Origin of the sequence: Paenibacillus eucommiae, assembly GCF_017874215.1 — a bacterium.
Taxonomy (GTDB): domain Bacteria; phylum Bacillota; class Bacilli; order Paenibacillales; family NBRC-103111; genus Paenibacillus_AI; species Paenibacillus_AI eucommiae.
Genome location: NZ_JAGGLB010000007.1, coordinates 57,672 through 173,014, shown reverse-complemented (window position 1 = coordinate 173,014; position 115,343 = coordinate 57,672). Strand labels below are relative to the sequence as shown.

The window sequence follows — 115,343 nt, the reverse complement described above, 5'->3', positions numbered from 1 at the left end:
AGTTCTACGGCATGCAAATCACATCTTATGGCGCCTATGCCCTTGGCATGATTAATACGTATAATACGTTCGACTACACTGTGTTTCCGCAATATCATAAAATGGCCGGGACGATGGATATTGAGTTGGCGTACAGTCGAGATGGTTTCTGTTGGCATCGTTCGATGCAAGGACAGAAGTTGGTTGCCCTTGGAGAGAAAGGCAGTTGGGATTCCGGCTGTATCTGCCCGTCGAGCACACTAATCTATCGTCCTGAGGAAATTGTTATTTTTTATGCGGCGAATTCCTTCGATCATTCCGGTCCCATCACCATCCCCTATGAAGAGATCGATGAAGAGAGGATTGGCTTTGCAACGCTGCGACCAGATGGCTTTGTCTATATGGATTCAGGAGAAGAGACATGTGAGCTGATGACGCGTCCTTTCGCAGTGGAGCACGGCGGGTTGTTCGTCAATGCGGATGCAAGTGCGGAAGGTGGTTCCATTGTTGCTGAGCTAACCGATACGGAAGGCAAGGCCTTGCAAGGCTTTAGCTTCGAAGAGTGTGTTCCATTCACTGGCAGTAGTTTGAAGGCTGAGATGACTTGGAGGGGAAGTCCGGATTGGACGCTGGCAGAGCGGGCAGTGATTCGTGTGAAGCTTAGGTCCGTGAATACGAAGCTGTATTCCTTCTTCTTCCCGAACGGAACCGTGGATGAGCCGTATTGGTCCTTCCGTGAAATATCTTGTCTCAATCCGCTCAAGCATGATATTGAGCAGCGTGAAGAAACGACAAGCGTGACTTAATCGGCGATTTGACATCTATCATACCGATTGCCAGGTCATGTATGGATGCAAATGCTGCAGCAGAGCATGAACCAAATGCTTTACGGGGAGGTAAAGACGCATGTGGCGTACAGTGGAAGGAATAGGAATCGAACGTAAGCCAGAAGACTGTCCTTTTAGGCGTGTCAACGATATTGTCACTGAAATTGACGAGAAGGATGATCGGTTCATGGGGGCCGTTGCTCCGCCAATTTATGAGAACTCGATCTATCGCTTGCCTGACTTTGCTACGGCCAAGTTATTGAATAAAGGAGAAGTCGATCGCTATATGTATGGGAAAAATGCGAATCCGACCACAGATGCATTGGCTCATAAGCTTGCTCTGTTAGAGGGCGGGGAAGCAGCACAATGCTACAGCTCCGGAACCGCAGCGATCTTCACAGCTTTAATGGCTAGCCTTAAGCATGGTGGACATATAGTTGTCGTTGCAAATGTATATGGACGAACCTCTGGTTTTCTAAAGCAGCTATTCCATCCTCTTGGTGTCACGACTACGTACGTAGATGGTACGGGGCTACAAGCTGTCAAAGATGCGATTCGTTCCGATACCAAAGTTATCTATTTGGAAAGCCCTACCTCTTGGCAGTTCGAGCTGCAGCCTATTCAAGCTATAGCTGATCTCGCCCGCAAGCATAACATTACAACGATGATCGACAACACGTGGGCAACACCCGTCTTTCAGAATCCGATCGGGCTTGGTGTCGATCTTGTCATACATTCTGCATCCAAATATTTGGGAGGACATAGTGATCTTGTTGCGGGTGCTATTATTAGTTCCAGAGAGAGGATCGCACAGCTGCCGCAGCTTGGAGCGGTGCTGTCCCCTCATGAAAGTGCGAAGCTGATGAAAGGATTGCGAACACTGCCAATTCGTATGGAGCGTCATGAGAAAAGTGCAATGAAGATAGCGGACTATCTGAACCGCAATGCAACCATTCATGAAGTGCGTTATCCAGGACTCCCTGACTTCAGTCAATATGAACTTGCTCGCCAGCAAATGCATGGCTGCAGCGGATTATTATCGTTTGAGCTGGATACGGATCTGGCAGGTGTGGAACGCTTCATTAATGGCTTGCGGCATGTCTCCATTGGCGGGAGCTGGGGCGGTTTCGATAGTATTATTTATACAACTGCTATGTCTGCTAATGTAGAGGAGAAATTGTTGGAAGGCTTCATTCCTACACAATGTCGGCTTTCGGTTGGATTAGAGCACATGGATACATTACTGGAGGATCTGGATCAAGCATTGCGAAAAGTGTGATTACAATAGTTGGAGAATCTAGTTAAAGCTCTAGCTGAATTGATTACTAAGAAAGAAACTAGAAGGATGCGAATACATTAGAGCCAGCCAATAGGCAGGCTCTTTCGTTTGCCTGAGCAGCATCTTTTGGATAGAGAAGCACTATTTCAATCCGGTATAATTGGGCTGGATTATTAAGGAGGCATAAGTAATGACAAGTGTTCTCGTCACCTCCTCATCCTTTCCACTTCAGGGAACAAATCTTTAACAGCGGCTGGAGCCCACAGCCATTCCCTCCGCAACGCACCCAAGCCATGAACACGCACCTCAAAGGACGCCACAAGGCTGTTTTCTCAATAGACTGTTGATAATAAATGACTTAAAACCTATAATGGGGTTCATAAATACGGCCAAGGACAGCCAGGGACAGCTAAGAACAAAGGACAGCTAAGGCAGCTAAGCTAATTGCTGTGGGAAGGACAGGGGAAGGGTATGGACTCTATAAGAATAAGAAAAGAAATGTACACAGCTTCACCGTGTGGATCATCGTGAGCGGCCGGATATGGAGGAAGTTTAAGTTTGGAAGCGCATCCATTTTTCTTAAGCTGATTATTACTTTTATCGTGATCACTATTCCTATGTTTGGGCTCAGTCTTACCTTGAATGAATTAGGCAAGCAAGAGGTCCAGAAGCAGCTTTCCAACACGATGACTTCGCAGATCCATTATTATTTTTTATCGTTGGAGAAAGAAATTCAGCAAATTATTAAAACCCAGCAGGAGATGATTAATGATGAAGACCTGCAAAAGCTGTATGGTATGGCAGAGATTATGTCGGAATACCAGAAAGCGAAGTCGATTGATAATTTGTCCAATAAGCTGAAGAGTTTTAAAGGCTCGAGCTCGTATATTCAAAATATTAATCTCTATATTCCTACGCTGACGGACATGATAACAACATCAAATGCGAGCTTGGAGCCTACGACTGAGGAAGAGATGGTTGAGATTTCAAAAGCGATATACAGTGAAGGGTTTCCTTTGATTTATTGGAAGGACCGTCTGTATGTCCATTTAACTTTCCCGAATTATGCGGGACCAGACGAAACCAAGGATGCGCTCTTTATGATGAATGTTGAGCTTTCCATTGATGCGCTCCGGTCCGAGCTGAGCACCTTTCATCAGGCAGGGGAGACGGTGCTGTTCAGCGATACCTGGGCCATTGGCAGCAGCAAGGATTTACAGCTGTTTAATGAAATTGGAAAGCAGCTTGATGTCGAACAGGCAGCCCCGAAGGGGCCTGGCACCGTTTCGGTTGGCAGCAAAAGGTATGCAGTGACTTATGAAAAGTCGCTTTCTTTGGACGCAACCCTGTTGTTCTATCTTGCGGAGGATACGATGCTGGGAACATTGAAGTCGTATCGCACCTGGTTTTGGCTGCTGCTGGGCTGCTCTTTGATCATTGTTATCTTGTTTTCTTATGGCATTTACATGCTGATTCATAGGCCGCTAAGAACGTTGGTCAAGCTGTTCAAAAATGTGGAGGCAGGCAATTTCAACCTTTCCACCACACATAAGCATCAAGATGAATTCGGCTATTTGTTCAGGCAGTTCAATAAAATGGTGCAAAATTTGAAAGTGCTGATCGATGAGCTTTATGTTCAGAAAATCAGCCTGCAGCATGCAGAGCTGAAGCAGCTGCAGGCGCAGATTAATCCCCATTTTCTGTATAACAGTTTTTTTATTCTTCATCGTCTGATCAAAAATTATGAGAATGATACGGCGCAGTTGGTTTCCAAGCATTTTGGCGAATATTTTCATTATATTACGCGCAATGCCCAGGATGAGGTTGCTTTTGAAGCAGAGGTCAAGCATATCCGGTCCTATATTGAAATTCAGAATGTCCGGTTCTCTAACCGGATTGAGGTTGTGTTTGATGCGCTGCCGGAAGCTTTTCAGGGCGTTATGGTTCCGAGGCTTATTCTGCAGCCTGTGATCGAGAATGCCTACCAGCATGGCTTGGGGGAGAAGGTGCGGGCAGGTTGCCTGCATATCCACTTTCATACTCAGGAAGGCCAGCTGTGCATGACGGTTGAGGATAATGGCCCGGGTCTTACTGGAGATGAAGCCGAGCAGCTGCAGCGCAAATTGAACCGGGAAGAGCCTGGTGGGGAGAGCACCGGACTGATCAATGTCCATCGCCGCCTTCAGCTTAAATATGGCATGGCCGGAGGTATTACCTTGGCCCCAAGTAGTCTTGGCGGCTTGCTTGTACAAATTCATATACCGATTGGAAAAGGGGAATAGCGATGTACCGACTTTTACTTGTTGATGACGAACCGGTTATTGTGAACAGCATGTACCAATTGTTCCGTGAGGCCGTTCATTTAGAATTGGAAATGTATAAGGCCTATACGGTCGAGGAGGCTCTTGATTATCTCCACCAGCACCGCATTGATCTGGTTTTATCCGATATCCGCATGCCAGGCATGAATGGAATGGATCTGCAGAAGCAAATCGTCAGCAAATGGCCCCGCTGCAAAGTTATTTTTTTGACGGGCTATGACGATTTTGAGTATGCCAAGCAGGCGATCCGCAATGGCGGTGTAGCTGATTATTTGCTGAAGCATGAGGATGACGATATTATCCTGCAATCGGTGGAAAAGGCGCTCGCAGATATCGCCAAGCATACGCAATTCGAGGATTATGAGCTTAGAACGAAAACGAAGCTGCAGCTGACGGTTTCCGCTGCGCAAAAAAATCTGCTGTTTGAGCTGATCAACGGGATGATCCCTTCACCCGATGCATTGGCGGGAAAATTCGCACAATTGGAGATGCCGCTGCAAGCGGACAAGCCCGTTTATTTGCTCATCGGGAGAGTGGATGGATGGAGCGGCAGCATCAAGGAAGCAGACCGGACGCTGCTGGCATTTGCCATTCAGAACATTGTGGATGAGTATTTGTCCTCTGAGGCTGTGTGCGTCTCCGTTATTTATGAGGCTTGCAGATTCATATGGTTAATTCAGCCTGCCAACAACTCTGGGATGAATCTGCAAAACGAATCACAGAGCGATCCGCAGAGCTACACACACAGCGATCCACAAATCGGCCCAGAAGAGCAGTGGAATCACTTGGTTTCACGTATCCATGGAAGAGTAGAGGATGCGCAAATTAGCTGTAAAAAGCTGCTGAAGGTGCCGGTGTCATTCGCACTTAGCCGCGAGCGAGGGGACTGGTCAGGATTGGGAACGCAGTTTTATTATTTAAGGACGCTGCTGGGACGAGGGTTTGACGGGGAACAAGAGCTGCTGATTCAAGAAGGACACGTCTTTAATGGACTGGACATGGAAAAGAACCGTCGTCATTTCTCAGGATCGCAGCAGCTCAGGAAGCAGCTGGGCGTTCTGGAGGAATATCTGGAAAGCGGGCAGAGACAGGCGTTCATGGCCCTATATGAAGATATTATGGATATCGATGCTTCTTACAGCCATACGCATCTGCTGGAGCTTTTTTATTCGGTTTCCCTCTGCCTGCTGTCGTATTCCAATCGGACCGGCGTGTTTCATACCCTTTCTGCGAAAATGAATGTCGGCAAAATGACCCAATTTGATGCTTACGATACCTGGGAGGAGATCGCCACTTTCTTCCGGGAGTTTGCCGGCTTATTGTTTGACAGCAGGCAGGATAGTCCGGAGGTGCCTACGCAGAGAACGATTCATTTTATCCAGCAATACATCCAGACGCATTTGGAGCAAGAGCTGACTTTAACGAAGCTGTCCGCCTTGGTTCACCACAGTCCTACCTACCTGTCCAGGCTCTACAAGCGGGTCACGGGAGTGACGTTATTTGACTATATTACGGAATGCCGGATGGTAAAGGCCAGAGAAATGCTGACTGGAACCGTGATGAAAATACATGAGATTGCGGCGGCTGTCGGCTATGAAGCTGCGCCTCAATTTACCCGTTCCTTCAAAAAGTGGCTGAACGTCACCCCGCAGGAATACCGGGATACCTATAGCAATCTGAAGCTTGAATAAAAGGCAACAGGAGTCAAGAAAAGGCAAAAGGAGCCTGTAGTTTGCCACAGTTTCTGCCTCTATAATTAGGATTAGCAGCACAGAACTACAGGCAAGTCATCATATTTACACGTGGAGGGTGTTGAAGGTATGAAGGTAGAGCGGGTACAGTTGGGACAGAGGGCCCAGAGGTTACAAAGAGCCATCATAAAAAGAACGCTTATGGTTTTATTGGTAGGCATTCTGGCGTTTATAACGGCTTGCGGGAGCAGTACAGGCAGTAAAGACAGTAAAGACAGTGCTGGCGAAAGTAAGGAGCCGGCCCCAACTGCTGCTTCAGGCACGGACAAACAGACAACTGCGCCGCAGTCGGGTGAAGCAGCCGATCCTTTCGGCAAAATCGATCCGCCTATTGAAGTAACAGCAGTCCGCGCCGCGAACCCTTTGAAATTTGAGGACGGGGATACGATCGAAAATAACGGCTGGACGGAGCTGTATGAGAAAGAGTTCGGAATTAAGCTGAAATATTTATGGATCTCTGACCAGTTTGAGCAAAAAATGAATGTGACGATGATTTCGGGGAAATTGCCCGATATTATGCCCGTCAGCGGCACTCAATTAAAACAGCTGGCTGAAGCAGATAAGCTTGCTGATTTAACGGAAGCGCTGGAGAAATACGGCTCCAAGGAGTTAAAGGAGCTGTTCAAGAAGGATGGCGGTATCGGCTTGAATTCGGCTACCTTTGACGGCAAGCTGCTGGCGCTCCCATGGCTCGGAAGCTATACAGATACGGCTCCGCTGCTGTGGATCAGGACCGATTGGCTGGAGAAATTAAAGCTGCCTGAGCCAAAAACGATGGACGATGTAATGAAAATTGCTGAAGCGTTCGCCAATCAGGACCCGGATGGCAACAATAAAAAGGACACCTATGGCTTGAGTGCCAATAAAACTTTGTTTGGCGATTTGTTTGGACTGGATGGATTCTTCAACAGCTATCATGCTTATCCGAACATCTGGATCAAGGATGCTTCTGGACAAAGCGTTTACGGCAGCATACAGCCGGAAGTGAAAACAGCGCTCGCTAAGCTGCAGGAGATGTATAAATCCGGGCTGATTGACCGTGAATTTGGCGTGAAGGATACCGACAAGGTGGGGCAATTGGCCAATGCTGGAAAAATCGGCTTGACCTACTCGGTCCACTGGCTGCCTCTTTATTTGCAGGATGGCAAAAATCTAGATCCCAAAATGGAATGGAAGCCATACCGTCTTTTATCTGCAGACGACAAGCTGGCGCAGCCAAAAGCGAATTACACGATCTCTACCTATTATGCAGTTCGCAAAGGCATGGAGCACCCGGAAGCAGCAGTTAAGATGATGAACGCCAGTCTGCGTGTATGGGATGATAAATATCCGCAATCACGGCTCAGAATTAATGGCGATGTTGAGAAATGGAAGTATGCTTTAATCATTAATGCCAACCCGACGCAAAACCTGGAGGCATATGAACGGGTAAACGAAGCGTTGAGCAAAAATGACGAGTCTGTTTTGGATCATAATACCGGCGAGCCGAATGTATATAAGGCTGTCAAAAGCTATCTCGAAGGGGATATCAAAGGGTGGGGTTATAACGGCGTATTTGGGGCCGAGGGCGCACAATCCATCTATGCGGACTATAAGAAGAACAACAGCTATAAAATAACTGAATATATTGGGGCACCGACACCTGCTATGGTTGAAAAAGGAGCTACTTTAGCGAAAATGGAGCTTGAAACGTTTACGAAAATTATTATGGGCGAAGCCTCCATCGATTCGTTTGATGAGTTTGTTGTCAATTGGAAAAAGCTTGGCGGAGATGCCATTACCAAAGAAGTAGAACAATCAACTGTTCGTAACTAAAAGGTACGAAGCGGGAAGGTTAGTCATAATGAATACTAAAAAAAGAATGCGCGAGCTGCCTCTGCATATTCTGCTTTGGCCCGGTGTGATTATCCTGTTTATTTACTGCTATATTCCGATGGTTGGCATCGTTATTGCCTTTCAGAAATTTGTCCCGGCAAAAGGCCTATTCGGCTCTAACTGGATAGGCCTGGACAACTTCCGCTATGTGATACAAATGCCCGATATTGTCCAGGTACTATGGAACACCGTATTTATAGCATCCATGAAAATTGCGGCAGGCTTGATTGTTCCGGTTTTTATTGCCTTGCTGCTGAATGAAGTGAAGAAAGAGCTGGTCAAAAGAGGGATTCAGACGCTGATTTATTTACCGCATTTTTTATCGTGGATTATTTTGGGCGGCATATTGATCGATATTTTGTCGCCTTCCACGGGTATCGTCAGTCAGCTTCTGCAAACTTTTGGGGTCGATCCCATCTTTTTCCTGGGTACTAACAAATGGTTTCCCTTTGTGCTCGTCTTTTCAGATGTATGGAAGGAGTTCGGCTTCAGCACGATCGTTTTTCTGGCGGCGATTACCGGCATCAATCCCTCCTTGTATGAGGCGGCTATCGTCGATGGCGCTAATCACTGGCGGCAAACCTGGCATATTACGCTGCCCGGCATGAGGCCAATTATTGTATTGTTAGCTACATTAAGTTTAGGTAACGTATTGAACGCAGGCTTTGACCAAATATTTAATTTATACAGTCCCTCGGTTTATCGAAGTGGGGATGTTCTGGATACGTTGATTTATCGCATGGGATTAATTGATGCGCAGTTCGGCGTAGCAACAGCCATTGGTTTATTGAAATCGATCGTATCCACGGTGCTGATTTCACTTTCTTACTATCTGGCTTACCGGGTTGCTAATTATCGTATTTTTTAAGGAAGGGATTGGATTGCTTTGAATCGTCAACTTTCGTTAGGCCGAAAGGTTTTTATAGTGGGCAACTATACCTTCCTTATTCTGCTTTCTTTCTTATGCCTCTTTCCCCTTATTCATGTGCTGGCTATTTCCTTTAGCTCCAGTGCTGCGGCATCGGCTGGCTTGGTGAAGCTATGGCCTGTGGATTTTACGCTCTCGTCTTATCGCTACATTCTAAATAAACAGGAGTTTATTCGATCGTTCGGGATTACGATGCAGAGGGTTGTGCTCGGATTTACCATTAACATGCTCATGACGATCATTTGCGCCTACCCTTTATCCAAAGAGACGAAGGATTTCAAGTTTCGTACCTATTATGCCTGGTATTTTATCATTACTATTTTGTTCGGGGGCGGTCTGATCCCCTGGTATATGACGGTCAGCGAAACGGGCTTGATCGATTCCATCTGGGCGCTAATTATTCCCGGCGCTGTGCCTGTTTTTAGCGTTATTTTGCTGCTTAATTTTTTTCGGGGGCTGCCCAAAGAAATTGAAGAGTCTGCCTTTATGGACGGGGCCGGGCACTGGGTGGTGCTGTGGAGGATCTATGTTCCGCTATCGCTGCCCTCGCTGGCAACGGTATCGCTTTTTACTATCGTGGGGCACTGGAATGCCTGGTTCGACGGATTGATTCTGATGAATTTTCCGGAGAATTACCCTTTGTCCACTTACCTGCAATTGATGATTATTAACAGTAACCCGATGAAGCTGGATGCAAGCAATATGCAGGAACTGGCCGAAATATCGGACAGGACGACCCGGGCTTCACAAATCTTTTTAGGAGCGCTGCCGATCCTGCTCGTTTATCCGTTTTTGCAAAAATATTTTGTAAAAGGGATCGTGCTTGGCAGTGTGAAAGGCTGAGACCCGCATTAGGAGGAAGAATTAGGAGGAAAAGGCATATGACGCGCGTAGCAGCTATTGGCTATGGCCTTCAGATAAGAAGATTGCTGGGCATTATGGAGAGTCAGGATGAAAGCTGCAAGGTTGCAGCTATTGCAGATGTGAGAAGTGAAGCGATTCAAAATGAATTGATCAAGGAAGGCGTGGATATTTCCGGTATCCGGTTCTATGAGAATGCGGACGATATGCTGGCGCAGGGCGATTATGCTGGTGTGTTTGTCGGAACCAGATGCTCCTTGCATACGCCAATGGCATTAAAGGTGCTGGCGGCAAACCTGCCGTTATATGTAGAAAAGCCGATCGCTACCACGATGAGTGATTTAGTCCGGCTTCGTGATGCACACCAAAAGTCCACCAGTCCAGTGGTCGTTTCGTTTCCGCTGCGAGTGACGCCCCATGTGCAGTTGGTCAAAGAAATCATTGATTCAGGGCTTATAGGAACGGTAGAGCATGTTCAGGCTGTGAATAATGTGGCTTATGGCGGTGTTTATTTTCACTATTGGTACAGGGATGAAAGGGAAACACAAGGCTTATTTTTGCAAAAGGCGACTCATGATCTGGACTATCTCAATTATGTTTTGGGCACTAAACCTGTACGGGTAGGCGCGATGACAGCTAAACAAATTTTTACAGGAAGCAAGCCGGCTGGATTGATGTGTAAACATTGCGATGAGCAGGAAATTTGCCAGGAAAGCCCGCAAAATTTGCGGAAGGCCGGCGAGGAGCCTATCGGGGAGTACTGCTGCTTTGCCGAGGATACAGGAAACGAAGATTCGGGAAGTGCGCTGGTGCAATACGAAAGCGGGATGCATGTGAATTATTCGCAAAATTTTTTCGTGCGCAAAAAAGCAGGAGCAAGGGGCGCCCGGTTCATGGGATATAAGGGGACGGTAGAATTTGACTGGCACTCTAATGATGTAAAAGTCTATATGCATCATACGCCCCGGGTGGTGACGCATACGATTGACACGTCGGCTATGACTGGCGGGCATGGGGGCGGGGATTCCGCGTTGATTGCCAATTTCATTGACATTATGAAAGGCAGGACCGCAGAGTCGGTTGCTCCCCTTGAAGCAGGGCTTCTAAGCGCCTTGGTATGCCTGAAGGCGAAGGATTCGGCAGAAACCGGAGCATTTAAGGAGATCTGCTGGCCTGGTGATCATTGAATCAAGATGATTAAGATGATTAAATACCCTGATGACTAAGGGGATGGAAATCTGGAAGGAGGGGCTAAGGTGGCCGTTTTTCAAATAAAAAATGAACAATTTATGATGGATGATAAACCGGTGAGGCTTCTTTCGGGCGCCATGCATTATTTTCGTATTGTGCCTGAATACTGGAAGGACAGATTAATAAAGCTGAAAGCATGCGGCTTCAATACGGTGGAAACCTATGTGGCTTGGAATGTTCATGAGCCTGTGGAAGGACAGTTTCATTTTGCCGGTATGGCTGATTTGGTTCGCTTTATCGAAATAGCAGCGGAGCTTCAACTGCATGTTATCGTCCGTCCAAGCCCCTATATTTGTGCGGAATGGGATTTCGGAGGGCTGCCAGCCTGGCTGCTTGCCGATCCTGGTATGCGGCTGCGCTGCTATCATGAGCCTTTTCTTGAAAAAGTAGACCGGTATTACGATGTCTTGATACCTATGTTAAAGCCTCTACTTTGCACGCATGGTGGACCAATTATTGCGGTGCAGATCGAGAACGAATACGGCAGCTATGGCAATGATACCCGTTATCTGGAATACATCAAGCAGGCATTGATCGTCAGAGGAGTAGATGTCCCGTTATTTACGTCGGACGGTCCGGTTGATTTTTTACTGCAAGGGGGGATGGTTCCCGGTGTGCTTGAAACGGTTAATTTCGGCACAGAGCCACAGGAGGCTTTCACCAATTTGCAAAAAGTTCAGTCAGGTCAGCCGCTTATGTGTACCGAGTTTTGGAACGGAAACTTTGATCACTGGGGGGAGGAGCATCATACCCGGGATGCCGGAGAAATCGCCCAGCTGCTGGATGAGATGCTTCAGCTTGGGGCTTCTGTCAACATCTATATGTTTCACGGCGGCACCAATTTTGGTTTTTACAACGGGGCGAATTTGGCAGAGAGCTATACCCCAACGATAACGAGCTATGATTATGATGCTCCTTTGAACGAAGCGGGGGATTTGACGGAGAAATATGCTGCGATGCGGGATGTTTTAGCCAAGTATGGGCGAACGGAAGTTATAGCTTTGCCCGACCCGATTAAAAAAATGGCGTACGGTTCTGTAGCTATGGATCAGCGGGCCGCGCTGTTTTCCTCCTTGGATCAGTTAACGGCACCGGCATACAGGACGAACCCCGAGCCCATGGAAATGCTGGGTCAAAGCTACGGCTTCATCCTGTATACAACTCGTGTATCCGGGCCGCGCGAAGAGAATGAGCTGATTTTGCAGGACGTTCATGACCGTGCGCTTATCTTTGTGGATGGTGTGTATCAAGGGGTTATCGACCGCGCCGGCAAGGAGGGAGAAGGGAAGCTCAAGCTCCGTTTTCCGCAGGAGGGCGCTGAGCTAAGCATTTTAGTGGAAAATATGGGGAGGACTAATTTTGGTCCCTATTTGCTGGATCGAAAAGGAATAACCGAGGGCGTCAGGCTCGGCAACCAATATTTATTTGGCTGGACGATCCATACGCTGCCGATGCAGGACCTTACCAGGCTGGCGTTCGAGCAAGTGACTTCGAACAAAGAGGCAGATGACTCATCTCCCGCTTTCTACAAAGGGACTTTGCTGGTAGATGAGCTTGCGGATACGTTTCTGGAGCTTAAGGGATGGACGAAGGGCGTCGTGTTCGTTAACGGCTTCAACCTGGGACGCTACTGGCATATAGGTCCGCAGAGGACACTCTATGTGCCCGCTCCGCTGCTTCGGGAAGGAGAAAATGAGATCATCGTTTTTGAACTGCACGGTACTAACGAGGCCGTCGTGAATTTTCGCGACTATGCCGATTTAGGATAAAACTCTAAGTACAAGCTGACGAAGGAAGCTTTGTTAAAGCCAAAGGAGGAATTAACCATGCATGGACAAGATGGCGGCAAGGAATTAGTGGAGGGAAGTAAGAGCACGGAAAGATCAGAAAGATCAGAAAGATCGGAAAGATCGATGAGCACCAAAGATCTGGAAGGAACAGGAGGCATAGAAAGAACCAAGGGAACGGAAGAGGTGGAAGGAGTCGCATCAGAGCTAAGGAGCTATTCATCTGCAGCCGGGTCAATTAGCAGAAGAAAGCTTCTGGCTTCTCTCGGTATTGCGGGAGCGGCAATAGTTGCTGAGGGATTACTGCAATCAACTGCCTTTGCTTCTTCTAAGAAAGAGTCGGTTACAGAAGCGACTTATGACAAGCATGGAGGCGGAGGCGGCGGTGCCGGCGGGGGGCTGCCTGGATTAACCTCCAGGGTTGAGGCGCTGGAAGCATGCTGCAATGCTCAGGTGGAGCTTGTCGATTACGGAGCTAATGGCACTGTAGCTGCTGATACTGCAGCTCTTGCGTCGTTAGCTGCTTATGTAAATGCCTTCCCCAATGGAGCCGAGCCTATGTTCACGGTGGATGGACTGCCTGTCCGGGTAGGCATCAATCGTGCTTCAGCGCCAAAGAAATACACGATAAATGCTGGTGTTCAGTTTAACCGGCCAGTAGAGCTTGTGGGAAGCCTATCCAAGGTACTCGATTACACAGGCACTGGCGCGATGCTGACGATGGGGCCAGATGACGGGCGTACTAGCGGAAATCTATTCAGCGATGATCATTACATTATTGAGGGCCTTCACTTGACCGGAGGTAAGCAAATGTCAGCTGGAATTACTTTTTCTCCGCTCACGGGGCTGATGGCCAGGATCAAGGATTGCGTATTCAATATGTTCGGTAACCCTAACAGCTGGGCTATCGATTTCCAGGCTCAGAACTGGTGGCCCGAGATTACCGGTTGTCGTTGGGAGACCTATGACAATCAGGCAAAGAACTTCGTGAAAGCAATTGATGATGGACGTGGTGGCGCTTACCGGGGATCGGGCAACTCGCGTCTTAGCTTTGTTGATAACAAGGGCAAATGGCATGGTGAAATCGGGAACGGGGGCATTGGTATTTATACTAACGCTGTAAAGACCTTAATAAGCCGTTGTGATTTCGAGAATGCCGGGACTGCCATACAGCTCGGGTACCCTTCGTTGAAAACGGAGATTGAGAACTGTTATTTCGAGCAGTATACCGGCAGCCGCTCTATCAGGCTGGGCGATGATACGGCTCAGCCGAACAACAATATCCATTTAATAAGTATTAAAGACATTTATGTTAACCTGCACAGCGCAGGGAAATTTCTCGACGTGGCCAATGCAAGCGTGGTCACAGCCGGCCTGCAAATCGATGGGGTAACCGTGATGCTGGGGCAGGAGCAAAGTCCAATTCTGAATCTGAATGATCTGGCTGGACAGTGGGTAAGGGTCCGCAATGTAACGGCTACTTACCAGCCGCTGCTGCCTGTTACTTCGAATCCTATCAAGGTCATCGATGTGGAGGGATTGCTTAACCGGGCTGTTATTAACGGCTCCTTGGCAGTATCCCAGCTCGGGGAGAGCTTTACGCTTCCGGTGAATTCACTTGTTCCGCTGGCAGACATGTGGTTTGCGAAGACAGATTTTAATTCGTGTACGGCATCGAGGATCCGGCAGATTCATTCTAATTTTATGCGCACCCGGAACTCGCAATATGCACTGCGTTTCACACCTGGAGGAACAGGAACGTATAAATCTGTCTTCTTTGTGGTACCCAATTTAAGCGACATGGCAGGACATATTTGTCACCTGCAATTATTTGCCCGGGCGGCATCGTCGGCGCAAATAAGAATTATAGCCAAGGCAGCCTATAAGTCAGGCAGCGTAGCATCGGTGGAAATTAAGGCTGAGGTCGTTACACTTACATCCGAGTTTCAAGAGTTCACGATTCCCTTCTGGATACCCGACCACGCCGATTTATCCAGTGCCTCCTGGTTTATGCTGGAGATAAGTATGCCGGATCAGCCAGCCTGGTATGAGTTCACAGGAGTTAGAATCAATCATGGGGACTTTGGTCTTTGCCATAGCAATGATTATATGACGGAGGGCGAAACGCTGTCGGCTGTGCGGCACTACTTTGAGCGCCGGACTATCGTTCAAGCGGCTGACAGCTTCAGCAAGATTACGGTACCGATGTCTCCCAAGGCGAAGGCACTTGCCTCTGCCACGATGAAGTTTACAAGCCCAACCCGGAGTCCACTTGTTGGTGTAGAGGTGCAGGGAGGCGCGGCATTTGATTTCGGCACGACTGTGTCCGATTTGAGCGCCGTGGTTGATTTTGATACGAGGGCGTTTTATTTTTAAAACAAGAACTCTGATTTATCTACAATTATATAAAGAACAAAGGTGAAGTTATGAAATTTCATTATTCATTAGACTCAGCACTAGTATTGGATACAGTTCAGGGACCGGGCACGCTTGCCGCGTTAAAACAAGCTGGCGTGAGCACCATATGGCTTTGGGGCTTCTTTTTCGGCAAATTGTGGTCGCCTATAGAGGATATGGTTCAGGCTGCGGAAGTGCTGCGCCGCAATGATTTTGAGGTTGGTGTGATCCAGCTGCCTGTAGGGCATCCGGGTAATGGCTTGAATCCCGATGACGATACCCTCGATTTGCAGCTTCCTGCCCATTGGCGTTACCGCATCGACCATCTGGGCAATCCTGTATATTACTGTGCCGATCTGGACGAAAGCATGGTCCGGGATAACGTTGAGTCTGTTGAAGCTTTAAGGCAGGCGGGGTTTACCCAAATATTCATGGACGATGATTTGCGGAGCGGTGTTTGGGGAAGCCGTTTGGGCGGCTGCTTTTGCTCGCACTGCGTAGAGGAATTTAATCTTTTGCAGCAGGACTTAGGTGTTGGACCCGGGGTAGGGGGCGGGCTCGGGCTCGGGCTCGGGCTCAGTGTAAGCCGGGAGGCGATAGTTGAGGCGCTGGAAAGTGGAACCAGATCACAGCTAACGGAGGCATGGATCGATTACAACTGCTCCAAGGTGACCCGATTTATGGAGGCTACGTCTCTTCCGGGCATCGAAGCTGGAATTATGGTGATGCATCTTGGTGATGAGCATCAAGGAATCGACATAAGTGCCATTAAAAACAGACTTCCTCAGTGTATGTTCCGTGTGGGGGAGTATCATTTCAATGATACTGATTTTGGTACTCCAGAGGGAAAGGCCAGCGAACTGTTCAGCATTTTATTTCATTTGGATGCAATGGGCAGAGAGTATGCTTTCAGCGAAACGACTGTTTTTCCGGCCCGCGCTTTAAGTCATGCCAACCTTATTTACAAAGTGAAGCTGGAGCTCGCAGCAGGCATCCCGAATATTTTGTTTATGAGCGGAACGTGGCTGATTACCGAAGATTACTGGCAGGCACTAGCTGCAGAGCTCCCGGCCTTGCAGCAGCTGGAACAGGAAATAGCCGCCTATGAGCGCAGCTATCCGGTTCATCTGGTATATGGCACCTATGGTCACAATGAAGTCGTGCAGCCGTACTTCCTGCCCCTGCTGGCAGGCTTGCCTGCCAAGCCTGTAAAGGCAAGAGACAGGAATAGAGATTCTGAAGCTGAATGTCTGTTGTTTTTTGGCGGCTATGAGCTTACCCCGGAATGGGAGCAGCAATTCACCTCATATAAGAGAATTATTATGGATCAAACGGCTTTTGAACGAAATAAACATAAATTGGAAAATATGAATACGAACACGAGCATGACATCCTTGGAAATTTGGGATTATCAGCTGGGTTCGTCTCCTAAGAAAGAAGAAATCGTGCTGTTGCAAGAGCTTCTTGCGGGCGAAACAACGACGTATCCGCTGTTGAAAGCGGGAAGTGATATTACTTTGCTGTGGCTTCCAGAGAGTGAAAGCGTCATCCTGTTGAATTTGAAGGATGAGCCGAACAGGGGAACCCTTTCCTATAGAGGGGGAAGCCGGGAGGTTGTGCTGGGGCCTTTGGATGTTATTCAGGTTCGATTGAAGTAAAACGACCAATTTTGGGTTTGGGAGTCTGCCACTAGGCAGGCTCTTTTGTTTGCCGGTAGTCGTCTACGCTTGAGTATTTTATAGTTGACAAAGAATTCGGCAGAGCTTACGCTGACGATAAGGAAGAATTTGTAGGAAAAAAGAGGAAATATGCCGAAAGAATTGAAATAACAAGAGAATGCAGGACCAAACCGATAGCGTCAGGGGTTGATGAAAGTCTATATATGATAACGCTTACAGAAATGCTTACAAGAAATGCTTGGGAATATGTTTTCAAGCAGCACCTGCAATTCCATTTTTCACAACTGCATACGGATCCGATGCATTCAGGAGGCGAGAAGCATTGCGATACTTAAGAAATCCGAATATTTTTCTGCGGGTCGTTTTTCTTTTATTAATTATCATTATCCCCATCTATCTGCTGGTGTTTGTGATTATCCATACGAGCGGCATTATTCTTCATAAGGAAATTGCCGGTTCTATGGAATCGCGCATCAACTCTTATTCGGAGCTGCTCGATTCGGAAATCAATCATGTAGCCAAGCTGAAAACAGAATATTTGTATGATGAAGATCTGCAAATGCTAAGCACAGTTTCGATTACATTAACCAATTATGAGAGGCTGTCGGCCTTGAACCGGTTATCCCGTAAGCTGCAGTTGTTCAAAGATTCGAGCCGGATTGTAGAGAATGTGCAGGTATACATCCCAAATATTCAAAAAACGATTGGCATCATGAGCTACTCAGCGCCGATGAGCGAGGAAGAAATGGCCATGATCCGCGAAGTGAATACAGACCATAGCCCCAAGATTATAAGCTGGCACGATCAATTGATTATGGCCTTGTATGATCCCCCTAATTCAGGAGCGAGAACGAATTTTTATTTTAAAATTGAGCTTTCTCCCTCTCTGTTAATTGATTCCCTGATGAAAATTACAGCCAAGGAAGATGGAAGGTTCTATTTGATGGATAAGGCTGGTTCCTGGCTGCTTTCCAATGCTTCCGCTTCTGAACAAAAGTCGCAGCATACGATACAGGCTTTCTTAAGCAACTCATCGCAATCAAGAATAAGCGGGTTCGGTAATTTGAATCTGGATAATGACAACTATTTCGGAGCTTACAGCAGCTCCAATTATTCGAACACGACGCTTCTGGTGGCGGTCCCCGATCGCCAGGTTTTCGGACTGCTCCATAGGTACAGCCAGCTGTTCTGGATTTTATTTGCAATCTCTATAGCGCTTGTATTTGCCTACTCGCAGCGCATCTATCTACTTATCCATCGCCCGCTGCAGGTCATGGTACGCGCCTTAAGAAAGGTAGAAGACGGGGATTACAACATTTACCTGCGTCATAGTAAGCAAGATGAATTCCAGTATGTATACGGTCAATTCAACATGATGGTGAGCCGACTGAGGGAGCTGATTCATGAAGTGTACGAGCAGCGGATTCATACGCAGCAGGCTGAGCTCAAGCAGTTGCAGTCTCAGATCAACCCGCACTTTTTGTACAATACGATGTTCGTCCTGCATCGGATGGCTGCTTCTTATGGATTGACGGATGTGACGCGGTTTACGGATTATCTCGGAAAGTATTTTCTGTTTCTGACAAGGACGGGCTCGAGTGAAATATGCTTATTGGACGAATGGAATCATGCGATCATCTATACGGAAATTCAGAAGATCCGTTTCTCCGACCGGATTGAGGTCATCTGGCCCGAGCTGCCCGATTCGTTTCAGACCGTCCGGGTGCCAAGGATGATCATTCAGCCTTTGCTGGAAAATGCCTATAAGTATGCTTTGGAAAAAAAGCTGCGAAAAGGTATCCTGCGGGTCACTGCGGCCGCTGCAGATGATGGCTGTTTGAGGATACATATTGAAGACAACGGCGAATATTTGGAGGAGCAAACGCTGCAGCGTTTGGTAAGCTCGCTGGATGAAGGGGCAATGAACCAGGAAACGACGGGGCTTGTCAATGTGCATCGGCGGCTGCAGTTATATTTTGCTGCCGGGGCGGGCCTTAGCTTTGATCGAAGCGAATGGAATGGCTTGAAGATTACGATCCAAATTCCGCATAGGGAGGAAAAAGAGCATGAGCATAAACATGTACCGTCTGTTGATTGTGGATGATGAGCCCATTATTGTGAATGGGCTGGTTGATTTTTTCTCGCAGCAGGAGAAGTGGCCTCTGGAAGTGTACGGAGCTTATTCAGGCGAGGAGGCTATGCAGCTATTGCTGCATATGAGGTTTGATATTGTCATTACGGATATCGGAATGCCGGAGATGGACGGCCTGCAGCTGCAAAAGAAGGTGCTCAGCCAGTGGCCCCGCTGCAAAATCATTTTTTTGACCGGGTATAATGATTTTGAGTATGTACAGGAAGCGCTGCGTCACAAAGGTGTGGATTATGTGCTCAAGACGGAAGGCGACGAAGCGATAGTCAGGGCCGTAGAGCTGGCCATCGAATATACACGGGAAGAAGTCCGGAAGGATCAACTGATGCTGCAGGCGGACAGGCAGCTGCGGCTGGCCGTCCCGGCCCTGCAGAAGGAGCTGCTGCGCAATCTGGTTTTGGGAGACTATGTGTCCATAAGCCGCCTGTCCGAACAATTCAACGAACTGATGATTCCCCTTCATGCCAACCAGAAGGTGCTGATGGTCTTGGCCAGGATCGATACTTATAAACCGAACTACAGTGTTTATGATCGCGGGCTGCTGGCTTATGCGATTCAAAATGTGGCCAGCGAGTATTTGCAGGACTCCGTTCATATGCTTTCGGTAGAGATGGAGGTTTCCAGGATGCTGTGGTTCATACAGCCGAAACCTTCGGAGGAATCTGGCAGCGAAGCTGGCTTCATGGATGAAGGCAATGACGAAAGGTGGGTCCAAAGCGCAAGCTTCATTCAAGGAAATCTTGAATCGATCCAACAAACATGCAAGGAATTATTGGAAGTGCCTATATCCTTTGTTATTGAAAGCAATCCAGTTTCTTGGACAGAGGCCGGCCAACTGTACGAGAAGTACAATAAAATGCTGTCACAGGGGCTCGGTATGGGCACGGAGCTGTTACTCACAAGCCACTCTACCTTACCGGAATCGCTGCCGTGTCCTTTCCAAGCGGGAAAGCTGAAGAAGAAGCTGGAACTATTGAAGCTTCAGCTGGATGGCGGACAGAAGGAGGCCTTCGATAGTATGTATGCAGACATGATGAAGGAAGTGGCGCAGTATAAGGACGAGCCGAGAATCCGGCAGGAAATCTATTATTCGCTGGTTCCTATATTTCTGGCTTGTATGAACCGGCATATGATCTATGATTTCGGTCCGCAGCTGGATATAAGCAAGCTGACACATATGGAATCTCATTCCTCATGGGAGGCTGTTACAGCGTATTTCCATGGGCTTGCCTCAGCAATTTTTGCCAGAACACAGGTGGGCCTGCAGCTTGAAGAACATGCGGTTGTGCAGAAGGTCCATCAATACATTCATGACCACCTGGACGGGGATGTGTCTCTTGTTCGTATTGGCGAAGCTGTCGGCCACAATTCCAAATATTTGTCCAGGGTGTATAAGAAAATAACGGGGGAAGACCTGTCCCATTATATCGCGCAAACAAAGCTGAGTAAGGCCCAAGCGCTGTTGAAGGAAACGCAAATGAAAATTTATGAGGTATCTGCAGCGGTTGGTTTTTTGGCGGAGCCTTATTTCTACAGGTTTTTCCGCAAAGCTGCAGGAATTACGCCTCAGGAATATAGGGATTTGCATAAGGTGGACAAAAGATAGTAGAAGTGGAAAACGGACAGTGGTGATGCATACACCCGCTTAGTATAATTGCAAATATAGAAGCGGCGTCTATAACAAATTCAAAGTAGGGGGATTGGAAATGACAAGAAAAATGCTTTTATCGTCCATGTGTGCAGTATTGTTAATGTCGATCGTGTTGTCGGCATGTTCTACCAGTAAAAAGACTGAAGAATCGCCTTCGGCTTCACCTGTCGCGCCAGCCTCCACCGGATCGGCAGGAGAAGTATCCTATGATCCGTTAGGCAAATATGATCCGCCGATTACAATGTCCACGGTCAAACGCCTTGATGCCAATCTGAAGCTGCCGGAAGGGCAGACCAACGAGAACAATATCTGGATGGAGGCGATGGAGAATGATCTGGGCATCAAGATCAAAACGGATTGGGCGGCCGATGCCTCGCAGTATGACAATAAATTGAATGTGTCGATCGCTTCAGGCTCCTTGCCGGATTTTATGAGAGTCAATGAGGCACAGCTCAATGAATTGATTGAATCGGATAGCCTGGAGGATTTGACAGATGTGTACGAACAATATGCATCGCCAGACACCAAGAAGCAGTATGCGGTCGGAGACAGCATCGCCTTGAAGCAGGCAACTGTGGGAGGCAAGCTGTATGCTATTCCGAATACGGCATCGGCCATTGCTGGTGCAGGCTCGCCGCTGCTCTGGATCCGTACGGACTGGCTGAACAATCTGAATTTACCGGAGCCGGAGACGATGGAGGATTTATTTAAAATTGCCAGAGCGTTCACGAATGACGATCCGGATCAAAACGGGAAGAAGGACACGGTAGGTATTGCATTTGTTAACGGGCAAATTGGAGACTTGGGCATTTACAATGGCTTTCATGCTTATCCGACCATATGGACCCAGGATGCTTCGGGTAAGCTGGTCTACGGGAGTGTGCAGCCTGAAATGAAGAAAGCGCTTCTCTCCTTGCAACAGCTTTACAAGGAAGGAGTCATCGATCAGGAATTCGCTGTGAAGGATTGGGCCAAATGGAATGAGATGCTGACTTCCGGCCAGGTAGGGATCACCTTCGGCGCACATTGGTTTGGCCAACTGGTGCATAACTTGAAGGTTCGGGACCCCAAGGCGGAATGGAAGCCATTTTTTGTCCCTTCTGCAGACACTCAGCCAACCCGTATCACTTTAAGGCCTCCCGCACTTGAGTATTATGTGGTCAAGAAGGGTTACAAGAATCCGGAAGCACTGATCAAAATGTTTAATTTCTATTATAATATCGTGGTTGGTGAGCAAGCTACTCAAGAAAACTACTATCGATTTATGTACGATAAGAACGATGGTTCCATTCAGTATGTCGCCTTTGCTCCCGTTCATACGAACGATGCAACCGATGTTGCATTTAAACAAATGGTTGAAGCATTTGAAACAAATGACTCTTCAAAAGTGAAAGTAATGGAAGCAAAGAATATTTATGCAAATGCAATTAAGGCTTTAAACGGCGAAAACGGTTTGTATGGATGGAGCTTGTATCATCCTGCATGGAAGCTGTTCGGCAAGATTATGGATGAAAAGCTCTATGTCAACAATTCATTCTATGGAGCGCCCACGAGAACGATGGCCGACAAATCGGCTACGCTAAGCAAGCTGGAATTTGAAGCCTTCACTAAAATTGTGATGAACGCAGCCCCGATTGAGGAGTTTGATAAATTTGTAGAAAATTGGCATAAGCTTGGCGGGGAACAAATTACTAATGAAGTCAATGAATGGAACAATTCGAATAAATAAGAGTTTCTAATCCAAGCAGCAAGGGTCGTTATCGCCAGATGGCGGCCCTTCAACAAGATGAAGGGGGATCGATATGGCGGCAAATAAATGGATAAGAGAGCGGCCTCTTCATTTGATGATGTTTCTTCCGCTTGTTTTATTAGTAGTGTTCAGTTATATTCCAATGTTTGGTATCATTATTGCTTTTCAAAAGTATTATCCGTCCAAAGGTTTTTTTAATTCAGAATTTATTGGCTGGAGCAACTTTACCTATATGACGCAAATTCCTTTCGTCCTTCAGGCGGTCTGGAATACAATTATTATTGCTACTATGAAAATGGTCGTGGGAGCCACTTTACCTATATTCGTTGCTGTTTTATTGAATGAAGTCCGCCAGAGATTGATTCGCGCCGGAATCCAGACGCTAATCTACCTGCCCCACTTTTTATCATGGGTCATATTGTCGGGTATCCTTATTGATATTTTATCGACGAAGGGCATTGTCAACAGCTTTCTCAGTTATGTGTTCGGAAATGAACCTATCTTTTTTTTAGGGGACAATCGCTGGTTTCGCTATATTCTTGTTCTGTCCGATTCATGGAAAGAATTCGGGTTCAGCACGATTGTATATATGGCGGCTATTGCCGGAGTCAACCCTGCCCTGTATGAATCGGCCATGATGGATGGCGCAAACAGATGGAAGCAGGCTCTATATATTACGCTTCCGGGCATGCTGCCGATTATCGTGCTGCTGGCAACATTAAGCTTAGGCAATGTGCTCAATGCAGGCTTCGACCAAGTATTTAACCTGTATAATCCGGCTGTATATGAGACTGGAGATATTATCGATACGATGATTTACCGGATGGGATTGGTAGATATGAAATATGGACTTTCAACGGCAGTAGGATTGTTCAAATCCGTAATTTCTTTAATTTTGATCTCACTTTCCTATTTGTTGGCCTACCGCTTTGCCAATTACCGTATTTTCTAAAAACAAGGGAGCTTACGTATGAAATATCGTTCGAATGTGCTGGAACGGACCGCAACACTGCTCATTTACTCTTGTCTGATCCTGCTTTCCCTGCTCTGTATTGCGCCGCTTATTCATATTCTGGCTGTGTCCTTCAGTTCAGCATGGGCGGCGGAAGCTGGGGATGTGTCGTTTTGGCCGGTTGGCTTTACCTTGCAGTCTTACGAATTTGTGTTTCACAAGCCGCAATTTCTGAATTCATTGGTGGTCAGCTTAAAAAGGGTAGTGCTGGGTGTTACGTTCAGTATGGTATTAACGGTGATGGCGGCCTATCCTTTGTCCAAGGAAGCAAGGGCATTCCGGTTTCGTACTGTATATGCATGGGTTTTTGTGTTTACGATCCTGTTTTCCGGAGGTCTGATTCCGTGGTATATGACGATACGCACCATCGGTCTGCTGGATTCGATCTGGGCATTGGTGCTTCCCGGTGCTGTTCCCGTATTTAACATTATTCTTTTGTTGAATTTCTTTCGTAATCTGCCAAAGGAACTGGAGGAGTCGGCATTTGTCGATGGGGCTCAGCACTGGACAATTCTCTTCAAAATCTTTATTCCGCTCTCGAAGCCGGCGCTGGCCACGCTCACCTTATTCTGTGTGGTCGGGCAATGGAATTCCTGGTTTGACGGTCTTATTCTCATGAACAGCCCTGATAATTATCCGTTGTCCAGTTATTTGCAAACTGTTGTAATCGGAAGAGATCTCAGCCAGATGACGGCACAGGAAGTGTTAAGATTATCCGAAACTTCCAACAGAACCTTTAAAGCGGCACAAATTTTTCTTGGTGCCTTGCCGGTCCTGCTGCTGTATCCTTTCCTGCAGAAATATTTTGCGAAAGGCATTGTTTTGGGTAGTGTGAAAGGGTAATTTAGATGATTTCAGAAGTTTGAAGGAGGCGGCTGTATTGTCAGTCATGACAGTAACAGGCAAGGTGGAGTCGGACAGTCTAGGCTTGATTCTACCACATGAACATGCTTTTATCGATTTGCGCAATCTTGTGCCTGCACCGCAAACCATATCGGCCAAAGCAATGGCACAGGATCAAGTAAATCTTGCTAATATAGGCCATCTGCGGCGTAATCCATACGCGGTTCTCGATAATGCGGTGCTCGATGACGAGAATGTCATGGAGTGGGAAATTCTGCAGTTTAAAAAAGCCGGCGGCAAAACCTTCGTTGACCTGACCTTGCGTGATATCGGCAGGGATCCGGTCCTGCTTGCCCGGTTGGCAAGGGCACTTGATCTCCATGTCATTGCCGGATGCGGCTACTATATTCATGCCAGCCATCCTCCGGATATGGACGATAAAACGATCGAAGGTATTGCTGCAGAGCTGCTCCATGAAATTAGGCATGGCATCGATGGGACGACAATCAAAGCAGGAGTTATTGGTGAAATTGGGACTAGTGAAATCATTTATCCCAATGAACGAAAGACGCTGATTGCAGCAGCCATCGCCCAGCAGGAGACGGGGCTTGGGCTTCATGTGCATACCGATCTCTGGGCAACCAATGGCTACGAAGTGGTGGACATACTGACGGAGCATGGCGCTGCGGCTGAGAAAATATGCATCAACCACATAGATGTGGATATTAAGCTTGATTATATCAAGGATTTGCTTCACAAAGGCGTCTATGTGGAATTCGATAATTTTGGCAAGGAATTTTATTCCGACAAGCGGCATCGCAGCATCCTCAAAGGGTTATTCGCGAGAGACATTGAGCGGGTCCGGGCCATTAAGGAATTGATTAACCAAGGATTCCTTAATCAAATATTGCTGTCCATCGATGTTTGCTTGAAAACATGTTTGCACAGCTATGGCGGTTGGGGCTATGACCATATGATAACCAACATCATACCGATGATGGAGGATGAGGGAATTACAGCGGAGCAGATTCAAACGCTGATGGCGCATAATCCGGCGGCTTTTCTGGATGATGGCAAAGTTTCATCGGGGTAGCAAATATTATGAAGAGGTGTTCCATGAAGATTATCGATTGCAACTGTGCAATAGGGTATAGGACCGTCAATTATGAAGTGATAAATCACGAGCATCTGATGGTTGTAGAAAAGGTAAAGCAAGCGCGCGATGCGGAAGAGTTGTTGAAAGAGCTTGATTTCTGTGGAATTGATAGTGCCGTCGTGTACCATAACACAATGATTGATGTGTTTCCCAATCATGGGAACGACCTTATTATAGGCGAAGTGAACAAGGCTCCGGAGAGGTTGATCTCCACATGGACGATTCTGCCTCCAATTACGGAAAGCGAATATGCGCCGGAGCAGCTGTTTCATAGAATGAAAGAAAACAATGTTAAATTACTGCGTGCGTATCCTGAACAGAATCGATATTTCCTGAATGCGGTAGTCATGGGGGAACTACTTGAAGAAATAACTAAGGCTGGTATTCCTTTGTATCTGTCTCCAAGTCTTGGTTGGGAGATGATTTACAATGTACTCAAGGAGTACCCTGATCTAACCGTAATTATTAACAATTATGGGCTGTGGAGTCATGACAGATTCTTGTTTCCATTGTTCAGAGCCTATAAGAATGTGTATATAGAGAGCGGCGATATGCAAACCTCGGGAGAAATTAAGGACATATGCAATCGGTTTGGCTCTGAAAGAATACTGTTCGGCTCCGATTTTCCAAGCAACTGCATAGGGGGACCGCTTGCGACGTTGTTGGGCTCCGGAATTACACAGGAGCATATGGACAATATTGCGCACCTGAACATAGAAAGAATTCTGCAGGGGGTGCAGATATGAGTCGACTGGGGATGAGCAATAAGTCGAAGCTGGCTGCTGAATTTATCGAAACGGGCAGACTATCCAGTATTTCCATCATCGATGTTCATACGCATATGGGACCTTTCCATGGGACCTACATGCCGGAGACTAGCCTTGAGGCAATGATTCATACGATGGACCGCGAAAACATAGAATGGATCATTTCATCTGCGCATAGTGCTTTATTTGACCCTATATTGGGAAATGGAGAGACAGAAGCGGCCATGAAGCAGTATCCGGACAAAATTTATGGATATTTTGCATTTAACCCGCATTATGACAACGATTTGGAAGAGCGTCTTGCCCATTTTCAGCAAACAGAAGGTTATGTGGGCTTCAAGTTTTTGCCTGATCGGCATTTATATCCGCTGGATGGAGATAAGTATACAAGAATATATGAGTATGCCCATGAGCATAAACTAATGCTGCTATCCCATACATGGGGACATAGCCCTTACAATCCCCCGGGTATGGTGGAAAAGCTGGCTAAGAAATACCCCGGGATCACCTTTTTATTAGGTCATTCTGCACCAGGGGAAAGTGACTATGCCATTCAAATAGCCAAAACATTGCCAAACGTTTATCTGGATCTTTGCGATACGGGGCGTTTAAACGGAATCATTAAAAAGATGGTTCAGGAGGCTTCCTCCGAGAAAGTAATATTCGGTACCGATCTTCCCTGGTATGACCCGCATTACATGCTGGGCAGTGTGTTATTTTCCGGTATTGACGATGCTGATATGGCCAATATTATTCATCATAATGCAGTCCGTTTGCTAAAGCAGAAAGGAAACAAACAGAAAGGAAACAAACTAACATGAGTGAAATGATCGAATCCTTCGAGACTGCCAAAGGCCATGTATTTGGGGATTTGCTAACAGCAAGAGTGGCAGGGAAGCCGCTGAATATTGGACTTATCACCCTGGGCTTTTTCGAATATTGGCGCATGTTTCCCGGTACATTGAAGGCTAGTGTTACGGAAGATATGACCTGCATCTATAACCGGCTTGGCGAGCAATTCCCTCAGGACCGCATCATCTGGCCGGGGCTCATCGATACGCTGGATGCTGCGGAAGCGGCGAACAAGAGCTTGCAGCATGAACACATCGATCTGATCGTGTATGCAGCCGGAACCTACTGTCCGGATTATATGGCCATTCAAGTGCTCGAAAATTTCCGCCATGTTCCGGTCATTCTGTTTAATACCCAGCATAGCAATCGCATCAATCTTCAAACGAATTACGAAAATATTTTGGGAAACAGTGCGCTGATTGCCAACCTTCAGCTGGCAGCCACGTTCAAGAAAATGGGCTGGTTTCGTGAGCTAAAGGTCGTGGTCGGCTCGATCCAGGATGATGAAGCCTATCGGGAAATGTCCAGCTATATTCGGGCCTACAAAGCGTATATCAATCTTCAAACAACGAATATCGGCGTAATTGGACATGTGTTCAGAGGGATGTATGACTTCGAATATGACAAAACGATGATCAAAGGAACGTTGGGGCCCAATATCATCTCGATTCAGGTCGATCATTTGCTTGAGCAGTTCGATAAAGCGACGGATACAGAAATTGCAGCGGTATTCGAGCAGACCAAAGAGCGGTTTCATATCGTCGGCCTGAACGAGGATGATATCCATAAATCCGCGAAGTTCTACGTTGCCCTGAAGAACACCCTCGAACGTTTCAGGCTGGATGCACTTACGCTGCTGGGCCAGCATTATGTGGAGCAGAAGACGGGAACGACCTCTTACCTGGCGAATACGCTGATGCATGAGGAAGGCAAGTATGTCGTGAATACCGAGGGAGATGTGCATGGCCTGATTATGATGACCCTGATGACTAGGCTCAGCGGCAAAGTGCCTGCCTATGCCGAATGGGGCGAATATGATGAGGAGCTTAATGCCTTGCTGATGGTCCATCACGGGTATGCGGATACGGAGTATGCCACGGACCGGAGCACGGTCAAGGTGAATCGTTCCCCGGAGCAATGGGGCTTGCAGGGTGCGGGCTTCGGCTTTGAATATACGCTTAAGCCGGGCGTGGTGACGATCAGCCATCTGATTATAGATGCGGATGGGTATAAGATGCTCATCGTGAAGGGTGAGGCACTGCACATACCAGAGAACATTCCTTGCGAGGAAATTACGGCGGTCGTTCAATTTGCTGTACCGATCAAGCGATTTCTCGCTGCACTAATCAAAGAAGGCTTCGCACACCATTGCATCATTGCGTATGGAGACCTTACAGAAGAACTCGGTTATATCGCTGATTTTATGAAAATCCGCAAAGTTGTTTATTAGAGGAGGTGAGGGGATATAAGCATCTGAAAGCTGTTCATTAGAGGAGGTAGGGAAGCATATGTTTCAAATTGCGAAGCCGGAGTTCGCTGCGAGAGTGGAGAACTTGAGAACCTTGATGAAAGAACGGAACATCGAGGCATGTCTGATTTATGGAGATGAATATAGGAAGGAAAATTTGCGCTATATAAGCAATTATTGGCCCTTGTTCGAAAGAGGAGCCGTTATAGTACCTCTAGAGGGTGAACCGATTGTAATTGCGGCACCTGAAGGTGAAATGTTTTGCCGTGAGATGAGTGCTTGGACAGACGTCAGGCTTATTCCCGAGTTTGCGTGTGTAACCGTGCCGGATCTGATCGAATATCCTATGGCGCATTATACGAGCCTGAAGGCAATAAATAGCGAGCTCCAAGTCCGCAGCGCTATACGCAGAATGGGCGTAGCCGGCATGGATGCGATGCCCGCAGCTTTATTAAAGGAAATTGAGGATAGTCTGGAGAGCGTAGAAATTGTCGATGCAGGCGATCTGTTATTTCAATTGCGGATGACGAAATCTGAGCGCGAGATCGCCTGCTTACAAGAAGCAGCGAGAATCGCTGATGCAGGTTACAGGCTGATGATCGAGCAGGTGAAGCCTGGCATGACGGAACTGGAGCTGGCTTCTCTCGCCTATGGAGAATGTACAAGACAAGGGGCTGAATGTGTTCCATTCTGTCTGGTCACAAGCGGAGAACGTGTCGATACGATCATCGGAAGAGCTTCGCGCAAGGTGATTCGAGACGGCGATATGATCCTGGCTGCGCTTGCCGTGCAGGTAGAAGGCTATATAGCCACAGTGGGGTTCCCCTTCGTAGCTGGCCAAATGAGCGATGAGCAGCAAGCCTTTATCTCACTGCTAGTTGAGGCGGAAGAAGCGGCGCTGTCGAAGCTGAGAGCAGGAATCGGGCAAGGTGAGCTGGTAAGCGCAGTGAAAACGTATTTTGCAGAGAAGGACGTTACCCCCTTTGATCTGTACCCGCCACTGCACGGATGCGGATTGGCGGAAGCCGAGTCCCCTTATCCTGACGCTGCTACCACGACCCTGTTCAAAGCTGGAATGACTGTGAATATGGATGTTAGCCTATTCGGTCATCCGCACGGCTCGAACCGGATCGAGGAAAGCCTGCTGGTGACCGAAGACGGGTACGAATCGATGTCAGGCTTAGTCAGAACATTAAGTCAAAATTGGAAATTACATGGAACGATTTCAGTTCTGCCGAAAGGGTGAAGGTTTATGTCAATCATAACCAAAGAAATGAAAGATTTTTTTCACACGAACGGGTATGTGCTTATTAAAAATGCGGTACCCAAAGCAGATTGTGATAAGTTAGTTCAAGTGATGTGGAATTTTATGGGCAAAAGTCCTGAAGATCGGGAAGGCTGGTACACGCCGGCTGAGGGGATGGATACGTTCTGGGAGGGTCAGGCAGCCGGTATGCTTCCTCTATATAATCATCAGGCGATGTGGGATATTCGCCAGCATCCGAATGTGTATGAAGCTTTCTCCGAAATTATTGGTGATAAGAAGCTACGGGTCAGCATGGATCGGGTCAGCATGAAGCCGCCCAAACGCGACGATCATCCAGGCTTGAGCGCCAATTTCATTCACTGGGATGAAGATACGTCCAATCTTGCCTTCCCGCTTAAGCAGCCGCGTCCTTTGCAGGGAGTCGTCTACTTGGCGGATACAGCTGCAAATCAAGGCGGCTTTCAGTGTGTGCCGAGCATTTACCGCAATCTGGAGCAGTACTTGAAGGAACAGCCTGCCGATCGCGATCCGTGGCATCCGGATTTGACCGGCTATGAAGTCGAACCCATCCCGGGGGAAGCTGGTGATTTGCTGATATGGGACGTTTTACTGCCTCATGGAAATGGAGTGAATTTAGCCGATAAGCCGAGATTTGCCCAATATGTGCTCATGTTTCCGGAGCATAAGCAGTCGGAAGCAGATACCGAGATGTATATCGAATGTGTACGAACTCATCAGGGAAGACCCGGCAATCAAGTTGACCCCCGCTATTGGGAGAAAAACGATCATAGCCAGCCTGTTCAATTAACGCCATTGGGCCGCAAGCTGCTCGGTGTTGAACCGTGGTGATTGTAATTGGGAGGAACACAAATGCGCTTGGCCATTGGGCAATTTAATGAGCTGGACGATGCCACATTGACGTTCGGCCGCCAGTTGGGCGTGACAGGGGTGCAGATGAACACCCCTCGTCTTCCCGGGGATCGGCAATGGGAGTATGAAGATTTGCTGGAGCTGAAGCAGACGGTTGAACGGAAAGGCATGAAGCTGGAAGCTTTGGAGAATGTGCCGCTTTCTTTTTATAATAAAGCGATGCTGGGTATCGATGGCCGGGATGAACAAATCGAGCATTACCAGACCACGATTCGCAATATGGGGCGGGCAGGTATCCCTATTCTGGGCTACCATTTTATGCCGAGTGGGGTCTGGCGCACTTCTTTCGCCACGGCTGGAAGGGGAGGAGCCCAAGTCTCCTCGTTCGATCTCTCTCAGGTAGCTCCGGAAGCTCCCCGTTCCGCAGCCGGTAACTCTGTAGCTGAAATAAATGCAGGAGTAAAAAGGATCATTGAAGCGGGACCGGAAGAGATCATCACCGAAGAGCGGATGTGGCAAAATTACGAGTATTTTATCAAAGCTGTCATCCCCGTTGCTGAAGAAGCAGGCGTGAAGCTGGCACTGCATCCGGATGATCCGCCTGTTGACATGCTTGGCGGTGTCGCCCGGATATTCAAGAACACGGATAGCTTTAAAAGAGCGATGAATCTTGCGGATAGTGACGCTTGGGGACTGGATCTTTGTTTCGGCAGCTGTTCGTCCATGCAGGGCGGAGCAGAGAATGTGAAGGAATTGATTTCTTTTTTTGGACCTCTGGGAAAAATTTATTATGTTCATTTCAGAGATGTGCAGGGAACCGTTCCCCATTTCGATGAGTGTTTTCTGGGAGAAGGAAACTATAGCCCGGCAGAAATGATTCGCCTGCTGAGAAGCACAGGGTTTGATGGATTTATATTGGACGATCATGTTCCGGAAATTGTTGGAGACACGCCTTGGGGACACCGCTCGCGGGCGCATGCAGTCGGGTACATTCAAGGCCTGATTGCCGCAACCTGATTATGGAGAGAAGATTGGAGATTCCTCATGAATAAACAAGGAGCCAAAAACTGGTACATCGTGGATGGCTATTTACCTTATAAGGGGAAGGTCGATCTAAACGATTTTGAAGGCCATGAAGCTATTATGATTATGAATTGCCAGGATGAGGATGCAAGCCTCTTCATGGACATTTACTACGAGGATCGGGAGCCGGACTTGGATATTGCCTTAGTGGTCTGTGCCCGAAGAGTGAAATGCATCCGGATGGATCACCCTGAAGAGATCGGCGGGATTTGTCTGGAGCGTCAGCAGCAATATGCGTTAAGGTTCCGCAGCGATGTAGAGGTGATTATCCAATATGGCAGAATGGACATCGCCCAGCCGAATTTGGCGTATATCGGTTTGATCGGGTATTCGGAGTAAAACTTTAAAGTAAAACTTCAGAAGAAACCAACAATTTTTATTCCCAGAAAGCGGAGAGTGATCTCATGCCATCCATGCCATACATACCATCTATGCCGACAGTGGCACTTATAACGAACATCGGACTTGCCAAGCTGGCCAGCGCTACACCTCTGGAGCAGATCACAATTACTCATTTGGCAGTAGGTGACGGTGGAGGCGGGTTCCCGGCATTGACACCAATTATGACAGCATTGGCGAACGAAGTTTGGCGTGGATCAGCATCACCGCCAATTCGCAAGCTTAAATCACCGAACGTCCTGATTTTTAAAGCGGTAATCCCGCCTGAAGCAGGCGGTTTCACGGTGCGTGAGCAGGCTATATTCGATGCCGAGGGGGATATGATTGCTATCGGTCAAACCGCAGCTGTTGAAAGGCCTAGTCCTGACGTGGCCGTTGGAGACAAGCTTATCGTGCGCTTTCATTTATCGCTGGAGAACACATCCCAGGCAGATCTGATTGTGCAGGATGCCGCATGGGGACAGTGGCCATCATGCAGCACCACCGCACCGTGTACGAGGAGCTGCGGGCAATGTGAAAAAAGCGGGCAGCCGCCGCATGATAAATGATAATCGCTAATTGAAAAGATGATCCCTAGTTGAAAAATTGGTAAATCCAATTTGATAATTCCTATTTATTGATATTGATGCAATCTATCTTGTTCATGCATGAGAAAGCTCCTAATTGAGAGGCGGAGAAACGTTATCAGTCCTCCTTTCAATAGGAGCCAACCCAAGGATGAATGACAATGCTGCAAGGGGCGGGCCAGTTTGAATCGATATGGAGGTGAGGAATGATCCTAATTTTTATAAAGAAAATGAAAACGCTAACAAGATGTGGAGAGGAGAAATAATCAATGATTGTTCGAACAAAATCCCTGCTGCGTCTGCGTGTTGTGTGCATGGGCTTAGTCCTCACTTTGCTTGCGGGCGGATTGATGGTGGATTTACGGGTGGGAGCAGCAGCATCTTCTTCCAACATTGTTGTGGAGAGAGGACCTCATGCCATAGCAGCTAACCCGGTGACGGAAAGGATTTATGTGGCTAATGCAGATAGTGACAGCGTCACAGTGATTGAGGATACCTATGGCAGCAGTAGTGCGGCTATCGTGGCAACGGTGGCCGTAGGAACAACCCCTTATGCTTTAGCGGTTAATCCAGTGACAAATAAAATCTATGTAGCTAATGTGGATAGCGATGATGTCACGGTGATCGATGGAGCGACGAACAGTACCGCAACGGTGTCTACAGGAAAACAACCGTTTGCTGTTGCAGTCAATCCAGTAACGAACAAAATCTACATCGCGAACATAGGCAGCAATGATGTCACGGTTATCGACGGAGCTACGAACGTAACTACAACGATCCCGGCAGGCGAAAGCCCATTTGCGGTGGCTGTGAATCCAGTGACGAACAAGATCTATATCGCTAACGTGGATAGCGATAATGTGACGGTCGTTGACGGTGTGAGCAACACGACAATGGATGTTCCTACAGGGGCAGGTCCAAATGCGCTTGGCGTTGATCAGCTAACAGGCAGTGTGTACATTGCGAATTTCTTCAGCAACAACGTCACTGTCATTGATGGAGCAACGGGTGCTACCACTACAGTATCTTCAGGCATAACCCCGAATGCGGTGGAGGTCAATGAGACAACCGGGAAAATCTATGTCGCAAACGACAGCAGCAATAATGTGACGGTAATTGACGGTTCGGATTATAGTACCTCGACCGTATCCACGGGAACAGCTCCGGGTGCGCTTGCAATCAATTCGGCTACGAACAAGATCTACGTAGCGAGTTATGAAAGCAACGATGTGACGGAGATTGACGGGGCGGATCATACGACATCGACGATTGCGGCAGGAACGAACCCGATTGCCTTGGCTGTGCTTCCGAGTCTTAACAAGATTTATGTGGCGAATTTCAATAGCGATGATACGACTATTATCGAGGTAGAGAATGAGAGTGGAGTCACGAATGCGGATTTGAGCGCCTTGGCCGTTAGCGAGGGGCAGCTTAGCCCGGGGTTTGCTCCGAATAGGACTGGATACACGGTTCACGTAGAGCATGCGATCTCAAATGTAACCGTTACAGCATCCACTTACGATCCGAATGCGACTCTATCTGTATCGGGACAGGTTTACGGAAACAGCATGACGTTCCCTGTGAGCCTGCAGATTGGGGCGAATGTACTGCCGATTGTCGTTCAGGAAGCGGGAGGACTAGCGAGCAAGACGTATACGATCACGATTTATCGGGCCAATGCCGGTAATCCCGAATCTCCGCCACCGTATTCTCCTGGAGGAGTCGATCAGATCGTGACACAGCCAGATTCCGACGATGTAACGGAGGGGCCGAATGGTGTGACAATGGGCGGCAAGGCTGCGACAGTAACGAGTACAAAGACAGCAGGCGGGAAAACGATGCTGACGGCGCAGCTGCATGCCGAATCACTAACGAAAGCGTTCGGAAAGCTGAAAGGGAAAATGATGGGATCACAGACGGTCATGTTTACCTTAACGGGCACGGATGCGATCAACAAGATAGGCATTCCGGCCAAAGTGCTCAAAGCTGCGGCGGCTGTAACCCCGAATGCCGTTCTTTCCATTAAGACACGGAACGCTGCTTATGATCTGCCGATAAATTTGCCTGCTCTTATTGCTATTCTGGGACAACTTGGCGAGGAGCTGGAACATGCTACGGTGTACGTGACCATGGAAACCATAATAGGCGATGCAGCCGGGCAACTAGCAGAACAAGTGAAAGCAGCTGGTGCGAGCTTAATGGGTGAAGCTATCGATTTTACTCTGACCGTAGAGGCGAAGGACAGCAGCCAAAGCATTTCCGACTTCGGTCATACTTACGTAACAAGAAGTATTCGGATCTCCGGTGCGATTGATTCGTCGCAAGCGACGGCCATTACGCTTGATCTCCATACGGGCAGTATGGCATTTGTGCCGTCCATTTTTACAGCAACTGCAGGCGGCGAAACAACTGTCAGCATATTACGTCCGGGAAATAGCCTGTATGCTGTAGTTCAATCACGGAAGTCGTTCGCCGATGTACGTGAGCACTGGGCGAAATCGGATGTGGATCTGCTTGCATCGAAGCTCATCGTGAACGGCATGACTGAAACAAGTTTTGCACCTGAGCATACCGTTACGCGGAGCGAATTCATAAGCCTCATCATTCGTGCGCTTGGGCTTCAGGAAGACGATGGAGACCTTATGCCATTCAGCGATATCGCTCCATCCGATTGGTTCGCGGGTGCGGTTGGCGCAGCGCTGCAGGCACAACTGATAAGCGGGTTTGAGGACAGCACTTTCCGGCCTCATGCAACGATCACCCGAGAGCAAATGGCCGTTATCGCTGCAGGAGCTTTATCATTCGCAGGAAAATCCGGTGATGTTGTGGGCAAACAGCATTCGCTGCTGGCTTCTTTCGAGGATAAAGCCGAGATTAGCGCTTGGGCGAGAGTTCCAGCAGCACAAGTGATTCAAGCTGGAATCATGACAGGGGTTACGGATAGTCATTTTGTGCCTGGTCACACGGCAACCCGTGCAGAAGCGGCTGTCGTAGTGAAACGGCTGCTGCAAACTTTAGGATTTATTAATGAATGAATGAAAATCAAATAAGAGGAGGAATGAAGCATGAAGGAAGAGAAGGGACTTGAAATAACAAAAAGTGAAGATCAGGAAATGATGGAACGGGAAAGTACGAAACATGAAAATGCGAAACAGGCAAACAGGAAACAGGATGGCGGCATCATCAGCAGAAGGAAGCTGCTGGCCTCGTTAGGGATAGCCGGAGCCACATTTGCCTCAATGGGACTTACGAACGGGACGATTACACGGGCTTTTGCCGATGCTCCGGACAGCAGGATAAAAATTAAAGATTTGTTGAAGATGAATGTAATTGTATCGACAACGATCACCCTGCTGCGGGCACTGAATAGCCCGGATATTAACGCGCTCTATTATATTACCGACCCAGGCCAGGAGGGAATGTTCCATTATGATGCCACAGATACCACTGCCGCCGATAATACAGGAACGATCCTGGTCTCCGTCTCTGGCGCGCGGTTTAAGAGGATCTACGATGGGATTATTCAAATCAACTGGTTTGGGGCTAAAGGGGACGGAACGACGGATGACACGCAGGCGATTATTGCTGCGGACAATGTGGCCAACGGCGGCTTGGTGCTGCTGACCAAAACCTACAAGTATTCCATGTCAGGACATAAGCTTAAGTCCCAATTTATTGGTAATGGCAGTCTAACGAACTATACTGGTGTATATGCCCAATCATTTTCCGGGACAGGAAATAATGATGTATTGATTACAGGGAATTATGCTGGCGGCTTTGACATCACTTTTATCATTGAGGTGGGAACTTCTTCAGGCAACAACTGGAGATGGTCGACAGACAACGGCGTAACGTGGATTGAGGATATATCTTACATCTTGCCTGATGATACTTTTGTAACGGAGCCCATTCATATCCAAACAACTCCCCAGGCGCTTGGCTCTTCCGGACTCTACGTGCAGTGGGGGTCTACCTCGGGGCATGTGGTCGGAGACAAGTGGACTCTACTTACGGATCAAGCTCTCAAACGCTTGGATATTAACGGGTTGGATCTGCGCGGACAGCCGCTCTTCAGGGAAGGAGGAACAAGGAGCTTAGGCTTTGGTAAAAATGTGCTTGGCACGGGGAAGACGATAGGCACTGAAAACATCGGATTTGGTGTGGATGTCCTTTCCTCTAATATCAGAGGCTTTGCTAATGTGGGAGTCGGGGCGAAAACGCTGGAATTGAATGTTTCGGGCAGCTACAATTGTGCTATAGGCGCCATGGCTATGTATTCCAACAAAAGCGGGGGGAGCAACAGCGCTTTCGGTACATATACGATGGGGGACAACGAGACCGGAAGCGGTAACACCGCGTATGGCTGCGATGCAATGAGGTATAACAAGACGGGGGAATTGAACACGGCAGTTGGCGTTCAGAGCATGTACCATGGTGTCCTTGGCTGGCAAAACACAGCGGTTGGAGCTAACGCCCTCAGAGGCGGCGATGGAAGCTTATCCAATAACAAATCCTTTAATTACAATTGCGCTTTTGGCGAGAAGTCCTTGTTTTTTGGAGGCGATGAATTTTCAACAGCCATGGGGCATGAATCCCTCTATAAATCATTGGCGGGAAAAAATGTCGGTGTGGGTGCCAAAGCTGGATTTTTGATGAATTACGGAGAGCTTAATGTTTTTGTCGGTTATGAAGCTGGATTGGGTGAGAGCCGGAACCAGGACGCAGACTCGACAGGCTCCATTTGTTTAGGCGCCTTCACAGCGACGACGGGGGACGACGGGATTGCTATTGGTCGCGGGGCCGTGGCGAGTGCCGGACAAATTTTGCTTGGCGGAGTACACAATCAGAACGGTGTATTCTTTTACGGAAACCTGAACCCGCAGATTGACGGGACTCAGAATATCGGTGGACCAGCGGCGAGATTCGATAACGTATATGCCACAAGCGGTTCGGTTAGCACTTCGGATGAGCGGGTGAAGACTCCTATTGAACCGCTCTCCGACCGGGAACAGGCTGCTGCATTGGAAATTAAGAAGCATATAGGGAAGTTTAAGTTCCTGGAATCCGTGAACAAAAAAGGCGATAAGGCTAGGTGGCATTTTGGCGTTGGCGCACAGACGGTCAAGGGGATTTTTGAGAAGCATGGCTTGGATGGATTGGAGTATGGAGTTCTGTGCTATGACGAGTGGGACGATGAATTTGATACCATACCGGCCGTGAAGGACGACAAGGGAACTGAATTAGAGCCGGAAAAAAGGATTCAGCGCCTGCAGGCGGGAAATCGCTATGGAGTGCGCTATGACGAGCTGGCCATGTTCATATTGGCGGCCATTTAGGATCATTTAGGCTAGGGGAGTCTGCTAACAGGCAGGCTCTTTCGTTTGCCCTGCTGCGTTTAATGCATGAATGCAGCTCTTGTTTATATATCCTATATATTCGTTGACAAACGTATTGGAAAGGCTTACTCTGACGATAGCAATTTGCCCGGAAGGGCACGAACATGAGGAGGAATATGATATGAACGGAATGTCTTCTGATCATGAAATGTTTATCTGGACCCCCCTTATTGGCTTTGACAAGGAGCATAAGGATAGAGGCGTAGACGAGTATTATTCAAAGCTGGGGTTCACCCCGGATGGTATTTCTCTATTTTTGTTTTGCCCCGACATTGTACACGATCATAACGGGATGGATGCAGAAAGAGTACTCCCGCCTGATAACTGCAATTACTATAGTAATATCCGTAACGAAATACGAGAGATTCAGGAATGGACCAGCTATGAACTGCGGGAGCTTGTCGGTGGCTTGAACAGTCGCGGAACTGAGACTTACATGGGCATTATGGGTGTTTTTGCGAATGATGACTCCCAAGGCTCTGTTCATTATAACCCTGGACATCGGGAATGGCTTAATGATCACAAGGAGCTTTTGGGGGTTATGCCAGATTATACCGGGCACCTCAATGTACTGAAACGATTTAAGGACGGCACCTACTACGAGGACTTTTTTCTTGCAAAAGCAAGAGCAGCATTAAAAGATTATGGTTTTTCCGGCCTGCATGTGTCCGATTGCTTCTGTCCTCCTGCTGCTGATGCTAAAGGTGGCGATTTCTCAGATGACATGGTTGACCAGTTTATGACCTACAGCGGAATTAAGCTCCCTGATGAAATATGTGCAGCTGTAAGTGACGAGGACAGGGAGGGCATTCGCAAGCGCGGCACCTATATCTGGAACCGGTACAAGCTGGAATGGCTGGAATTTTTATCATGGCGTTGGGTATCATTTTGGCAGAAAATCTGTGACGGTCTGCATGCGGACGGAAAAAAGGTCATTGTAAATAATGCCTGGTGCAGCGAACCCTTCGAGGCGTTATACCGCTTTGGCATTGACTACAAGAAACTGTATGCTGCAGGCGTAGATTACTTTGCTGCTGAAACGGTTCCAACCAGTGTTCATATGGGTGATTCGGAAGAGGGCACCTACCGTATGTATAACTATATGACCATGCCCTCCTTTATGCGGGCGTTTGCACCAGAGGGCAAGCTGCTTTGCTTGAACGGTGTTAAAGATTCAACGGAGGAATGGAGCACGATGACTCACTTCCCCAGCAATGTGGAGCGGGAAATATATGCGCTGACGAACTATTACTTACAGACCCCAAGCGGCTTGAAGCGCTCTACGGATGGCTTCCTGGTTTGTCTAGGCGATGGCTTGACCAAGGAGGAATGGAGCTGGTTAAAAGAACGCTGGGATATCGGCTTTGGGGAAATTCCCGAGAAGGTGTTAACGCCTACCTTGATATGGTCGGATAGCGCGCTTTACAAGCTTTTGCCGGATTATATAGCTACCAGGCGTTGGTCTATGCACAAAACGGTCTATGAATTGGCCAAATGCGGAGGACAGGTTGGTGATTTTGCCCGGATAGAGGATTTAAATTATGTGTCTGGACCCATTTTTATTCCGAATGTCGACCTCCTCCCTGAGGATGAGTTGAAGCAATTAGCTTCCTACAACCGTGGCGCCGTGATCTGCACAAGCCTTGTTGAACGCGGGTTTCAAATGCCTGATACAAGGAAACCTGATATCTACTTTGAGGACTTGGCAGCAGACTTTAAGATGTGCATAATGGCCTATGATATGCCTTATATCGATTATCAGGACATCACTGCAACCCTGGGTGAAGACGACGGCAGTGCGGATGTGCAAGGTGATCCCCGTTATGCGGAAGATCCGTCGTGGTTTCTGGACAATCTGGTTTACCGCAAGGCGTCCACCGGTTTCGTTAAAGCTTGTGGCAAGCTGATTCGTGCTGCCTACGATTGCGATTTGTCCGCATCCATTGAAAATCCGCTGCTCCCCATGCAGATGAAAGATGGCAGGATCAGACTGCTGATCGGTAACGACAATCGTTTGCAATACAGGAAGCCTATAATTAAAGCCAAGAAGCCATTCAAATATGTGGTCAGTCTAAGCAAATTTCCGTCCCTTCCTGCGAGACTTATGGATGACCAGGGGCACAGCATTATACCGAAGCTTGAGCATAAGCATCAACCCGTTATTGCATACGGCTTCATGGCCAAGATACCACCTGGAGGTCTGACGATCTTCGACGTTACATTTGCCAAAGGCGACGACGATGAATAAGAACTAGAGTAAAAGGACAGAAAGAGACCCACAGCTACGGGCTGTGGGTCTAATATTTATATATTAAAAGGGGGTCGAGTTTTATTATGGGCTTTGTACCTTAATCTAAGCTGAAGATTAGATTTCATTTTGATTACAATTGATGAGGTTAATTATTTCATACATAAATAGTCTTCTATTCAAAGAAACAAATAAGAAATAAAAAAATGTATTCCATATATTTACATATATTTTTCTGTTAACATTCCCCAAACATTCATCTGTTAAGTTGGATGGAGAACCATAAGTCAGACAATGATGAGAGAAGGGATGGAAATGAAAGGACTGGGGATGAAGCCTAATTTACACGATTATTGGGGACCTAAGCGCATCATACCGGCAGTGCGCAAGGCTGGGGATTTGCAAGCTGCCTGCAGCAGCGAATGGCCAGTAGTCTTTTTGCTGATTGGCGATTTGTTCACTGTGGAGGAATATGTCAGCCAAGTGCTGCGTGCCGGGAAGAAGGTTTTTCTGCATGTGGATTTTATTAACGGGCTGGGTGGCGATCCCATTGTCATCAAATTTATTGCTGAGCGGGTAAAGCCAACGGGCATTATCTCGACGAAAAGCCATTTTGTGAAGCAGGCCAAGAAGAGCGGACTGATCGCTATTCAGCGAATTTTTCTCATCGATACTTCAGCTTTGGATCATGGCATTCAGAATATAGAGCAGAGTAGTCCGGATGCCGTAGAGATTATGCCTGGACTTATTCCAAGGGTCATTACGAAGCTGAGCGATACGCTGTCCCTGCCGATTATTGCAGGTGGATTAATTCAGGATCATACGGAAATTGAAACGGCTCTGCAGGCAGGCGCAAGTGCGGTTTCGATGGGCAGCAGGCACCTTTGGACCCCCTAAGGCAGGCAGCGATACACGCTTTGGTTTACAATTTCTTCATCTGTATTTGATGCTGCGATAACAAAAGGCTGATAAAGTAGGACTTGTAGCTGACAACCGAATAGTAAGGGTAGAGTCGAGGAGAAAACCCTTTATGCAACAAATGGAAGAGCATTTATTTTGGCGCGCGCCGCTTCCGTTTGATGGATAAAGGGTTTTTTGTGTTGTCTTGCACCTTTTTCGGAGGAAGTTAAATCTGTGGAATGGAAGGAATGGAGACGCGTGATCAGACATGCAAGGTTTTTGTCCGTTTTCCTCATATTTACTTTATTAAGTGGCATGATTCAGTTGAATTCGTTTGTCCCTGAGGCTAAAGCTGCAGATGCAGGTGCAGAAAGAAAATCACTCGACGTTAACAAAACGCAGGCAGCTCCCGTAATTGACGGAAAGCTGGACGAATCGATATGGAAGCTTGATCAGCAGATGAACACGAGGCAAGGAGACGGCACCTTCAAGGATTCAAGCTTCGGTTTGCTTTGGGATAATCAATATCTCTACATTGGCATCAAGCTGGATGATGATAATCTGACATATAACGGTTCGGGGTATTGGTTCGAGCAGGATAACATTAACGTGTTTTTGGATCCTACCCTGCATCGGTCTACCCCTTATGCGAAGGATGACATGCAGTTGGGCTTTGTTTATCAGCCTGGAACGACTACTCCAGAATTCCATTTTGGAGCTGCGCTTAACAATCATAGTGGCAAGGACGAGAAAAAAATTCTAAGAGCCATCCAAACCACGGATAGCGGTTGGTCTCTGGAAGTTGCTGTTCCTTGGGACATGCTGAATTTGGATCCTATGGTAACCAGACAGCTTGGTATGGAAATCGGAGCTACTGACCGCTATGATACGGATGCTTCCAAGGTTAGAAATAGCTATTGGAGCGCATATAACACGGTATCTTTCTGGAATAATACTAGCGGCTTTGGTCAAATTAACCTTGTAGACAGTACTCCGGTAACAGGCCATGTGAATCCGGTGCTGCTCGAGGAAAGCTTTGATGGATATGGGGAAGGAGAGCTTCCTTTCGGCTGGATTTCTGATGTGAATGCTGGCAGCTCGCCGTTTTCTGTTGTGCAGGATACATACGGAAATGGGAGAATGACGTTTGACGGAAACGCTTCTGGCAAGCAAGCCCGCATCACAGCTCCCATCCAGTGGGACAACTATGTGATTGAGTCAGATGTGAGATTCGAGGAAGTTTTGAACGGAGGCAGATGGGCTGCCATTATGTTCAGAGGCGCTTCGAACGGGAAAAATCCATATAATCAAATGGCCGTCAGACAGGATGGCAGGTATGAGGTAGCCCTGAGAAAGCAGGATAATCAATGGGCAACACCTACACCGGTAACAGGCACATGGATGCCGCTGACGCTCAATGAGTATTATACATGGAAAGTCAGAGTTTCCGGCAGCAATGTGAAGGAATACATCAAGGCGAAGGGCGATGCCGATTACACGCTGCTCGTGGATCAGGATTTAGGACCTGATGTTTTGTTGGAAAAAGGGAAGGTTGGTTTTCAGGCTGATCAGAGCAAAGTATCGTTCGATAACCTGAAGGTGACGAGAATTACGGCAGACCGGCTGGATGTAAATCTGCCTGCGGCTTTGGAAGCTTTAACGACGCCAGTAAGTGTAACGGGCAGCGTCTATCAGTCCGATGGTATCTCGGATATTTTAACTGACAAGCAGATTAAGCTGTATTCGTCCGATGAGAATGTTATTAAAATTATCAACAACAAAATTGTTCCGGTTAAAGCAGGAACTGCAACGGTAAAAGCTGTATATCTCAATACCGAAGCCTCGCAGCAAATCATTGTCAGCCCCTCTTCTACCGGCGTGCAAACCATTTCCTTAAAGGCGGATGAGGGATATAAGCTGGCTGTTACCGGGACTGAAATCGCCCTGAATACGCTGACTTTCAAGGCAGAATTCAGTGATTTTAGTACGGGAACACTAGGTGGCGACAAGTTAACCTGGTCCTCCAATAATCCCGCAGTAGTCATTGAAGACGGGGCCATTAAAGTGAAGCAAAAAGGCGCCCATCTGTTGACTGCGAAAATGGATCAAGCTTCGGCCACGATACTAATAGCCGCTAAAGATGCTGCTGATGCGGAATATGTACTTTATGAAGAGAATTTTGATGCTGTTGCGGAAGGTTCGCTTCCGGATGGCTGGACTCGCAAGCAAGGTGCTGCAGTAGGGAAGGCAGGGGTGAAGGACGGGGCCCTGGAGATCGATGCAACTTCCTCGCCCAACAATCCTTCCAGAGTTATGCTTCCCGAATATTTGGCGATGTTCGGTGATTACAAAATTGAAGCGGACGTGACTCATTTGGCAGCGAACGACGCTGCACGCTGGCATTCTATCATGTATAGAATCCAAAACAATGATTTTCCCTATTATCAGATGGCGGTAAGAAAAAATGCAACGGCATCCAATGGGGTTGAATTTGCGGAAAGAACTCCAGCTAACGGTTGGAATGTGATGGAAAGAGGAGCTTTTACGGAAGCTATTGATCCCTCAAAAATGTACCACTATACGGTGAGGACATTCGGGAACAGAGTGGAAGAACAGATTGATGATAAGTTGCTCGTGAATAACGATATGGCAACGGCATATACGAAGGGCGGCATCGGCCTTCAGGCAGACGGCAGCAAAATGAGGGTGGATAACATCCGGGTGTCCTTGCAGCAAGAGCCGCTCTCCCCTCTGCCATCCGATCTCTTTGTCCAGGTGACAGAGCCGGAAACGAAAATTTCTATTGCGCCATCTGTGGTGACCGAAATCAATAGCGTGACTGATTTGAGTGCGTTAACAGCAGCGATACTTCCTGCTACAGTCATTGTTCATGTTAACAGTGACTTGAAGGTTACGGACCCGTCCGGCCAGACCATCATCGGCGATCTGAATTCGATAATGGACACAATTGGAGCCAGAATGATCCCTGCTTTTTATGTGAAAAGTGAACAGTCCGTCAACAACCTGATGGATGCACTGAAGAGCAAGGGAATTGAGGATGCTTTTGTAGTTTCAGACAATGGGGATTTAGTCAAAAGAGCCCGTACCCTTTTTCCGATGATCCGTGGAATCGTTGATTTTAGCGCGATGGACATTGGGACTAAAGAAGATCTGTTAGAAGTCCGCAGAAAAACGACGCTAAGCTTGTCCAAAATTGCCATTTTGCCTCAAAAGGCTTCATCGATGGAAAATGTGGCCTATCTGCAGCAGCGCGCGATTATGGTATGGACCCAAGAAGCGGCCAGTCAAGCGGATAAAAGCTTATCTCTTCATCAATTGATTACGGCGGGCTTGAACGGCATCGTTACCGATTCGCCTGCGAAAGCGTTCGAGGCCTACAAGGTGTATGACCACGAAACGACGCTGATCCGCAAGCCATACATTATAGCTCATAGAGGAATGCCTTCCGTTTCTCCTGAAAATACGCTTATCAGCAACAAGCTTGGTCTCGAAGCTGGAGCGGATTTCATTGAAAATGATATGTTCCTTACGCTGGATGGACAGTTGGTTATTACACACAGCTCCGAGCTGTCAACGACAACGAACGGTAGTGGAAATGTAGAAAGCTATACTCTTGAGTATCTAAAAACCTTGAATGCCAATAAGCCTTTCCCGAACGGATTTCCGTTTGAGCCTATGCCTACCTTGGACGAGCAGATTGATCTGGCCAGGGAGAGCGGGAAGATGGTTATGGCGGAAATCAAGACGAACACACCCGCAGCGGTTGATGCTTTCGTGAGAATTATCAAGGAAAAAAATGCGGAGGATGTTATTAATGCGATGTCCTTCGATTCCAATCAATTGAAGCGGCTCGCAGAGCTGATGCCGGAGATGCCTTCCGGATTGTTGACGGGCTACCTGGCGAACGAAGCGAATGTGGGTAAATCGCTGCGCGAGACGCTGAAAGTGCTTCAGCCTCTGAATGCAACGTTCAACACGGACTATTCAGGATTAGGCAAAAACTTCATGGAGGCTGCGAAGCATCGGGGCATTCTTGTATCCCCATGGACATTTAATAATAAAGCTGACTTCATCCGGCTCTTCAAGCTAGGGGCTTTCGGAATTACTACCGACTATGCTTTCTGGGCATCTGATTGGGCGGCTTCAATTAAACCGGGAAAAGAGCACTACGTGCTGGAGAAGGATGACAGGGTTTTGGTTTCAGCAGTTGTAGAGAGCTTTAAGGGCGATAAGAAGACCCTAACACCTGAGATTGTATGGTTGGATGGACAAGATCTGGTGGAGATGAATGGAAGTGAAATTATTGCCAAGAAATCAGGAACAGCACATGCTCTGTTCAGATATACGGCATCCATGGATGAAACTGGACTGAATAAGTATGACATCTACACACAGCCTGTAGCTTTCGAGGTGAAGGGTGAAGGGCCGGAAGAGCCAGAAGGTAAAAGCCCGGTTTGGACCGATGGCAAGCTTGAAGCCTTGAATGTAACCAAAACCGGATTAACTTTAACGTGGGTTGGCGCAAGCGATCAAGTTGGTGTCACCACCTACAAGGTTTATCAGGGCGATAAGGAGATCCGTTCAGTCGACGGCACCGTAAGCAGAATTGATGTGAGTGGACTGACTGCTGGAACGGAATATAGTTTCACTGTTCAGGCAGGAAATGAAGCTGGAAAATGGAGCACAGACGGTCCAAGCATTAGCGTTAAGACGCTTGTAGATAGCGGCACTGGCGGCGATGGAGGCAACAATGGTGGTAACAATGGAGGCAACAATGGCGGTAACAATGGCACAGGAAGCGGCAATGACAATGGTGGAAATGGCGGCAAAGACATTCCATCAGATGTGATTGAAGCGTCAGCAGGCAAAGTAGACGCTGCTGAGCTGAAAAAAGCTTTTGGCACTAATTCACAGGTGAAAGTGAAATTTACCGGAGAGAAGCTGGAGCTTGCAGCGGCTGGACTTGTGGAGGCAAGTCGGAAGAAAGGGCACCAGTTACTGATCACAGGTGATAACACAACGTATACACTGCCTTTATCTGTACTGAATCTCGAAGCATTGGCCAAGCAGCTTAACGTAAGTGTAGATGCCTTGACCATCAGGGTTACACTCCAAAAGCTGAGCGGCAGTGAAGCTGCAGCAGCAGCGGGTGCAGTGACAGCTGCAGGTGCCTTATCAATCGCGGACGCTGTGAAATATGAAGTGGAAGCAGTAGGTGCAGATGGCAAATCAGTGGTTGTATCGTTTGGTTCCACCTATGTGTCACGCGATATTACACTGAACAAGGCCGTGGACTCAAGCAAAGCAACAGGCGTACAGTTTTTCCCTGAAACGAACCGGATTAAATTTGTTCCAACCGTGTTTTTCACTAAGGACGGTAAAACGACAGCTACACTGAAACGGAATGGAAACAGCATCTATACAGTGATAGAGAACAACAAGAGTTTTGCGGACATGGCTAATCACTGGGCAAAGTCGGACGTGGAGCTATTGGCTAACAAGCTTGTAGTGGAAGGCGTGAGCGATAACCGTTTCGACGGCGACCGCAATATTAGCCGGGCCGAATTCGCAGCACTGCTGGTACGGGCATTAAGTTTAGATCCTGTGACAGCACAAACTGCACATACAAGCTTTCATGATGTAGACTCAGATGCTTGGTACGCCGAAGATGTAGCGACTGCTGCTTCCGCTGGCCTCATAAGCGGCTATGAGGATGGAACGTTCCGTCCTAGCCGGGAGATCACACGCGAAGAGCTCGCTGCTATGGTCATCCGTGCTCTCACTTATGTAGGTATAGATGCGGAAATTTCAGCAGAAAAGCAAGCGGAAATGCTGGTTATGTTCAAGGATGCAGGCAGCATCGTTTGGGCTAAAGCGGAAATGGCCGCAGCCATTCAGGCGGGTCTGTTGAACGGGATGACAGCAGACACCCTTGATTCTAAGGGGCATGCTACTCGTGCCCAATCAGCCGTCATCTTGAAACGTTTGCTCGGAAAAGCAAATTTTATTAATTAAATCATGCTGCTAAAAGCTGCTGGAAGCTGCTGTGAGTTGTATAAGCTGCTGGCAGCTTCCAACGGCAGCTAGAAGCTGCGCAACTAGAATCTACTAGAAGCTACTAGAGGCTGCTGGAAAGGAGCTGCTTGAATATTGCCGGATGTACTCAATTTTGATGGCTATTTTTTTGATCTGGATGGAACGATTCTGCTTGGGGACTCTTTGCTTCCTGGAGTTCCGGAGACGCTGGCGGCATTGCGAAATCAGAGGAAGAAGATCTTGTTTCTGAGCAATACGACAACGCGGACTCGGAAGGAATGTCAGACGCGTTTGCAGAAGTTGGGGCTGGAATCCCACTTGGAGGAAATTGTGACAGCGGCTTATGCCGCAGCTGTTTATTTGCGTGAAGGGAAGCTTGAAGGGAAGCCAAATGTGCGGGACACCCGTGTGTTCGTCATTGGGGAGCCGGCTATGCTCAGCGAATTGGAGGAGCAAGGAGTCGAGCATACCGAAGATCCACTTGAAGCTACGCATGTGCTGGTCGGGATGGATATGCACTTCAATTACAGCAAGCTTCATCAAGCTATGAAAGCTGTACGTAATGGGGCGGCTATGATTGCCGCCAACCCCGATCCCTATTGCCCGGTTGACGGCGATCTCATTCCCGACACCTGGGCCATGGTGAAGGCGATCGAAGCGACTAGCGGCAAGAAGCCGCTGGCCGTCATAGGCAAGCCGTCGAAATATTATGGAGCCAAAGCACTGGAGTCCGGAGGACTTCCGAGCGACCGCTGCCTAATGGTAGGCGACAGGCTGGAAACCGACATCCTGTTCGGTTCTGTTAATGGTTTTTCCACCGCACTCGTGCTGACGGGAGTAACCTCGGAGGAAGATATCGGACAATCCCCGGTTCAGCCGGATTTTGTATGGACGTCCATGGAAGAACTACTGTCGATGATCCAATAAGATTCTAGAATTTTCATTGTGTGCACTATCCCTTAGACTCAGGAAGTCGCCTTGTTGGCTGTCCGTTTGAGGTCAAAAGTGGTTTGTGCGATCAGTAGCTGCTAGAGGGAGCCTGCTGTGGGGTGGAGAGCGGAGCGTCCGTGAATCCCACAGCAGGATCCCTCCCCACGCACCCAAGTCACGAGCACACATCTCAAAGGACGCCCAGCAAGACGTCTATCCAAAAGATTTTACGTCCGCATGATACAGCCATAGTCTTGATTTCACATTCATCTGCTAAAGTGAAACAGAAGGACGGATGGAGCAAGTTTCAGACATACCACACAATATAACTTTGAAGGAGCGAATACGATGCGACCCATCTCAAATGATTCAAGTAAGTTGATTGTTCTTGCTTTATGCTTGATGTTATTTTTAACAGCTTGTGCTAAAACTGCTGCCCCTACAGAGCAGCCAACCGTATCCCCCACTGCAGCAGTCAAAGATGACAATAAGGAAGACAAAGAAGGCAGTAAAGAAGAAAAGATCGAGCTTACTTTTTATTATCCAATTGCTGTAGGAGGCCCGCTGACCGCTACGGTGGAAGGGATGGCCGAGGAATTTACGAAGCAGAATCCTAATATTACGATCAAGCCGGTTTACACAGGCAGCTATGCAGATACCGCAATCAAAACGCAAGCGGGCGTGCAGAGCAAGACTCCTCCTGATGTAGCGGTGCTGCAATCAACAGAGCTGTTCAGTCTGCTAGATATGGATGCGATTATCCCGCTTGACGATTTTATTGCCAAAGAAGGCGGAGACAAGTATTTGTCAGACTTCTACCCGGCGTTCATGTCCAACTCCCAAACCGGCGGCAAAACATACAGCATTCCGTTCCAGCGCAGCACCATCATCTTGTATTACAACAAGGATCTTTTTACAGCAGCAGGTCTAGACCCGGAGAAAGCTCCACAAACCTGGGATGAGATGAAGGATTATGCCAAAAAATTAACTAAGGACGGCACATGGGGCTTGGAAATTCCGGTATCAGGCTACGCCTATTGGATGCTGCAAACCTTCGCACTGCAAAACGGCAACAACCTGATGAGCGAGGACGGCAAAAAGGTTATGTTCAACACACCTGAAAATATTACAGGCTTGCAGTTCTGGAGCGATTTGGCGAAAAAGGAAAAAGTCATTCCAGAAGGCGTAACCGAGTGGGGAACAGTTCCATCCGACTTCCTCGAAGGCAAGACGGCCATGATGTATCATACGACAGGCAACCTGTCCAACATTAAGAAAAATGCCAAGTTCAATTTTGGCGTGAGCTTCCTGCCCAAGAACAAAAGCTACGGAAGCCCGACTGGCGGAGGCAATATGTACATCTTCAAGGATATTGATAAAAATAAGCAGGAAGCAGCTTGGAAGTTCGTACAGTTCATGACAGAAACCGAGCGTGCTGCACAGTGGAGCATTGATACCGGCTACGTGGCCGTCAAAAAATCAGCATACGAAACCGAGCGGATGAAGCAGTATACGGCTGAATTCCCGGCGGCTCTGGTTGCCCGCGATCAGCTTGAGTATGCGGCAGCCGAGCTGTCTACCCACAATAACGGCAAGGTCATCAAAGCTTTGAGCGATCCTATCCAAGCGGTTCTGACTGGCAGTATGACACCTGAAGAAGCATTGAAAAAAGCGCAGGAAGAAGCGGATAAAGCGCTGGCCCCTTTTAACAAGTAATAAGTAACAAGTAATAGCTTGCAGCAGCAAAAAGCAGTGCGCCGGGAAGGTATTTGTTACTATGGTACAAGATTATACAAAGTTCCTCCCGGCGCAGTGCTTGCTTTATTTTTCCAACATGTATGCTAGGAGGTACCCGATTGAACAGCAGAAAGTTTAGGTTTCCCTGGAAGACAAATGCGTTTGCCTGGCTGCTCCTTTTGCCTTCATTGTTTTTTTTATTCCTTTTCACCTTTTATCCGATTGCCACAACGATCCGGCTTAGCTTATTCCAGGCAGATTTAGCTACACCGGTTCCGACATTCATCGGGCTTGGAAATTACACGAATTTAATGCATGATGCGGTTTTTTGGAAGGTTATGACCAATAATGTATGGTTTGCCATAGGAACGGTCCCGACATCTATCGTGCTGGCTATGCTGATGGCGATATTTGCTAATAAAGCGCTGCGGGGGACGAGTCTGGTGCGCATTTCTTTTTTCTATCCGACGATGATCCCGATGATTGCTGTTGCCAACATATGGCTGTTTATTTATACGCCTCAATACGGACTGCTCAGCAGGCTGATGAAAAGTATCGGTCAAGGTGATATCAACTGGCTCGGGTCACCGCAATATGTAATGTGGGCGATGATTATTATGGTTGTTTGGAAGGAAGCAGGCTATTTTATGATTTTTTTCTTGGCGGGTCTGCAAAATATTGCTCCCGATTTATACGAATCGGCGCAGGTAGACGGTGTGGGACGCTGGACGATATTCCGTAAAATTACGTTTCCGCTGCTGATGCCAACAACGCTGTTTGTCTCGATTGTAGCACTGACGAACTCTTTTAAGCTGGTCGATCACTTGATGATCATGACCAAGGGTGGACCGAACAATGCCAGCAATTTGCTGCTTTATTATATTTACGAATCGGCCTTCAGCTTCTGGGATCAGGGGATGGCTTCGACCTTGACGGTCGTCATGATTATCGTTTTGCTGCTGTTTGCAGCGCTTAACTTTTTTGGACTCGACAAAAAAATTCACTACCGTTAAGGGAGAGAAAAGCGATCTTATGCTGCTTAAAAAGTTGAATATAAGCCGATGGCTTCTATATATTTGTGCCGTTGTATGGCTGGTTCCGCTTCTATGGATGACGGTTACCGCTTTCCGACCCAGGCATATTGCACTGTCCCCGGCGTTCTCGCTCGAATTCACACTTGATAACTTTGCCCGGGTCTGGTCGGCTGCACCCTTTGCCCAGTATTACATCAATACAATTATGATTGTGGTAGGCGTATTTGCTGTCCAAATGCTAACAGCTACGATGGCGGCTTTCGCTTTTGCCCGATTAGAATTTGTGGCGAAAAATATAGTTTTCATGCTCTTTCTTGTACAGATTATGATTCCTGCAGATGTGCTGATTTTTCCGAACTATAACGTGCTCAAGGAATTGTCATTGCTGGACACCAAGCTAGGCATCATGCTTCCTTATTTCGCATCGGCCTTTGGCATCTTTCTGCTGCGGCAGATGTTCAAGACGATTCCACCTGAGCTGGATGAGGCAGCGGAAATCGAGGGCTACTCGAAGTGGCAGATTTTGTGGAAGGTGTATTTCCCACTATCCCGTCCCACTTATGTCGCATTTGGTCTCGTATCGGTCAGCTACCATTGGAACAATTTTCTCTGGCCGCTTATTGTGACCAATTCCGTAGAAAATCGTCCGCTTACGGTAGGACTGGCCATTTTCGCGCAATCGTTCGAGATTGGTGCGCAGTGGACAGAGGTCAGTGCAGCGACACTGCTCGTTATTGCTCCGCTGCTGCTTGGCTTCCTGCTATTTCAACGCCAGTTTATGAATAGCTTCATTCATTCTGGCATTAAATGATGCACAGAAACTAGTAATGCACAGAAATTAAGTGATACAGGCATCTCAATTTGAGGAAATCGAGGAGGATGACAATGACTACGCGCAGCGACTATTTCGTTTCTACCTATGCTTGGATCGAAAAGCCTTTGCAAGAAACAGTGGCGGAACTGGTTGAAGGGGGCTGGAAGGCCGTTGAAATTATGTGCGAGGGCCGACATGGAGAACTGCTTGAATGGTCTGAGGAGCGTTTGGACTGGCTTAAGCAGATTGGCCAATATAACGGAATAAGCTGGACGCTCCACGCACCTATTACTGGCTGTAATCCGGCGTCCTCTGACGCGGAAGTGATTCGCGACTCTTCAAATGTGCTGCATCGTACCTTGCAAATTGCTGAAAAGCTGGGCTGCGCTTATGTGGTCGTTCATCCCGGCGAACGGGAGGAGCAGTCGTACACCAAGAGCGGGAATGATCAGCATGAAAGCGATCAGGGTGGAGCCGACGAGAGAGAGAACGAGAACGAGAACGAGAACGTTAAGAGCGGAACCGTTCAGGCTTGGAGTGATCGGGGCGGGAGCGTGGATGAAGCCGCGAATCGGGTCGTGCTCTTCTTACAGGAGGCACTGAAAGCTACAGAAGGGTATGGGGTCACTATCGCATTAGAAAATGTGCCTCCTTATCCGGGGCTGCTCGGAGCAGATCCTGCATTTCTCAAGCATGTCGTGCAGAGAGTGGGCTCTCCTCGGGTTCGCATCGTTTTTGATGTCGGTCATGCGCATCTGACCGGGAAGAGCCGATGTCTCTTGGCTCTACAATATTTGCTGCCATATGTGATTAGCCTGCATCTTAGCGATAATCAGGGAGAGCATGATGATCACTTGCGGCTTGGAGCCGGGACCGTACCCTTGGAAGGGGTGCTGGCATTAACCCGCCAGTTCCAGTACTCGGGCTCATGGGTATTGGAGCTGCGGTCGCTTTCCGACGTAGTGGCATCAGTCCGCTGGCTGGAGCAGCGCAGAACGGGTATTGCCTGATACGTTTGTATGTCAGAAATCCGCACATTCATAGGGATGCAACAGTTATGCAACAGTTATGAAACAGTATCAAACAGGATGCAACAGGAAGCAGCAGTAAGCAGCAGTAAGCCAGGACGCCGAAAGGCGTCTTTTTCATGCTTTTATAATAGTATAAGTTTGGGAGTGTACCTGGAGTGGAAAATTCCTAATTTCACAGTGCAGCTTTACAGTGGGAAAGTTGAGGGTGGGACCCTTCGTCCTCCTTTGGAATCATTAAGGAAGCTCAGATTATCCTATCGTCACTATCCCTTTCCCTCAGGGAAGTAACTTCCACTGGCAGTCCGTTATCCATTTGATCGAGGCAAGTTTGGCACTTTTTAGCTGAGCGGGAAGGGATCAGGGGAGGATGAGCGTTAGTAGCAGCCTGCCCTCAGCTGAAATGAGCGTATGCTACTTAACGATGTTTTTCATCGTTAAAATAAGAACTCCAGTCAATCCGTCACGTTAATGATGATTTTCATCGTTAAAAGAGGCCGGATGGCCTCTCAGGGTGGTTAAAAGGGATTTTAACGATGTTTTCATCGTTAAAGCAAGGATATGGAGAGGAACTGATGCTTTTAACGATGAAAAACATCGTTAAAGCATCAGCTCCTCTCAATTGCGCGGGCTCTTCATCTCCAACTCCTGCACCCGCTAGGAAATTTCCTCTAACTAAGAGAAAAACATTTGCTGGCTGTCCGTTTGAGCTGGGTGTTCGTGCGATTGTATCTAAAGAGAGGGAATGGTTGTAGACGGAGGAGCGGAAGCGTCCGCCTTTAAAGACTGGTTCTCGCCCTGCATCCATTCCATTCAAGGGAACAAATCGTTAACAGCGGCTGGAGTCCACAGCCACCCTCTCCCCCCAAGCACATTGAAAAGTGAGCATGTATGTGACTATTTGTATGCTCAATAAGAAATTGTTTGTTTACGAACGCAGCCTGCTGCAGTCTATAATGAAGCCAGCCCCGCTTGAACATGGTAGAAGGTGGGCAAGGACGCCTTTGTGTTCGCGTTCGCGGAGCTATCAATACACATTGGAATTAAGTACAGGGAGGAAGCAGAGGCATGGCAAATAGCATACATCTCCGATTTTCAGAGCATAGGTGAAGAAGGACGCAACAAAAGGGCACTAAAGAGCTACAAGCTCCAATATTTTTTTTGTTTGGCTCTTTGCTTGCTCTTTGTTTACTCATTATTTGCCTTTTGTTGCTTTTTGTTTGCTTTTTGTATGCTCGCAACAAAATGATTTGTTTACGCTTTCTCAGAAGTCGAAATACTATGGAGCTAAGGAAAAGGGGGGCTGGTGGTGGATTTGCCATTGACAAGAAGAAAAAACCGCACAATTCAGAGGTTGAACAATAATAAATATTTATTGATGATGCTGTTACCCGTGCTGCTGTACTTCGTCATTTTTAGCTATGTGCCTATGTATGGTGTAGTCATCGCTTTTCAGGATTATTTGCCAGGCAGGAGCTTTTTTAACAGCCCATGGGTTGGGTTTAAGCATTTTCGGGACTTTTTTGAGTCGATGTATTTTTTAAGGACCTTAAAAAATACGGTTTTATTAAGTATTTATTCGCTCATATGGGGTTTTTGGGTTCCGATTGCGTTCGCGTTGTTTTTGAACGAGCTTAAGGACGGGCGTATTAAAAGATTTATTCAAACAGTCAGCTACTTGCCGCATTTTATCTCGCTCGTCGTAGTCATTGGCATGATGAAGATGTTTCTTGACCCGAGCAATGGTGTCATTAATGTACTGATCGGCGCTTTTGGAGGAGAAAGAATTGATTTTTTCAGCTCGTCTGAATGGTTCCGCACCTTATATATTGCCTCTGGCATATGGCAGTCGTTCGGATGGAGCTCTATCATTTACCTGGCGGCGTTGTCCGGTGTGGATCCCACACTTTACGAATCTGCAGATATCGACGGGGCCAGCCGCCTTCAGAAGATGTTCTATATCACACTCCCTTCCTTGATGCCAGTTACGATCCTGCTGCTCATTTTATCACTCGGCAGTTTGATGGGCGTAGGTTTTGAGAAAGTGATCTTGATGTACAATCCTGTTGTGTATGATGTGTCGGATATTATTTCCACATATACGTACCGTAAGGGCATTCTCGAAGCTAATTACAGCTACGGTACAGCGATGGGGTTGTTCAACTCGGTAATCAGCATGGCGTTGTTAGTCTTTTTCAACCGGTTAAGCCGGAGAACAACGCAGCAATCGATCTGGTAGGAGGGAAGCAAGCATAATGATTATCTCACAAGGCAAATGGAGGCAGCAAAGCGGAGGGGACAAGTTACTGCTCTTTATCGTATATATGATGATGGCACTTGCAGTGGTTGTAACGCTGTATCCCTTTATTTATGTCACCAGCATGTCACTTAGCAGTCTGGAAGCGGTCGCTTCACAAAAAGTGAAGCTGCTGCCGGTTGGTTTCTCGCTTCTTTCTTACAAGCTTGTGTTCAGCAATCCGGATGTGCTGAGAAGCTTTTATAACACACTATGGTATACAGTTGTCGGAAGCTCGCTTAGTGTAGCGGCTACTATTCTCGGCGCCTATCCGCTTTCCAGGAAGGAATTGATCTGGCGCAAACCCTTTATGCTAATCATCATTATTACGATGTATTTTGGCGGGGGCTTGATTCCACATTTTTTACTGGTCAAAAATCTTGGATTGCTCGACACACGTTGGGCCATCGTACTGCCGCCGCTTGTTAGCGCCTTTAATCTGATTGTATGCAAAACATTTTTTCAGCAAACGAATGAAAATGTGATAGAATCAGCTAAAATTGATGGATGTAATGATTTTGTCATTTTTCTGCGCATTATCATTCCGATTTCGATGCCAATCATTGCAGTAATGGCGCTGTTTTACGCCGTTGGCCATTGGAACAGTTATTTTTCTGCCCTTATATTTTTGAGGGACTCCAAGCTGTATCCGCTGCAAATTTATCTGCTCAACACAATCGTTCAGAATAACGATTCATCGGCATTAGCTACTGTGGAGAACATGGCAGAACGGGCGATGATGTCGATGCAGATTAAATATGCACTTATTATGGTGACCACTTTGCCGATTTTGTTCATCTACCCGTTCGCGCAAAAGTATTTTGTGAAGGGGGTGATGCTTGGCTCGGTGAAGGAATAGCGTGTGCCAAAGTTTGTCCGGCAGGTGAGCAATAGGCTGCTGCCACAAAGAGAATGGATAACAAAAAGAGGAGGGACTTGCAAACATGAAAAAATGGTTCATTATGCCTTTGTTTATTCTTTTATCGATGATGCTTATCCTTGCAGGCTGCTCGAAAGAGGAGAAGGGAGCCAGTGGTAGCTCAATAGCTCCATCTGCAACCCAGGGAAGCGGGACGGAGCATACAGAGATAGAGCCCAAACCGGGGGAGCTGCCTTTGTCTAAGGAATTGGCGGAGTTGAAAATTGCTACGATGGATAACTACTACTCGCCAAAAAGCTATACGCAAAACCTGCCTATCTGGCAGGAAATTGAAAAGCGGACGAATGTAAAGGTGGCCTGGAACGTTTTCCCGGCAGCCCAGGCTAAGACGGTTCTGGACACGATGTTTGCGGCGGGAAGCAATTTGCCTGATATCGCCTTCGCTGTGAGTGATCCGGATAAATTGTATAAAGCGGGCCTCATTCACGATCTGAAGCCATTTATTGAGCAGTTTGCGCCCGACATGAACAATTTTTTTAAAGAAATGCCTATCGTTGAGGCTCTAATCACGGAACCTACAGGAGAAATTTTGAAAATCCCCATTGTGGCGATGACGGGCGACTATCTCCCGGCGTATTTGATCCGGGAAGATTGGTTGACCAAAGTCGGTAAATCCTATCCGCAGACAATCGATGAATTGGTCGATGTGCTTAAAGCATTTCGTGATGAAGATCCGAATGGAAATGGATTAAAGGATGAAATCTCTATGGCGCTTGCTCCTGGATTTATCAATTTACTGGCAAGCTCTTTCGATGTGCATCCAAACTACAGCTTTTATCCGGATGCGCAAGGGAAAATCGAATATGTGCCCATTACAGATAAGTACAAAGTCTTCTTGCAGTTCCTTAATATGCTGTACCGGGAAAAGCTGCTCGATCCTTCCTTTGCCAGCCAGACCGATGATAGATTCATGTCTATGATCAACGGTGACCTTGCTGGCGTAACCGTGCATTACATTGCTAATATGAGGAATTGGGGCATGGATAAATGGAGCGGGTTTGTATACCCCAAGGGACCCGAGGGTACGCAGTTTGTGGAGCGGATTCCTCCGGTTTCGAGTGTGGCCGTCATTACGAAACAGAGCCAAAATCCTCAGCTAGCGATGAAATTCCTCGATTATATTATGGCTTCGGAGGACGGTCAGCTTCTTGCGAATTATGGATTGGAAGGCGTTACGTACAAGCTTGAGAATGGTAAGCCAGTGTTTATGGACAGCGTGCTAAAGCCCTCATCAGACAACCCGGATCCTATGAGAGCAATAGGATCGGGTTGGAATTTGCCAAGGATTCAATTAAAGGAAACAGTCGATGCAGCAGTCCCGGAGAAGGTAAAGAAGTTGAACGATGAAATGAATAAATATTTGGTGGATCCTTATCCCGCGACTGAAATTCCAATGACTGACGAAGAGAGGGAGCTGTTTAATAAAGGCTGGTCTGATATGCAAACCTATCAAGCTGAAATGATGACCAAGTTCATTATGGGCAAGGCAGATCTGAACAAGGACTGGGATGATTATGTCAAGAAAGTAAAGGATCTTGGCATCGAGGAGAAGGTGCAAATCGAGCAGACTAAGTACAAACGCTATAATGATATTATTCAGAAAAACAAGTAGTTCCAAGTATGATTGCATATGTGTTAAAATAATTGAATGTAAAAACGGCTCAACCTAATAATCAGTGCTTGATAGTCAAACTAACATTCGATGGAGGTTAAATGCTACGAAAATGCCAGCTTTATAGCGGCCCGGTACTTGTCATAGCTATTTTCCGGCGAGGGTAACACGTGCGCTAATGGTCACTTCAGTCCGTTAGAAGCGGAAATGCAGCGAAATGAGATTGTAACTGTCACGGATGTCCCTTACAGGCTGAAAAAGAGGCGATTGTGGGGAAAACCGCCTTCTAAGGGACGCGGATGTCCATTAGAATCGTGAATATGTAAAAATCAGCCTCTAAAGGTCAGCGGTGACCGTTAGAGACAGGTCCTCTCCGTATTTGGAAGATATCTTCCGTCGTTGTGATATACGGATTCTGCATCGGTCTATTCCTCTTTGTTGTTGGGTAGGACTTTCAACCGTACAGGATTGGCAGATGTTTTTCCAGTTTTAGCTATCCATTCATTTGTCAAGCACTGATTGTGGTGTTGAACCGTAAAAACATGCAGCATGCCGGTTTCAACTATATAAATTGGAACAAAAGTTTGGCATAGCGAACAAAGGATCTTCCATTGCAGATGAAGGCAAGCCAAGGTTCGCCCTACGTTTATTTAGTTCCATTTCTATAGGTTGCATAGATCACACATCAGGGGGTGCAGGCTGTGGACATTTTTAAAAGTAAAGTTTTTCGGAAAATGCTTCTAACCTGTATCCTGATGCCTGTGATACCTGTGCTGCTGCTGGGCGGGTTCAATTACTACCAATCGACTCAAATTGCCAATCAGCAGATCGATACTATGAACATGGCGATGGTGGACCGGGTTGCGGAGCATTATGATAAAATATTGCGAGATTTCACGGATATAGCCTCCCTGGTCAAGGATTTGCCCTGGCTCACTAAGATTGTGCAGATGGAAACGGTGGATTACGATCGCATTGATATCAATGATTTGATGAATATTGCTGTTCAACTGCGTATCTACAAATTAAATAATGAAGCGATCAAAAATATTACCGTCGTGTTCCGGGATAGTGATCTTGTCATCGATACGGATACGTTTTATGACAAGTCTCACTACTTTTCAAACAAATATAGCATTCATACTGATGGGTTTCAAAAAGGAAGTATAGATTGGGAAGCCCTTAATACCCCGCAGTTCATCAACAACTTTCAGATGGAGTATTACGGAAATCCTGTCGATCCAACGATGCTGTTTGTGAAACCGCTTCACTCCCCTGGGAGCAGAGCTAAGGCTTTAACGCTGATCCAGATCGATGAAGCAAAAATGAAGGAAGCGCTCACTCAGTTTAAAATGGGGGAGAAAACGACGCTGTACATCCTAAAAAGTAATCTTGAGTATTTCTTTTCAGGCAGTGAAGGCGCAAAGCTTCCATCTGAAGAAACGCTTCAGACACAGAGCGGAAGTGGTGTGCTGCTGATCGGCAAGGAGCGGTTCAACTATTATTTTGCCACCTCTCGTTACAATGGCTTCAAGTACATTGCAGCCGCAGATTCCAAATCGGTCATGGCGCAAGTGGAATATATCAAAAAGATGACCTATGCCCTGGTGATTTGTTCGGTAATTACCGGTTTTATAATCTCGTATGTGGTTGCTTTGAATAATTATCGTCCGATTCGCCGATTGGTACACAACATCTCATTTCCGTCGCTGAAGCGGCCTCATCGTAACGAATTCGACCTGATTGAGCGGGAAATCCGCACTTTAGAGGCATCCAGACCGATCATCAAAAATAATTTCCTGCTTAAATTGATCAAAGGGGTTAGCATGGAAGAGACCAACCAGCGGAGTATGGAGGTCAGTGGTCTCGAATTTCCCGGAACTTCATTCGCAGTTGCTGTGATGGAAGCGGAAGCGATGGATAATATGAAATCGCAGGAGCAGCTTACGGACAGTGAACTGAGCATTCTGACCATCAGGGAGATTGAAGAGTATTTCAAGAGCCACTCGATTCATTGTCATGCCTTGGAGACAGATCCGTCTGAATATGCGATCATTCTGAACTTTTTTGACTTGACGAAGCAACAGCTTAGCGATTTGCTCGCGCTTTTATTTGAACATTTGCAGGAAAAGTATGAGGGGCGTCTGGAGCTTGGATTAGCGTGTGGCGTTGGGGGAGTCTACAGCGAGCTGAAAAATATTTGCACTTCCTACCGGGAAGGGCGCAAAGCGCTGGAATACAAATATTCGCCAGAGCCGGCCTCCGTAACTGCCTATGCCGATATTGCCGATCAGTTGGCGCAGACGGTTCATTTTACTGCCGAGAACGAAATACAACTTATCCAAGTGGCCAAAACCGGGGACTTCGCAAAAACGGAGAAACTGCTGGATGAACTGCTGCAGCAAAATTTCGCGGCTAGAAGATTAGACAGCCGTCACGGTATGTATGTGTTTACCCGGATGATGACTGCCGCCATTGAGGTATATGGCAGCACGCGAGGAGAGCCGTCAGATCTGCTGGGTGGATACGAAACGCTGCAGAAACTAAAAAACTATCATGACATCGTGGATTATATGAAGAAAGTGTACATGATGGTCTGTCAGTCGATTAACGAGAACAAGCAAAAAGTGAATGAGAATTTGACAAAAGCAATCGTGGCCTTTATCGATGAGCGATGCTTCCAGCCGGATATATCCCTGACACTGCTAGCTGAACAGTTTTCTTATTCGAGCGTGTATAATTCCCGGTTAATCAAAGACTATGTCGGCTGCAATTTTGTTGATTACGTCAATAGAAAGCGTGTCGAGCGTGCGAAGCAGCTGCTTGGGGATACGAAGCTTCTGGTCAAGGATATCGCGCATACTGTCGGATTCGAGAATGATATCTCGTTCCGCCGAATCTTCAAAAAATACGAAATGATTACTCCTGGCGAGTATCGGGATGGACTCTAGCAGCGCTTGACGGAAAAAAGCTATCCAGGACCGTTTTTCGATACTGGCCAGGACTTGTACCGTTCATAGATTTAAAAAATCGGATGAACGGATAAGCACTCTCAAAGCCGAGTGAATTGGCGATTTCTCCTATGTTCAGATCTGTGGAGGCCAGCATATATTGGGCCTTTTTCATCCGCTGAGCGCGGATATACTGCAAGGGGGATTCATGGAATAGCTCCTTGAACTCTTTATGAAAATGCGAAGTTGAAAGGCTCAGAATCTCCGCCAATTGAGATACTTTGATTTTCTCTGCGAGCCGATTCTCGATATAGGCAAACATCGGCTGAAACCTTTGATAATTTCGGATGTCATCGAGGCTCGTTATCTTTAAACGCGATACAGACAGCACGGTTTCCAAAATTTTGAACAATTGCTGCTTCACTTTCATCGCAGCCAGTAAGGACATCGAGGCTTCAGCAGAATCATGCTGCATCAAGGCATGAATTTCAGCCTGGAGCCGGCCAATCTCGTTTCCATGGGAAACTGACAACCAATACGGAGACTCCACAAGGTCGAATAATTGAAAATGCTCAAAAAGTCTGACATCCAGGTTTAACCAATTGGTGACAAATTCGTCATCCAGCAGCTTGATCCTGTAATTGACATGCCCCGCGATGAACCAGGCTTGCCCAGGTCCGATCTCGAAGGAAGCGCTTTCTGTTTCGACAAGAATCCGGCCTCCTACGATTTGAGTAATGAGTGAAAAGGGCTGATTAAATGTGTTTGAAAGCCACTGCGCATCTTTTATTGCATTTATTTTCGTAACTCCGCTACTGATAAAGACGACCTCAAGCGAATTCAAGATATTGGAGAGAGACAGCGAATGGTTCATATGGAATGCACCCCGTTTTGTTAACGATACTACCACGATAGGTGTTTTTCTTTTTCCTGTCAAGCGTACGGCGTTAGGGAAATATCAGATGATATGAACATAAATCAGAGGAATTGTCATTTTTTTCGGGTTTTCAGCAGTGATATAATGATCCTGTAATCACTGAATGATGAACAGGAAAAAGTTAATAACAAAAGGCGAAGCGGGAGAGATGAAGATGAGTAAAAAGTTGAAAATAGGTATTCTTGGCGGTGGAGGTATTCTGGGTGCCCATGCACCTGGATATACACGGCTTACAGATATTTGTGAAGTTATCGTCGCGGAAACGGATGTAAGTCGTCATGATTCTATCAGGAAGCTGTTGGGCGATGAGGTTGAAATTGTCGGAGATTACACGGAAGTGTTGGCCAATAAAGACGTCGATGCGGTGGATATCATTCTGCCCCATCACCTGCACGTGACTGCTGCTATTGCTGCTGCGGAGGCAGGTAAGCATGTACTTACCGAGAAAGTGATGGCCAGAAATGTATATGAATGCGATCAGATGATAGAAGCTTGCTCTAAAGCTGGCGTCTCCCTTACAGTCTGCCATGACAGAAGGTACAATACGGATTGGCAAGCACTTAAGCATATAGTGGATTCGGGTGAGCTCGGTGAGATCCTATTCTGGAAGCTCGAACATAACCAAAATGTTGTGTTCCCTGAAAAAAGTTGGGTACGTTACAAAGATAAGCTTGGCGGCGGTGCTATAATGAGTTGTCTGACTCATCAAATTGATTCGCTAAGATGGTATGGTGGAGAAATTGACAGTGTTACTTCGATGTCCAAGGTGGAAGAAAGCCGAATGGAAGGTGAGAGCATAGGAGCCATCATTGCGCGCATGCAATCAGGGGCCCTGGCACTTCTTTCGATTAACTGGTATACCCAGTCCCATCAAGCTCCCGATGGATTATGGTATGAGTTCAACCATGTTACAGGTACCAAAGGTGAAGCTTATTTCATGAGCGGAAAGGGCACCTATGTGAAAATCCACGACAGTCAATCAAAGTTATTTGAATATGACATGAAGGGTGAAGGAGGTTTTGTTAAAGTGGAACCTCAAGATGATCTTACCGGTCATCAGCGCTGCATCGATGAATGGGTAAAAAGCTTGAGAGGGGAAGCGGCGAATATTGTAACAAGCGGGACGGACAGCCGGAAGACGGTTGAAGTAGCTGAAGCGGCTTATCGTTCTGAGGAATCGGGAATGGTTGTTAAACTTCCTATAGCACCCCTGCCTTGGAGATAACGAGCGAATTTACAGTAGAAGCCATGAATTTGCTGATTTATTGATTTATTGATTTGATGATTTGATGAATAGATGAATTGATGATGGTCTGATGATAAACAGGAGGAAAGAACATGAAAGTAGGCATTGATAGTTTTACGATCAGGGATTTAAAGTTAGATGCTTATCAAACCCTTGACTATGTAAAGAAGTTGGGGCTGGAAGGGGTACAATTTGGTGGCATGGAAGAGCTTAGCAAGGAATCGGATGCGGGTCAGCTCAAGGATATTCACGATTATGCAGTTTCACAAGGATTGTATATCTATTCTGGAGTCGGAGCCTGTAATCCGGTGCTTGTTGAAGGATCGTTAGATGAACATAGGAATGGAATCATTTCTGATCTTAAAGCTTATGCCGGGGTCGGTTGGCATGAACTCAGGAGCGTTATTTGTTTCTCAGACGAAAATTACAACCATCCCGTTCCCTGGAAAACTCATTTGGATCAAAGTATTGCCTTCATCAAAAGCTTGCGGCCTGCCCTGGAAAAGTACGGCAGCAGAATCAATCTGGAGAACCATGGCGACAGCACCTTTGACCTTTTGAAAGTGGTCGAAGCCGTGGGAGCCGATATATGCGGGATTTGTTTGGATACAGCCAACACACTTGTGAATGGCGAAGATCCCGTCCTTGCAGCGAAGCGCGTGGCACCCTATACGCATTTAACACATGCGAAGGATGGCATCACATTTTTTAGTGAAAATGGCGTGAAAAGACAAGGCAAGGCTCCAGGCCAGGGTGTGGTAGATTTTACACAAATCATCCCCATCTTGGGTGCATACAGCCCTAACTTGCCTTTATCGATCGAAGACCACAAATGGATATTTGAATTTCGCATCTTTAACCAAGATTGGATAGATAAAAATCCAGACCTGACTCCATTTGAACTGGGACAGTTTGTGAAATTGGCCTGGCAGACAGAAAAAAAGCTGGCTAGCGGAGAAATCCCGCAGGTGGATGCGTACGAGGCCATACCTTATATGGAGCAGATGGAAGAGCGGTTAACCTCTGGTCTTCGGCATTTAAAGGGAATTATCAATCAGCACTAACGGCGGTTGGATCATGCCGGAAAGGTGCCGTATTAAAAAGGAGACATTCGATGATGCTTGAACCCATAGAGCCCCATGTTTCGTTCCGGCTGATTACTTCAGAAGATGTAGAACTGCTTATTCATTTTTTTGAAACCCTCTCTGATTCAACAAGGAAGATTTTTGGATTTTCTTTTGACCGGGAGCATGCCGAGACATGGGTAAAGGAAGGAACGAGCGATCCGGGCATGCGTCGATTTCTGATGTTCGAGCATTCGCCAGACAGCGCTGCGGAGCCGGTCATGTTGGGCACTGTCTGGTTATGGAATTGGACGAAACAAGTTGTGTGGTTTGGTATCATCATTGCAGACGCCTTCCAAAACAAAGGTTACGGTAGTAAATTGATCCAAATCGCTATTGAGGAAGCAAAAAAATCCAACAAGGGGGGCATTCTGCTCTCGACGCACAAAACGAACCTTCGAGCCCAGAAGCTGTATCAAAAACATGATTTTGAGATCATTGGCGAAGACTCGCGTGGCGAATATTTGATGCTATTAAATTTTCCGGTCTAGGGAGGTATGGAAAATGGATCATTGCTTTCAAGTAGGTATTGGAAAAGTAGACATAACGCCAGAAGCAGATGGTTATATTGCAGGAAGTTTATATCCGCGTAAAACCAGTTTGATTAAAGATCCGTTATTTTCCAAAGCCATGGTGATTAGTAGTGGAAACGTAAAGGTAGCAATTGTTTCTTTAGATATTATTTCTCTTTTTGCAGAGGATGTACTAAAGGTGAAGAGTGAGATTGAACAATCAACCGGCATAGCAAAGGCTAACATTGTGTTATGTGCCTCTCATACGCATTCCGGTCCCTATACAGATTTTGTTGCTGTTCAATTAGGGGCGTCTTATCTCGAAAAAAATCATGTTCATTCTGAAATCGTGCAGCAACATCTGCTATATATGAATAGACTAAGAGAAGCGATTGTCCAGTCTGTAATCAAAGCGAATGATAATTTAGAAGATTGCAAGCTAGGCGTATCAAATTCTGAAGTCGAGGGTTTATCTCATAATCGGAGATTGCTGAAAGAAAATAATGATTGCTGGAATTCATGGCTGCTGCCTCTCGAAGAGAGAGCCAAGTGGCCTGCTGAAGGCCCAATGGATACGAAATTGTTTGTTATGGCTGCGGTTAAAGCGGATGGAAAAGTGAAAGCACTGCTGTACAACTATGCCCTGCATGCGAATAACAATCCAACAGAAGGAAGTGTGTCGGCTGATTATCCGGGTAAGGTCGAGCAGGAAGTTACCGGTGTGCTTGGCGCTGAAGTGATGACCTTCTATGTTGCAGGTGCTTGTGGAAATATAAATCCAATCGTATCCAGTGATGATGTGGGTACCAGGATTGGACAAGAGATCATTAGAAGCGTTGCCAAACTGGATTTTAATGCGGATACAGTAATAAAAGTTGAAAGTGTGGAAATTGATTTGCCGCTTAGGCAAATGAATGAGTTTCAAGAGGAAGAAATAGCGAGAAAGTGGCCCGATGGTGTTGACTACTTTTTGAGTAGTTATCAACTTTTGAAAGCGAAGAATATCCCATCTTACAAGGCTAGTTTAACGGGAATAAGGCTCGGTGAGATTGCTTTAATCACATGTCCGGTTGAATTGTTTGTTGAATTGGGACTTTACATAAAAAGGAAATCTCCATTCGCACATACAGCTATAGTTACGCTTACGAATGGTTGTTTAGGTTATGTGCCAACCTTACAGGCATTCGAACATGGAGGATATGAAACATTCGGTTCACTCTACTCCTTTCTGACTCCACATGCAGGGAATGAAATTGTAAACCATTCGTTATCTATTTTACGTAATCTGAATGATGTACACGGAAATGTAGGCCTATAAAGCATTGATGCGGTGGATATCGGTGGATATCATTTTTCCCCATCACCTGCATGGAACAATAGTTTCCCTTCTTTAAAATGAAAGGGGGTGGGAGAACGATCACAACCATTTGGAATAAAGTCTGATCGGCGTGGCGAGTGCCAGGCCAATCAGATGATGAATGATGCGGTGGATGGAGTGACGCTGTTAGCTGGCGTCATGATAGCAATGAATTTAGATTTTGAAAGCGTTATCTTTCTGACGGGAAGGTTTGGTGAGCGATGAAACTTAGAACAATTTCTCTACTACGTCATATATGCATAGGAATGATCATCGCCGTATTACTTGCTGCCGGGCTGCCTGGTTCGCGAGTGGAAGCTTCAGCTTCTTCCTCGAATGTGGCAGCGGGAAGAGGGCCCCATGCTGTGGCTGTTAATCCGGATACGAACAGGATTTATGTGGCCAATGTGGACAGCGACAGCGTGAGCGTGCTGGAAGACAGTGATGGTGGTATTGTCACCGTGGCAACCGTTGAGGTTGGAACCACACCGTATGCAGTAGCTGTGAATCCGGTGACGAATAAGATCTACGTGGCCAATGTGGATAGTGATACCGTGACGGTGATCGACGGCGTGACAAACAACACCGTAGAGGTAGATGTAGGGACTCAGCCGTTTGCTGTAGCAGTGAATCCGGTGACCAACAAGATTTACATAGCCAACATAGGTGACGATACGATGACCGTGATCGACGGGGCAACGAATCATACGACCCATGTTGATACGGGGGAGAGTCCGTTTGCTGTGGCGGTTAATGAGGCGACCAATACGATTTATGCCGCCAATATAGACAGTGACACGGTGACGGTCATTGACGGCTTGAGCCATGCTGCTCTTACCGTTCCGACAGGTGCGGGTCCCAATGATTTGGCGGTGAACCCGCTAAACGGCAGCGTTTATGTAACGAATTTCTACGACAATACCGTCACTGTGATTGATGGTGTAACGAACGACACCTCAACCTTGGTTGTGGGAACAACACCAAATGCGGTTAAGGTCAATGAGACAACAGGTAAGATTTATGTGGTCAATGATAGCAGTAACAATATGTCGGTCATTGATGGCAGCGATCATAGCATCTCTACGGTATCCGTTGGAGCAGGTCCTACAGCTCTGGCCATTAATGCGGATACGAATAAGATCTATGTAGCGAATTATGACAGCAACAGCGTGACGGTGATCGATGGAGCAAGTCTTTTGACGTCTACCGTATCTGCAGGAACAAATCCGATTGCCGCTGCGGTCAATAAGTCACTGAACAAAGTCTATGTGGCCAATTTCAATAGCGACGAAATCACCATTATCTCGGATGAGCGGGTCACGGCTGCGGATTTGAGCACCTTGGCCGTAAGCGCTGGATCGCTCAGCCCGACATTTGATCCGAGCATTACTAGCTATACGGTTCATGTAGGCAACGAAGTTACTAATGTAACCGTTACAGCGGAGACATATGATTCATCCGCAAGCATCTCAGTAACGGAAGACGTGTATGCAAATAGCGCGGAGATACCCGTCGGCCTGCATGTAGGAGCGAATGTGCTGCCAATTGTCGTGCATGCGGCAGATGAGTTGACGAGTAAGACCTACACGTTGACGATTTATAGGGCAGGTGTTACAGAGCCGAATGCTGATTTAAGCAGCTTGAATGTTAGCGTGGGGACTTTGCAGCCCTCGTTTACTCCTGAGGTTACTACCTACTCGCTGAATGTCGGACATGAAGTAAACAGTCTGAGTGTAACAGCGGTTACGTATGGCCAGGCGACTGCGATGAAGATCAACGGCAGTCCTCGTGACAGTAGCGTCCCCCTATCAATGGGACTGCAGACGGGGGCCAATCAAGTCGTGATTGTCACAACAGCTGAAGATGGTTTAACCAGTAAGACGTATACCTTAACCGTGAATCGGGCTGAGGCTCCAATGGAGTACAATCCTAATCCTTCACATACAAGCACAACAGACACGCCAAATCCAAAGCCGGCGGACGACGATGTGAAAAAGAGTTCAAATGGCGTTACACTTGGCAAAGGTGCGGCAGCGTTGACCGTAACAGCAGCAACGGGAACGAACGGGAAAGCGGCGTCTACGGCGATGCTTCATGCCGACTCGCTAACGAAAGCATTTAGCTTGCTGAAAGAGGACGCATCCATCGAACAAACGATTACGTTTGTAATGGAAATTTCAGGTACGGAAGCTATTCATAGCGTGGGTATTCCGGCTAAAGTGCTTGTTGCTGCTGCGAGTGAAAATCCCAATGCGGCCATTAAGCTTAAGGCAGGAAATGCTGGTTATACATTGCCGATAAACTTTCCGGCACTAACCTCGTTCTTAAAGCAGCTCGGAGGCAAATTGGAGAATGCCATCGTCTACCTTACGATGGAAACGATGGCTGATCCAACCAAGGAACAGATGGTTGAGCAGGCGAGAGCAGCAGGTGTCACACTTAGAGGCGACATCATCGATTTCACGCTTACCGTAGAGGTGGATGGCAGTAAACAAGTTTTTGCTGACTTCGGACGGACTTATGTGAACAGAAGTATCACTCTTACAGGGAATGCAGATGCATCAGGGTCGACTGGAACAGGAGTGATGGATATTACGCAGGCAACGGCAGTCAGAATTGATCCGCTAACCGGCGATGTATCTTTTGTCCCTTCTGTCTTTACAACCACGAACGGAATGACAGAAGTGCGTATCTTCCGTCCTGGAAACAGCCTGTACGCGGTCGCCCAAACGAAGAAGTCATTCGCCGATCTACAGGGCCACTGGTCCCAAACCGATGTGGAACTGCTCGCCTCGAAGCTAATCGTTAACGGGCAGACAGAAACGGGCTTTGTTCCGGAAGGCAATGTCACTCGTGCGGAGTTCGTCAGCCTAATAGTCCGTGCATTGGGAATAGAGGAAGCTTCGCTGACTGCTCAGATGAATATTCAGACGTACATTCAACCGAACATTCAGCCGAATACTTATTCATTTACGGATGTCGGACAGGCCGACTGGTTCGCGGGTGCAGTTGGGGCAGCGACGAAGGCGCACATCGTCAGCGGGTTTGAGGACGGGACTTTCCGGCCTAACGATACGATAACGAGAGAGCAAATGGCCGTGATCCTTTCAAATGCGCTATCGTTTGCTGATAAACCCGTTGCTGTTGCAGGAAAGCTAAATCCATTGTTGGATGCTTACCAAGATAAGGCTGCGATTAGCTCTTGGGCACGGGTTGCTGCAGCACAAATGCTTGAATCCGGTGTGATGACAGGCATTACAGATCATCAATTTGCCCCTCAAAACATGGCAACTCGCGCTCAAGCTGTTGTCGTTATCAAAAGGCTGCTGCAGGCTGCAGGATTTATTAACTAACTATAGTCAATTTCAAAAAAACAGGAGGAATAAGCCATGTTAGATGAAAAGGAAATGCCACTCGCTCCAAGTTCGGAAAAAGAAAAAATGAACAGTGTGATCAGCAGAAGGAAATTGCTCGCTTCTTTAGGGATAGCAGGCGCAGCGCTCGCTTCATCGGGTCTGGTTAGTGGAGCTCTGACCAAGGCATACGCCGATCCGGTTGTTAACCGCACGAAAGTAAAAGATTTAATGACTATGGATCTAGAAACGAGTGGCTGTGCAGCTACCACCATAGCTGATCTTCGAAGCATGTCCGCTCCATCTGCTGATTCTATTTACTATGTAAGAGATGTTGGACAAGAGGGACATTTTCACTACGATCCTGGCGATACGACGTCTGTTGACAATACGGGTACCCTATTGGTATCTACTTCCGGCAAAAGATTCAAGCGTGTTATAGAAACAGCATTTATTAATGTTAAATGGTTCGGAGCCAAGGGAGATGGTGCGACTGACGATTCAGCAGCTATTCAGACGGCCAACAGCTACGCGGCTTCTGTACATAAAACCCTAAGCTTCCCTTACGGAACCTATATGGGGCATGGACTGACTCCCTCAGCTTCCTGGTATTCCTGCGAGAATGCAGTCATTCAAAGCAACGCTGTGGTACCTATGTCCACATTCAATGGCAATTTTGTCAAGGTCGAGGGAAAAAGCAGGCTGACTTTCGAAGGTTTAACTTTTGACGGCAGCGTAACTGCGGATCCTTCCTCCTGGAACAGCGGCAACTATAACGCCTTTTCCGGATCAGTGGGTCTCTTTCTATTGAATTCTAGTGAAATTCTTATCCGCAATTGCTTTTTTCAAAACAGCTTTTTTTCTACCATTCGCCTAACGGGCTGCAATTCCGTTAACCTGGAAAATTGCACGATGCGAAAAGCCCGGGGAAACTTTGGTGATGCTGTGTATGTGGAAACGTCCCACCATGTGAGATTTGACAGATGTTTGTCTGAAGACTACACCAGAATTGGATATGTAACGGAAGATCAAACGCACAATGTATCCTTCTCCCAATGTTACGCCCGAAATGGGCATCATGGCTCGATAAATTACGGAGGGGCTGAATCCAATTCTGGCTTCTGGTCGGAGATGTCGGAAAGTATCAGTTTCTCTCAATGTGTAGCAGAGAAGAATGAGCATCGAGGATTTACTTGTGTCTCTGGTCCAAACGCTCCCAAGAAGACTCCGGTTGCATCATTCATGCTGGATTCTTGCTTATCGATTGATAATCGTGACTATGCTTTTGTAATGCTTGGCTGGTCGACGCCGATTTCTGTTGCATGCAGTGGGTGTTATGCCCAAGGATCTTATATGGGTTTTCATCTGACTGGGACAAATGATCGGGATACTTTTCATTTCACAGATTGTTTTGCACATTTGTCATTTGCGGATGATTCCAAAGAATACGTTAGCTTTATCATCAATAATGAAGCAGCCCCGACTAAAACGACGGGTGTGACTATACTAAATTGCGGATCGATCCTTGGAGACGGCAATTATTCGGGTCTGGTTGCGACAGGGAGTTTATCAGGGGATATTGTGATGTACGACGGGGGTAAGGCGGTCATTATCGTGGATCAATTCACAAATGTAAATCTGCCTGGGCAAGTAGTCATTAAAAGCTTAGCGAGTTCACCCACGCTGCGGGTTCGAAATTGTAATGTCACGATTCCAGTTATTAATAATTTTACGGAATTGCACTTTGATTCTTGTACATTCAGTACCTTGTCGCATTCTATGGGAACAAGCGCCTCCCAGGGAACGATACGATTTAAGGATTGTGAAGTATATGGTCCGGTGACCTTGCGAACGAAAGGACGTATTATTGTAACCGATACTACGATGAAATTGTCAGGAGCTGCAGTTATGAACATCATTCGCGGAACAAGCAGCAAAGACATCCTGACAGAATTCCATCAATGCAGGTTCGAAAAAGATATCAGCACAAGCGATTACATGCTCAGTATTAATGAAAGTGGAGCATTGAAGCCCCAGTCCGTTTTTAATAACTGTATCTTTTATCAGACGAACGATTCGGCAACAACGACGAAATCATTCATTTGGCTGGTCAATACAGGGACGACTGCGTTATTTGCAGCCTGTTATTCCGATGATACAGTGATATCGCTTATAAAAACAGGCTCGGTGTTAAGTGCACCTAGTGGGGTTGCTTTGATCGATTTACACTAAGCCCTTTAAGATCAGAGAGAAGAGAACGGGAAAAGACTGCCGATTTTTTTGGCAGCCTTTTCCTGATACATATTAGTTGTAATAAGAAGTATGAAGAAGTAAGAAGACATTGCTTATTTCGCTTCGACGTTCACAACAATAGAGCCAAAGTATGGATCGCCAATGTACGCTTCAAGGCGCCAAAGCCCGGGTTCAGGAAGCGTCATACTCCCAGTCGGGATATGTCCATTTGCCCCTGCAAGCGGACCACTTACGCCACCAGCGGCAAAAACGACCTTGCGGTCTTTTTCATTGTTTTCACGAACAGCAATTATTTTAGGACTGCCAGCCAGCTCTTCGGATGTGCCCCAAAAAAACCAGGGGGTACGAAAGGGGACTCCTGCGAAGACTGGTTTATTGTTGATGGCAAACCGGCCTCGTTCTCCCCGCAGCTGCCAAACCTTCCCTTCATGACTTCCTTCAGGAACAAGCTTGGAAATTGCAAAAGAAGAACTGATTTTCCATGGATGCTTTTCCAAAAAGCCGCTAACCTTGCCCACGATACCTTTGATTGGAATAGGCCCGACTACCTGGCTGTCCCATGCACGCCACCTGTTGTCTCCCATGAGATACACGCTTCCTTGTGGAATCTTCAACGATTCCAGATTATCGTTCTGGAAGTTTTTAATCCGGTTGCTCAAGTTTTGTTTTTCGTAATCTTCAAGGCCATAAGCTTCTCTGTACTCTTTTTTAAGCTCGTTTAATCCGGGGCCAGCAGGTCTGCCATAGAAAGTGTCGAGCTTTTTATCATCAATATAGATCTGTCCAGTGTGGATACGAAGAGTCTCACCTTCCAATGCAATGACCCGAAGTAACGGATCTGTATCCTTATGCAGAGAGGGATCTTTCTCCAGATATACCACATCCCCGCGCTGCAAGCTATGGGTTTTATAGTAATTTGTGTCGATCACAAGCTCCTCGCGTGAGAAATTCTCATACCCCAGCATTCCGTCATATTGAATCAGCATTACCAGATTTTCATCCTCAGCCTTAACAGTGGGCAGCTTAATTTGAGTTGCATAGTCATGCAGCACTTCCCCTTCGCATCCAATAAGCAGAGAAACAAGCGCAAAGAAAAGAAATCCACCTTTGATGGATAACATTAAGATTCACCCTTTCCAGGAGATTTTTGATAAAAAATGCTTGATTTATAATTAGTGTAATTATATTATATTGGAATATTAAGGAAAACATTGGTGAATTTGTGCCAAAATTTTGTCCGTATATTTGTATACAACTTTTGGAGTAAGAGTAGTATACTGGATGGAAAAGCATTTTTCCTTCTGGACATTTAAAAAAGGGGAGAACTAAACATGGAAAGCACAAGATTTGAACAGCAAATGCAATTTATTATCGAAATAGACAAGCTGAAGAACATACTCCGAAAAACGAAGCTAATCGACGGTACCCGATACGAGAATGATGCCGAGCATACCTGGCATTTAATGATCATGGCTGTAACGCTGCTGGAGCATGCCAATAGTAAAGAGCTGAACTTGTTAAAGGTCATAAGGATGCTGATGATCCATGATATTGTAGAGATCGACGCGGGAGATACGTTTGCTTATGACAATAAAGGACGCGAGGACAAGCGTGAACGGGAGGAAAAGGCGGCTGCTAGAATTTTTGGCTTGCTGCCTGAAGATCAGAGGGATGCTTGCCTGGAATTGTGGAACGAATTCGAAGACAGAACTACAGATGAGTCAAAGTATGCCGCTGCGCTTGATAGACTTCAGCCCTTACTATTTAATTATCACAACCAGGGGGAAACCTGGAAAAAGCATGGAATTACAAGCGAGAGGGTCACTGCTTTCAATCAACACATCGGAGAAGGATCGGAAGTACTGTGGGAGTACGCGAAGGATTTAATAGATCAAGCCTTGGACAAAGGTTACATCACTAGCAGTAAGGATGCTGCTACAATTTAGAATTTGGTATAATATGGTAATTTTTGCCGATGGAATCATTCTTCGCCTCAATCTTTAATAGAAGAAGCCTTGCCCGTAAGTTGGGACAAGGCTTCTGGTTTATCCAGACGTTTCAATTCCTAAGAGATAATATGGGTGGTCCCGCTCTTCGCTTCATAAAACAGTTTTTTATCACGATTAAAGAGCCGAATCAGCAAATGAATAGTAAACCAGGCATCTACAACAAACAGGGCTACAGCAAATAGGATCTCAATAACTCCAGAATTAAAACCTGTACTTACAAAGCACACATTAAGGCCTCCAAGCAGTACATAGAGTAGTCCACTCCGAATAGCAAGCTCGCGCATCATCAATTCTTCGCCGCTGCCTTTGATCCGGATTCGCACAATTAGCTTTCCTAAGGTCTGGCCGTTCGTGCAGTACGGAATAATAATGAAATAGCCAATGACAACGACTACATACGCAACAGGGAGACTATAATCCCCGGTTATAACCAGTACAGGAAGCAATACAATCCAATCCAGCATCAAAGCAATGCCGCGGCGTGTATAGCTTACTCGTTTCTGGGACAAATCCAGGTTATCGTCCAGCTTGTCTATGCGAGGCAAGAGCGAAGAAAGCCACTCTGCTGTAATAAAACCGATCAAACCGCCTAATGTGTTCAGCAGCAGATCATCCACATCAAATAGACGATACGGATAATCGTAGATGCCATATATTCCTGTCACCTGCGTCACCTCAAAAAAGAGCGACAGACCGAAAGAAGCAATCAAACATCTAATCCACCTAGCCCTCAGGTAATAGCGGAGAAACATACCAAACGGCACTACGAGACATACGTTAAACAGAACCTGCAGAAAAGCCCTTTCCTGGAAAATATGCATGTAAGTCGAAGGCTTATCCAGCACAACGCGGGTCTCCCTTAGCATATCTTGAATGAAATTAAACGGAATCCACTGCATGTATGAAGACACATCCGGAGGCGCATTATGCCTGGAAGCCGGTAGCGGAAGAAGAACAAGAAACAGGGCATTCATCAAGTACAGTAAAAATAAATAAAGCAGCGCCCCACGCAGCTTATTCACATAGCCATGCCGGCGGTATTGAATAATCAGAAACGGCAAAGTAAAAAGCAGCGCAGCCACCGGAAAAGTAAGAAACGCATAGGAAATCGGAAATAAATAAAACTTAAGCATATGTATCTGCACCTGCCAGTCATCGACATGAAAATAGAAAAGCACGAAGGGATGCTTGGGGGCGACCCTTCATGCTTATTTTAATGAACTATACGGATAATATCAATTCAAGACTATGCGTCACTTCTGCAGCGATCATATCTATGATAGCTTGCGGATCTCCATGATCGGCCTTCTCTAGCGCGATGTAGTAATCCTGACGATTTTCATTACGAATGATAGCTGGTGGAAATCCACGCTTCATCAAAATGACATTCATCGCTAACCGGCTTACACGCCCGTTACCATCGATGAATGGATGAATGCCCACGAGCTTGTGATGGAACATAGCAGCTAATTGCACTGGATGCATCTGCTGCTTCTCCGCCTCATACCACTGAATTAAGAGCTCCATCTCTAGCGGCACCTGAATGTACGAGCTGTAATGGTGAATGTTTCCGGATACGGTCAAGACATGATTATCTTTTTTCTTGTACTCGCCGGGGAAAAAATCGATATTGCGGACACCTTGGAAAAGAATGGCATGAAGTTCTTTGATCAGCCGCTCAGTCAGCTCTCTTTCCATAATTCCTTCCTGCAGATAATCAATCGCTTCTGCATGATTAACGATTTCAAGATGTTCCCGAAGAGATTTTCCTTTCACCGTCAATCCTTCACGAAGGAAGAAGGCTGTCTCTTGATAAGTGAATGTATTGCCTTCAATGGCGTTTGAGTGATAAGTCCACTCTTCACGAAATTTTTGCGCGATAGTTTTCATAAACTCATGCTGCAAGGGACGCCTTTGATCGACCTGTTTACGTAGTGCATCAATGTTCTCCCACATATCCTTAAATCCTTTCCGAGTTGAAGCAGATACTAGCATTATATCAGATGAAGCAGGGAAACATACTGCCTAATTGATCTGTTTTTAAAAATGGCTCCATAATTAGGAGAAAAGACATTTCAACCGAAAGAGGAGGGACGCCGATGGTCCGATGGTCGCACTTGTGTCGTTTTATGGTGTGTTGCGTTGGATTATTTCGAATATCTCAATGATACAAGGTAATTGATCCCGATTTTCTTTGCCCGTTTAATTGGTATTTGCCTGCGTTTGTATTCTTCAAAACCTAATTTATAATAGAGTTTCATGGCTGGAATATTGGTATCGGCGACTTCTTCAATCAAATAAACCTCATATGGTGTATGCTCAAGGATATGACGAATCAGTTGCGAAGCAATGCCTTGCCCCCTGAATTCGGCGGCCGTCCCTACAAATTCAATGGAGCCTACACCAGGTGAAGGATGAACGAAGGTAGTTTCAAATTCTTTTTTCAAGAAAATACCGGCCAGAGTGCCTCTATAAAAGCCTAAATGTTTGCGAAGTTCCTTTTTATCCAGTTTAACTGAAAGTGAAGTTCCATCCGTACAAGCAGCCATTCCGACCACCTGCCCCTTGAATAAAGCCACATAAAATTGGTCCAAAACGAATATATGGGCGAACGCTGCAGCAATCCTTTTCGGATCTTTAGAGAAAAACCCAAGCCACTGTGTGAATCCCTCTGCGAATATTTCAGATATTCCTCGCCTCACATCAAATTCAGCTTGATCGGCTTTAATCACGTTAATCATGATAGGGTCACTTCCTTTCCCTCAATAGAAATGCGGTGAGGATAGATGGTGAGGGCATGGTAAAGTTGCTCTTTAGTAATACTTTCATCTGAGCCAAACCCTGAATCGATGCATAAAAAAGGGCAGCCATTTCCTGCGCATCACCCGAGTAAAATTCCCCAAGCTGCTGACCCTTGCGAATGAGCTGTGCCGTAGAATCAAGCAGCCTGGCATTTACCTGGAGGATCTCTTCATAATGTTTTGAGGCTGTGGCAGCTCCAGCTAATAGCGATTGATTAATAAGGATCAGTAGATGGGCTAGTTCCTCCCCATTGATCATGTCAGTGTAGACTTCGTAGACAAACTGTGCCATTAACTTTTTAGGGGATTGATCAGATTCAAAGAAAGTAATATTACGTTTCAATCCTTCAACAGCGTAGGAAACCAATTCGTTAAATAACTGATCCTTCGTTTTGTAATGACGATACAGCAGCCCAATACTAATGCCAGCGGTATCCGCGATATTTTGAACATTCGTCGAGCCGAAACCTTGATAAACAAATAACTGCATCGCAGCTGAATGGATTTTTTCCCTAGTGGCATTGCGCATTTCTTCAAACTGTTCCTTGCTACGAGGCAAATAATTCGCTCCTTTTTAATGAATGAATTTTTACTCATTATATAATATGGAGAGTGGAATAACAATAGTCAACTCCACTGGAACAGATTCATTGTTTTTTTATAAAGTACCCTGATTAAAAGTTGATTGTTCGTTCAGACCTCTTTGCCTTAATCTCCTGATACGGAAGGACATTTTTTGATTCGAATGGATACAGTATGATTTCAACGTGTTTTCTGCCTTACCAATGTTATCTATATATTTAATGGCATTATTCAAAAACTGTCGTCATGAATAACATGTACTTGCGATAAAATGCTAGTTGCAGGTTGGCTGTCATTCGGCTTATGGCGTCGAGCTTTTTTTCCGTTCTCCTATCATGTATGATGAACTCATATACACAAAGTAGAAATGTATCGGATTTCAAGGAGGCTGTTCCAAATGTCTATATATGATTTTGAAGTTACGGGTATCCGGGGAGAAAAGCAAACGTTGGAGCCCTACCGGGGGCAAGTGCTGCTTATTGTCAACACGGCGACGAAGTGTGGGTTAGCCCCGCAATTCGCAGGATTGCAGAGTCTTCATGAGAAATATCATGACCGGGGGCTGGCTGTTCTTGGGTTTCCAAGTGGTCAATTCCGTGATCAGGAGTTAGGGCAGAATGAAGAGATTGCGCAGGATTGCGAATTGAACCATGGGGTGACATTTCCGCTTTTTTCCAAAATCGATGTCAATGGTGCCAATGCGCACCCTTTGTTTAAGTATTTATGTGAGGAAGCACGAGGGTTTCTCGGCTCTAAGCGGATTAAGTGGAATTTCACCAAGTTTGTCGTAGATCGCCAAGGTCGGGTATGCAAACGGTTCAGTCCAACAGATAAGCCCGAGCAGATGGAGAGTTTTATTGTGAAACAATTAGATAAGTAGTAGAACTAACTAAACAGAAGCGGGCACGTCTCTTGACGACTCGCTTCTGTTCATACTCTATTATTTTGCAGCGCTAGGGAACATGAGCTTCTTTATTCGGGCCTCTTGATCAATAGAGCGAACAGACAGCAGCTCCAGCGTTTGATTAGAAAATTCTTGTTTTTCTTCAATTCGGTTGACGGTTGCATTTGTATCCATAATTGCTTGCTTAATAAAAGGAATCTCCGCAACTTGGGATTTAAGATCAGCCATATCGGATTTGATGGCTACAACTTCAGTTTTAAGACCAGCTAAATCAGATTCAATCCGGTCAAACCGTTCGTTGTGAGATTGGACTTCGTGTAAAATTTGTAGTAAAAGCTGCTCGCTCATACATAGCCACTCCTCAATATTATGTAGTCTCAAAAGTTCATCTTACATAAATTAGTAGTTTATGATGGCTTTCTTCAAAGTTCCGATGACTTGCACCTGATAGTCGCCATTTGCCTCACAAATGATCGGAGGGTGCTTAGGGTTCTCGGACTGTAAAATAAGATTGTTGTCTTGCCGGTATGCGCGCCTTAAGAGCGCTTCTTGTCCGACCAATACAGCCGTTATTTCTCCATCCTCGATTTCCTTTTGTTTGCGAATTAGCAATAGATCGCCGTCATGGATTCTTGCTCCAGCAGTACCATCGTCCCGCGCACGTAAATAGAAATAATCGCCTTCATTTACCCAGGCACGTGGTGTTGGTTCATAACGCTCAATGTCTTCATAGGAGAGCTGGCCGTTACCAGAAGTGATTCTACTGACGATGGGGAGGTTGATCATCTCGGTGAGTGTGCTATGGGCGACCCCGCTTTTAATAAATAGCTCGTTTTGCTGTACTTCGAAAATTTCAGCAATTTTTTGAATGGTTGTGCCGCGCGGCAGCTTAACGCCTTTTTCCCAATCCGATACAATAGAATTGGATACGCCCAAGAGCTTTGCCATATCTTTTTGCTTCAATTGTTTGAATTTTCGCAGCCTTTTGAAGTTTTCTGAGAATATTTTGGATAATTCATTATCGGACATAAGCAACCTCCATGTAAGTTATTATACATGAAAAGGTGGAAAAGTGGGAACCTTTTTCTTGATAAATCCTCTTTTGGCGAATTTTCATGACGATTTGTGAGGGGAGGAGTGGATGAGAGCCGAAGAACGGCAAAAAAACCATCAGAAGACGCTGTTCATACTGAACTTCAGATCCTCTGACGGTTTTTGTTTTATTGTTCTATTTTTATAGAAACCCGCGGTGAAAACGCTCCAGAGCTTCCTGCAGAATCGAACGGGGGCAGGCAAGATTGATACGGACAAATCCTTGTCCACCTGCACCGAAAATCGATCCCTCATTAAAAGCTACCTTACCTTTTTCATACATTAAAGCTTTGATTCCGGCAGCATCCAGGTTGAGCTTACGGCAGTCGACCCACAGCAAATAGGTGCCTTCCGGACGCATAGCCTGCAGCTGGGGAAGATGCTCCGACAGGTAGCTGAGTGCATAATCCGCGTTATCTCCCACATAGTCGAGCATCTGCTCCAGCCATTCCTCACCCTGATTATAACTGGCTTCCACCGCAACCGGAGCGAAAAAATTCAACATATGCAGCGACAGTGTTTTTAGCTTGAAATCGAACTTCTTTTTCAGCCGCGCATTCGGTGTGACGACAAATGACACCGGAATGCCCGGCAAGTTAAATGTCTTGGTTGGAGCTAGGCAGGTTAGTGACATCTGAGCGAATTCATCCGAAATGGAAGCGAACGGGATATGCTGGTGTCCTTTGTGAATGAGATCACAGTGGATTTCGTCAGAAACGACGGTTACGTTGTATTTTTGGCACAGCTCTCCAACACTGACTAGTTCTTCGCGTTTCCATACACGCCCTCCTGGATTATGAGGATTGCATAGCAGCAGCAGCTTCGCGCCGTCCTGCATAAGCTCCTCCAGATGACCAAGGTCCATCGTATAATAGGAATCATTCAGCAGGAGTGCATTGTCCGCGACCTGCCGCCCATTCATCCGGATGACGTCGTAAAAAGGATAATAGACAGGCGATTGAAGAATCACCTTACTTCCAGGTTCGCTGAACAGGTCCACTGCAATGCTTAGGGACGGGACAATTCCGGGACTATCTGTCAGCCATTCTGGACTAATTTCCCATTGATGCCGCCGCTTGAACCAGCCTGTAATGGCATCTGTATATGCAGCCGTCTTCACCGTGTATCCGTAAATTCCTTGCGCCGCGCGTTTAGCAATCGCCTCAGCTACTGCGGGTGGACTGGAGAAATCCATATCTGCTACCCACAGGGGGAGGATGTCTTTGTCGCCGAACAGCTTCTCGGACTGATCCCATTTATAGGAATAGGTGCCGCGTCTGTCTATTACTTTGTCAAAATCGAAAGTCTTCTCACTCATTGTTGTCCATTCACCTCAATATTTGCTATTGCAGCTTGCAAACTGCCGTCAATCTTTTCAGTCATGATAACATATGGCTTGATTGAATGCTACTTGTTAGGTAGGTCGAGTTAGACAGACCTCATCATGCCCCATCATGTAGAAAAGGACATAACACCACAAATTCCAGCTTTGTCCATGAAGCATCAGGTGTGGTATTATTTTACTATCCAAGTAGTACTCGAGAGGGTGAGGTTCATTATGAATGGCAAAAAATTAGGCTCACAAGGACTGGTCGTATCTGCGTTAGGTCTTGGTTGTATGGGGATGTCTGAATTTTACGGACCTACAGATGAAACGGAATCTATTAAGACTCTGCACCGGGCATTAGAACTGGGTATTACATTTTTTGATACGGCTGATGGTTATGGCTGGGATGATGTGGGCCCTGGGGCCAATGAGAGATTGGTAGGAAAAGCGCTTGGCAAAAATCGTCATGAGGTGCAGCTTGCAACCAAATTTGGACCGCTTCGTTCGCGAACGGAAAGCTTGGGGTTAAACGGAACCCCTGCATACACCAAGCAAGCCTGTGAAGCCAGCCTTCGCCGGTTGGGAACTGACTATATAGATCTTTACTATTTGCATCGCATAGACCCGAAAGTACCTATTGAAGATACGGTAGGAGCGATGGCTGAGCTGGTGAAGGAAGGCAAGGTCCGCTTTATTGGATTGTCGGAAGCGCCTCCAGAGCAAATTCGCAGAGCGCATCTTGTTCATCCCATAACTGCCCTGCAGACTGAGTACTCCATTTGGTCCCGTGAACCGGAAATTGAAATCATAGCTGTATGCCGGGAGCTGGGAATAGGGTTCGTTCCTTATAGTCCACTTGGAAGGGGCTTTTTAACTGGAAGCATGACTAGCGCGGAGCAACTGGGAGCAGACGATTGGCGCTCGCACAATCCACGTTTCTCCGAAACAGCTTTTCAACACAATTTAAAGATTGTAGAAGAGGTAAAACGAGTTGCCAAAGCGAATGGCTGCACACCCGCACAAGCTGCATTGGCCTGGGTTGTCGCACAAGGCGACGATATGGTTCCCATTCCAGGAACTAAAAGAATCAAGTACCTGGAGCAAAATGCAGCATCCCTGGACATCAAGCTAACCAAAGAGGATTTGGAGCAAATCAACGAGATTTCACCTGTGGGTGCTACTTATGGAGAGCGCTATTAAGGTTTTTAACGATATTAACAATGAATGGAATTAACGTTATTGGCGGTATACATAAATTGAATAAGGAGCACTTAACTATGTGGAATCCGGATGCTTACCTGGAAAACCTTTATGGCAGCGTATCACCGAAATATCACTTCAAAGCACAGAGTAAGGCTGAGTGGCAGCTTTGGCAGAACGGGCTTAGGCAAGAATTGGTTGCAAGGCTGGGCGGTTTCCCTGAAGTGCCTGCGGCGCTCAACCCTGCTATATTAGAAGAAACGGAATGTGAAGGTTATATTCGCCAGCGTGTTGCATTTACGACTTATGCGGGACTCATTATGCCGGCGTATGTCTTGATTCCTGAGGAGCGTGCAGTGAAACAAGGCAAGGAAGAAAAGCAAGCGAAGCTGCCAGCAGTAGTGGCTTGTCATGGGCACGGCTATGGAAGCAGAGAAATTGTCGGTCTTGAGCAGGACGGAAGCGTTCAAAAAGGTGACCCAGGCTACCAGAAAAATTTTGCCGTGGAGCTGGTGAAACGCGGTTTTCTGGTCATCGCTCCAGAGCTGCTTGGCTTTGGGGATCGCCGGATGCAGGCTGAATTTGAAACCAATGCGCATTCCTGCCATACGTTATCTACTTATTTGCTGCAAATGGGGCAGACGATGGCGGGGCATCGCGTGTATGAGACGATCCGGGCGCTTGATTATTTGCAGCAGCGTGAGGATGTCGATCCGCGGCGGATCGGTTGTATGGGAATTTCCGGCGGTGGGCTCGTTGCTTCATTTGTGGCCGCTATTGATGATAGAGTGAGCGCTGCTGTGGTCAGCGGATATGTGAGTACGTTCAAAGAAAGTATATTATCGATCCATCACTGTGTGGATAATTACGTGCCGGGATTGAACCTGCAAGCTGAGATGCCGGATATCGTCAGCCTGATTGCGCCTAGGGCGCTGCTCATCGAAGCGGGAACGAAGGACCCTATTTTTCCGGTGACATCCGCAATTGCTGCTGCCGACCAGATTGCTGAGACATATCGCCTGCTGGGGGCGGAGGAGAAGGTTGACCGGGATATTTTCGAAGGGGATCATGAAATAAGTGGAGCAAAAGCCTACGATCTTCTCGTTCGCTGGCTGGCTTAAGACTGTGAAGAGCGCTGCATTTTTAGGATGGAAAGGAAGGGCCCTGGTTGAAGGTCTATAGCTTCGAAGCAGAAATTCTAAAACATGACGACATGGATGCGGCTTACATTACATTTCCTTACGATGTCCAGAAGGAGTTCGGAGCCAAAGGACAAGTTAAAATAAAAGCTATATTTGATGGGGAAGTGGAGTACAGAGGATCATTAGCAAAAATGGGGCTGGACCATCACTGTCTGGGCATAACTAAAAAAGTTAGGGAACAGCTGGGCAAACGTCCGGGAGATCGCATTCAAGTGAGATTAAACAAGGATGAAGAAGCGCGAATTGTAGAAATTCCTGCGGATTTGCAGGAAGAGCTGCAAGCCCATAAGCTTGAGCAGGCATTCCTGAAGTTATCCTATACAAAGCAAAAAGAAATGGTTGAATCTATCGGCCATGCCAAGAAAGCTGAAACTAGACTAAGGCGAATATCGAATTTTATTAATAATCTGAGGAGGGATGAAAAATGAAAATTAAAGCAAAGCTTCAGGACATCGTTGATGGAATGGACATGCAAATAGAGGAATATAATACATATTTAAGTCTAAAAACAGGAGAAGTAGTATCGGTTTATCAGCATGATCTTCGCACTGCAGAGGACTCCGAGGAGGGTGCGACGTTCGAACATTTGCGGGATTGGCAGCAAGAAAATATGAAGATAGCTGTAGATGTTGTAGAGGACTTTGATAACTATATTGAGCTGCCAACCAGGTTTGATATTAATGAATACGATATGATGGAGAACTTCTGCTATTCCCTTAAGAATCAGCGCCATCAGGATGCATTGTTACAGGCCATTCAAGGAAAAGGAGCTTTTCGAAGATTCAAGGATAAGATTGCAGATCTAGACATAGATGCTGAGTGGTATAGTTATAAAGAAGAAGGCTACAAGGAAAAAGCAAAAGAGTGGTGCCGGGATAACGACATTGACTTTATTGAAGATTAATTTGGGGAAGATAGGCGCTACGCGGCGACTGGGATAAAGATAAGGTGAGGAGGTGAGGTAGGAGATGAATCGCAGTGCAGGACTTATTCGTATCAGCCAGTTGCCAGTGGCATTATTTGGCATCGTTCATGTTAAATTTGTCGACGGGATACGTCTGTTCATTTTGGCCTATACAAATCTTAAATCTTACAATGCGACGAGAAACTCTCCTCCCTTGACCTGAACGGGTTTTATCATAATGGGACTGTAGGGATTTTCTCTGCGGTCCTTTTTGTTATTCCGGTCTGGGTTTGAATAGTAAACTTAAATTGACAGGAAAGAAGGAAAGCACAATGGATAGCTATAGAAAAGAAAATCAAAAAAATTGGAATGACCGGACGAAGCTCCATGAAAAATCCTCATTTTACGATCTGGATACTTTTATATCTGGAAGGTCGTCTCTATTATCGGTAGAGCTGAATGAACTTGGGGATTTGTCGGGTAAGTCGATGCTGCATTTGCAGTGCCACTTTGGGCAAGATACCTTATCTTGGGCTAGGAGGGGTGTCAAGGTGACTGGGGTCGATTTCTCCGATCAAGCCATTCAACTGGCCCGTTCGTTAAACGAAACTTTGCAGCTGGATGCCCGCTTTGTTTGTTCCGATGTATATGATATTCCGCAAGAACTGCCAAGTGAAATTTTTGATGTCGTGTACACTTCCTACGGCGTCTTGTGCTGGCTGCCTGATTTGACCCGTTGGGCGCAGATTATATATGAAATGCTGAAGCCTGGTGGAATTTTCTATATCGCGGAGCAGCATCCGTTGGCTGATATTTTCGAAGTGGTGGAGGGGCAACTGAAAATGACATACTCATATTTCGATGCTGACGCTATGAAGTTCGAGTCGGACTCATCCTATGTGGAGAGCGAGATAAAACTGAATAATAAAGTAACCTACGAATGGCTGCATCCCCTGAGCAAAATCGTCAATGCTTTGGTAGATGCTGGTCTGAAAATCAATTATATTCACGAATTTCCATTCTGCATGTACGAGAAGTTTCCTGGAGCTATGATTCAAACGGAGGATGGCTGGTGGAAATTAAAAGAGGGTGACTCCATCCCCATGCTTTTTTCGATTCAAGCGACAAAAATATAATGTTAGGGAATCCGGGTCTCAGTGATGGGGCTCGGATTTTTATCGTCACTATCCCTTTGCCTCAGGAAAGCAAAGGAAAGCAACGGCTGCTGGTAATACGTTTGCGCGTGGCATGTTTGGGCGATTTGCAGCTGATAGATCCGGGAAGGGATGTGTGAGGAAGAACGACAGTAGCAGCCCGCCTCCCTCGAAATGAGTGTGTGCTTGAGTTAGCGATGTTTTTCATTGTTAAAGTAAGGTTGTGGAGTCGCCTGGTACTTTTAACGATGAAAAACATCGTTAAAGTAACAACTCCTTCATCCCCAGCCCCCCCAGAGCCTGCGCCAACTAGGAAATCTATGAAATCTCCTCTAGCCAAGAGAAAAAAACTTGTTGGTTGTCCGTTTGAGCGTGGTGTTCGTGCGATTGTAGCTAAAGAGAGGTAAGGGGTGTGGGAGGAAGAGCGATAGCGTCCGCCTTTAAAGATTTGTTCCCACCTCCTCACCCATTTCATTCAATGGAACAAATCTTTAACAGCGGCTGGAGCCCACACCCCTTACCTCCTTACGCACTCAGGTCAAGTACGTGTGCCCCAAAGGACGCCAAAAGTTCCCTTATCGACCTAAGTAACGAGTTTGTGTAAGAAATATCGAGAGATCGTGCATTGGAAAAACAATGCCGATGTCCTATAATGATCACATTGTAATGAAAATGAGAATCATAATCATGGTAATAATCATGGTCGTGGTCGTGATCTTGATCATGGTTACAGTCATGCCATTATCATGAAAATCGCAGTAAAGAAAATGCATAGGAGTGAGTGGAACAATGGTAAGATCGGTTCGAATGGCCGTATGGGCGGCTGTGCTTTTGGTTATGATGATTGGTTTGGCGGGGTGCGGGTCAAAAGGGGAGACAGCAGAAACGGCTTCACCACAAGTAAGTAGTGATGTGAAAAAAGAGGAGACTGCTCAGCAGCAGGCCAAAACAAGAATCGTAAAGGATGAATTCGGAGACGTTGAAATTCCGGTGAATCCGCAGCGGGTTGCTGCCATCTATTTGGAGGATTATCTGGCGATGCTGGAAGTGAAGCCAGTTGTGCAGTGGTATCATCCAAACTGGGGTAAGCAGGATTATTTGGGACTGGATGCTCCTACGTTTGATATTTCTGGAAGTATCGAGGCTCTGCTGGAACAAAATCCGGATCTCATCATTGTTGACGGCGGTGCGGACGCTGCAAAATACGAGATGTATTCCAAGGTAGCTCCTACTTATCGTTTGCCGGAAGGAATGTTGACGGATTCACCACAAATTCTCAAAACAATTGCCGATCTGCTTGGAATACCGGAGAAGGCGGAAAGTGCACTGAAAAAGTACCATGACACGGTAGCTGATGCGAAAGAGAAGCTGGAGAAAGCCGTTGGCAGGGAAACCGTGGCAGTCATTCGTTTGAATACTGGCGATAAAACATTAGCGCTCTTTGGTATTGAAAATAGATTCACGGGTTCCATTTTATATAAAGAGTTAGGTTTGGAACCCCATTCGATGGCCAAAAATATGAAAGAATATCAAGCAATTCTGTCAGAGGAAGTCATTCCGGAGCTGGATGCCGATCATATTATTCTGTTTCCTTCAAATGGAACATGGACTTCGGAAGAAAATAAAGAGGCTATTCAAATGTTGGAAGGCCCACTATGGAAGTCCTTGCCTGCAGTGAAGAATGGACATGTGTATGTTATGGAAAGATCACACTGGCAGTCGGGCGCCTTTCAGGCAAATTTGATGAAGGTCGATGATATTTTAAAAGCAATGGTCAAGTAACTTTTCAAGTACCTTTTCAAGTACCTTTTCAAGTAGCTTTCCAGTACAGATAGCATTTCTCTATCGATGAATAGCAGCATAGTATCTTATTAGCAAGAAAGCTTTTCAACAGTGGTTGAAGAGCTTTCTTTTTTGCTATACAATTGAACGAACGATAATAATTCTCAGTAGGGGGAAAAAGAATGAAGGAGTTGACAGCCAGGCCGACAAAAAGCCGACCTATGTTGTATGTGTTGGCGGATATACAATATGCCACACAGTTACACGAATGCAGTACAAATAATAAAGCAGCAGGTGCATATTCACTGCTAGCAGTGACAGGCGGAAAAGGCCGGATAGCTGTTGGGGAAACGGATTCGGTACTGGAACGGGGAAAATGCTTTATTGTTCCCCCTGGCTTAACCTGTGTGATTTATCCGGGTATGCAGGGTCTTTCCTTCTACCATCTGAGCTTTGAGCAGTTGATGCCAGGGAAGTCTGATACTTCCGCCGCTGTGTCTTCCATTCTAGAGAACAGCTTATTTCCATGTCAAGGCGAGGTTACATGCACGCCCTTTTCCCGATATATTGATTTAATTGAAGCGATTTATAGTCACTATGATAACCCTGATCCTATTATGGCTTTGCAAAATCATATCCGATTCGAAGAGCTTATAGTGCTGATTTTGCAGCAAAATCTTATACCTGAGAGCGAAGGCGATGTGCGCCGCGCTGTGGAACGATCAATTGCGTATGTACGGGAGCATTATCCGGAGAAATTGACGGTTGAACAGCTGGCAGGCTTAGTAGAGGTTGGCCGCTGGAAGTATACGAAGGCGTTCAAGGAAATGACGGGCCAGATCCCGCTCGATTATGTCAATGGTGTAAGGGTTGAGCGTTCGAAGCAACTGCTGCTGATGACTGATGACAGGCTTTTCGATATTTCCCAGCGAGTGGGCTTTAACAGCGAATATTATTTTAACCGCAGGTTTAAACAAGCTGTTGGCATTTCTCCCGGGCAGTACCGGCGCAACCATCGGGAGAATCCGCGGATTTTTGCACCGTTTCTTGAAGATTATATGGTGGCGCTGGGCATAACGCCTGTTGTGCAGTTTTCGCATGCATTATGGGGGAAGCAGGATTATCTGGGGATGGAGGAAGTTCCCGTATTTGACGTTACGGTAGGTGATTGGTCTGCTCTGGCTGTTCACAAGCCGGAATTCATTTTGCTGGCTGACGGTTTTCAACGGTGGAGTCTGGGACGCTGCGACGAGCTCGCTCCAACATTCAAAATGCCGAGTCTGACTCAAGACTGGCGGTTAAAGCTGCGCAAGGCTGCTGATTTACTTGGAAAAACAGAAGCGGCTGAAGTCGTGATAAGCCGTTATGAGCGTAAAGCTGATGAGGCCAAAAAAATTCTTAAGAAGGCAGCCAAAGGACAGACAGTCGCCTGCCTGCGTATTTCTGCAAGCTCTGTTACGCTTTATGGCGGTCCTGAGCGGGGTTACACGGGACCTGTGCTGTACAAGGATCTTGCTTTGGAGCCGCATCCGCTTGTGATGCAATTAGCTGCGGGTGTCAATCGGGTCGCATTGTCTCCGGAATCGCTCTCCCGTTTAGATGCTGATCATTTGTTCATTACATTTGACAAGGAAGAAGGGGAAGGTAGAGAGCTTTTAGACACCCCGCTGTGGAAAGGACTTCGTGCTGTAAGGAATCAATGTGTATACGAAGTGGATTTCCTTAGCTGGATGAATTACGGGATATTGTCACACAGTAAAAAAATTGACGATGTACTCCTGGTCATGGGGTGAGCGGCGGCCGGCAGGCCGCAAGCATCATTGGCGGGTATACTGCTGCCTTCCGCTGATTAATGCTCCCGGCAAGCTCCGAAATCAGCCTTGGAAGAGGCGATAAATATTGCTTCTAAATCACCCCGAGTCACCCTAAATCACTCTCGTTCACAAGCTGTTCATGTACAATTCACAATGTGTTCATCGCTGTAACCCTTTTGAGCCATGCAAAAGTCTCATAACTTGATATAATAAAGGTAACCGGAAAGGAATCTCCGAATGGTTCTAAATATCCAGAAGCGAAAGGATCCCGCTATGGAATTAGAAGCTTACGGTGAGGAAATACGGACTAAGTTAGTCTTATTTGTGAATTTTTTCACAACTCTTGAATTTGTTAATTGCTAATTCGCTAATTCAATTATTCACTTATTCACTTATCCGTAAATCGCTAGTTCATTAACTCGCTCTATTTGATGCTTGGAATTCCGGTACAGCTTATATTTTGCTAAAGAAGGAAGGAGTCGGAATCATGGACATTGTTGATCTCGCGCGTCTTCAGTTTGCTACAACCACTATCTTTCATTACATCTTTGTTCCGTTATCCATTGGACTGACGCTTCTTGTCGCCATCATGGAGACCTTGTATGTAAGAAAGGGAGATGAAATTTACAAAAGAATGGCCCAGTTTTGGGGCAAATTCTTATTGATTAACTTCGCCGTTGGCGTCGTAACAGGCATTCTGCAGGAATTTCAATTTGGGATGAATTGGTCAGACTTCTCGCGCTTTGTCGGGGACGTCTTTGGAGCACCGCTTGCGATTGAAGCACTGCTTGCCTTTTTCCTCGAATCTACATTTATAGGTTTATGGATTTTTGGTTGGGATAGGCTATCTAAAAGAATGCATTTGGCCTCCATGTGGCTGGTAGCGATTGGAACTACGCTTTCGGCATTATGGATTTTGGCGGCTAACTCGTTTATGCAGCGTCCTGTTGGCTTTGAGATCAATAACGGACGTGCAGAAATGACTGACGTATTCGCTTTACTGACCAATGGGCAGCTGTTGTGGGAATTTCCGCATACGGTGTTCGCAGCGTTTTTGACTGGAGCCTTCCTGATTGCCGGGATTAGCGCTTATAAGCTGCTGAAACGTAAGGATGTTGTTTTTTTCAAAAAATCATTTCAAATCAGTATCATTGTGGGCCTGATCTCTTCCATCGCTGTTGCGCTGTTTGGCCACCAGCAGGCTGAGTACCTGGTTCATACGCAACCGATGAAGATGGCAGCCAGTGAAGCGCTCTGGGAAACTAGTGATGACCCAGCACCTTGGACCGTGTTTGCCACCATCGATCCTGACAAGCAGGAAAATGGGTTTGAATTTAAAATCCCTTATATGCTCAGTGTTCTATCCTACAGCAAGTTCTCTGGTTCGGTTCCAGGCATGAAGGAGCTGCAGGCGGAGTATGAGCAGACTTACGGTCCGGGAAATTATATCCCTCCTGTCCGGACGACGTTCTGGAGTTTCCGTATTATGATCGCCGGTGGCATGGGGATGATTTTCCTGGCGATGTATGGCGTTTATCTGACGATGAGAAAGAAATTGGATCTGGCGAACAAGTGGTTCTGGCGCATGATGGTTGCAGCGATATCGCTGCCGTTCATCTCTAATACCGCGGGCTGGATTATGACGGAAATGGGCCGTCAGCCGTGGACCGTTTTTGGACTTCTGCGGACAGAGGACTCCGTTTCACCTAACGTAACTACAGGGCAGGTTTGGTTTTCATTAATATCTTTTTCGACCATTTACCTTATTCTTCTCTTTATATTGATCTTTCTGTTTGTACGTGTTGCTAAACAAGGCCCAGGCAGTGAACATGAAGAAAAGGCCGAGCCTAAGTCAGAAGATCCTTTCGATCAGGAGGTGTCTCACGATGCTATCATTAAATGAGGTTTGGTTTCTGCTTGTCGCGCTTTTGTTCGTAGGTTTCTTTTTTCTGGAAGGCTTTGACTTCGGTGTTGGCATGTCTACAAAGCTGCTGGCAAAAAGTGATGGTGAACGCCGGGTGCTGATCAACTCGATCGGTCCGTTCTGGGATGCTAATGAGGTATGGCTGATCACGGCCGGAGGTGCGATGTTCGCTGCATTCCCTCACTGGTATGCTACTTTGTTCAGCGGCTTCTATACACCCCTTGTAGTCGTTCTGCTGGCGCTCATCGGGCGGGGTGTCGCCTTCGAATTTAGAGGCAAGGCAGACGGGGTACTATGGAAAAAAACATGGGACCTGGCGATTTTCTTTGGCAGTTTGCTGCCTCCGTTTTTGTTCGGTGTCGTTTTTTCAGCGCTGCTGAAAGGACTGCCCATCGATGCGAGCATGGAAATGAATGCCGGATTTACGGATATAGTCAATGTCTACACGGTTACAGGCGGAATTGTCGTCGTTATTCTTTGCCTGCTGCACGGCTTAACGTTCACGACGCTAAGAACATATGGCGATTTGCGGGAACGGGCGCGGGTAATGGCGAGAAGGCTGCTGCCGTTATTGGCTGTACTCATGGTCATCTTCGGTGTTATGACTTACCTGATGACCGATGTATTTGAAGTTAGAGGTATAGTGTTATCGATTATGACGGTTGCCGGTATTATCGCATTTGTTCTTTCCGGCTATTTTATGAAGCTGAAAAAGGATGCTTGGGCGTTCGGAATGACAGGCGCTATGATTATTATATCCGTTGCTTCCATATTTATCGGCATGTTCCCGAGAGTCATGATTAGCTCTATTGATAGTGCATTCAATTTGACGCTTTACAATGCGGCCTCTAATCCGTATTCGCTGAAGGTGATGACGATCGTGGCGGTGACCCTGCTTCCCTTTGTGCTGGGATACCAAGCCTGGAGCTATTTCGTCTTTCACAAGCGGGTACACGAAGATGACCATCTGGAATACTGATGGGCAAAGAACTGTTCGGCTATGAGGGAAGCAAGCCGACGATCTTGCTCATCGCCCTGCTTGCTCTCGTGCAGGGAGCAGCTGTTATTGGCCAGGCTCTAGGCCTGGCTCAAGCTATCAGCGCCCTGTTTGCCGGTCAGGCAGTTTCCGATATTACCGGGCCGCTGCTGTTATTTGTTGGTGCCTTTATAGTTCGTCAGCTCTCCGTCCGGTTTCAACAAACGATAGCTGGCCGGTTTGCTGAGGCAACGAGCATTTCCCTGCGCAAAAAGCTTCTCAAGCGTTTGTTTGAACTGGGACCCCGCTTCACAGGTAAGCATGGCGCAGGCAATCTGGTGACGCTGGCGCTGGAGGGCGCTGCCCAGTTCCGTACTTACCTGGAGCTGATCGTTCCCCGTGGGGTTGGTACAGCTGTTATTCCGGTCATGGTGCTTGGCTTTGTGCTTATGCAGGATGTGGTCGCCGGAGTTATCTTGATTGTCACGATGCCGATCCTGATCGGGTTTATGATATTGCTTGGCTTGGCAGCACGCAAGCAGATGGATAAGCAATGGAAATCGTACCGGATTCTTGCCAATCATTTTACCGATTCGCTGCGCGGACTGGAGACGCTCCGATTTCTGGGACGCAGCCGCAGTCATGGCACCACGATCGAACAGGTAAGCACGAAGTACCGCTCAGCCACGATGCGCACGCTTCGTGTGGCTTTCCTGTCTTCGTTTGCACTTGATTTTTTTACGATGCTTTCGGTAGCTTCTGTAGCCGTCAGCTTGGGACTTCGTTTGGTGAACGGTGGGATCGGGCTGGAAGCAGCGCTTCTTGTGCTTATATTAGCCCCGGAATATTTTCTTCCGGTGCGGATGGTAGGCTCCGATTACCATGCGACCTTGAATGGCAAGGAGGCAGGGCTGGCGATTCAGTCGATTATCGATGAAGCGGCAACTGCAACAGTGACTGGGACTGCAGCCGCAAAGTCTGAGCCTCAAGAGCTTCAAGAGTCTCAAGAAACTCAAGAGCTTCCGGCTTCTATAACGAATTGGTCGGTAGACGATCCGATTGGGTTATGTTCGATTCAAGTGAACGGGGAAGCGGAGAGCCGCCCTCTTGTAAGAGACGTGACTGCCCAGCTTAAGGGGGCACGAAAGATTGGCATCGTCGGAGAGAGTGGTGCCGGCAAGTCGACCTTGATCGATGTAATCGGCGGATTTATTGCTCCCTCGACTGGCGGTGTAAGCATTAACGGCAGTATTCTGGGGCCGTCGAACAAGGCTGCATGGCAGCGGAAGATCGCTTATATTCCGCAGCACCCGCATCTGTTCAGCCTGTCGCTGGCTGACAATGTCCGGTTCTACGAGCCGGAGGCCTCGCAGCAGGAGGTAGAAGCGGCGATCCGTGCGGCCGGGTTATGGGAGCTTGCGCAAAGTCTCCCCAACGGATGCGATGAAATGATCGGCGACGGCGGGCGGACGCTTAGTGGCGGGCAGGCGCAGCGTGTGGCTCTGGCCAGAGCTTTCCTTGGCAGCAGGCCGCTTGTCCTGCTTGACGAACCAACCTCACATCTGGATATTGAAACAGAGCTGGAATTAAAGCGGACTATGCTGGACCTTTTTGCTGACAGGCGGATTGTGCTGGCAACCCACCGTCTGCACTGGATGCCAGAAATGGATCATATTCTGGTGATGCATGAGGGAAATCTTGCGGAATGGGGCACACATGAGCAGCTGCTTGCCCAGCGGGGCATATATTATGAGCTGTTTGCTGCACAAGCGAAAGGAGTGCGAATAGGATGCGAGTAGGAGAAGGCTGGTTCATCCCTTATATTCGTCGTCACTTGGGAAGGTTTGCGATAGCCGCCTTGCTGGGTGGCATTGCCGTTCTTTGTGCTGCAGCGCTGCTGTTTACATCTGGGTATTTGATTTCTAAATCGGCTATGCGCCCCGAAAATATATTGATGGTGTATATACCAATCGTCCTTGTACGCGCATTCGGTTTCAGTAAAGCGGTGATGCAATATTTGCAGAGACTGGTTGGACATGATACGGCACTGCGTATTTTATCCAGCATGCGCGTCAGGCTTTACCATGCGCTGGAGCCTCAGGCTGTCTTTATTCGTTCCCGCTTTCGCACAGGCGATATGTTGGGGCTGTTGTCCGAGGATATCGAGCAGCTGCAAAATATATATTTGCGTACCGTTCTGCCGATTGTTACGGCTGTCGTCATTTATGCTGCGGGTATCGCGGTATTGGGTCGTTTTGACGGGGCGTTTGCTCTCTGGATGGCCTTGTATATCGGGATTCTGTTATTTATAGTGCCTATGGTTTCATTATGGATTGTTTCGGCCAAACAGCTGCAATTGAAGCGTGGAAAAAGATTGCTGTATCAGCAGCTCACCGATGCTCTGTTCGGTATGCGGGATTGGGCTGTCAGCGGTCGTTCATCCCGGTTTCACGAGGTGTATGATGAAGCAGAAGGCCATGTCATGCGTGTGGAGAGATCACTGAGCAGCTGGCAAAGCTGGAGGAACTTTTTTACGCAAAATGTGGCGGCAATCGCAGTTGTATTCACAGTTTGCTGGGCAGGTGCTCAGGCAGAGGCAGGCAATCTGGCTATGACCTATATTGCAGCATGTGCTTTGGTTGTATTCCCGCTCATGGATGTTTTCACATCGGCAGCGGAGGCTGTAGACCAGGTTCCTGCCTACAAGGAATCTTTCAGAAGATTGGAGCAGGTTGAAGCGGCTGCTTCAGTCTCAGGAACTTCATCAGGAACTTCTTCCGGAACTTCTTCAAATAAACCGTTACAGACCGGCCAAGTGGTGCATCAAGAGCAAAAGATTCAGCAAGTGCACATTCGTCTCCAGGATGTGAGCTACAGCTACGAAGGGGCGGAGAGCAGCAGTGTTAGCAAAGTCTCTTTGGATATTCCCCAAGGCAAACGGATTGCCCTAATTGGCCGCAGCGGGGCAGGGAAATCGAGCCTGCTGAATTTGATTCAGGGGGCGCTGGTACCTGAGGAGGGCCAGGCTGAGGTGAATGGACAACCCGCCTACACATGGGGGGAGAGGATACCCGAAATCTTCTCTGTACTCAACCAAAAGCCTCATTTGTTCAATACAACGGTTGCGAACAATATACGCTTGGGCAGGACGGCAGCTACAGAAGCAGATATACATCAAGCAGCTGAGCTTGCCCAGCTGGGGGGACTGATTGCCCAGCTTCCGGATGGCTATGATACAAGGGTAGAGGAGACAGGACAGCGGTTTTCCGGAGGTGAACGGCAGCGGATTGCTCTGGCGCGCATCCTTTTGCAGGATACTCCTGTTGTATTGCTGGATGAACCGACGACAGGCCTCGACCCGGTAACGGAAAGGGAGCTGCTGGCTACGATGTTCCGGGTGCTGGAAGGAAAAACCCTGATCTGGGTCACTCATCACCTGTTTGGCGCAGAGCTCATGGACGAGGTTGTTTTCATGGAAAACGGGGCTGTAACGATGCACGGAACACATGAGCAGCTAATGAGCGAGTCAAGCCGGTATCGGAAGCTGTATGAGCTTGATCACCCGCAGTTCACTTTATAGTTTGTTAAAGCTTTTATTACTTTAATGCTGTAGCTATTGCTGCAACTGTTGCTTCTGCTGCTGTTTGTATGCGGCGCATGCTTTATGGAAACGATAAAAGGGGCTCGATAACAATCGGATGTTCCTTTTTATTTTGCTTATTTTCTCCTTGTCATGCCGGTGTACAAGTAATTGGTCCATGTTTTTATCTATTTTTTCTCTCAGAGTAAGAATGAAGCCAATCGCAATATGTCCTTCGGCCAGCTCCTGCAAATCAGCAGCGAGGGCTTCACTGACCAGTCGGGTGTCACAGGCTGATAATGATGTATGTGTTGTAAAAAAATCAGGAGTGAAATCTTCCCGGTAATCCTGCCCAGGCACCTGCTCCCAAAATTCATTCCATCCCTCTAAAAGCTCCATTTCATACAAAACAAATTTAAGAAACCCACATAGCCAAGCCGTACAGCTTGTATTCCGGAGTTGACAGCCAAAGCCGTTCGAGAGATGTCGGCAGCCGTTGCAGCAGGAACCGCCATTTCGAATACATACCCGGCAAATCTGATCCGTTCCAGCTTCTTTTAAAAAATGAAGGCCTGACTCAATAACCATCGATTTGCTGACTTTTTGCAAAGCAGGAGTAGGCATTGGCTCCAGAAGGGACTGTGAATTTCTCTTCAGCTTGCTGCTAGGTGTAAAGCCTGGCATTAGCATCCACTCCTTTCCTTTAGTATTTATTGTGTAAAAATCAAATATTCAATTATTTGAATATATAAGGTATTATACTTCATCTACACTGAGCTTTACAATTGCCAAGCTATAATTGTCTTTTATTCGTTTATGAAACTGTGCTATCATATTCATATATTCAAATGTTATGACTAAGGGGCTTAAACCATGAATCAAAATATACAACAATTTAAAGCCGAATTTTTCAAGGCGCTGGCACATCCGATGCGGATTCGAATTCTTGAAGTGCTGAGCGAAGGGGACAAGAATGTCAATGAGCTGCAAGCCATCTTGGGCTCGGAAGGCTCTGCCGTTTCCCAGCAGCTGGCCGTTCTCAGAAATAAAAGCGTAGTTTATGGCATTAAAGATGGGACATCTGTTATTTACTCGTTAAGGGATCCGTTGATTAAGGACTTGTTAACTGTAGCTAAACAGATTTTTGACAATCATCTTGTCGATGCGATTTCCCTACTTGAAGTGATTCGCAACGAGAATTGAACATCAGTTAAGTGCCTGCAATCTATACAAGCTGGTGCTTTAAAGTGCAACATTAGTGATGCCGCAGGGCGTTTTTTTCTGAAAACCGGTCCAAGCATCCTCATCCCAAGTTCATCCCTAAGAAAGCCTAACACCCCTAATACCACCTAAGTATGGGCATCACCCAATTCTAGCCTAACATCAACCAATTGCCATTCGAATGCCACCCTAAACCTACCCCATACCATATCAATAACACATCAGTACCAACATCAGCACTAACACCAGTATCACATCAATACCACCCGAATACCATTCATTGCTATCCCAAATTCTCTTTGCCCCAATTCAACATCGCCTTCAAATAGCACACAAAGGGAACCCAAAAGCATAAAAGCTAAAAAATGCACGAAATCATGCACCCTCCCAAGATAAGTACCGTGCCAACTGGAAACCTGTCTCCATACAGTGATAAGAAGACATTGTGCTTGCAAAAAGAGAAGGGATTACTCTATAGTGGGAGGTTTTTTATTTGAAAGGCTTGATTTTATGCGGAGGAGTAGGCTCTCGTTTGCGCCCCCTGACGTTTTCCCGACCCAAGCATTTATTGCCATTGATGAATAAACCGGTTCTTTTCTATGGAATCGAAGCGATGATCCAGGCTGGCATTAAAGAAATTGCCGTAGTTGTTTCTCCCAGCTATCGCAAAGTGTTTGATGAAGCCTTGCAGGGTGGAGCACCGTGGAACATAGCCATTTCATTGATCGAACAGCAAGAACCAAAAGGGCTGGCCGATGCCGTTCGAGCGGCGGAGCCTTTTATTCAACAAGATGACTTTCTTTTATACTTGGGTGATAATGTGATTGACGGCTCGCTGCTGCCTCTGATTCACAAGTTCCAGACGGAAAATCTGGATGGGCTGGTGTCCGTCAGCAGTGTGGAGGCTCCTGAACGATTCGGTGTCGTTCAACTGGATGGAGAGAAAATTGAAAAGGTAGTGGAAAAGCCGAAAAATCCGCCAAGCAATTTGGCAATTAATGGGGTTTATTTGTTTCGGCATACACTGTTTGGAGCGATTTCCAAAATTCATCCTTCAGCACGTGGTGAATATGAATTAACCGATGCCATTCAACAACTGATCGATGATCATTACCAGCTGGGTGTTTTTCGTTCTCCTTATTGGTGGAAGGATACGGGACTCCCTAAAGATTTGATTACTTGCAATCAATATTTTTTACAGAAGCTTGACAGAATCTCTATAAAAGGAACCGTCGATCAGGAGTCTAGTATTTCCAACTCAGTGGTTATCGGAGAACATGCCCGTATTATTAACAGTGTCATCCGTGGACCGGTTATTATAGGAGAACATGCTATTATTGAAAATTCTTATATTGGTCCCTATTCTTCGATTTCGAACCATGTATCCATCTACAACTGTGAGCTTGAGAATAGTATTGTGATGGAGAATACCTTGCTGGACTGCATACCTCATCGGATCGATGAAAGCTTGATTGGTGGAGAAGTGAAAATGATTGGCAAATCGCAGCAGCCCCAATGCATTCAGTTGTGGGTAGGCGATCATTCACAGATCTACTTTCCACGATAACTACAACCTCAAAAGACGCCTTGCGGCGTCTTTTTGAGGATCGTGTTCGTTACGGAGGCGTGTGTGGAGCGAATGGGTGTGGGCTCCAGCCGCTGTTAAAGATTTGTTCCCTGAATTGAATATAAAGGGTTGGAACAAATCTTTAAAGGCGGACGCTATCGCTCTTCCTCCCACACCCATTCCCTCTTCCAACTGCAAATCGCACGAACACCAAGCTCAAACGGACAGCCAGCAAGGGTTTTTCTCTTGAGTAGAGGAGATTTCCAAGCGGGCAAAGGCGCTGGGGGATGAAGAGCTGCTAGTTAGCGATGTTTTTCATCGCTAAAAGCATGGGGCGTCTCCACAACCTTACTTTAACAATGAAAAACATCGTTAAAATCCCTTTTTACCACCCAAAGAGACGATCCGTACTCATATAGCGATGAAAATCATCATTAAAGTGGCTGCTTGCCTGAAAACATTCACTTTAACGATCAAAAACATCGTTAACTGAAACACGTGCACAATTTGCGGATTCGGGAGCGGTGGGGGGCTGCTATGGGATTGCTCTTCTACCAAGAACATGTTCTTCCCAGTAAAGTTCATTAATTAGGCCATGATTTCTCCTAAGTAGAAATCACGGCCTTTTCTTGAAAAGTACTTCACAGCGATAAAATGTAGAGAATGACACCAGTTGGGCATCCTTATCAGAGTCTAACCTGCCATCGGGGGCAAAAAAGATACATTTGTACTTTAGCATAACAGTGGCTGGAGCCCACATCCATTCCCTCCCCCTGGCACCCACGTCATGAACATGCACCTCAAAAGGACGCCAAAAGGCGTCCTCTCACATTACTTGTGCTTCAAAATTTCATCATAGTATTTCTTTTGTTTTTTCAATTGCAAAGCCATATTAAAGTCGGATTCCACTTTTTTTCGGGCGTTTTCCCCCAGTTTGGCCCAGCTTTTGGGGTTGTTTATTAACCAGTTCATGGCTTTAGCCAACTGATTCACGGATCTTTCAGGCACGAGCAGGCCTGATATCTTGTTTTTGACCAGCTCCGGGATTCCGGCATGGGTCGTTGAAATCACGGGCATTCCCGTAGCCATCGCTTCTTTGAGCGTGTTCGGAATGCCTTCCTGGTTTCCATCCTTGCTGGTGCAGCTTGGGGCGCAGAAAACATGGGAACGGTAGTATTTATCCTGGATTTTCCGGTAATTGACCCATGGAATGATTTGAACGCTGCTGCCAAGCTGCAATTTTTTAATCAGTTTGCGGTATTCGGCTTCACTCGGGCCTTGCCCGACTAATGTTAATTTAATATTGGAGTGCCGCTTCTTTACGTCTGCAAAAGCACGGATCAGGTCGCCAAATCCTTTTTTCTCAACGAAGCGGCCGATCGCCAAAAATCGGATTTTTTCTTTCCCGCTTACTTTGCGGGACCTGGATTTAAAGCGGTCCAAGTCAACGCCTCCGTACAAGACACGAATCTTATCCTCCGGACAGCCCAATTTGATGATTTTTCGTTTGAGATGCTCACATACCGGGAAAAACATATCAGCGCTCCGAAAAAGCTTTTTCAGCTTTAACAGATTTTGCTTCTTTTTCGGATAAGCGGTGGCATCATTACCACGAAAGCCGACAAACATAGGAAGTCCGTACTTCTCTTTAAGAAACAGAAATTTCGGTGCCAAAGAACCGTGATGAATATGAATGCCAACCACGTTGGATTGCTTCAAAAGATCTGGGTTTTGTTTGATTGCATCTACGGAGAGAACGTTTGAAAACGGGGAGTGGAGCCGTTTCTCTTTTGATTTACGAGTCATCATAACTCCACGGTATCCGTCGATTCCGTTAATTTGCGGAGTTACATGGCCATCTTCCAACGAGTACTTATGATGCAGAATAGCAGAGTTCGTTTGTTTCACAGATGGTTCCTCCTTGTTGATATCATCTTAAGGCCGGTTATACATGCCTTTTCTTTGCTGGCCATAGGTGCGATGATTTCCATATTTTCTATCGAGCGAGTTCAAGGTAGCCTTGTTCCATTGATATAAGTCATAGGCGGTTTTTCTGATTTTAGGGTGACGGCCAGCGGCTGGTATTTCCTTGCGGTGATGTCTGCGGTAAACGACCAAGGGTGTTTTTTGACAGTATCCGCGGTAACGGCTTGCTAGACGAAGCCATATATCCCAATCTTGGGAATAACGGTATTTGGAGTTGAAAAGTCCGGTTGTATCAAAGCAGCTATGGTGGATAACAGCCGTTGAGGTTCGGATCGTGAATTTTCGCCTGTACAAATGAAACCGGAATTCGTTAATATTTGTAATTTTTTTGATGTTACTAACGAGTCTCTTTTTCTTTCCCCTTCTAGCCTCATAGTACCAGCTGTATAAAAATTGACAGTTTGGATTGGATTCCAAAAATTTTTTATTTTTCTCCAATTTATGAGGCAGAAAAAGATCGTCAGAGTCTAGAAAAGCGATGTATTTCCCTTTTGCCAAACGGATCCCCGTATTTCTTGCCACTGAAGGTCCGCTGTTCTTCTGATACACATATCGGACTTGCGAACCAAAGGAGTTGATTATTTTTGCGGTGTGGTCTGTTGAGCCGTCATCAACAACGATAATTTCATAATCCGTGCATGTTTGCTGCAGCACACTTTTAATTGTTTTTCCGATAAAGCGTTCGCGGTTATAGGTGGGAATGATGACGCTGAAGAAAGGTCGCTCACTTTCCTTTTTTTCGTGCTCCTGGATGACGTGATCGAACAGCCGCTCCAATTTCTCCGTCTGGACATTCCGGTTGAAGTCAGCTTCGATTTTCGCCCGGGCATTCCTCCCAAGCTCACTCCATGTTTCAGGCTGCCGGATCAAATCGATCAGCTTGCGGACAAGCCCATTCACGTCTTTTTCGGCTACGAGATGCCCGGTTCGGCCATCTTCAATTAATTCCGGAATTCCGGAGTGAAAAGTGGATACAACCGGAAGCCCGCAGGCCATGGCCTCTTTGATGGCATTGGGAATACCTTCCTGATTTCCTGTCCGGTCCTCCATGCTCGGAAGGCAAAATATATGTGACCGTTCCAATTGCTTGACGACCTCTTGGTGGGAAAGCGCCCCCTTAAATTCGACATGCTTATCGATGCGCAGTTTTTTACTTAACTTCTGCAATTTATTTTTTAATGCACCTTCCCCGACCAGGGTGAGGCGGGCTTGCGGAATGGTCTGCTGGAGGCGTTGAAAAGCTTTAAGCAGTAACTCAGCCCCCTTCTTTTCCACCATCCTGCCGACATAAATAATGTTCAACGGACCCTCTTCCGGAAAAGACCTTTCTTTGTAGGTAAATTGATCGAGATCAATTCCGCTGTACTGCACCGTAATTTTATCTTCCGGGCAGCCATGCTTCATTAATTCGCGCTTCATAGCCTGACAAGGAACGGTAAAGCATTCTCCGATAGCAAACAGCCGCTGCAGCGATTTTTTGTGCTTTCTCATTCTATCGGTGCCTGGTGAATCACAGCCGTGAAAAGAAGTGACGAGCGGAACGCTCCACTTTTCTTTCAGTGGGAGCATCCGAATGCCTGAGGTGCCGAACCGGGCGTGGATCAGCTGGAAAAAGCCTTTCCGCAGCAGTCTGTTCAACTGGTGATGCCCGTGATCGATTCTTACATTTTCGCATGGAAAAGAATTTGTATTTCTTTGTTTCCCGCAAAAAATATAAGGCTTATAGCGCTTCATTTGCTTGATCTCGCCGTAAATAAAAGTTTCACTGATCGGCAAAAAAACGGATCGTATGACAGCGATGTTGTTCAGAACGTATTCCTCCCTCAGCTTTGGTATGTTTATCCTTTTAATCTATGATCGTTTGCACCAGGATGTATGGACGATCGTTGATAGGGCGGGTAATTTAAGAAAAAAGAGCTCCGTTGCCCAAGATTTTTACATGAAATTGCATATTCTGAAGGGGAGAGCGGACAAGGAAGAAAGGAGCGGGAAGCAATGGATCGGTTATTACGAAGCATAGAACAACTTTACGGGTTCAAAATCAAAACTTGGAAAGTAATTAAGCATATTAAAAATTCAAGCTTTGTTGCTCTTATAAAGACGGATGAAGGTAAGAAAAAAATTGTGAAGAGCCTCTATATAACACCTGAACGGCAGTTGTTTATCGTCAAATCCGAGCAGCTGCTGGCTGAAAAAGGCGTGAAACTGGCTCGCCCCATACCGTCTTTGCAAGGGGAACTATATATGATCTTCGACAAGGTTCCATATGTCCTCTACGAATGGATTGACGGTAAGAGCAGGCAACTGCGGGACAGGGACGCTCTGGAATCTATGGTGCAGGTGATGGCCCGGTTTCATCGTGCTTCCCGCGGACTGGATTACCCCAATGAAGTGCAGATCTATTCCCACCTCCCTTGGGAGCAAGACTACAAACAGCGGTTAAAATCGTTAAAAAGCTGGCACAGCAAGCATAAAGGTTCAAATAACAGGAAAGCTGTGATCATCAGCCGCCATCTCCCCTTTTTTCAAAAAATGGCCCAAAAGGCACTGGAGAGTCTGCATACAAGTCACTATCAGAACTACATGGACGGGCTGGATTCCGCCAAAAGCTTAGTGCACGGAGACTTTCATCATATGAACCTTATTTTCCAGAAAGATGTGGGAGTGCTGATCGATTTTGAGGATGTCCGGTACGATCTTCCATCCAAAGATTTGCTGCGTATTTTCAGCATGTACACCAAGCAAAACCCGTTTGAAGGGAAAATGTTCCGCGGCATGATGAAGACGTATGAGAACATCAATCCGTTTCCCACGGAAGTCAGACAACTAGTGTACATGGATTTGTTGTTTCCACATATTTTCGAACGGATGCTTCGTAAAAAAAAATATAAAAAAATGAGCGCCCCGGAACTAAAGGAGTGGATCAAACAGGAAAAGGAAAAAGCGCTATATGTGTACGATCATGACTTCAAGCCACAACATTAATCGAGAATAGGAGGGACTTTGTTGAAAAAAATAGCTTTTGTCCGCTTACGCTATCTTCCTCCGTCTGAAACTTTTATTTATGAAGAACTGAAAAATATTAAAAGCTTCGAGCCGATCGTGTTTACCCGTAAAAAAATGAATTTGAATCGTTTTCCTTTTTCCCGAATAAAAAGATTGCCACACAAACCCACGCATATTGCCCGAAAGTTCAAGGAAAAAAAGATCAGACTAATCCACGCTCGTTTTGGAAACGCGGGAGTTAATCTGATGGGAGTGAAACGGCGGCTTCGTATTCCTATGGTCACCTCCTTCCATGGATTTGATTTACCGGCCAAAAGAAGCAGGCACAATACTTACCAACGAAAGCTTCCGATGTTATTCCGAATTGGTGACATATTCACGGTTCCGTCGAGGCAAATGGAAAAGCAGCTGATCCGTTGGGGGTGTCCCGGGCACAAAATTAGAGTTATGTACAGTGGCATTGATTTGAAAAAATTTGCCTATGTGCCGCGGGAAAGCAAAACTGGGCATATAACGATCATCGCCGTCGGACGCCTGCATAAAAAGAAAGGCTTCCGTTATTTGCTGCATGCTTTTAAGAAAGTACATGCCAAGCACCCTTCCGTCCGTTTAATTATTGTAGGAGATGGAGATGAGCGGGGTAATTTAAAGCGGCGTATTTCAGCGTTAAAGCTAAACAAATGCGTCAGATTGACAGGGCTGGTGGCACATCATCAACTCTCCGGGTTGTTGAACCGGGCAGATATATTTTGCCTGCCAAGTGTAACGACCAATGATGGGAATCATGAAGGCATTCCTAACGCTATTAAAGAAGCAATGGCCATAGGTCTCCCTATCGTATCGACACGTCACGGAGGTATTCCCGAGCTGGTCACGGATGGACAGGAAGGCTTATTGGTACCGGAAAAAAACGTCGACATGCTGGCAAAGAAGCTCAAATATTTGATTGAGCATCCGTCTCTTTGGAAGGAAATGGGGAGCAAAGGACGCGAAAAGGTGGAAAACCAGTTCAATTCAGCGAAGCAGGTCAGAAGCTTGGAAGCTATATATAAAGAATTAATCAGAAAGGGGAAATGATCATGGATAAAGGCGAAATGGTAAGAGTCCATTCCGCGAACGGGGGCTCCCAGTCTCCGCTGGTTACCGTAGTGATCCCGACCTATAACAGGGCGAAATTCATAACCCGGGGAATTAAAAGTGTATTGCGGCAAACGACAGGCAGATGGAAGCTGTTAATTATTGATGACGGTTCGCAGGACAATACGAAGGCGATTATCAAACCTTATTTACATGATCCCAGAATCCGTTATGTCCGGCAAAAGAAGAACAGAGGTGTGTGCTATACATTGAACCATGCCTTGGCATTAGTGGATACGACTTACTTTTCACAGCTTGATGCAGATGATTGGTATGAGCCGGACACGCTTGAAGCCAGTTTGAGACGGATGGAAAAAGCCGGGACGAAAACTGCAGTCGTGTATGCAAATGACAAGGTGTGGAAGGCAAGAAGAAAAGGGAAGGCCAAATATGTAAATACAAAAAGAAAGCGTCAGATCCACGGCAAATATGATTTCATTACGTATCATCCGATGGTATATCCCCGTTTCTACCGGACAAAGGCTCTGCGCAAGGTTGGCGGCTGGTCGACAAGGGTGCCGCAAGGAGGCCGCTTTGCCGAGGACAGACAAATTCTGCTCAAGCTGGCTGGACGCTACTCATTTAAATGGATCAACCGGGTGCTGTACAACCGCCTGAAGCACAAAAAAAATAATTCGAGAATAGAAAATCGGGATAAATACGCGAGTGTGACCCGTTATTTGTACAAAAAGGCATTAAAACGATGGGGAAATAAGTATAAACCAAAATTCAAATGGGTTAAAGGCCGGCTTAAAGTAGGCAGGCTAATCAAAAGATGAATAGCGAGGGAAGCGTGTGGACACAGAGAAGCGGAAAAATTGGTTAACGACGTTGGACGTGATTGATGAAGTCGCCAAGGCACTGGAGGAGAAAAAGCCGCTTTCCATCGTGCGTGTCGGTGACGGGGAAAACATCTGCCTAACCCAATACAAAGTATGGCCGATCCGCCGGACGCTTTCCACTCGCTGGGCGATGCTATCCCGCAGCACGAATTGGAAAGGTGTCCGTCTGCCCAATGTCCAGCTCCGCGATCAATTGATCAAGTCAATCAAAAAGGCGGATATTGTGGGAATTCCTTACCACAAGGATACAGAAATATTGGCCAAACACCGATATTTGCGTCCTCTGACGGATGCTTGCTTCAAAAAATTCAATATTAACCCGGAAAAGGTTTGTCATACGTTTGTAAATCGTCACATGGTCGAGCATCTGCAATTTTGGGAGATGCTGAAGGGGAAAAGGGTCGTCGTCATCTCCCGTTGGGCCAACGACTTCAGTAAATTGCTGGGCAAAAGATATGAGGAATTCGACATTGAAATCGTCAAAACGATTTGTATTGACCGATTCCAAGAAATTCCAAAGGTGCTGCGCGCAATGAAGCTGGTGGAATGTGATCTTGTCTTTATTTCCGCGGGAGTCAATGCGGTCATATTGGCGCAGAAGCTTGCGGAGAAGCAGGGACGGATTGCGATTGATTTCGGGAAATCGGCGGTTTTCATGGTGAAAGGAAACCGCAAGGTTCAACCTTGGAATCCGAAGCATCCTGACAAGCGAAATTCACGCAAAGAATCACGTAGGGAATCAGATCAGGATTCATTTGTTGATCCCCAGATAGATCTGCAAATAGATCCGAAGTTGAAGCTGTATGGTGCATCGCAGATAGGTACACCACCTGTAGACTCATATCCAGATTCACGTCCAGATTCACATGAGAGGCTGGAAGAAAGGGGAGAGCAGATTTGAAGATCACCGTCATTGGTTCGGGATATGTTGGCACAACGACGGCGCTCGTCTTGGCCAATCTTGGTCATGAAGTTATCGGCTACGATGTCGATACCGCCAAAGTAGGGAAGTTAAACCAGGGCATACTGCCGTTCAGCGAGCCCGGGTTAGATGAATTGCTTCAGGAGCTGCTGAGCAGCCAGCGGATCGTCTTTACTTCGGATAGCAGCAGCGCTATCAAGCAAAGTGAGATTTTAATGATATCCGTAGGTACCCCCTCCACTTCAAGCGGAAATGCTGATTTAACTTATCTCGAACAAGTGCTTGAAGTGATTGCTGCACATATTAATGCTCCAAAAATTGTTGTGACAAAAAGCACGGTGCCAATCGGCACGAACCGTTGGATGCAGGAACAGCTTGCCGCGAAAATCGACACGGATCAATATCCCGTTGAGGTGATCTCGAATCCTGAATTTTTACGTGAGGGTGAAGCACTCCATGATTCACTGCACCCTTCCCGTACAGTGATTGGCGGGGAGAACAGTTTGGCGATTGAGAAGGTCAGACAGCTGTATACCTTACTGCCGACGACGTATTTCATTTGCAATTACGAAACGGCTGAGATGATTAAATATGCTTCGAACGGCTTTTTAGCTACCAAGATCTCATTCATCAATGAAATTGCCCGTTTAGCCGACCAGATGGGAGCGGATATTCAAGGGGTTGCAGCTGGAATGGGCATGGACCCGCGGATTTCACCGCATCATTTGTATGCCGGTATCGGCTATGGCGGTTCTTGCTTTCCCAAGGATGTCGATGAGCTTCTTCATCTCGCCCGGGAAAAGGGGCTTAGTTTGCACCTGCTCAAGCAAGCCAAGCGCGTTAATGATTCACAGATCGGCTGGTTTGTCCAAAAGATAGAATCACTGCTGCCCTTGAAGGGGAAGAGGGTACTCGTACTCGGCGTCACGTTTAAGGAAGATACGGATGATCAGCGTGAATCTCCGGGCATTCGCCTGATTGAGCAATTGCTGGATAAGGGTGTAGAAGAAATCAGGGTCATAGATCCAACCATTACCTCACTGGAACAAATTCATTGGAGCAAAGGGTTCGATGAACGGGGTAAGCTGAAGGTTCAGGTAGTCTCTGAGGTAGACGCGGCTGTGACTGGAGTTCATGCGGTTCTGCTAACGACTACGTGGAAGCAATTTGCCGCTTATCCTTGGCAAGAGTGGGCGGGAAAAACGGAATCTGCCTATTTATTTGATGGACGGAATTTTCTTGATCCCTTGGAAATGCGCCAATACGGATGGCATTACGTAGGCATTGCTAGGGGGAAGGCGACATGAATATTATTATTACTGGAGCAGCAGGCTTTATCGGATCGCATTTAAGTGAGGCTCTGCTGCAGCTTGGTCATAGTGTTACAGGGGTTGACCATATAGAGTCATCTTCGAATCGGAGCATCAAAGAAGACAATTTGAAAAACATCCTTGTGCATCCGGAATTTCAATGGCAGGCCGTGGATTTATTAAATATCGACCTGAATCGTCTTATCGCCGATGCGGATATTGTGTTCCATCTGGCAGGTTTGGCAGGTGTGAGGAACAGCTGGGGCTCTTCCTTTGAGGATTACTTACATGCCAACATACTGCTGACTCAGGAAATAGCTGAAGCTTGCAAACAATCGGCAAGGTTAAAAAAACTGGTCTACGCCTCCTCATCCTCCATTTACGGCGGTGGCTCTGGACACTACAGCTCCGAGCAATCACCCGCGACGCCCATTTCTCCATATGGGTTGACCAAATTAGCTGGGGAGCACATATGTGCTATTTATCATAAACAGTATGGGCTGCCCTACACAGCGTTGAGGTATTTCACTGTTTATGGGCCAAGGCAGCGGCCTGATATGGGATTTCATCGTTTTATGAAGGCGGCTTTGCTTGAGGAGCCTTTAACGGTGTATGGGAACGGTGAGCAGACACGCGATTTCACCTACATTAGCGATGTGGTGGCAGCTAATATCAATGCGATGAACTATAAAAAGCATGGGAACGTCTTTAACATCGGCGGCGTCGAGACAGCCTCGGTCAATGATATCGTCCACAAAATTGAGAAGCTGTCAGGAAAAAAATTACAGCTGCATTATTTGCCTGAACAGCCAGGTGACCCCTTTGCTACTCGTGCCGACATTTCTCTGGCCCGCACGGAACTGGGGTATAATCCTCTCATATCGCTGGATGAAGGAATGGCTGCCGAGTGGAGCTATATTACCGGGTTGTACGGGAGCAAAAGATAGTCGTATATCCAGTTTCCCGGCAAAATGGGGGACATATGATATAACAGATATCACTCATTGCGAGCGGAGGAAAGACGATGATCGGAATCCTATATCACCCTTCCGTGCTAAGCCGGTTAATGAACGGAAAAGGCAGCTTTGAAAAGCCTGCCTTTTATAAGGAGGCCGCCCGCAAGGCCGAAGAAAAAGTTATTTTTTTCTCACCTTTGGATATTAATTGGCAAAAGGGGACAGTGCGCGGCTGGAACGGAATTGCAGCAGGCAAAGGTAGAAGGGCAGATCGGCTGAGAGTGCCGCTGCCCTCTGTGATTGTTAATCGAATGAGGACCAATCGGAACTATGCAAAAAAAATGATCCAGCGTCTGAAGGGCAGAGGCAGGATCATGTTCAACGAGCACAATGTCGTTTCCAAGCTGAAGATCCATCATATTTTGGCGGCAAACAAGAAGCTGCTTCCGCATCTTCCGGCGGCTGATGCCGTGTCATCCAGCTCGGTGAAGGAGCTGCTGGACCAGAACGCCTGTCTGTTTCTCAAACCAAGCACATCATCAGTCGGAAATGGCATCATTCGCTTTCGTAAAATCAACGATGACACAGTGGCCGAAATGAATATACTCGGGCGGACTAAATTGAAAAAAGTCAGTATCGATCAGATTGTTAGGATCGTTAAACAACGGAAACAGGGGTACCTGGTACAGCGGGGAATCTCGCTAATGAAGCTTGATGGGAACCCGGTCGATTTCCGGGTATCGGTGCAAAAGGATGGAAGAGGGCGCTGGAAGTATGTTGGCTCAGTGGGGAAAATAGCTAAAAAAGGATCAATTGTAACAAATATACATTGTGGAGGACGTTCGCGAAAAGCCGCGGATTTGTTCAGCAGCTGGGGCTGGGATGGACGGAAAATCGAACGGAAAATAGCGAAGCTGGGATTGCGGATTGCCAAAACACTCGACAAAGAGCTCCCCCACATTGCCGATCTCGGATTGGACATCGCGCTGGATGAACAACAGCATCCCTGGCTTATAGAGGTCAATTTCCGCGACTTGCGGATTACGTTCCGGGGTGCCGGTGAGAAGGAAAAGTGGCAAGCTACCTTCGAGAATCCCATTTACTACGCGGCCTATCTAAACAAACAGCTTAAACAGCTCAAGCAGCGAGAGAAGGAACAGGAACAGGAAGAGAAGCAGAAAAAGGAACAGATGAAGGAAGAGAAAGTGAAAGTTAAAGAGCAAGAGAAGGAGCAAGTAAAAGAGAAAGAGAAAGAGAAAGAGAAAGAGAAAGAAGAGCAGCAACAGCGGCAACAGCAGGAAGAAGAACAACGGCAACAGCAAGAAAAAGAACTTGAGGAACGACAACAGGATGAGAAAGAGCAGAAAAAAGAAGAGAAGGAAAATCAGAAGAAGAAAAAGAAGGAGAAGAAGAAAAAGGAGAAGGAAAAGAAGAAAAAGAATGAAAAGAAGAAGAATGAAAAGAAGAAAAAGCAAGAGAAAGAACAGCGGAAAAAGCAAAAGAGCGAGCAGCGGAGAGAACAAAAGCCGGAATCGGAAAAAACTGCAGAGCTGAAGGTTGCGGCGGCCCTTTTGGTTAATGAGGCATAGCCAACAGCAACAAGCCAAGCAGTAGCAACAAGTAAGCTAAATAAGGCTGCAATAAATAACCCGCCAGGGAATTACCCGGGCGGGTTGTGACAGAAACCGTAAGCAATTAGTTGCGTTCCTCTAACCGTTTACGTACATACAGACAATTGATTACTTTTTCTTTTAGATCCTGCACCGTATAGAAGTAATGATTGCTAGCTTCGAAACCGATACGGGAATCGTTGCGAACGATATGGTATAGATCAATAGCCAACTCAATTTCCTCATCAATAATGGCGAACAGTTGGGCTTTAATTTGTTGAATTTCTTGCTCATCGGTTGTTTCATTCAGCTTATCCCGTAGTTTCACAAAGTTTATTTGCATATGAGTAGTTTTGAAATGACAGTAAGCCGCGTTTGCTACATGAAGCAAATCATTGAATGCGGCTTTTTTACCGCTGTCTGAGCTATTGATGAGTGGTTCTGCTTCTTTCAGAATATCGATGCCCTTCTTCCAGCCATCAGCAACTTGCTTGAACTGATCCTCGAAAACATCCTCCGGATAGATCGCCCGCCAGCTCTTCAGATCATCATAGGGAATTCCAACCATAGTAGAATTAAAGCCTGTTGGCGTATCATACAGCAAATTAGCAGGTCCTATGTTTTGTGGAGCATTGTATACTACGGACACGTCGAAAGGAAATTGCTTAAATGCGCTGCTGAATGTACTCCATGCTTGCCTGACAACGGCTCCTGCCTTCTCTCCAAACACTCTGCCCGAAACCAGTTCAGGTCTATTCACGCTCGTTTCTTCCGTATCCCAGTAATATTGGGAAGCAAATTCCAGATTCAGGGAAGGGTAGCCCCCTAAAGTCCAACTGAGCATTAATCCGCTTACGCCTGACTCCTGCAAATTATTCAAATGCTGCTCAAGCAGATCTATGGTCGGCAAATAAGGGACAGAGGAGCATTCCCAGGTCGTATTGAATTGAACTTTGGCTACGGTGGATATCCCTCTTTGTTTAGCTTTTCCCCAAATGCGCAAAGCTTTCTCGCTTGGTCCTACTTGTGAAATGGAATAGTCAACGATATTTCCCTGAACGCCGCCGATATCCGTGATAAGGCCTTCCTCACTGTTGCTCATCACGCTTACTTGAGCTGGCAGCAGGTCAATAGCTTCGTCTATCGTCTCAGCATTCCATCCCAGCCACTGGGTCCATCCCCAGGTCCAGCATAAAATTCTGGCATTTGGGGCTACACTGTGCGCAGCCTCTGCGATAAGCCGGTTGACCTCTGCGGCAACCTCATGCGGACTACGGCTTGCGCAGCGTGGACAGTTGGTTTGTCCGCCGCCCGCCCGGGAGAAGCAGTTCGTCAGATTCTCCGACATGGTGATCGTGAAGAGACCAGCGAGCTTGGGAACCTCTGTGAAAAGTCGTGCAGTGCTGCTTTTGATATAAGCTTGAACATCAGGATGTGAAGTGCAAAGCGATGCATCCTCTACATCGACATGGCCTTTCCAATCCGGGAATTTCTCGAAAAATTGCAAAGGCATTGCCCGCGGCTCATTATAATACAGATAAATACCGATTCCATAATCCGCCGCGCGATCGACCAGCCTTCTTAAGCCTTCAATCCGCTTCTCCCAATCGAGGGATAGCTCTAGATCATGCTCGAACGGAACCAGCTTGTAAAGAACAGCCTGCAGCCAAACTCCGTTAACCCCAAGCTTGGAGAGCTGCGATAAGAGCTCATCTGGATAAGGATCAATGTTGGCGTCCAGCAGCGGATCTCCATATACAGCAAAATAGGAATATATATAACGCAGGTCAAAGCGGGTGTTGCGTACAGTCAATGCTTGCTTAAGGTAAGGTGCATTGCGTTCTGTCATACTTTTTTGCAGCCAGTTCAAGCCTCTTAACAGCCCAACCTCGTCTACCGCCTGAATGTCGATTTGGTCCGCAGTAACCTGGATACGATGACTTTCAGATAATAAGGAGGAATCAGGAGTAATGGTAAGCGAAATCTTCCGCTGCCCGGAAGCATCCGTCGCAACAGTAGAATCTGCTGCATCTGCCGCATCGATGGAAACGGATGAAACAGGTAGTTGGATGCCCCATGCTTCTTCATGCTCAGTCGCAAAGCGGAGTGCAAACGTCTTCACTCTTTCCAGACCTTCAGGATAGGTGACCGTCCACTGCTCGTTCAGCAATACTTCATCAGGATTTGCCGAGACGAGCCATGGTGCAGCCGATTTATCATTCTTTTTAAAATTATTCAGAAAATCAAATGGCTTAACCGGGCTTTCGGTGCGGCTATCTGGAAAATGAGTATCGATAATTCCCCGTATTTCTTGCGTACGGATTTCTTCATCTTGGGTAAGTGGTCTATAAGTAACAGGTTCTACATTAGGCTTTAAATAACCCAGTTTGACCCAAAGAAAGTCGTCCTCTTTGAGCGCATAGGCAAGCATGTCAGCACTCCATCCAAGGAGCTCCAACAGCTGATCGTAGGGCAAAATATGCCAATTGGTGCGTATGATCGTAATATAGCCGCGGATCAACCATTGTTCATCAATGCTGGGAGGAACGCGCAGTCCCATATTTTGGGCAAGCTCAAGTACATTTTCTTCCGTAGTTCCTAATATTTTTGCTAATCTGTCCAACGGAACAAGCTCCCAATTACGCCATACAACCGTTTGTTGAAGCGTTGGAAAATGGGGGAGATTCAGCGGTTTAATGTCTTTATTTTCTGAATAGCTGGGATACAACATAGTTACCTCCGCATATGCTTTAGTTGGCTGCCAGTATCGGAATTAGGGCAGATTATATATAGTCTATAATATTAAATATTTAATTGTCAATTAATCATTGAGCATGATTTGAGCAGGCATGTACATCCTGCGAAAACTGCCATTATAATTGGGTAAAAGCTCAAATCTAATTCAAAAGAAGGTGTTTTTTCAGGCGTTTTTTGCATTGACAATGCAGCATACCAGGAGTATCATTCCTACTATATATTCAAATAATCAAATATATAAAACAAAGAAGGTAAGAGTGATGAAATGGACGGGTAGATTTGAAGGATACCATGCAGCCGCGTTTCGCAAGGATCTCATCTCTGGTCTTATTGTAGGGGTAATTGCCATTCCATTAGGAATGGCTTTTGCTATTGCCTCCGGCGTTAAGCCGGAATATGGTATTTATACAACGATCGTGGCAGGCATACTGATTTCCTTATTAGGAGGTTCCAAATTTCAGATTGGCGGACCGACAGGAGCATTTATTCCGATTCTCTTCGCTATAGTGATGCAGTATGGCTATGAAAATTTGCTGCTCGCAGGATTTTTGGCCGGTATAATTCTTTTTGTTATGGGAGCTTTGAAGCTGGGGGCTTTAATCAAGTTTATCCCCCGTCCTGTGACCATCGGGTTTACAGCAGGAATTGCTGTCATTATTTTTAGTGGTCAGATCGCTAATTTTTTAGGGTTGAGGGATATTGAAAAGCATGAAAATTTTTTCCCTAATATGAAGGAAATCATGATGCAAATGTCCACCTTTAATATGTATAGCATTGTGACTGCCGGGATTTGCTTGCTCGTCATTGTATGGACACCGAGAATGTTGCCTAAGGTGCCGGGAGCTTTGGTGGGGCTCGTCGTGTCGAGTGTCGTCGCAGCGCTGTTCTTCGAAGGAAATGTTGCTACGATTGGATCGACATACGGAGCTATTCCCAGCACTTTACCTCATTTTCATTTTCCGCATATGACTTGGGAGAGGATTGAGATTGTCATACGCCCCGCATTTATTATTGCTATGCTGGGGAGTATTGAGTCTTTGTTATCGGCAGTTGTGGCAGACGGGATGACAGGGAGTCGCCATAACAGCAACCGCGAGCTGATGGGTCAAGGGATTGCCAATATGATAACACCCCTTTTTGGAGGAATTCCGGCGACCGGAGCGATTGCCCGTACAGCCACGAACATTAAGAACGGCGCAGTCTCGCCTATGTCAGGGATCGTCCATGGTGTAGTTGTTTTGCTCGTACTAATTGTGCTTGCCCCTTACGCATCCCGCATTCCGCTTGCCAGTATGGCTCCTATTCTGATGCTGGTAGCTTGGAATATGAGTGAGCGCAAGGAATTCATGCACATTTTGAAAACCAAAACGAGTGATTCAATCGTGCTGCTCCTTACATTTTTACTGACCGTATGCACCAATTTAACAACCGCAGTTGAAGTTGGCTTAATCTTGGCCGTACTTTTATTCGTGAAACGCATGAGTGAAATATTAAAGGTGGCAAAAGGGCTGCCTGATCCGACTGTGAAGCATGAGAAAGTGAAGGCACACATGGTTAACAAGGGCCACGACTGCCCTCAGATCAATATGTATACCATTGAAGGGCCCTTGTTTTTTGGCGCAGCAAATATGTTTGAGAAATCAATTATGGATACGATCCACTCGAGACCGAAAATTTTACTGCTTCGAATGGCGAAAGTACCTTTTATGGATACAACAGGAGAGTCTAATCTGGCCAGCCTAGTGAACCACTTCGTCAAATTCGGCGGTATTGTACTGATGACTGGCGTTCAGCCGCAGCCTTTGGAGATTTTGAGAAAAACTGGCCTTTATGAGCTTATAACATCTGAGCACTTTTTCGAGCATACGGGTGAGGCCATTGACTACGCACTATCCCGCCTGGACACTGAGAAGTGTGTTGGCTGCAAGCATTTTGCGTTTCGTGAATGTACGGCCTTGTCCAAAGGGGAGTCCTGCCTTATATCTAATCTTATCTAATCATTGACTAAAAGCTCTTGCATAGGTAGTATGGGAATATTTAGGGGGTGTAAGATGCTTGAAAAATTTAGTCTAAATGACAATGCTCTAAATCAGGGCCTTTTTCTAAGGGATGAAGTTCAATACAATTTGATGCATCGTATTTGTGATTCAGAGAGCTCGACTTGCCTCAAATCTTCCGATGGCCAAATGATGTATGCTCAATCAGAAGGACATAATGGCTGGCTGTGGATTTCAAATAAGGCTGCAGACGATACAAAGAAAGCATTGCTGCAGGAGCTGCTTCAACATTTAGAGGGCAAGCAGGTGCAAGGCCTATGTGGAGACCCTCTTATAGTAGAGATGTTTATAAACGCCTATACGAAGCTTAATGGGGTTAAGCATCAGCCAAAGATGCTGTTGGAATCCTATTTATGTCCTGAGGTGAGGAAGCCCTTGGAGGTAAGGGGCACCTTGCAAAAAGCAGACATGCAGGATGTAGAAACCATTGCCGAATTTTTGGCGGGATTTTTAGAGTGGGCCTTTGGGACAGCGGTTGACCCGTCCAGTCAAATAGCAGCAGCAGAGGCGACGATTGAAGCCGGTAACCTGTATCTTTGGATCGTAGAGGGTGCGCCTGTGTCCATGGCTAACATTGCTCATCGCTCTCCCAGGCATGCACGTATAAATGATGTGTACACTCCACCTGCTTTTAGAAAAAAGGGTTATGCAAGCGCCATCGTAGCTGAATTATGTACGATCATACAAAGCGAGGGCCTGGTGCCGATGCTGTATGCGGATTTAAAGAATCCGGATTCGAACAAGATTTATAAGAACGTAGGATTTGTGGAAAGCGGTAAGATTGCTGATATTGGATTTGTTTAGAGGCAGATTGTAAGGTAGATGATCGAAATGACCAACAGCGGGAAACCATACTGAACGCAGAAACTCGACCGTTCCATGACCTAGCCCCTTACTGAGTAATTCTCGTCTTTTGTGATTGTTCTCTGAATTCATATTCGCCTCCAGCCATTCTTCGTATTTCAGTTCAAAATGAGACACTATGATCTACTCCCCTCAGCAAAATAACACGCCGCTTTCATACAACCATCCCTTACAGTGGGTTGGTTTGTATGAAAGCGGCGTGTTCCTCACGACCTATGCTGCTAGTATAACGTCAACTGCTTATTTCATCAATAGAGCACATGGACATTTTGTAGCGAGAAAGTTTATCGTGTAACAAAATTATTGTATTAGATTTCACCGCCGTGCCATCACCGATTTGGCGTACTCAGAGGGGCTCATACCG

The 115,343-nt window shown here is 46.6% G+C and carries 84 protein-coding genes and 1 pseudogene (2 of these 85 cut by a window edge); 70 read left to right on the top strand and 15 right to left on the bottom strand.

Translation table 11 applies throughout. The features are described from left to right. The 39 genes from J2Z66_RS12820 to J2Z66_RS43790 all read left to right on the top strand — a co-directional run. Positions 1-785: the 3' portion of a hypothetical protein gene (locus J2Z66_RS12820; RefSeq protein WP_209971807.1), read on the top strand. 697 nt of this gene lie to the left of the window's left edge; the window shows 785 of its 1,482 coding nt (coding positions 698-1,482); its start codon lies beyond the left edge, outside the window; it ends in the stop codon at positions 783-785. A 100-nt stretch (positions 786-885) separates the two neighbouring features. Then, complete coding sequence (locus J2Z66_RS12815; RefSeq protein WP_209971806.1) at positions 886-2,085, top strand: trans-sulfuration enzyme family protein; 1,200 nt, start codon at positions 886-888, stop codon at positions 2,083-2,085. 527 nt (positions 2,086-2,612) lie between these two features. Further along, positions 2,613-4,367: a sensor histidine kinase gene (locus J2Z66_RS43795; RefSeq protein ID WP_209971805.1), complete on the top strand. Its 1,755-nt coding sequence runs from the start codon at positions 2,613-2,615 to the stop codon at positions 4,365-4,367. 2 nt (positions 4,368-4,369) lie between these two features. Next, positions 4,370-6,097: a response regulator transcription factor gene (locus J2Z66_RS12805; RefSeq protein ID WP_209971804.1), complete on the top strand. Its 1,728-nt coding sequence runs from the start codon at positions 4,370-4,372 to the stop codon at positions 6,095-6,097. A 129-nt stretch (positions 6,098-6,226) separates the two neighbouring features. Then, positions 6,227-7,972: an extracellular solute-binding protein gene (locus J2Z66_RS12800; protein ID WP_209971803.1), complete on the top strand. Its 1,746-nt coding sequence runs from the start codon at positions 6,227-6,229 to the stop codon at positions 7,970-7,972. Positions 7,973-8,000: 28 nt separating this feature from the next. Beyond that, positions 8,001-8,900: an ABC transporter permease gene (locus J2Z66_RS12795; RefSeq protein WP_209971802.1), complete on the top strand. Its 900-nt coding sequence runs from the start codon at positions 8,001-8,003 to the stop codon at positions 8,898-8,900. Between the two features lie 18 nt (positions 8,901-8,918). After that, positions 8,919-9,803 carry a carbohydrate ABC transporter permease gene (locus tag J2Z66_RS12790; protein ID WP_209971801.1) on the top strand — a complete coding sequence of 295 codons (885 nt, stop codon included), beginning with the start codon at positions 8,919-8,921 and terminating at the stop codon, positions 9,801-9,803. 38 nt (positions 9,804-9,841) lie between these two features. After that, positions 9,842-11,008, top strand: coding sequence for a Gfo/Idh/MocA family protein (locus J2Z66_RS12785; protein WP_209971800.1), 1,167 nt, complete (start codon positions 9,842-9,844; stop codon positions 11,006-11,008). 69 nt (positions 11,009-11,077) lie between these two features. Beyond that, positions 11,078-12,841 (top strand): glycoside hydrolase family 35 protein, encoded by a 1,764-nt coding sequence (locus J2Z66_RS12780; RefSeq protein ID WP_209971799.1) that lies wholly within the window; start codon positions 11,078-11,080, stop codon positions 12,839-12,841. A 57-nt stretch (positions 12,842-12,898) separates the two neighbouring features. Then, positions 12,899-15,235 carry a hypothetical protein gene (locus J2Z66_RS12775; RefSeq protein WP_209971798.1) on the top strand — a complete coding sequence of 779 codons (2,337 nt, stop codon included), beginning with the start codon at positions 12,899-12,901 and terminating at the stop codon, positions 15,233-15,235. Between the two features lie 50 nt (positions 15,236-15,285). Next, positions 15,286-16,914 carry a hypothetical protein gene (locus J2Z66_RS12770; protein ID WP_209971797.1) on the top strand — a complete coding sequence of 543 codons (1,629 nt, stop codon included), beginning with the start codon at positions 15,286-15,288 and terminating at the stop codon, positions 16,912-16,914. Positions 16,915-17,257: 343 nt separating this feature from the next. After that, a complete protein-coding gene (locus J2Z66_RS12765; RefSeq protein ID WP_209971796.1) occupies positions 17,258-19,039 on the top strand; it encodes a sensor histidine kinase in 1,782 nt (593 codons plus the stop codon). After that, positions 19,002-20,690, top strand: coding sequence for a response regulator (locus J2Z66_RS12760; RefSeq protein WP_209971795.1), 1,689 nt, complete (start codon positions 19,002-19,004; stop codon positions 20,688-20,690). Before J2Z66_RS12765 ends, J2Z66_RS12760 begins: the two co-directional genes overlap by 38 nt. A 100-nt stretch (positions 20,691-20,790) precedes the next feature. Further along, on the top strand, positions 20,791-22,464 hold the full coding sequence (locus tag J2Z66_RS12755; protein WP_209971794.1) for an extracellular solute-binding protein: 1,674 nt from the start codon (positions 20,791-20,793) through the stop codon (positions 22,462-22,464). Positions 22,465-22,537: 73 nt separating this feature from the next. Next, on the top strand, positions 22,538-23,437 hold the full coding sequence (locus J2Z66_RS12750) for an ABC transporter permease (RefSeq protein WP_209971793.1): 900 nt from the start codon (positions 22,538-22,540) through the stop codon (positions 23,435-23,437). Positions 23,438-23,455: 18 nt separating this feature from the next. Next, the gene (locus J2Z66_RS12745; RefSeq protein WP_209971792.1) at positions 23,456-24,340 is read left to right on the top strand and encodes a carbohydrate ABC transporter permease; all 885 of its coding nucleotides are present in this window, start codon (positions 23,456-23,458) and stop codon (positions 24,338-24,340) included. Positions 24,341-24,386: 46 nt separating this feature from the next. After that, positions 24,387-25,433 carry a phosphotriesterase family protein gene (locus tag J2Z66_RS12740; protein WP_245375515.1) on the top strand — a complete coding sequence of 349 codons (1,047 nt, stop codon included), beginning with the start codon at positions 24,387-24,389 and terminating at the stop codon, positions 25,431-25,433. Between the two features lie 23 nt (positions 25,434-25,456). Further along, entirely contained in the window at positions 25,457-26,242 is a 786-nt protein-coding gene (locus J2Z66_RS12735; RefSeq protein WP_209971790.1) for an amidohydrolase family protein, read from the top strand. After that, the gene (locus tag J2Z66_RS12730; RefSeq protein WP_209971789.1) at positions 26,239-27,084 is read left to right on the top strand and encodes an amidohydrolase family protein; all 846 of its coding nucleotides are present in this window, start codon (positions 26,239-26,241) and stop codon (positions 27,082-27,084) included. The genes J2Z66_RS12735 and J2Z66_RS12730 overlap by 4 nt, the downstream gene beginning before the upstream one ends. Beyond that, positions 27,081-28,565: a hypothetical protein gene (locus J2Z66_RS12725; protein WP_209971788.1), complete on the top strand. Its 1,485-nt coding sequence runs from the start codon at positions 27,081-27,083 to the stop codon at positions 28,563-28,565. The genes J2Z66_RS12730 and J2Z66_RS12725 overlap by 4 nt, the downstream gene beginning before the upstream one ends. A 58-nt stretch (positions 28,566-28,623) precedes the next feature. Next, positions 28,624-29,829 carry a M24 family metallopeptidase gene (locus tag J2Z66_RS12720; RefSeq protein WP_209971787.1) on the top strand — a complete coding sequence of 402 codons (1,206 nt, stop codon included), beginning with the start codon at positions 28,624-28,626 and terminating at the stop codon, positions 29,827-29,829. Between the two features lie 6 nt (positions 29,830-29,835). Further along, positions 29,836-30,699, top strand: a complete 864-nt coding sequence (locus J2Z66_RS12715) for a phytanoyl-CoA dioxygenase family protein (protein ID WP_209971786.1) — start codon at positions 29,836-29,838, stop codon at positions 30,697-30,699. A 21-nt stretch (positions 30,700-30,720) separates the two neighbouring features. Beyond that, complete coding sequence (locus J2Z66_RS12710) at positions 30,721-31,737, top strand: mannonate dehydratase (RefSeq protein ID WP_209971785.1); 1,017 nt, start codon at positions 30,721-30,723, stop codon at positions 31,735-31,737. Between the two features lie 27 nt (positions 31,738-31,764). Then, positions 31,765-32,142 carry a sensory rhodopsin transducer gene (locus J2Z66_RS12705; protein ID WP_209971784.1) on the top strand — a complete coding sequence of 126 codons (378 nt, stop codon included), beginning with the start codon at positions 31,765-31,767 and terminating at the stop codon, positions 32,140-32,142. A 65-nt stretch (positions 32,143-32,207) separates the two neighbouring features. Continuing rightward, positions 32,208-32,750, top strand: a complete 543-nt coding sequence (locus J2Z66_RS12700) for a phage tail-collar fiber domain-containing protein (protein ID WP_209971783.1) — start codon at positions 32,208-32,210, stop codon at positions 32,748-32,750. 287 nt (positions 32,751-33,037) lie between these two features. Further along, positions 33,038-35,803, top strand: coding sequence for an S-layer homology domain-containing protein (locus J2Z66_RS12695; protein WP_209971782.1), 2,766 nt, complete (start codon positions 33,038-33,040; stop codon positions 35,801-35,803). Between the two features lie 30 nt (positions 35,804-35,833). Beyond that, positions 35,834-38,104, top strand: a complete 2,271-nt coding sequence (locus tag J2Z66_RS12690; RefSeq protein ID WP_209971781.1) for a putative phage tail protein — start codon at positions 35,834-35,836, stop codon at positions 38,102-38,104. Between the two features lie 181 nt (positions 38,105-38,285). After that, positions 38,286-40,412, top strand: coding sequence for a hypothetical protein (locus J2Z66_RS12685; protein ID WP_209971780.1), 2,127 nt, complete (start codon positions 38,286-38,288; stop codon positions 40,410-40,412). Between the two features lie 315 nt (positions 40,413-40,727). After that, positions 40,728-41,309, top strand: coding sequence for a glycerol-3-phosphate responsive antiterminator (locus J2Z66_RS12680; RefSeq protein WP_245375499.1), 582 nt, complete (start codon positions 40,728-40,730; stop codon positions 41,307-41,309). Between the two features lie 237 nt (positions 41,310-41,546). Further along, positions 41,547-47,348 (top strand): S-layer homology domain-containing protein, encoded by a 5,802-nt coding sequence (locus J2Z66_RS12675; protein ID WP_209971778.1) that lies wholly within the window; start codon positions 41,547-41,549, stop codon positions 47,346-47,348. Positions 47,349-47,483: 135 nt separating this feature from the next. Further along, the gene (locus J2Z66_RS12670) at positions 47,484-48,296 is read left to right on the top strand and encodes an HAD-IIA family hydrolase (RefSeq protein WP_209971777.1); all 813 of its coding nucleotides are present in this window, start codon (positions 47,484-47,486) and stop codon (positions 48,294-48,296) included. Between the two features lie 351 nt (positions 48,297-48,647). After that, positions 48,648-50,015, top strand: coding sequence for an ABC transporter substrate-binding protein (locus J2Z66_RS12665; RefSeq protein WP_209971776.1), 1,368 nt, complete (start codon positions 48,648-48,650; stop codon positions 50,013-50,015). Between the two features lie 140 nt (positions 50,016-50,155). Further along, entirely contained in the window at positions 50,156-51,049 is an 894-nt protein-coding gene (locus tag J2Z66_RS12660; protein WP_245375498.1) for a carbohydrate ABC transporter permease, read from the top strand. 19 nt (positions 51,050-51,068) lie between these two features. Beyond that, complete coding sequence (locus tag J2Z66_RS12655; RefSeq protein WP_209971775.1) at positions 51,069-51,881, top strand: carbohydrate ABC transporter permease; 813 nt, start codon at positions 51,069-51,071, stop codon at positions 51,879-51,881. 74 nt (positions 51,882-51,955) lie between these two features. Continuing rightward, entirely contained in the window at positions 51,956-52,894 is a 939-nt protein-coding gene (locus tag J2Z66_RS12650) for a sugar phosphate isomerase/epimerase family protein (protein WP_209971774.1), read from the top strand. Positions 52,895-54,233: 1,339 nt separating this feature from the next. After that, complete coding sequence (locus J2Z66_RS12645) at positions 54,234-55,151, top strand: ABC transporter permease (protein WP_245375497.1); 918 nt, start codon at positions 54,234-54,236, stop codon at positions 55,149-55,151. Positions 55,152-55,167: 16 nt separating this feature from the next. Continuing rightward, the gene (locus tag J2Z66_RS12640; protein ID WP_209971773.1) at positions 55,168-56,067 is read left to right on the top strand and encodes a carbohydrate ABC transporter permease; all 900 of its coding nucleotides are present in this window, start codon (positions 55,168-55,170) and stop codon (positions 56,065-56,067) included. Between the two features lie 85 nt (positions 56,068-56,152). Next, the gene (locus J2Z66_RS12635; protein ID WP_209971772.1) at positions 56,153-57,760 is read left to right on the top strand and encodes an extracellular solute-binding protein; all 1,608 of its coding nucleotides are present in this window, start codon (positions 56,153-56,155) and stop codon (positions 57,758-57,760) included. A gap of 701 nt (positions 57,761-58,461) precedes the next feature. Then, positions 58,462-60,711, top strand: a complete 2,250-nt coding sequence (locus J2Z66_RS43790) for a helix-turn-helix domain-containing protein (protein ID WP_209971771.1) — start codon at positions 58,462-58,464, stop codon at positions 60,709-60,711. On the opposite strand, the gene J2Z66_RS12625 is transcribed toward J2Z66_RS43790, so the two are convergent. Beyond that, positions 60,680-61,585, bottom strand: coding sequence for a helix-turn-helix transcriptional regulator (locus J2Z66_RS12625; protein WP_209971770.1), 906 nt, complete (start codon positions 61,583-61,585; stop codon positions 60,680-60,682). The two genes, J2Z66_RS43790 and J2Z66_RS12625, sit on opposite strands and share 32 nt — an antisense overlap. A gap of 217 nt (positions 61,586-61,802) precedes the next feature. Here J2Z66_RS12625 and J2Z66_RS12620 point away from each other — a divergent pair, with 217 nt between their 5' ends. The 6 genes from J2Z66_RS12620 (at position 61,803) to J2Z66_RS12595 (ending at position 71,472) form a co-directional block, all read left to right on the top strand. After that, a complete protein-coding gene (locus J2Z66_RS12620; RefSeq protein ID WP_209971769.1) occupies positions 61,803-62,873 on the top strand; it encodes a Gfo/Idh/MocA family protein in 1,071 nt (356 codons plus the stop codon). Positions 62,874-62,986: 113 nt separating this feature from the next. Next, positions 62,987-63,958, top strand: a complete 972-nt coding sequence (locus J2Z66_RS12615) for a sugar phosphate isomerase/epimerase family protein (RefSeq protein ID WP_209971768.1) — start codon at positions 62,987-62,989, stop codon at positions 63,956-63,958. A gap of 50 nt (positions 63,959-64,008) precedes the next feature. Further along, positions 64,009-64,509, top strand: a complete 501-nt coding sequence (locus tag J2Z66_RS12610) for a GNAT family N-acetyltransferase (protein ID WP_209971767.1) — start codon at positions 64,009-64,011, stop codon at positions 64,507-64,509. 13 nt (positions 64,510-64,522) lie between these two features. Next, the gene (locus J2Z66_RS12605) at positions 64,523-65,848 is read left to right on the top strand and encodes a neutral/alkaline non-lysosomal ceramidase N-terminal domain-containing protein (RefSeq protein WP_209971766.1); all 1,326 of its coding nucleotides are present in this window, start codon (positions 64,523-64,525) and stop codon (positions 65,846-65,848) included. A gap of 260 nt (positions 65,849-66,108) precedes the next feature. Beyond that, positions 66,109-69,240, top strand: a complete 3,132-nt coding sequence (locus tag J2Z66_RS12600) for an S-layer homology domain-containing protein (RefSeq protein ID WP_209971765.1) — start codon at positions 66,109-66,111, stop codon at positions 69,238-69,240. A gap of 36 nt (positions 69,241-69,276) precedes the next feature. After that, positions 69,277-71,472 carry a right-handed parallel beta-helix repeat-containing protein gene (locus J2Z66_RS12595; RefSeq protein ID WP_209971764.1) on the top strand — a complete coding sequence of 732 codons (2,196 nt, stop codon included), beginning with the start codon at positions 69,277-69,279 and terminating at the stop codon, positions 71,470-71,472. 113 nt (positions 71,473-71,585) lie between these two features. Here the strand turns inward: J2Z66_RS12595 and lepB are convergent, their stop codons facing one another. Beyond that, entirely contained in the window at positions 71,586-72,614 is a 1,029-nt protein-coding gene (gene lepB / locus J2Z66_RS12590) for a signal peptidase I (RefSeq protein WP_209971763.1), read from the bottom strand. 210 nt (positions 72,615-72,824) lie between these two features. Here lepB and J2Z66_RS12585 point away from each other — a divergent pair, with 210 nt between their 5' ends. Continuing rightward, positions 72,825-73,439 carry an HD domain-containing protein gene (locus J2Z66_RS12585; RefSeq protein ID WP_209971762.1) on the top strand — a complete coding sequence of 205 codons (615 nt, stop codon included), beginning with the start codon at positions 72,825-72,827 and terminating at the stop codon, positions 73,437-73,439. A 119-nt stretch (positions 73,440-73,558) separates the two neighbouring features. Here the strand turns inward: J2Z66_RS12585 and J2Z66_RS12580 are convergent, their stop codons facing one another. The 4 genes from J2Z66_RS12580 to J2Z66_RS12565 all read right to left on the bottom strand — a co-directional run bounded on the left by J2Z66_RS12580 (position 73,559) and on the right by J2Z66_RS12565 (position 76,862). Continuing rightward, positions 73,559-74,635, bottom strand: a complete 1,077-nt coding sequence (locus tag J2Z66_RS12580) for a VanZ family protein (protein ID WP_209971761.1) — start codon at positions 74,633-74,635, stop codon at positions 73,559-73,561. An 88-nt stretch (positions 74,636-74,723) separates the two neighbouring features. After that, entirely contained in the window at positions 74,724-75,458 is a 735-nt protein-coding gene (locus J2Z66_RS12575; protein WP_209971760.1) for a Fic family protein, read from the bottom strand. Positions 75,459-75,649: 191 nt separating this feature from the next. Then, the gene (locus J2Z66_RS12570; RefSeq protein ID WP_209971759.1) at positions 75,650-76,243 is read right to left on the bottom strand and encodes a GNAT family N-acetyltransferase; all 594 of its coding nucleotides are present in this window, start codon (positions 76,241-76,243) and stop codon (positions 75,650-75,652) included. 7 nt (positions 76,244-76,250) lie between these two features. Beyond that, on the bottom strand, positions 76,251-76,862 hold the full coding sequence (locus J2Z66_RS12565) for a TetR/AcrR family transcriptional regulator (protein WP_209971758.1): 612 nt from the start codon (positions 76,860-76,862) through the stop codon (positions 76,251-76,253). Positions 76,863-77,282: 420 nt separating this feature from the next. Here J2Z66_RS12565 and J2Z66_RS12560 point away from each other — a divergent pair, with 420 nt between their 5' ends. Next, positions 77,283-77,765, top strand: a complete 483-nt coding sequence (locus J2Z66_RS12560; RefSeq protein ID WP_209971757.1) for a glutathione peroxidase — start codon at positions 77,283-77,285, stop codon at positions 77,763-77,765. A 60-nt stretch (positions 77,766-77,825) separates the two neighbouring features. Here J2Z66_RS12560 and J2Z66_RS12555 read toward each other — a convergent pair whose 3' ends face one another. From J2Z66_RS12555 to J2Z66_RS12545, 3 genes are all read right to left on the bottom strand, one after another. Beyond that, positions 77,826-78,137: a hypothetical protein gene (locus tag J2Z66_RS12555; RefSeq protein ID WP_209971756.1), complete on the bottom strand. Its 312-nt coding sequence runs from the start codon at positions 78,135-78,137 to the stop codon at positions 77,826-77,828. 51 nt (positions 78,138-78,188) lie between these two features. Next, positions 78,189-78,818, bottom strand: coding sequence for a LexA family protein (locus J2Z66_RS12550; RefSeq protein WP_209971755.1), 630 nt, complete (start codon positions 78,816-78,818; stop codon positions 78,189-78,191). A gap of 205 nt (positions 78,819-79,023) precedes the next feature. Further along, a complete protein-coding gene (locus J2Z66_RS12545) occupies positions 79,024-80,199 on the bottom strand; it encodes a MalY/PatB family protein (RefSeq protein WP_209971754.1) in 1,176 nt (391 codons plus the stop codon). Between the two features lie 240 nt (positions 80,200-80,439). Here J2Z66_RS12545 and J2Z66_RS12540 point away from each other — a divergent pair, with 240 nt between their 5' ends. From J2Z66_RS12540 to cydC, 12 genes are all read left to right on the top strand, one after another. After that, positions 80,440-81,408, top strand: a complete 969-nt coding sequence (locus J2Z66_RS12540) for an aldo/keto reductase (RefSeq protein WP_209971753.1) — start codon at positions 80,440-80,442, stop codon at positions 81,406-81,408. Positions 81,409-81,485: 77 nt separating this feature from the next. Then, positions 81,486-82,529 carry an alpha/beta hydrolase family protein gene (locus J2Z66_RS12535; RefSeq protein ID WP_209971752.1) on the top strand — a complete coding sequence of 348 codons (1,044 nt, stop codon included), beginning with the start codon at positions 81,486-81,488 and terminating at the stop codon, positions 82,527-82,529. Between the two features lie 47 nt (positions 82,530-82,576). Beyond that, positions 82,577-83,038 (top strand): YdeI/OmpD-associated family protein, encoded by a 462-nt coding sequence (locus J2Z66_RS12530; RefSeq protein ID WP_209971751.1) that lies wholly within the window; start codon positions 82,577-82,579, stop codon positions 83,036-83,038. Continuing rightward, positions 83,035-83,514, top strand: coding sequence for a UPF0158 family protein (locus tag J2Z66_RS12525; RefSeq protein ID WP_209971750.1), 480 nt, complete (start codon positions 83,035-83,037; stop codon positions 83,512-83,514). The genes J2Z66_RS12530 and J2Z66_RS12525 overlap by 4 nt, the downstream gene beginning before the upstream one ends. A 64-nt stretch (positions 83,515-83,578) precedes the next feature. Next, entirely contained in the window at positions 83,579-83,737 is a 159-nt protein-coding gene (locus J2Z66_RS12520) for a hypothetical protein (protein ID WP_209971749.1), read from the top strand. Between the two features lie 109 nt (positions 83,738-83,846). Beyond that, positions 83,847-84,650, top strand: a complete 804-nt coding sequence (locus J2Z66_RS12515) for a class I SAM-dependent methyltransferase (protein WP_209971748.1) — start codon at positions 83,847-83,849, stop codon at positions 84,648-84,650. An 807-nt stretch (positions 84,651-85,457) separates the two neighbouring features. Further along, entirely contained in the window at positions 85,458-86,450 is a 993-nt protein-coding gene (locus J2Z66_RS12510) for an ABC transporter substrate-binding protein (protein WP_209971747.1), read from the top strand. A 182-nt stretch (positions 86,451-86,632) separates the two neighbouring features. Then, complete coding sequence (locus tag J2Z66_RS12505) at positions 86,633-88,243, top strand: AraC family transcriptional regulator (protein ID WP_209971746.1); 1,611 nt, start codon at positions 86,633-86,635, stop codon at positions 88,241-88,243. A 508-nt stretch (positions 88,244-88,751) separates the two neighbouring features. Next, complete coding sequence (locus J2Z66_RS12500) at positions 88,752-90,167, top strand: cytochrome ubiquinol oxidase subunit I (protein WP_209971745.1); 1,416 nt, start codon at positions 88,752-88,754, stop codon at positions 90,165-90,167. Further along, entirely contained in the window at positions 90,151-91,167 is a 1,017-nt protein-coding gene (gene cydB, locus J2Z66_RS12495; protein WP_209971744.1) for a cytochrome d ubiquinol oxidase subunit II, read from the top strand. The genes J2Z66_RS12500 and cydB overlap by 17 nt, the downstream gene beginning before the upstream one ends. Continuing rightward, complete coding sequence (gene cydD, locus J2Z66_RS12490; protein ID WP_209971743.1) at positions 91,167-92,963, top strand: thiol reductant ABC exporter subunit CydD; 1,797 nt, start codon at positions 91,167-91,169, stop codon at positions 92,961-92,963. The genes cydB and cydD overlap by 1 nt, the downstream gene beginning before the upstream one ends. Then, the gene (cydC, locus tag J2Z66_RS12485; RefSeq protein ID WP_209971742.1) at positions 92,954-94,744 is read left to right on the top strand and encodes a thiol reductant ABC exporter subunit CydC; all 1,791 of its coding nucleotides are present in this window, start codon (positions 92,954-92,956) and stop codon (positions 94,742-94,744) included. Before cydD ends, cydC begins: the two co-directional genes overlap by 10 nt. A 33-nt stretch (positions 94,745-94,777) precedes the next feature. On the opposite strand, the gene J2Z66_RS12480 is transcribed toward cydC, so the two are convergent. Continuing rightward, entirely contained in the window at positions 94,778-95,428 is a 651-nt protein-coding gene (locus J2Z66_RS12480) for a hypothetical protein (protein WP_209971741.1), read from the bottom strand. A 189-nt stretch (positions 95,429-95,617) separates the two neighbouring features. Between J2Z66_RS12480 and J2Z66_RS12475 the strand changes: the two genes are divergently transcribed. Together J2Z66_RS12475 and J2Z66_RS12470 are read left to right on the top strand one after the other, a co-directional pair. Further along, positions 95,618-95,947, top strand: coding sequence for an ArsR/SmtB family transcription factor (locus tag J2Z66_RS12475; RefSeq protein ID WP_209971740.1), 330 nt, complete (start codon positions 95,618-95,620; stop codon positions 95,945-95,947). Positions 95,948-96,458: 511 nt separating this feature from the next. Continuing rightward, positions 96,459-97,532 carry a glucose-1-phosphate thymidylyltransferase gene (locus tag J2Z66_RS12470; RefSeq protein WP_209971739.1) on the top strand — a complete coding sequence of 358 codons (1,074 nt, stop codon included), beginning with the start codon at positions 96,459-96,461 and terminating at the stop codon, positions 97,530-97,532. An 831-nt stretch (positions 97,533-98,363) separates the two neighbouring features. Here the strand turns inward: J2Z66_RS12470 and J2Z66_RS12465 are convergent. Together J2Z66_RS12465 and J2Z66_RS12460 are read right to left on the bottom strand one after the other, a co-directional pair. Then, positions 98,364-99,440, bottom strand: coding sequence for a glycosyltransferase (locus J2Z66_RS12465; RefSeq protein ID WP_209971738.1), 1,077 nt, complete (start codon positions 99,438-99,440; stop codon positions 98,364-98,366). 27 nt (positions 99,441-99,467) lie between these two features. Then, complete coding sequence (locus J2Z66_RS12460) at positions 99,468-101,252, bottom strand: glycosyltransferase (protein WP_209971737.1); 1,785 nt, start codon at positions 101,250-101,252, stop codon at positions 99,468-99,470. Positions 101,253-101,513: 261 nt separating this feature from the next. On the opposite strand from J2Z66_RS12460, the gene J2Z66_RS12455 reads away from it, so the two are divergent. The 7 genes from J2Z66_RS12455 to J2Z66_RS12425 all read left to right on the top strand — a co-directional run bounded on the left by J2Z66_RS12455 (position 101,514) and on the right by J2Z66_RS12425 (position 109,280). After that, entirely contained in the window at positions 101,514-102,503 is a 990-nt protein-coding gene (locus J2Z66_RS12455) for a CotS family spore coat protein (RefSeq protein WP_209971736.1), read from the top strand. A gap of 21 nt (positions 102,504-102,524) precedes the next feature. Then, entirely contained in the window at positions 102,525-103,601 is a 1,077-nt protein-coding gene (locus tag J2Z66_RS12450) for a glycosyltransferase (protein ID WP_209971735.1), read from the top strand. A 2-nt stretch (positions 103,602-103,603) separates the two neighbouring features. Next, complete coding sequence (locus J2Z66_RS12445; RefSeq protein WP_209971734.1) at positions 103,604-104,440, top strand: glycosyltransferase family 2 protein; 837 nt, start codon at positions 103,604-103,606, stop codon at positions 104,438-104,440. A 16-nt stretch (positions 104,441-104,456) separates the two neighbouring features. Further along, positions 104,457-105,404, top strand: coding sequence for a GT-D fold domain-containing protein (locus J2Z66_RS12440; protein ID WP_209971733.1), 948 nt, complete (start codon positions 104,457-104,459; stop codon positions 105,402-105,404). Then, positions 105,401-106,732: a UDP-glucose dehydrogenase family protein gene (locus tag J2Z66_RS12435; RefSeq protein ID WP_209971732.1), complete on the top strand. Its 1,332-nt coding sequence runs from the start codon at positions 105,401-105,403 to the stop codon at positions 106,730-106,732. The genes J2Z66_RS12440 and J2Z66_RS12435 overlap by 4 nt, the downstream gene beginning before the upstream one ends. Further along, entirely contained in the window at positions 106,729-107,682 is a 954-nt protein-coding gene (locus tag J2Z66_RS12430) for an NAD-dependent epimerase/dehydratase family protein (protein ID WP_209971731.1), read from the top strand. Before J2Z66_RS12435 ends, J2Z66_RS12430 begins: the two co-directional genes overlap by 4 nt. A gap of 77 nt (positions 107,683-107,759) precedes the next feature. After that, positions 107,760-109,280 (top strand): YheC/YheD family endospore coat-associated protein, encoded by a 1,521-nt coding sequence (locus tag J2Z66_RS12425; RefSeq protein WP_209971730.1) that lies wholly within the window; start codon positions 107,760-107,762, stop codon positions 109,278-109,280. A 106-nt stretch (positions 109,281-109,386) separates the two neighbouring features. Here the strand turns inward: J2Z66_RS12425 and J2Z66_RS12420 are convergent, their stop codons facing one another. Beyond that, on the bottom strand, positions 109,387-112,032 hold the full coding sequence (locus J2Z66_RS12420; RefSeq protein ID WP_209971729.1) for an alpha-galactosidase: 2,646 nt from the start codon (positions 112,030-112,032) through the stop codon (positions 109,387-109,389). A gap of 286 nt (positions 112,033-112,318) precedes the next feature. On the opposite strand from J2Z66_RS12420, the gene J2Z66_RS12415 reads away from it, so the two are divergent. Next, positions 112,319-114,055 carry a SulP family inorganic anion transporter gene (locus J2Z66_RS12415; protein WP_209971728.1) on the top strand — a complete coding sequence of 579 codons (1,737 nt, stop codon included), beginning with the start codon at positions 112,319-112,321 and terminating at the stop codon, positions 114,053-114,055. A 54-nt stretch (positions 114,056-114,109) separates the two neighbouring features. After that, positions 114,110-114,919 carry a GNAT family N-acetyltransferase gene (locus J2Z66_RS12410; RefSeq protein ID WP_209971727.1) on the top strand — a complete coding sequence of 270 codons (810 nt, stop codon included), beginning with the start codon at positions 114,110-114,112 and terminating at the stop codon, positions 114,917-114,919. Positions 114,920-114,934: 15 nt separating this feature from the next. Here J2Z66_RS12410 and J2Z66_RS42610 read toward each other — a convergent pair. Further along, a pseudogene (locus J2Z66_RS42610) lies at positions 114,935-115,096 on the bottom strand (transcriptional regulator); the annotation flags it as partial. Between the two features lie 198 nt (positions 115,097-115,294). After that, positions 115,295-115,343, bottom strand: partial view of an AraC family transcriptional regulator gene (locus J2Z66_RS12405; RefSeq protein ID WP_209971726.1) — the 3' portion only. It continues 836 nt past the right edge of the window; the window shows 49 of its 885 coding nt (coding positions 837-885); its start codon lies beyond the right edge, outside the window; it ends in the stop codon at positions 115,295-115,297.

Bases quoted from the DNA above. Each gene is read 5' to 3' on its own strand.
- J2Z66_RS12815 (WP_209971806.1), top strand. From the start codon at position 886: ATGTGGCGTACAGTGGAAGGAATAGGAATCGAACGTAAGCCAGAAGAC.
- J2Z66_RS12805 (WP_209971804.1), top strand. From the start codon at position 4,370: ATGTACCGACTTTTACTTGTTGATGACGAACCGGTTATTGTGAACAGC.
- J2Z66_RS12800 (WP_209971803.1), top strand. From the start codon at position 6,227: ATGAAGGTAGAGCGGGTACAGTTGGGACAGAGGGCCCAGAGGTTACAA.
- J2Z66_RS12795 (WP_209971802.1), top strand. From the start codon at position 8,001: ATGAATACTAAAAAAAGAATGCGCGAGCTGCCTCTGCATATTCTGCTT.
- J2Z66_RS12785 (WP_209971800.1), top strand. From the start codon at position 9,842: ATGACGCGCGTAGCAGCTATTGGCTATGGCCTTCAGATAAGAAGATTG.
- J2Z66_RS12775 (WP_209971798.1), top strand. From the start codon at position 12,899: ATGCATGGACAAGATGGCGGCAAGGAATTAGTGGAGGGAAGTAAGAGC.
- J2Z66_RS12770 (WP_209971797.1), top strand. From the start codon at position 15,286: ATGAAATTTCATTATTCATTAGACTCAGCACTAGTATTGGATACAGTT.
- J2Z66_RS12760 (WP_209971795.1), top strand. From the start codon at position 19,002: ATGAGCATAAACATGTACCGTCTGTTGATTGTGGATGATGAGCCCATT.
- J2Z66_RS12755 (WP_209971794.1), top strand. From the start codon at position 20,791: ATGACAAGAAAAATGCTTTTATCGTCCATGTGTGCAGTATTGTTAATG.
- J2Z66_RS12750 (WP_209971793.1), top strand. From the start codon at position 22,538: ATGGCGGCAAATAAATGGATAAGAGAGCGGCCTCTTCATTTGATGATG.
- J2Z66_RS12745 (WP_209971792.1), top strand. From the start codon at position 23,456: ATGAAATATCGTTCGAATGTGCTGGAACGGACCGCAACACTGCTCATT.
- J2Z66_RS12740 (WP_245375515.1), top strand. From the start codon at position 24,387: ATGACAGTAACAGGCAAGGTGGAGTCGGACAGTCTAGGCTTGATTCTA.
- J2Z66_RS12735 (WP_209971790.1), top strand. From the start codon at position 25,457: ATGAAGATTATCGATTGCAACTGTGCAATAGGGTATAGGACCGTCAAT.
- J2Z66_RS12730 (WP_209971789.1), top strand. From the start codon at position 26,239: ATGAGTCGACTGGGGATGAGCAATAAGTCGAAGCTGGCTGCTGAATTT.
- J2Z66_RS12725 (WP_209971788.1), top strand. From the start codon at position 27,081: ATGAGTGAAATGATCGAATCCTTCGAGACTGCCAAAGGCCATGTATTT.
- J2Z66_RS12720 (WP_209971787.1), top strand. From the start codon at position 28,624: ATGTTTCAAATTGCGAAGCCGGAGTTCGCTGCGAGAGTGGAGAACTTG.
- J2Z66_RS12715 (WP_209971786.1), top strand. From the start codon at position 29,836: ATGTCAATCATAACCAAAGAAATGAAAGATTTTTTTCACACGAACGGG.
- J2Z66_RS12710 (WP_209971785.1), top strand. From the start codon at position 30,721: ATGCGCTTGGCCATTGGGCAATTTAATGAGCTGGACGATGCCACATTG.
- J2Z66_RS12705 (WP_209971784.1), top strand. From the start codon at position 31,765: ATGAATAAACAAGGAGCCAAAAACTGGTACATCGTGGATGGCTATTTA.
- J2Z66_RS12700 (WP_209971783.1), top strand. From the start codon at position 32,208: ATGCCATCCATGCCATACATACCATCTATGCCGACAGTGGCACTTATA.
- J2Z66_RS12695 (WP_209971782.1), top strand. From the start codon at position 33,038: ATGATTGTTCGAACAAAATCCCTGCTGCGTCTGCGTGTTGTGTGCATG.
- J2Z66_RS12690 (WP_209971781.1), top strand. From the start codon at position 35,834: ATGAAGGAAGAGAAGGGACTTGAAATAACAAAAAGTGAAGATCAGGAA.
- J2Z66_RS12685 (WP_209971780.1), top strand. From the start codon at position 38,286: ATGAACGGAATGTCTTCTGATCATGAAATGTTTATCTGGACCCCCCTT.
- J2Z66_RS12680 (WP_245375499.1), top strand. From the start codon at position 40,728: ATGAAAGGACTGGGGATGAAGCCTAATTTACACGATTATTGGGGACCT.
- J2Z66_RS12665 (WP_209971776.1), top strand. From the start codon at position 48,648: ATGCGACCCATCTCAAATGATTCAAGTAAGTTGATTGTTCTTGCTTTA.
- J2Z66_RS12655 (WP_209971775.1), top strand. From the start codon at position 51,069: ATGCTGCTTAAAAAGTTGAATATAAGCCGATGGCTTCTATATATTTGT.
- J2Z66_RS12650 (WP_209971774.1), top strand. From the start codon at position 51,956: ATGACTACGCGCAGCGACTATTTCGTTTCTACCTATGCTTGGATCGAA.
- J2Z66_RS12640 (WP_209971773.1), top strand. From the start codon at position 55,168: ATGATTATCTCACAAGGCAAATGGAGGCAGCAAAGCGGAGGGGACAAG.
- J2Z66_RS12635 (WP_209971772.1), top strand. From the start codon at position 56,153: ATGAAAAAATGGTTCATTATGCCTTTGTTTATTCTTTTATCGATGATG.
- J2Z66_RS12625 (WP_209971770.1), bottom strand. From the start codon at position 61,585: ATGAACCATTCGCTGTCTCTCTCCAATATCTTGAATTCGCTTGAGGTC.
- J2Z66_RS12620 (WP_209971769.1), top strand. From the start codon at position 61,803: ATGAGTAAAAAGTTGAAAATAGGTATTCTTGGCGGTGGAGGTATTCTG.
- J2Z66_RS12615 (WP_209971768.1), top strand. From the start codon at position 62,987: ATGAAAGTAGGCATTGATAGTTTTACGATCAGGGATTTAAAGTTAGAT.
- J2Z66_RS12610 (WP_209971767.1), top strand. From the start codon at position 64,009: ATGATGCTTGAACCCATAGAGCCCCATGTTTCGTTCCGGCTGATTACT.
- J2Z66_RS12605 (WP_209971766.1), top strand. From the start codon at position 64,523: ATGGATCATTGCTTTCAAGTAGGTATTGGAAAAGTAGACATAACGCCA.
- J2Z66_RS12600 (WP_209971765.1), top strand. From the start codon at position 66,109: ATGAAACTTAGAACAATTTCTCTACTACGTCATATATGCATAGGAATG.
- J2Z66_RS12595 (WP_209971764.1), top strand. From the start codon at position 69,277: ATGTTAGATGAAAAGGAAATGCCACTCGCTCCAAGTTCGGAAAAAGAA.
- lepB (WP_209971763.1), bottom strand. From the start codon at position 72,614: ATGTTATCCATCAAAGGTGGATTTCTTTTCTTTGCGCTTGTTTCTCTG.
- J2Z66_RS12585 (WP_209971762.1), top strand. From the start codon at position 72,825: ATGGAAAGCACAAGATTTGAACAGCAAATGCAATTTATTATCGAAATA.
- J2Z66_RS12580 (WP_209971761.1), bottom strand. From the start codon at position 74,635: ATGCTTAAGTTTTATTTATTTCCGATTTCCTATGCGTTTCTTACTTTT.
- J2Z66_RS12575 (WP_209971760.1), bottom strand. From the start codon at position 75,458: ATGTGGGAGAACATTGATGCACTACGTAAACAGGTCGATCAAAGGCGT.
- J2Z66_RS12570 (WP_209971759.1), bottom strand. From the start codon at position 76,243: ATGATTAACGTGATTAAAGCCGATCAAGCTGAATTTGATGTGAGGCGA.
- J2Z66_RS12560 (WP_209971757.1), top strand. From the start codon at position 77,283: ATGTCTATATATGATTTTGAAGTTACGGGTATCCGGGGAGAAAAGCAA.
- J2Z66_RS12555 (WP_209971756.1), bottom strand. From the start codon at position 78,137: ATGAGCGAGCAGCTTTTACTACAAATTTTACACGAAGTCCAATCTCAC.
- J2Z66_RS12550 (WP_209971755.1), bottom strand. From the start codon at position 78,818: ATGTCCGATAATGAATTATCCAAAATATTCTCAGAAAACTTCAAAAGG.
- J2Z66_RS12545 (WP_209971754.1), bottom strand. From the start codon at position 80,199: ATGAGTGAGAAGACTTTCGATTTTGACAAAGTAATAGACAGACGCGGC.
- J2Z66_RS12540 (WP_209971753.1), top strand. From the start codon at position 80,440: ATGAATGGCAAAAAATTAGGCTCACAAGGACTGGTCGTATCTGCGTTA.
- J2Z66_RS12535 (WP_209971752.1), top strand. From the start codon at position 81,486: ATGTGGAATCCGGATGCTTACCTGGAAAACCTTTATGGCAGCGTATCA.
- J2Z66_RS12525 (WP_209971750.1), top strand. From the start codon at position 83,035: ATGAAAATTAAAGCAAAGCTTCAGGACATCGTTGATGGAATGGACATG.
- J2Z66_RS12520 (WP_209971749.1), top strand. From the start codon at position 83,579: ATGAATCGCAGTGCAGGACTTATTCGTATCAGCCAGTTGCCAGTGGCA.
- J2Z66_RS12515 (WP_209971748.1), top strand. From the start codon at position 83,847: ATGGATAGCTATAGAAAAGAAAATCAAAAAAATTGGAATGACCGGACG.
- J2Z66_RS12510 (WP_209971747.1), top strand. From the start codon at position 85,458: ATGGTAAGATCGGTTCGAATGGCCGTATGGGCGGCTGTGCTTTTGGTT.
- J2Z66_RS12505 (WP_209971746.1), top strand. From the start codon at position 86,633: ATGAAGGAGTTGACAGCCAGGCCGACAAAAAGCCGACCTATGTTGTAT.
- J2Z66_RS12500 (WP_209971745.1), top strand. From the start codon at position 88,752: ATGGACATTGTTGATCTCGCGCGTCTTCAGTTTGCTACAACCACTATC.
- cydB (WP_209971744.1), top strand. From the start codon at position 90,151: ATGCTATCATTAAATGAGGTTTGGTTTCTGCTTGTCGCGCTTTTGTTC.
- cydD (WP_209971743.1), top strand. From the start codon at position 91,167: ATGGGCAAAGAACTGTTCGGCTATGAGGGAAGCAAGCCGACGATCTTG.
- cydC (WP_209971742.1), top strand. From the start codon at position 92,954: ATGCGAGTAGGAGAAGGCTGGTTCATCCCTTATATTCGTCGTCACTTG.
- J2Z66_RS12480 (WP_209971741.1), bottom strand. From the start codon at position 95,428: ATGCCAGGCTTTACACCTAGCAGCAAGCTGAAGAGAAATTCACAGTCC.
- J2Z66_RS12475 (WP_209971740.1), top strand. From the start codon at position 95,618: ATGAATCAAAATATACAACAATTTAAAGCCGAATTTTTCAAGGCGCTG.
- J2Z66_RS12460 (WP_209971737.1), bottom strand. From the start codon at position 101,252: ATGAAGCGCTATAAGCCTTATATTTTTTGCGGGAAACAAAGAAATACA.
- J2Z66_RS12455 (WP_209971736.1), top strand. From the start codon at position 101,514: ATGGATCGGTTATTACGAAGCATAGAACAACTTTACGGGTTCAAAATC.
- J2Z66_RS12445 (WP_209971734.1), top strand. From the start codon at position 103,604: ATGGATAAAGGCGAAATGGTAAGAGTCCATTCCGCGAACGGGGGCTCC.
- J2Z66_RS12430 (WP_209971731.1), top strand. From the start codon at position 106,729: ATGAATATTATTATTACTGGAGCAGCAGGCTTTATCGGATCGCATTTA.
- J2Z66_RS12425 (WP_209971730.1), top strand. From the start codon at position 107,760: ATGATCGGAATCCTATATCACCCTTCCGTGCTAAGCCGGTTAATGAAC.
- J2Z66_RS12420 (WP_209971729.1), bottom strand. From the start codon at position 112,032: ATGTTGTATCCCAGCTATTCAGAAAATAAAGACATTAAACCGCTGAAT.
- J2Z66_RS12415 (WP_209971728.1), top strand. From the start codon at position 112,319: ATGAAATGGACGGGTAGATTTGAAGGATACCATGCAGCCGCGTTTCGC.
- J2Z66_RS12410 (WP_209971727.1), top strand. From the start codon at position 114,110: ATGCTTGAAAAATTTAGTCTAAATGACAATGCTCTAAATCAGGGCCTT.